107 protein-coding genes, 1 pseudogene and 1 riboswitch (1 of these 109 cut by a window edge) are annotated in these 112,995 nt (G+C 64.1%); of the genes and pseudogenes, 40 read left to right on the top strand and 68 right to left on the bottom strand.

The genetic code is table 11. From position 1 onward, the window contains the following. Positions 1-956 carry the 5' portion of a DNA gyrase subunit A gene (gyrA, locus tag EHH60_RS04380; protein WP_124158219.1) on the bottom strand. Its footprint begins 1,777 nt before the window's first position, so 956 of the gene's 2,733 nt are visible here — the first part of the coding sequence; its start codon is at positions 954-956; its stop codon lies beyond the left edge, outside the window. 386 nt (positions 957-1,342) lie between these two features. Further along, on the bottom strand, positions 1,343-1,837 hold the full coding sequence (locus tag EHH60_RS04375) for a single-stranded DNA-binding protein (RefSeq protein ID WP_061881761.1): 495 nt from the start codon (positions 1,835-1,837) through the stop codon (positions 1,343-1,345). A 443-nt stretch (positions 1,838-2,280) separates the two neighbouring features. Between EHH60_RS04375 and EHH60_RS04370 the strand changes: the two genes are divergently transcribed. The 8 genes and pseudogenes from EHH60_RS04370 to EHH60_RS04340 all read left to right on the top strand — a co-directional run bounded on the left by EHH60_RS04370 (position 2,281) and on the right by EHH60_RS04340 (position 10,100). Beyond that, positions 2,281-3,048: an outer membrane protein gene (locus tag EHH60_RS04370; protein ID WP_124158218.1), complete on the top strand. Its 768-nt coding sequence runs from the start codon at positions 2,281-2,283 to the stop codon at positions 3,046-3,048. A gap of 237 nt (positions 3,049-3,285) precedes the next feature. After that, positions 3,286-3,984: an outer membrane protein gene (locus tag EHH60_RS04365; RefSeq protein WP_124158217.1), complete on the top strand. Its 699-nt coding sequence runs from the start codon at positions 3,286-3,288 to the stop codon at positions 3,982-3,984. Positions 3,985-4,297: 313 nt separating this feature from the next. After that, complete coding sequence (gene uvrA / locus EHH60_RS04360; RefSeq protein WP_124158216.1) at positions 4,298-7,282, top strand: excinuclease ABC subunit UvrA; 2,985 nt, start codon at positions 4,298-4,300, stop codon at positions 7,280-7,282. 82 nt (positions 7,283-7,364) lie between these two features. Further along, positions 7,365-7,928, top strand: a complete 564-nt coding sequence (locus tag EHH60_RS04355; protein ID WP_124158347.1) for a DinB family protein — start codon at positions 7,365-7,367, stop codon at positions 7,926-7,928. Between the two features lie 101 nt (positions 7,929-8,029). Further along, positions 8,030-8,223: pseudogene (locus tag EHH60_RS38755) on the top strand (hypothetical protein); the annotation flags it as partial. A 143-nt stretch (positions 8,224-8,366) separates the two neighbouring features. Continuing rightward, positions 8,367-8,663, top strand: a complete 297-nt coding sequence (locus tag EHH60_RS04350) for a hypothetical protein (RefSeq protein WP_124158215.1) — start codon at positions 8,367-8,369, stop codon at positions 8,661-8,663. Further along, positions 8,660-9,424 (top strand): type II toxin-antitoxin system VapC family toxin, encoded by a 765-nt coding sequence (locus EHH60_RS04345; protein ID WP_124158214.1) that lies wholly within the window; start codon positions 8,660-8,662, stop codon positions 9,422-9,424. Before EHH60_RS04350 ends, EHH60_RS04345 begins: the two co-directional genes overlap by 4 nt. Continuing rightward, complete coding sequence (locus tag EHH60_RS04340) at positions 9,417-10,100, top strand: HAD-IA family hydrolase (protein ID WP_124158213.1); 684 nt, start codon at positions 9,417-9,419, stop codon at positions 10,098-10,100. Before EHH60_RS04345 ends, EHH60_RS04340 begins: the two co-directional genes overlap by 8 nt. A gap of 48 nt (positions 10,101-10,148) precedes the next feature. Here the strand turns inward: EHH60_RS04340 and EHH60_RS04335 are convergent, their stop codons facing one another. The 3 genes from EHH60_RS04335 to EHH60_RS04320 all read right to left on the bottom strand — a co-directional run bounded on the left by EHH60_RS04335 (position 10,149) and on the right by EHH60_RS04320 (position 13,409). Beyond that, positions 10,149-11,102, bottom strand: a complete 954-nt coding sequence (locus EHH60_RS04335; RefSeq protein WP_124158212.1) for a YVTN family beta-propeller repeat protein — start codon at positions 11,100-11,102, stop codon at positions 10,149-10,151. Positions 11,103-11,104: 2 nt separating this feature from the next. Continuing rightward, entirely contained in the window at positions 11,105-11,668 is a 564-nt protein-coding gene (locus EHH60_RS04330) for an SRPBCC family protein (protein WP_124158211.1), read from the bottom strand. Positions 11,669-12,641: 973 nt separating this feature from the next. After that, on the bottom strand, positions 12,642-13,409 hold the full coding sequence (locus tag EHH60_RS04320; protein ID WP_124158210.1) for an AAA family ATPase: 768 nt from the start codon (positions 13,407-13,409) through the stop codon (positions 12,642-12,644). Positions 13,410-13,682: 273 nt separating this feature from the next. On the opposite strand from EHH60_RS04320, the gene EHH60_RS04315 reads away from it, so the two are divergent. After that, on the top strand, positions 13,683-15,749 hold the full coding sequence (locus EHH60_RS04315; protein WP_124158209.1) for a DUF1217 domain-containing protein: 2,067 nt from the start codon (positions 13,683-13,685) through the stop codon (positions 15,747-15,749). Positions 15,750-15,765: 16 nt separating this feature from the next. Here EHH60_RS04315 and EHH60_RS04310 read toward each other — a convergent pair whose 3' ends face one another. Then, entirely contained in the window at positions 15,766-16,626 is an 861-nt protein-coding gene (locus EHH60_RS04310; protein WP_124158208.1) for a PCC domain-containing protein, read from the bottom strand. A gap of 9 nt (positions 16,627-16,635) precedes the next feature. Next, positions 16,636-18,243 carry an acyl-CoA synthetase gene (locus EHH60_RS04305; protein ID WP_124158207.1) on the bottom strand — a complete coding sequence of 536 codons (1,608 nt, stop codon included), beginning with the start codon at positions 18,241-18,243 and terminating at the stop codon, positions 16,636-16,638. A gap of 354 nt (positions 18,244-18,597) precedes the next feature. On the opposite strand from EHH60_RS04305, the gene EHH60_RS04300 reads away from it, so the two are divergent. Beyond that, positions 18,598-18,954, top strand: coding sequence for a hypothetical protein (locus EHH60_RS04300; protein WP_124158206.1), 357 nt, complete (start codon positions 18,598-18,600; stop codon positions 18,952-18,954). An 87-nt stretch (positions 18,955-19,041) separates the two neighbouring features. Further along, positions 19,042-19,317 carry a GNAT family N-acetyltransferase gene (locus EHH60_RS04295; protein ID WP_124158205.1) on the top strand — a complete coding sequence of 92 codons (276 nt, stop codon included), beginning with the start codon at positions 19,042-19,044 and terminating at the stop codon, positions 19,315-19,317. A gap of 48 nt (positions 19,318-19,365) precedes the next feature. Here EHH60_RS04295 and EHH60_RS04290 read toward each other — a convergent pair whose 3' ends face one another. Next, complete coding sequence (locus tag EHH60_RS04290; RefSeq protein ID WP_124158204.1) at positions 19,366-19,761, bottom strand: SPW repeat protein; 396 nt, start codon at positions 19,759-19,761, stop codon at positions 19,366-19,368. A gap of 319 nt (positions 19,762-20,080) precedes the next feature. Here EHH60_RS04290 and EHH60_RS04285 point away from each other — a divergent pair, with 319 nt between their 5' ends. Further along, positions 20,081-20,356: a GNAT family N-acetyltransferase gene (locus EHH60_RS04285; protein WP_124158203.1), complete on the top strand. Its 276-nt coding sequence runs from the start codon at positions 20,081-20,083 to the stop codon at positions 20,354-20,356. Between the two features lie 51 nt (positions 20,357-20,407). Here the strand turns inward: EHH60_RS04285 and EHH60_RS04280 are convergent, their stop codons facing one another. After that, the gene (locus EHH60_RS04280) at positions 20,408-20,806 is read right to left on the bottom strand and encodes a DUF3597 domain-containing protein (protein WP_124158202.1); all 399 of its coding nucleotides are present in this window, start codon (positions 20,804-20,806) and stop codon (positions 20,408-20,410) included. Between the two features lie 336 nt (positions 20,807-21,142). Here EHH60_RS04280 and EHH60_RS04275 point away from each other — a divergent pair, with 336 nt between their 5' ends. Then, positions 21,143-22,051, top strand: a complete 909-nt coding sequence (locus EHH60_RS04275) for a DUF2189 domain-containing protein (RefSeq protein ID WP_199751283.1) — start codon at positions 21,143-21,145, stop codon at positions 22,049-22,051. Between the two features lie 130 nt (positions 22,052-22,181). Beyond that, positions 22,182-23,006, top strand: a complete 825-nt coding sequence (locus EHH60_RS04270; protein ID WP_124158200.1) for a lytic murein transglycosylase — start codon at positions 22,182-22,184, stop codon at positions 23,004-23,006. A 65-nt stretch (positions 23,007-23,071) separates the two neighbouring features. Here EHH60_RS04270 and EHH60_RS04265 read toward each other — a convergent pair whose 3' ends face one another. Then, on the bottom strand, positions 23,072-23,335 hold the full coding sequence (locus tag EHH60_RS04265) for a hypothetical protein (protein ID WP_124158199.1): 264 nt from the start codon (positions 23,333-23,335) through the stop codon (positions 23,072-23,074). A gap of 550 nt (positions 23,336-23,885) precedes the next feature. Between EHH60_RS04265 and EHH60_RS04260 the strand changes: the two genes are divergently transcribed. From EHH60_RS04260 to EHH60_RS04230, 7 genes are all read left to right on the top strand, one after another. Further along, entirely contained in the window at positions 23,886-24,038 is a 153-nt protein-coding gene (locus EHH60_RS04260) for a DUF1127 domain-containing protein (protein ID WP_007590701.1), read from the top strand. 125 nt (positions 24,039-24,163) lie between these two features. After that, positions 24,164-25,591: a methylenetetrahydrofolate--tRNA-(uracil(54)-C(5))-methyltransferase (FADH(2)-oxidizing) TrmFO gene (trmFO, locus tag EHH60_RS04255; RefSeq protein WP_124158198.1), complete on the top strand. Its 1,428-nt coding sequence runs from the start codon at positions 24,164-24,166 to the stop codon at positions 25,589-25,591. 7 nt (positions 25,592-25,598) lie between these two features. Beyond that, complete coding sequence (locus EHH60_RS04250) at positions 25,599-26,693, top strand: AMP-binding enzyme (protein WP_199751282.1); 1,095 nt, start codon at positions 25,599-25,601, stop codon at positions 26,691-26,693. Positions 26,694-26,787: 94 nt separating this feature from the next. Then, positions 26,788-27,345 carry a CAP domain-containing protein gene (locus tag EHH60_RS04245; protein WP_199751281.1) on the top strand — a complete coding sequence of 186 codons (558 nt, stop codon included), beginning with the start codon at positions 26,788-26,790 and terminating at the stop codon, positions 27,343-27,345. Positions 27,346-27,550: 205 nt separating this feature from the next. Further along, positions 27,551-31,150 carry a GAF domain-containing protein gene (locus tag EHH60_RS04240; RefSeq protein WP_124158195.1) on the top strand — a complete coding sequence of 1,200 codons (3,600 nt, stop codon included), beginning with the start codon at positions 27,551-27,553 and terminating at the stop codon, positions 31,148-31,150. Next, the gene (locus EHH60_RS04235) at positions 31,147-31,536 is read left to right on the top strand and encodes a response regulator (protein WP_124158194.1); all 390 of its coding nucleotides are present in this window, start codon (positions 31,147-31,149) and stop codon (positions 31,534-31,536) included. Before EHH60_RS04240 ends, EHH60_RS04235 begins: the two co-directional genes overlap by 4 nt. A 113-nt stretch (positions 31,537-31,649) precedes the next feature. Then, on the top strand, positions 31,650-32,828 hold the full coding sequence (locus EHH60_RS04230) for an aminotransferase class V-fold PLP-dependent enzyme (protein ID WP_124158193.1): 1,179 nt from the start codon (positions 31,650-31,652) through the stop codon (positions 32,826-32,828). Between the two features lie 19 nt (positions 32,829-32,847). Here the strand turns inward: EHH60_RS04230 and EHH60_RS04225 are convergent, their stop codons facing one another. The 6 genes from EHH60_RS04225 to yajC all read right to left on the bottom strand — a co-directional run bounded on the left by EHH60_RS04225 (position 32,848) and on the right by yajC (position 38,490). Further along, the gene (locus tag EHH60_RS04225) at positions 32,848-34,089 is read right to left on the bottom strand and encodes a threonine ammonia-lyase (protein WP_124158192.1); all 1,242 of its coding nucleotides are present in this window, start codon (positions 34,087-34,089) and stop codon (positions 32,848-32,850) included. Positions 34,090-34,134: 45 nt separating this feature from the next. Then, a complete protein-coding gene (locus tag EHH60_RS04220; RefSeq protein ID WP_124158191.1) occupies positions 34,135-34,998 on the bottom strand; it encodes a phytoene/squalene synthase family protein in 864 nt (287 codons plus the stop codon). Further along, positions 34,995-35,378: an Mth938-like domain-containing protein gene (locus tag EHH60_RS04215; protein ID WP_124158190.1), complete on the bottom strand. Its 384-nt coding sequence runs from the start codon at positions 35,376-35,378 to the stop codon at positions 34,995-34,997. Before EHH60_RS04215 ends, EHH60_RS04220 begins: the two co-directional genes overlap by 4 nt. 61 nt (positions 35,379-35,439) lie before the next feature. Then, complete coding sequence (gene secF / locus EHH60_RS04210; protein ID WP_124158189.1) at positions 35,440-36,459, bottom strand: protein translocase subunit SecF; 1,020 nt, start codon at positions 36,457-36,459, stop codon at positions 35,440-35,442. 10 nt (positions 36,460-36,469) lie between these two features. Beyond that, positions 36,470-38,074: a protein translocase subunit SecD gene (secD, locus tag EHH60_RS04205; RefSeq protein ID WP_124158188.1), complete on the bottom strand. Its 1,605-nt coding sequence runs from the start codon at positions 38,072-38,074 to the stop codon at positions 36,470-36,472. 47 nt (positions 38,075-38,121) lie between these two features. Next, positions 38,122-38,490: a preprotein translocase subunit YajC gene (gene yajC / locus EHH60_RS04200; RefSeq protein WP_124158187.1), complete on the bottom strand. Its 369-nt coding sequence runs from the start codon at positions 38,488-38,490 to the stop codon at positions 38,122-38,124. 182 nt (positions 38,491-38,672) lie between these two features. Here yajC and EHH60_RS04195 point away from each other — a divergent pair, with 182 nt between their 5' ends. Next, positions 38,673-39,662 carry an ATP-binding protein gene (locus EHH60_RS04195; RefSeq protein WP_124158186.1) on the top strand — a complete coding sequence of 330 codons (990 nt, stop codon included), beginning with the start codon at positions 38,673-38,675 and terminating at the stop codon, positions 39,660-39,662. 113 nt (positions 39,663-39,775) lie between these two features. On the opposite strand, the gene EHH60_RS04190 is transcribed toward EHH60_RS04195, so the two are convergent. Both EHH60_RS04190 and EHH60_RS04185 read right to left on the bottom strand, forming a co-directional pair. Further along, positions 39,776-41,161, bottom strand: coding sequence for a peptidoglycan DD-metalloendopeptidase family protein (locus EHH60_RS04190; RefSeq protein WP_124158185.1), 1,386 nt, complete (start codon positions 41,159-41,161; stop codon positions 39,776-39,778). 109 nt (positions 41,162-41,270) lie between these two features. Then, positions 41,271-41,921, bottom strand: coding sequence for a protein-L-isoaspartate(D-aspartate) O-methyltransferase (locus EHH60_RS04185; RefSeq protein WP_124158184.1), 651 nt, complete (start codon positions 41,919-41,921; stop codon positions 41,271-41,273). Positions 41,922-42,147: 226 nt separating this feature from the next. Here EHH60_RS04185 and EHH60_RS04180 point away from each other — a divergent pair, with 226 nt between their 5' ends. Further along, the gene (locus tag EHH60_RS04180; RefSeq protein ID WP_027576223.1) at positions 42,148-42,519 is read left to right on the top strand and encodes a response regulator; all 372 of its coding nucleotides are present in this window, start codon (positions 42,148-42,150) and stop codon (positions 42,517-42,519) included. A gap of 2 nt (positions 42,520-42,521) precedes the next feature. Here the strand turns inward: EHH60_RS04180 and surE are convergent, their stop codons facing one another. From surE to EHH60_RS04115, 12 genes are all read right to left on the bottom strand, one after another. Then, entirely contained in the window at positions 42,522-43,289 is a 768-nt protein-coding gene (gene surE / locus EHH60_RS04175; RefSeq protein WP_124158183.1) for a 5'/3'-nucleotidase SurE, read from the bottom strand. Between the two features lie 108 nt (positions 43,290-43,397). Then, the gene (locus EHH60_RS04170; RefSeq protein WP_124158182.1) at positions 43,398-43,760 is read right to left on the bottom strand and encodes a hypothetical protein; all 363 of its coding nucleotides are present in this window, start codon (positions 43,758-43,760) and stop codon (positions 43,398-43,400) included. Positions 43,761-43,878: 118 nt separating this feature from the next. After that, entirely contained in the window at positions 43,879-45,210 is a 1,332-nt protein-coding gene (gene serS, locus EHH60_RS04165) for a serine--tRNA ligase (RefSeq protein WP_124158181.1), read from the bottom strand. Positions 45,211-45,346: 136 nt separating this feature from the next. After that, positions 45,347-46,159 (bottom strand): twin-arginine translocase subunit TatC, encoded by an 813-nt coding sequence (gene tatC / locus EHH60_RS04160; RefSeq protein ID WP_124158180.1) that lies wholly within the window; start codon positions 46,157-46,159, stop codon positions 45,347-45,349. Further along, a complete protein-coding gene (gene tatB / locus EHH60_RS04155; RefSeq protein WP_124158179.1) occupies positions 46,156-46,659 on the bottom strand; it encodes a Sec-independent protein translocase protein TatB in 504 nt (167 codons plus the stop codon). The genes tatC and tatB overlap by 4 nt, the downstream gene beginning before the upstream one ends. Before the next feature lie 87 nt (positions 46,660-46,746). Further along, positions 46,747-46,980, bottom strand: coding sequence for a twin-arginine translocase TatA/TatE family subunit (locus EHH60_RS04150; protein WP_124158178.1), 234 nt, complete (start codon positions 46,978-46,980; stop codon positions 46,747-46,749). 163 nt (positions 46,981-47,143) lie between these two features. Next, positions 47,144-47,896, bottom strand: coding sequence for an SMC-Scp complex subunit ScpB (gene scpB / locus EHH60_RS04145; RefSeq protein ID WP_199751280.1), 753 nt, complete (start codon positions 47,894-47,896; stop codon positions 47,144-47,146). A gap of 21 nt (positions 47,897-47,917) precedes the next feature. Beyond that, entirely contained in the window at positions 47,918-48,757 is an 840-nt protein-coding gene (locus EHH60_RS04140; RefSeq protein WP_028179491.1) for a segregation and condensation protein A, read from the bottom strand. Next, a complete protein-coding gene (gene nagZ, locus EHH60_RS04135; RefSeq protein ID WP_124158176.1) occupies positions 48,754-49,782 on the bottom strand; it encodes a beta-N-acetylhexosaminidase in 1,029 nt (342 codons plus the stop codon). Before nagZ ends, EHH60_RS04140 begins: the two co-directional genes overlap by 4 nt. Positions 49,783-49,828: 46 nt before the next feature. Then, the gene (locus tag EHH60_RS04130; RefSeq protein ID WP_124158346.1) at positions 49,829-51,367 is read right to left on the bottom strand and encodes an SPOR domain-containing protein; all 1,539 of its coding nucleotides are present in this window, start codon (positions 51,365-51,367) and stop codon (positions 49,829-49,831) included. A gap of 140 nt (positions 51,368-51,507) precedes the next feature. Then, positions 51,508-53,298 carry an arginine--tRNA ligase gene (gene argS / locus EHH60_RS04120; protein WP_158626711.1) on the bottom strand — a complete coding sequence of 597 codons (1,791 nt, stop codon included), beginning with the start codon at positions 53,296-53,298 and terminating at the stop codon, positions 51,508-51,510. Between the two features lie 9 nt (positions 53,299-53,307). Next, positions 53,308-54,516: a deoxyguanosinetriphosphate triphosphohydrolase gene (locus tag EHH60_RS04115; RefSeq protein WP_124158174.1), complete on the bottom strand. Its 1,209-nt coding sequence runs from the start codon at positions 54,514-54,516 to the stop codon at positions 53,308-53,310. A 110-nt stretch (positions 54,517-54,626) separates the two neighbouring features. Here EHH60_RS04115 and erpA point away from each other — a divergent pair, with 110 nt between their 5' ends. Then, complete coding sequence (erpA, locus tag EHH60_RS04110) at positions 54,627-54,956, top strand: iron-sulfur cluster insertion protein ErpA (protein ID WP_024342679.1); 330 nt, start codon at positions 54,627-54,629, stop codon at positions 54,954-54,956. Between the two features lie 4 nt (positions 54,957-54,960). On the opposite strand, the gene EHH60_RS04105 is transcribed toward erpA, so the two are convergent. After that, entirely contained in the window at positions 54,961-57,270 is a 2,310-nt protein-coding gene (locus EHH60_RS04105) for a hybrid sensor histidine kinase/response regulator (protein ID WP_124158173.1), read from the bottom strand. 155 nt (positions 57,271-57,425) lie between these two features. Here EHH60_RS04105 and xth point away from each other — a divergent pair, with 155 nt between their 5' ends. Beyond that, positions 57,426-58,223 (top strand): exodeoxyribonuclease III, encoded by a 798-nt coding sequence (gene xth / locus EHH60_RS04100; protein WP_124158172.1) that lies wholly within the window; start codon positions 57,426-57,428, stop codon positions 58,221-58,223. A 127-nt stretch (positions 58,224-58,350) separates the two neighbouring features. On the opposite strand, the gene EHH60_RS04095 is transcribed toward xth, so the two are convergent. The 9 genes from EHH60_RS04095 to EHH60_RS04060 form a co-directional block, all read right to left on the bottom strand. Beyond that, a complete protein-coding gene (locus tag EHH60_RS04095; RefSeq protein ID WP_124158171.1) occupies positions 58,351-59,178 on the bottom strand; it encodes a tetratricopeptide repeat protein in 828 nt (275 codons plus the stop codon). Next, positions 59,165-60,886, bottom strand: a complete 1,722-nt coding sequence (ilvD, locus tag EHH60_RS04090) for a dihydroxy-acid dehydratase (protein ID WP_124158170.1) — start codon at positions 60,884-60,886, stop codon at positions 59,165-59,167. The genes EHH60_RS04095 and ilvD overlap by 14 nt, the downstream gene beginning before the upstream one ends. A gap of 736 nt (positions 60,887-61,622) precedes the next feature. After that, positions 61,623-62,204 carry a hypothetical protein gene (locus EHH60_RS04080; protein WP_124158169.1) on the bottom strand — a complete coding sequence of 194 codons (582 nt, stop codon included), beginning with the start codon at positions 62,202-62,204 and terminating at the stop codon, positions 61,623-61,625. 61 nt (positions 62,205-62,265) lie between these two features. Then, positions 62,266-64,500 (bottom strand): TonB-dependent receptor, encoded by a 2,235-nt coding sequence (locus tag EHH60_RS04075; RefSeq protein WP_502697392.1) that lies wholly within the window; start codon positions 64,498-64,500, stop codon positions 62,266-62,268. 108 nt (positions 64,501-64,608) lie between these two features. Further along, positions 64,609-64,822, bottom strand: a riboswitch (cobalamin riboswitch). A gap of 91 nt (positions 64,823-64,913) precedes the next feature. Beyond that, on the bottom strand, positions 64,914-65,171 hold the full coding sequence (locus EHH60_RS04070) for a hypothetical protein (protein WP_124158167.1): 258 nt from the start codon (positions 65,169-65,171) through the stop codon (positions 64,914-64,916). A gap of 116 nt (positions 65,172-65,287) precedes the next feature. Further along, entirely contained in the window at positions 65,288-65,422 is a 135-nt protein-coding gene (locus tag EHH60_RS37395) for a fumarylacetoacetate hydrolase family protein (RefSeq protein WP_245454380.1), read from the bottom strand. A 96-nt stretch (positions 65,423-65,518) separates the two neighbouring features. Next, positions 65,519-65,731: a hypothetical protein gene (locus EHH60_RS04065; RefSeq protein ID WP_124158166.1), complete on the bottom strand. Its 213-nt coding sequence runs from the start codon at positions 65,729-65,731 to the stop codon at positions 65,519-65,521. Positions 65,732-65,883: 152 nt separating this feature from the next. Beyond that, the gene (locus tag EHH60_RS37390) at positions 65,884-66,060 is read right to left on the bottom strand and encodes a hypothetical protein (protein WP_199751279.1); all 177 of its coding nucleotides are present in this window, start codon (positions 66,058-66,060) and stop codon (positions 65,884-65,886) included. A gap of 102 nt (positions 66,061-66,162) precedes the next feature. Beyond that, positions 66,163-67,899: an adenylate/guanylate cyclase domain-containing protein gene (locus EHH60_RS04060; protein ID WP_124158165.1), complete on the bottom strand. Its 1,737-nt coding sequence runs from the start codon at positions 67,897-67,899 to the stop codon at positions 66,163-66,165. A 318-nt stretch (positions 67,900-68,217) separates the two neighbouring features. Between EHH60_RS04060 and EHH60_RS04055 the strand changes: the two genes are divergently transcribed. Beyond that, positions 68,218-70,407 carry a lytic transglycosylase domain-containing protein gene (locus tag EHH60_RS04055; protein WP_124158164.1) on the top strand — a complete coding sequence of 730 codons (2,190 nt, stop codon included), beginning with the start codon at positions 68,218-68,220 and terminating at the stop codon, positions 70,405-70,407. Positions 70,408-70,482: 75 nt separating this feature from the next. On the opposite strand, the gene EHH60_RS04050 is transcribed toward EHH60_RS04055, so the two are convergent. The 3 genes from EHH60_RS04050 to EHH60_RS04035 form a co-directional block, all read right to left on the bottom strand. Next, the gene (locus EHH60_RS04050) at positions 70,483-70,812 is read right to left on the bottom strand and encodes a hypothetical protein (protein ID WP_124158163.1); all 330 of its coding nucleotides are present in this window, start codon (positions 70,810-70,812) and stop codon (positions 70,483-70,485) included. 30 nt (positions 70,813-70,842) lie between these two features. Then, positions 70,843-71,031, bottom strand: a complete 189-nt coding sequence (locus EHH60_RS04045; RefSeq protein ID WP_124158162.1) for a hypothetical protein — start codon at positions 71,029-71,031, stop codon at positions 70,843-70,845. Positions 71,032-71,472: 441 nt separating this feature from the next. Next, on the bottom strand, positions 71,473-71,769 hold the full coding sequence (locus EHH60_RS04035; protein ID WP_245454379.1) for a hypothetical protein: 297 nt from the start codon (positions 71,767-71,769) through the stop codon (positions 71,473-71,475). Between the two features lie 426 nt (positions 71,770-72,195). Here EHH60_RS04035 and EHH60_RS04030 point away from each other — a divergent pair, with 426 nt between their 5' ends. The 3 genes from EHH60_RS04030 (at position 72,196) to EHH60_RS04020 (ending at position 75,334) form a co-directional block, all read left to right on the top strand. Next, entirely contained in the window at positions 72,196-74,181 is a 1,986-nt protein-coding gene (locus EHH60_RS04030) for a PAS domain S-box protein (RefSeq protein ID WP_124158160.1), read from the top strand. Further along, entirely contained in the window at positions 74,178-74,852 is a 675-nt protein-coding gene (locus tag EHH60_RS04025; protein WP_245454378.1) for a response regulator transcription factor, read from the top strand. The genes EHH60_RS04030 and EHH60_RS04025 overlap by 4 nt, the downstream gene beginning before the upstream one ends. Before the next feature lie 95 nt (positions 74,853-74,947). Then, positions 74,948-75,334 carry a response regulator transcription factor gene (locus EHH60_RS04020; RefSeq protein WP_124158159.1) on the top strand — a complete coding sequence of 129 codons (387 nt, stop codon included), beginning with the start codon at positions 74,948-74,950 and terminating at the stop codon, positions 75,332-75,334. A 130-nt stretch (positions 75,335-75,464) separates the two neighbouring features. On the opposite strand, the gene EHH60_RS04015 is transcribed toward EHH60_RS04020, so the two are convergent. The 15 genes from EHH60_RS04015 to EHH60_RS03945 all read right to left on the bottom strand — a co-directional run bounded on the left by EHH60_RS04015 (position 75,465) and on the right by EHH60_RS03945 (position 90,571). Continuing rightward, entirely contained in the window at positions 75,465-76,436 is a 972-nt protein-coding gene (locus tag EHH60_RS04015) for a tripartite tricarboxylate transporter substrate binding protein BugD (RefSeq protein ID WP_124158158.1), read from the bottom strand. 83 nt (positions 76,437-76,519) lie between these two features. Continuing rightward, complete coding sequence (locus EHH60_RS04010) at positions 76,520-77,761, bottom strand: threonine synthase (protein WP_124158157.1); 1,242 nt, start codon at positions 77,759-77,761, stop codon at positions 76,520-76,522. A gap of 145 nt (positions 77,762-77,906) precedes the next feature. Continuing rightward, positions 77,907-79,328 (bottom strand): dihydrolipoyl dehydrogenase, encoded by a 1,422-nt coding sequence (gene lpdA / locus EHH60_RS04005; protein WP_124158156.1) that lies wholly within the window; start codon positions 79,326-79,328, stop codon positions 77,907-77,909. 16 nt (positions 79,329-79,344) lie between these two features. Then, positions 79,345-79,578, bottom strand: a complete 234-nt coding sequence (locus EHH60_RS04000) for a hypothetical protein (protein WP_124158155.1) — start codon at positions 79,576-79,578, stop codon at positions 79,345-79,347. Positions 79,579-79,600: 22 nt separating this feature from the next. Beyond that, on the bottom strand, positions 79,601-80,950 hold the full coding sequence (locus tag EHH60_RS03995) for a pyruvate dehydrogenase complex dihydrolipoamide acetyltransferase (protein WP_124158154.1): 1,350 nt from the start codon (positions 80,948-80,950) through the stop codon (positions 79,601-79,603). Positions 80,951-81,012: 62 nt separating this feature from the next. Next, positions 81,013-81,465, bottom strand: coding sequence for a nucleoside deaminase (locus EHH60_RS03990; protein ID WP_124158153.1), 453 nt, complete (start codon positions 81,463-81,465; stop codon positions 81,013-81,015). A gap of 2 nt (positions 81,466-81,467) precedes the next feature. Beyond that, complete coding sequence (locus EHH60_RS03985) at positions 81,468-81,770, bottom strand: DUF5076 domain-containing protein (RefSeq protein ID WP_061881819.1); 303 nt, start codon at positions 81,768-81,770, stop codon at positions 81,468-81,470. A 3-nt stretch (positions 81,771-81,773) separates the two neighbouring features. After that, entirely contained in the window at positions 81,774-83,165 is a 1,392-nt protein-coding gene (locus EHH60_RS03980; protein WP_124158152.1) for a pyruvate dehydrogenase complex E1 component subunit beta, read from the bottom strand. Between the two features lie 28 nt (positions 83,166-83,193). Next, positions 83,194-84,216 carry a pyruvate dehydrogenase (acetyl-transferring) E1 component subunit alpha gene (gene pdhA / locus EHH60_RS03975; RefSeq protein WP_124158151.1) on the bottom strand — a complete coding sequence of 341 codons (1,023 nt, stop codon included), beginning with the start codon at positions 84,214-84,216 and terminating at the stop codon, positions 83,194-83,196. Positions 84,217-84,487: 271 nt separating this feature from the next. Beyond that, positions 84,488-86,005, bottom strand: a complete 1,518-nt coding sequence (gene adh, locus EHH60_RS03970) for an aldehyde dehydrogenase (protein WP_124158150.1) — start codon at positions 86,003-86,005, stop codon at positions 84,488-84,490. Positions 86,006-86,181: 176 nt separating this feature from the next. Then, positions 86,182-87,141, bottom strand: coding sequence for a helix-turn-helix domain-containing protein (locus EHH60_RS03965; RefSeq protein ID WP_199751278.1), 960 nt, complete (start codon positions 87,139-87,141; stop codon positions 86,182-86,184). A 210-nt stretch (positions 87,142-87,351) separates the two neighbouring features. After that, positions 87,352-87,669, bottom strand: a complete 318-nt coding sequence (locus tag EHH60_RS03960; protein ID WP_028177591.1) for an FtsB family cell division protein — start codon at positions 87,667-87,669, stop codon at positions 87,352-87,354. A 102-nt stretch (positions 87,670-87,771) separates the two neighbouring features. Further along, entirely contained in the window at positions 87,772-88,323 is a 552-nt protein-coding gene (locus EHH60_RS03955; protein ID WP_124158148.1) for an NADPH-dependent FMN reductase, read from the bottom strand. A gap of 176 nt (positions 88,324-88,499) precedes the next feature. Then, positions 88,500-89,498 (bottom strand): MBL fold metallo-hydrolase, encoded by a 999-nt coding sequence (locus EHH60_RS03950; protein WP_124158147.1) that lies wholly within the window; start codon positions 89,496-89,498, stop codon positions 88,500-88,502. Between the two features lie 116 nt (positions 89,499-89,614). Beyond that, the gene (locus EHH60_RS03945) at positions 89,615-90,571 is read right to left on the bottom strand and encodes an AraC family transcriptional regulator (RefSeq protein ID WP_199751300.1); all 957 of its coding nucleotides are present in this window, start codon (positions 90,569-90,571) and stop codon (positions 89,615-89,617) included. A 146-nt stretch (positions 90,572-90,717) separates the two neighbouring features. Between EHH60_RS03945 and EHH60_RS03940 the strand changes: the two genes are divergently transcribed. Beyond that, positions 90,718-91,455: an SDR family oxidoreductase gene (locus tag EHH60_RS03940; RefSeq protein WP_124158146.1), complete on the top strand. Its 738-nt coding sequence runs from the start codon at positions 90,718-90,720 to the stop codon at positions 91,453-91,455. A gap of 73 nt (positions 91,456-91,528) precedes the next feature. Here the strand turns inward: EHH60_RS03940 and EHH60_RS03935 are convergent, their stop codons facing one another. Together EHH60_RS03935 and eno are read right to left on the bottom strand one after the other, a co-directional pair. Continuing rightward, on the bottom strand, positions 91,529-92,662 hold the full coding sequence (locus EHH60_RS03935; RefSeq protein WP_124158145.1) for a zinc-binding dehydrogenase: 1,134 nt from the start codon (positions 92,660-92,662) through the stop codon (positions 91,529-91,531). A 37-nt stretch (positions 92,663-92,699) separates the two neighbouring features. Further along, positions 92,700-93,983, bottom strand: coding sequence for a phosphopyruvate hydratase (gene eno, locus EHH60_RS03930; protein ID WP_124158144.1), 1,284 nt, complete (start codon positions 93,981-93,983; stop codon positions 92,700-92,702). 174 nt (positions 93,984-94,157) lie between these two features. On the opposite strand from eno, the gene EHH60_RS03925 reads away from it, so the two are divergent. Further along, on the top strand, positions 94,158-95,135 hold the full coding sequence (locus EHH60_RS03925; RefSeq protein ID WP_124158143.1) for a Vgb family protein: 978 nt from the start codon (positions 94,158-94,160) through the stop codon (positions 95,133-95,135). 51 nt (positions 95,136-95,186) lie between these two features. Continuing rightward, a complete protein-coding gene (gene queF, locus EHH60_RS03920; protein ID WP_199751277.1) occupies positions 95,187-95,639 on the top strand; it encodes a preQ(1) synthase in 453 nt (150 codons plus the stop codon). Between the two features lie 79 nt (positions 95,640-95,718). On the opposite strand, the gene acmB is transcribed toward queF, so the two are convergent. After that, entirely contained in the window at positions 95,719-96,912 is a 1,194-nt protein-coding gene (acmB, locus tag EHH60_RS03915; protein WP_124158141.1) for a methyl acetate hydrolase AcmB, read from the bottom strand. Positions 96,913-96,967: 55 nt separating this feature from the next. Further along, positions 96,968-98,608 carry a flavin-containing monooxygenase gene (locus tag EHH60_RS03910; protein WP_124158140.1) on the bottom strand — a complete coding sequence of 547 codons (1,641 nt, stop codon included), beginning with the start codon at positions 98,606-98,608 and terminating at the stop codon, positions 96,968-96,970. 314 nt (positions 98,609-98,922) lie between these two features. On the opposite strand from EHH60_RS03910, the gene EHH60_RS03905 reads away from it, so the two are divergent. Next, the gene (locus EHH60_RS03905) at positions 98,923-99,810 is read left to right on the top strand and encodes a helix-turn-helix domain-containing protein (RefSeq protein ID WP_124158139.1); all 888 of its coding nucleotides are present in this window, start codon (positions 98,923-98,925) and stop codon (positions 99,808-99,810) included. A gap of 53 nt (positions 99,811-99,863) precedes the next feature. Here EHH60_RS03905 and EHH60_RS03900 read toward each other — a convergent pair whose 3' ends face one another. The 3 genes from EHH60_RS03900 to EHH60_RS03890 all read right to left on the bottom strand — a co-directional run bounded on the left by EHH60_RS03900 (position 99,864) and on the right by EHH60_RS03890 (position 102,373). Next, positions 99,864-101,072 (bottom strand): MFS transporter, encoded by a 1,209-nt coding sequence (locus EHH60_RS03900; protein ID WP_124158138.1) that lies wholly within the window; start codon positions 101,070-101,072, stop codon positions 99,864-99,866. Further along, on the bottom strand, positions 101,072-101,920 hold the full coding sequence (gene kdsA, locus EHH60_RS03895) for a 3-deoxy-8-phosphooctulonate synthase (protein WP_124158137.1): 849 nt from the start codon (positions 101,918-101,920) through the stop codon (positions 101,072-101,074). Before kdsA ends, EHH60_RS03900 begins: the two co-directional genes overlap by 1 nt. A gap of 126 nt (positions 101,921-102,046) precedes the next feature. Then, on the bottom strand, positions 102,047-102,373 hold the full coding sequence (locus EHH60_RS03890; protein ID WP_124158136.1) for an NIPSNAP family protein: 327 nt from the start codon (positions 102,371-102,373) through the stop codon (positions 102,047-102,049). A gap of 188 nt (positions 102,374-102,561) precedes the next feature. Between EHH60_RS03890 and EHH60_RS03885 the strand changes: the two genes are divergently transcribed. The 3 genes from EHH60_RS03885 to EHH60_RS03875 all read left to right on the top strand — a co-directional run bounded on the left by EHH60_RS03885 (position 102,562) and on the right by EHH60_RS03875 (position 105,377). Then, the gene (locus EHH60_RS03885) at positions 102,562-103,236 is read left to right on the top strand and encodes a response regulator (protein ID WP_124158135.1); all 675 of its coding nucleotides are present in this window, start codon (positions 102,562-102,564) and stop codon (positions 103,234-103,236) included. Next, on the top strand, positions 103,233-104,609 hold the full coding sequence (locus EHH60_RS03880) for a sensor histidine kinase (RefSeq protein WP_124158134.1): 1,377 nt from the start codon (positions 103,233-103,235) through the stop codon (positions 104,607-104,609). Before EHH60_RS03885 ends, EHH60_RS03880 begins: the two co-directional genes overlap by 4 nt. Before the next feature lie 111 nt (positions 104,610-104,720). Continuing rightward, positions 104,721-105,377, top strand: coding sequence for a class I SAM-dependent methyltransferase (locus EHH60_RS03875; protein ID WP_199751276.1), 657 nt, complete (start codon positions 104,721-104,723; stop codon positions 105,375-105,377). Positions 105,378-105,381: 4 nt separating this feature from the next. Here the strand turns inward: EHH60_RS03875 and pyrG are convergent, their stop codons facing one another. The 3 genes from pyrG to tpiA form a co-directional block, all read right to left on the bottom strand. Further along, positions 105,382-107,013, bottom strand: coding sequence for a CTP synthase (gene pyrG / locus EHH60_RS03870; protein ID WP_124158132.1), 1,632 nt, complete (start codon positions 107,011-107,013; stop codon positions 105,382-105,384). Between the two features lie 166 nt (positions 107,014-107,179). Next, positions 107,180-107,563, bottom strand: a complete 384-nt coding sequence (secG, locus tag EHH60_RS03865) for a preprotein translocase subunit SecG (RefSeq protein ID WP_124158131.1) — start codon at positions 107,561-107,563, stop codon at positions 107,180-107,182. Between the two features lie 135 nt (positions 107,564-107,698). Next, positions 107,699-108,454, bottom strand: a complete 756-nt coding sequence (tpiA, locus tag EHH60_RS03860; protein ID WP_124158130.1) for a triose-phosphate isomerase — start codon at positions 108,452-108,454, stop codon at positions 107,699-107,701. Between the two features lie 222 nt (positions 108,455-108,676). Here tpiA and EHH60_RS03855 point away from each other — a divergent pair, with 222 nt between their 5' ends. Genes EHH60_RS03855 through moaC form a run of 4 tightly spaced genes read left to right on the top strand, consistent with a single transcriptional unit; the run spans position 108,677 to position 112,970 of the window. Then, the gene (locus tag EHH60_RS03855; protein WP_124158129.1) at positions 108,677-110,575 is read left to right on the top strand and encodes a peptidylprolyl isomerase; all 1,899 of its coding nucleotides are present in this window, start codon (positions 108,677-108,679) and stop codon (positions 110,573-110,575) included. Positions 110,576-110,589: 14 nt separating this feature from the next. Then, the gene (trpD, locus tag EHH60_RS03850) at positions 110,590-111,603 is read left to right on the top strand and encodes an anthranilate phosphoribosyltransferase (RefSeq protein ID WP_124158128.1); all 1,014 of its coding nucleotides are present in this window, start codon (positions 110,590-110,592) and stop codon (positions 111,601-111,603) included. A gap of 7 nt (positions 111,604-111,610) precedes the next feature. Further along, positions 111,611-112,420, top strand: coding sequence for an indole-3-glycerol phosphate synthase TrpC (gene trpC, locus EHH60_RS03845; protein ID WP_124158127.1), 810 nt, complete (start codon positions 111,611-111,613; stop codon positions 112,418-112,420). A 1-nt stretch (position 112,421) separates the two neighbouring features. Further along, the gene (gene moaC, locus EHH60_RS03840) at positions 112,422-112,970 is read left to right on the top strand and encodes a cyclic pyranopterin monophosphate synthase MoaC (protein ID WP_124158126.1); all 549 of its coding nucleotides are present in this window, start codon (positions 112,422-112,424) and stop codon (positions 112,968-112,970) included. Positions 112,971-112,995 lie beyond the last annotated feature (25 nt).

Below are 112,995 nucleotides of genomic sequence, written 5' to 3'. Positions count from 1 at the left end.
TCGCGCTTCAACTCGACGACGACGCGGTAGCCTTCGCGGTCGGATTCATCGCGCAGATCGCCGATGCCCTCGATCTTCTTTTCCTTCACCAGCTCGGCGATGCGCTCGACCATCGTCGCCTTGTTCACCTGGTACGGAATCTCGGTGATGATGAGCGCCTCGCGCTCCTTGCGGATGGTCTCGATCGCGACCTTGCCGCGCATGACGACCGAGCCGCGGCCGAGGTGATAGGCGGCGCGGATGCCCGCGCGGCCGAGAATGACGCCGCCGGTCGGGAAGTCAGGTCCCGGCACGATGTTGATGAGTTCGTCGATGGTGAGCGCAGGGTTGTCGATCAGAGCGACGCAGGCGTCGATGACCTCGCCGAGGTTGTGCGGCGGGATGTTGGTCGCCATGCCGACCGCGATGCCGCCCGCGCCGTTGACCAGAAGGTTCGGGAACTTTGCCGGCAAGACCGACGGCTCGGTCTCGTTGTTGTCGTAGTTCGGCTGGAAGTCGACGGTGTCCTTGTCGATGTCGGCCAGCAGAGCCAACGCCGCCTTCGTCAGGCGCGCTTCGGTGTAACGATAGGCGGCCGCCGGATCGCCGTCGACCGAGCCGAAATTGCCCTGGCCGTCGATCAGCGGCACGCGCATCGAGAAGTCCTGCGCCATGCGAACCATGGCGTCGTAGATCGATTGGTCGCCGTGCGGGTGATATTTACCGATGACGTCGCCGACCACGCGAGCGGACTTGACGTACTTCTTGTCGGGTGTGTGCCCCTGCTCGTTCATCGAGTACAGGATGCGGCGGTGCACCGGCTTCAGACCGTCGCGCGCATCGGGCAGCGCCCGCGCCACGATCACACTCATGGCATAATCGAGATAGGACTTCTTCATCTCCTCGAAGATGGAGACGGGGCGAATGTCTGTGGGATGCGCCGGCTGGTCGCCGGGCTTGTTGTCGTCGTCAGCCAAGGGGAAATCCGGTGAGGTTTATCTAGGAATCATATAGCGTATCGAGGGTCGGATAACTACCCTCGCGGGGTGTCGAGAAGCGCTTTTTCCGCTTATTCTTCCAGATACTTACGGCTCCGGGCAACGCATCTCCGATACCCTGGAATGGCTTCGTGAAACCACGTCGAGCACTTCGAAAACCGCGCTGCCCGGCGCGCACCCCAGCCCGTTCGCAGCGGTCAAGAGCTGCGGTGCGCCATCGCCTCAATGCCGGACGAGTCTAAATTCAAGCCGAACATGAAGCGGGCCCGGAAAACCCGAGCCCGTCCCGTCGACTAGGCAGAATTGCTGACATGACACGCCAAGCTCCGTTCGCTCGGCGCGTCTTCGTAGCGCGATCCGCGTCTTCAGAACGGGATATCGTCGTCCATGTCGCTGTTGCGGCCGCCGCCGGCGGCAACGGGACGGCGCGGCGCGCTGCTGACGGGACCGGAGGAGCCGAAATCGCCGCCCGGCTCGTCGCCGAAGCTGCCGCCTCCCCCGCCGCCGCCGCGGCCGTCGAGCATTGTCAGCGTCGAGTTGAAGCCCTGGAGCACGACCTCGGTCGAGTACTTCTCGACGCCGCTCTGGTCGGTCCATTTGCGGGTCTGCAGGGCGCCCTCAATGTAAACCTTCGCGCCCTTCTTCAGGTACTGTTCGGCAACCTTGCAGAGCCCTTCATTGAAGATCACGACACGATGCCACTCGGTCTTTTCCTTGCGCTCGCCGGTCGCCTTGTCACGCCATGTCTCCGAGGTGGCGATGCTCAAATTCGCGATCGGTCGCCCGTCCTGGGTGCGGCGGATTTCAGGATCCTTGCCGAGATTTCCAACCAGAATGACCTTGTTGACGCTTCCCGCCATCGCCGCTCTCCACTCCGAATGCCACTAGATTTCAAAAGGGCGAATCCCGCTGCCCGCGTTCCTCCGCGCCCTGTTGAGGCGACCCTATACGCTTGCGGGCACCGATCAGCCCGCCGCCCCCCAGGTTATCCCCACATATAGCATTCCGCTCGGCTCCGTTCCAGATTTGTTCTTCGCGCCGAAACCACAGGGACGGCAGCTGGCCACACGGCGGCTGAAAAGGGAACCTGGACGGAACTTTCTCGGTTTCCCGGGAAGGGCGAAAACCGCTTAACGTTCATTAAGTTGCAGCCAATTCAATCGGTCGGCGACTGTGGCATTTCGGAGACGGATTTTGCCCGTTTCTTTGGCTATGATTGCCTTGGAATAAGTTCATATGGGCGTCGCGCCTGATCTGCCCGCTTCGGGGACTTCGAGAAGCGGGCGAAACTGGGGAGACTGCAATGAATAAGATTCTTTTTACTGCAATCAGTGCAATGGCGTTGGGGCTGGCGGCTCCCGCAAGCGCGGCGGATCTTGCCGCCCGTCCGTACACCAAGGCTCCGGCGCCTATTGCCGCCATTTACGACTGGAGCGGCTTCTATATCGGCATCAACGGCGGTGGTGGCACAAGCCGCAAGTGCTGGGATTTCGTGACCCCGGCGACCGGCGTTCTGGTCGGCGAGGGCTGTCACAATGCGACCGGCGGCACCGTCGGTGGCCAGGTCGGCTACCGCTGGCAGTCGACGAACTGGGTGTTCGGCTTCGAAGGCCAAGGCAACTGGGCCGACTTTACCGGCGACAACATCAGCGCGGTGTCCGGCCTTCGCAACCAGTCCAGAATCGACTCATTCGGTTTGATCACCGGGCAGATCGGTTACGCCTGGAACAATGTGTTGCTCTATGTGAAGGGCGGCGCCGCCGTCGTCGGTGATCGCTATCGGACCTACGATGTGGCGACCGGCCTCGAGTTTGACCGGGCCAACGAGACCCGTTGGGGCGGCACGGTGGGCGTTGGCGTGGAGTTCGGATTCGCGCCGAACTGGTCGGTCGGCTTCGAGTACGATCACATCTTCCTCGGCCACCGCACGATCGACTTCACCGGATCCGGCAATTTCGCCGGGGCTCCGCTCGGTGCTTTCACTGCCTCCAATCGCATCGGCCAGGACGTCGATATCGGTCTCATCCGGGTGAACTATCGCTGGGGTGGCCCGTTGATCGCAAGGTACTGATATCTCGCGATATTGTTGGAGATCAAAGGCCGGCCTCGCGCCGGCCTTTCTGTTTTTGGGCGCGAACTGGTCGCCGGGAAACGAGTCAGTAACCATTACGTTTTGCGCCGTTGTGGCTTTTCGGAGACACAACTTGCGGCTTTGTTGGTGTAAGCACAGCCTCAGTTGGGCCGTTGAGTCCGCTGCCTTCCGGTCACGGAAGGCAACAACAGAAACTGGGACTGGGATTTATTAAAGATGAAGAAGGTTTTGTTGGCTTCGGCCTGTTTGTTCGCTCTCGCCGCTCCGGCCTCGGCCGCCGATCTTGCGGCCCGCCCTTACACCAAGGCTCCGATCGCTCCGGCCGCTGTTTACAACTGGACCGGCTTCTATCTGGGTGTCGTCGGCGGCGGCGCTTGGGAAGAATCCTCGACCGATCCGAAGATGCAGGGCGGCTTCGTCGGCGGTACCGCTGGCTACAACTGGCAGACCGGCAACGTCGTGTTCGGCCTCGAGGCCGACGGCGCCTGGGCTGACGTCAGCGCTTCGGTTACCGGCGCGACCGTTGTCCCCGGCTTCGGCGTTGCCACCGCGACGCTGAGTTCGAAGACCGACGCCATGGGCACCGTGCGCGGCCGCATCGGCTGGGCCGTCAACAACGTCTTGCTGTACGGCACCGGTGGTTACGCCTGGATCGACAACAAGGTCACCGTCAGCGCGCTGGGCGTGAGCGTCTCCGACAGCAAGTGGCACTCCGGCTGGACCGTCGGCGCCGGCGTCGAAGCGTTCTTCGCGCCGCAGTGGTCGGTCAAGGGCGAGTACCTCTATCGCAGCTTCGGCAGCGAGAACTACTTCTCCAATCTCGGCGTTCCGCTGGCGTCTGGCACGATCAACTTCCACACCGTCCAGGTCGGCGTGAACTATCATTTCGGCGCCCCGGTCGTTGCCAAGTACTGATCTGAAGTACTGATCTGAAGTACTGATCTGAAGTACTGATCGCGACCGACGTCACATCGTCACGAAAGGCCGGCGCCCGCGCCGGCCTTTTTGTTTGACGGCTCGCTCTGCGCAGTTCCGCCCGCTCCCTCTGCTGCCAGATGCCGCCAGTGCGCCAACAATCCGTTGACGATTCGCAAGTCCCACTGGAAATCCGCCGCCGTTCTTCCTACGTTCGCTGCCATACCCATCGGCGCCGATCCCGGTTCCGGGCGAAGCGCGCCTTCAACATTGGCGCGATCGCGCGTCTTTGGATTCCTTGAGGACCAGCGGGATGGACGAAGTGATCAAGGCGAAACGCCAACAACAGAACGCGGGCTCCAGCCTGCGCGCAATTACGATCCGTGGCGCGCGCGAGCACAACCTCAAGAACATCGACGTCGAGATTCCCCGCGACAAGCTCGTGGTGTTCACGGGCCTATCCGGCTCCGGCAAATCCTCGCTCGCCTTCGACACCATTTACGCCGAAGGCCAGCGTCGCTACGTCGAATCGCTGTCGGCCTATGCCCGCCAATTCCTGGAGATGATGCAAAAGCCCGACGTCGACCAGATCGACGGCCTGTCGCCGGCGATCTCGATCGAGCAGAAGACGACGTCGAAGAACCCGCGCTCCACCGTGGGCACCGTCACCGAAATCTACGACTACATGCGCCTGCTCTGGGCCCGAGTCGGCGTGCCCTATTCGCCGGCGACCGGCCTGCCGATCGAGAGCCAGACCGTCTCGCAGATGGTCGACCGCGTGCTGGCGCTGCCCGAAGGCACCCGTCTCTATCTGCTCGCGCCGGTCGTGCGCGGCCGCAAGGGCGAGTATCGGAAGGAGCTCGCCGAATGGCTCAAGAAGGGCTTTCAGCGCGTCAAGATCGACGGCACCTTCCATGAACTCAGCGAGGCGCCGACGCTCGACAAGAAATTCCCGCACGACATCGACGTCGTGGTCGACCGCATCGTGGTGCGCGCCGATATCGGCCAGCGCCTCGCCGAGAGCTTCGAGACCGCGCTGAAGCTCGCCGAGGGCCTCGCCGTCGTCGAGTTCGCCGACGCGCCGGCGGGCGCGCCTGCGGAAGAGAAAGAGAAAAAGAAGACCGCGAAAATCCACGACAAGAGCGGCCCCGAGCGCATCCTGTTCTCGGAAAAGTTCGCCTGCCCGGTCTCTGGCTTCACCATCCCCGAGATCGAGCCGCGCCTGTTCTCCTTCAACAATCCCTATGGCGCCTGCCCCGCCTGCGGCGGCCTCGGCGTCGAGCAGCATGTCGACGAGGATCTCGTCATCCCCGAGAAGGATCTGACGCTGCGCAAGGGCGCGATCGCGCCCTGGGCCAAGTCGTCATCGCCCTATTACGTGCAGACGCTGACCGCGCTCGGCAAGCACTATAAGTTCACGCTCGACACCAAGTGGAAGGATCTGCCGAAGAAGACGCGAGACGCGATCCTCTACGGGTCCGGCGACGATGAGATCAAGTTCTCCTACGAGGACGGGGTCCGCTCCTACGACACCAAGAAACCGTTCGAGGGCGTCATCACCAACATCAACCGCCGCTATCGCGAGACCGAGAGCGAGTGGGCCCGCGAGGAGCTGGCGAAATATTTCCACGACGTGCCCTGCGAGGGCTGCAAGGGGTTTCGGCTCAAGCCCGAGGCGCTCTGCGTCAAGGTCGGCGGCAAGCATATCGGCGAGATCTCGGAGCTGTCGGTCAGAAAGGCCGGCGAATGGTTCGCGGGCGTGCCTGAGACGCTGAATACGCAGCAGAACGAGATCGCCGGCCGCATCCTGAAAGAGATCCGCGAGCGCCTGACCTTCCTGCTCGACGTCGGCCTCAACTATCTCACGCTGTCCCGCTCCTCCGGCACGCTGTCCGGCGGCGAGAGCCAGCGCATCCGCCTCGCCTCGCAGATCGGCTCGGGCCTGACGGGCGTGCTCTACGTGCTGGACGAGCCTTCGATCGGCCTGCACCAGCGCGACAATGCCCGCCTGCTCGACACGCTCAAGCGGCTTCGCGACCTCGGCAACACCGTGGTCGTGGTCGAGCATGACGAGGATGCCATCCGCCTCGCCGACTACGTCCTCGACATCGGCCCCGGCGCCGGCATGCATGGCGGTCACATCGTCGCCGAAGGCACGCCCGCCGAGATCATGCGCAACCCGAAATCGCTGACCGGCAAGTACCTCACCGGCGAGCTCGAGGTCGAGGTGCCGGAGCGGCGCCCGCCGAACCATCGCCGCACCATCAAGGTGGTGAACGCGCGCGGCAATAACCTCAAGAACGTCACGGCGGAGATTCCGCTCGGCCTGTTCACCTGCGTCACCGGCGTCTCCGGCGGCGGCAAGTCGACGCTGCTGATCGACACGCTCTACCGCGCCATCGCGCGCAAGCTGAACAATGCCAGCGAGGGCGCCGCGCCCCACGACCGCATCGAGGGCCTCGAGCACATCGACAAGATCATCGACATCGACCAGTCGCCGATCGGCCGCACCCCGCGCTCCAATCCGGCGACCTATACCGGCGCCTTCACGCCGATCCGCGAATGGTTTGCGGGCCTGCCCGAGGCGAAGGCGCGCGGCTACGAGCCGGGCCGCTTCTCCTTCAACGTCAAGGGCGGCCGCTGCGAGGCGTGCCAGGGCGACGGCGTCATCAAGATCGAGATGCACTTCCTGCCCGACGTCTACGTCACCTGCGACGTCTGCAAGGGCAAGCGCTACAACCGCGAGACGCTCGAAGTCCTGTTCAAGGGCAAGAGCATCGCCGACGTGCTCGACATGACCGTCGAGGAGGCCGCCGAGTTCTTCAAGGCGGTGCCGCGCGTCCGCGAGACGTTCCAGACCCTGCACCGCGTCGGCCTCGACTACATCCATGTCGGGCAGCAGGCGACGACGCTGTCGGGCGGCGAAGCCCAGCGCGTCAAACTGGCCAAGGAGCTGTCGAAACGCGCCACCGGCCGCACGCTCTATATCCTGGACGAGCCCACCACCGGCCTGCACTTCCACGACGTCAAGAAGCTCCTGGAGGTGCTGCACGAGCTGGTCGCGCAGGGCAACACGGTCGTCGTGATCGAGCACAATCTCGAAGTCATCAAGACCGCCGACTGGGTCATCGATCTAGGCCCCGAAGGCGGCGACGGCGGCGGCGAGATCGTGGCGTGGGGACCGCCCGAGGACATCGCGAAGGCGCCGCGGAGCTATACGGGCAAGTTCCTGGCTCCGGTGCTGGAGAAGGCGCGAAAGCCGAAGCGGAGGCGGACGGCGAGCGAGGCGGCGGAGTAGATTGCGCTGCATCGAAGCCACAGCGCTGCAGGGCGGATTAGCGGAGCGTAATCGGCCACGATTCGATCGGGAAAGAACCGACATGTCCGCTGGACTCGTCCAAACCTACCGCGCCTTCGCCCACAACAACGCTTGGGCGAACCATCGCCTGCTCGCCGCCTGCGCTGCGCTATCCCAGTCTGAATTCGAAGCCCACCGCACCGGCTTCTTTCCAAGCCTGCAGCGTACGCTGAACCACATCTACATCATCGACTTCTTCTACATCGATGCGCTTGAAGGGGGCTGGCTCGGACCGGCAGCCTGGAAGAACGAGGTGCCGTACCCCTCGTTAGCCCAGCTCAAAGCTGCCCAGGCCGCAATGGACAACCGCCTGATTGCGATCTGCGATGCGCTGACAATTGAACGGCTCGACGCCTTCGTCCGGATCAACCGCGATACGAGCGTTCAAACCGAGCGCTGCGACCGGCTGCTCATGCATCTGTTTCAGCACCAGATCCATCATCGCGGGCAGGCGCATGCCATGCTGTCCGAAACAAGGGTCGTACCGCCACAGCTTGACGAGTTCTTCGCGGAAGGCGAAGCGCCGCTGCGAGCCGCCGAATTCGCCGAACTCGGCTGGACCGAGGAGACCGTTTGGAAATCCTAACGGAGTAACGTCTTCGACCTCGACGAGACCTGCATATTTCGACGCGCGCAATCCTCAGCCGACTCGATCTGGTCTAGGCGCGTCACGCCGCATGCTCACACCTGGACCAGCCGACGATCGGCCGCGCTTTCACGACGTCAAAAAGCGCCCAGAGGTGCTGCATGAGTTGGTCGCTCAGGGCAACTGCGGTCGTGAGCACAATCTCGAAGGCATGGAGACCGCCGACTAAGTCATCGACCTCGGCCTCGAAGCGGAGGACATCGCGAAATGGCCGCCAAGCGGGCAAATTTGGAAGCGGTGCTGAAGAAGGCAGGAAACCGAAGCGGGCGAGCACGACTCAGGCGGCGGAGTGACGCGCGGGACCAGCGGCCACCTCATGAGTATTGCCAATCGGGGGGTATGATGGCATGATGGTGTAGCGTCGGCCAGGAGCAACCCATGAGCGCCAGAACGCAAGTCACGCTGGATCCCGAAACTCGGCGGCGAGCACAAGCCAAGGCCGCTGAGCAAAAGATATCGTTCGCCGAATATGTGAGGCGGCTTGTAATCAACGATCTCGGCGAAGCGGAAAGGAAGCTGGATATCTCTACGGTTTTCGATCTTGCAGACGACGGTGAAGAAACGGACATAGCAAGTCGTAAAGACGAAATGATCGCAGAAGCGATATTAGATACGCATTCGTCTGGACGAGGGCGAAAGACCACAAAGCTCAAACTCAAGTCTCGACGGCGTTGAGTGTCTTTGTCGACACTTCTGTTTGGTTTGCAGCCGTCGCGAAGCGCGATCGTAATAACGCTGTAGCCAAGGCAATCCTCCAAAGCTTTCCCGATCCGGTGATGACCGATCATGTTCTCGCCGAGACTTGGCTTTTGCTTAGGAGCCGATTTGACCGAAATGTTGCCGAGACGTTCTGGGATCGTATTCGCAACAGCGCCGTGCGCCTAGAGCCGGTCATTAGCGCCGATTTGGAGGCGGCTTGGGCCATCGGGGTTTCGTTCCGAGATCAGGATTTTTCACTAGTAGACCGAACAAGCTTCGCTGTGATGGAGCGACTTGGGATTACACGAGCAGCGAGCTTCGACGAAGATTTCTCCATCTACCGTTACGGCCGGGCCCGTGACAGGGCCTTCGAGATCGTTCGATCGAGCCACAGCGCAGCCTACGAGACGCTCGCGCAAGCGATATTGAGGCGCCTGCCCGTTTCTCTGAACTACAATGGCGTTCGTCGCGAGGTGTGTCCTCACATCCTCGGGCATACCAATGGACAGGAAAGGGCACTGGTCTTTCAGTTTGGCGGCGCAAGCCGATCTAAGTTGCCGGCCGGCGGTGAATGGCGCTGCCTGACGGTGGCGCAGGTTAGCGATGTTGTAGTTCGCGAAGGAGAATGGCGCGGCGGGAGCTATCATCGTGCCGTACAGCGCTGCGTCGACAACGTCTATCTGGACGTCAATGAGGCCGTGCCAAATCAACCCGGCCGTCGAATGAACTATGACTAGGTGTAGGCGCGTAGCACATCCTGCTCCAGTCGGCTCGAGAGCCCTACCCTACGCCCTCGTCATCTTCGATCTGGACGGCACGCTGGCCGACAGCTTTCCCTGGTTCCTGCGCACCATCAACGATGTCGCCGACCGCTTTGATTTTCGTCGCGTCGCGGATGGGGAGATTGAAGAGCTGCGGCACGCCTCGAGCCGCGAGATCCTCGCCCGGCTCGAGGTGCCTTTGTGGAAGCTGCCGGTGATAACGCGGCATGCACGGCGGTTGAAGGCGGAGGCGGCAGCCGAGATTCCGCTGTTCGCGGGCGTCGAGACGATGCTGCGGACGATGGCCGAGAACGGCGTCCAGCTGGCGCTGGTGACCTCCGACAGCGAGGCCAATGCGCGCGAGAAGCTTGGGCCTTCCGCGGCGTTGTTCGCGCATTTCGATTGCTCTGCGTCGCTGTTCGGCAAGGCCGCGAAATTCCGCCGAGTCATCTGGCGCGCGGGTCTCGAGCCCGGCAAGGTCATTTCGATCGGCGACGAGGTCCGCGACATCGAGGCGGCGCGGGCTGTCGGAATCGCCTGCGGCGCGGTGTGCTGGGGTTATGCGGCGCCGGCGGCACTGCGTGCGCTGGGGCCCGATCATGTGTTCGAGAGGATGGACGAGATTGCGTCGATGTTTTCGCCGGTGCCGTAGCCCGGATGGAGCGCCAGCGTAATCCGGGAAAGCATCCCCGCTACGGCCCTACTCCCCCCTGCGCAAGAACGCCCCGAACGCGCGCGGGCCATCGCCGGTCTTGATCTCGCCAATCACTTTGAGCTCGGCCGCGTCGATGATACCGAGCGTGTTGCTCTCCCAGCAGGCGACGATGACGCGCTTGCCGTCGGCGGTCGCCGCGATACCCTCGGGATAATCGCCGACATGGATGCGCTTGATCGGCTTCAGGCTCGCCAGGTCGAACACGCTGACGGTGCCAGCATATTGGTCCGTAACAAAGCCGCGCCCTTGCGTCAGCGCCACGGCATAGGGGCGCATGCCGACCGGCACGCGGCCGATCTCGCGGCCGTCTGCAATATCGATCACCGAGACGTCGTCGGACCCGACATTGGCGGTGTAGGCGCGTTTGCCATCGGCATCGATGGTCACGCCGAACGGTCGCGTGCCGACCTTGATGATCGCCCTGCGCTGGCGCGTCGCGGTGTCCACTACCGAGACACTGTCGTCGTCGCGGTCGGCCGAGAGCAGCAGCTTGCCGTCGGGCGTCACCGCAAGACCCGATGGCGAGGCGCCGACCGCGATGCTGGCGACAACGCTGCGCAAGGCCGGATCGATCACCCGCACCGCGGCGGCGTACCAGTCGGCGACAAAGACCGTCTTGCCGTCCGGCGTCACGGCAATGCCGAGCGGCCCGCCGCCGACCTCGACACGGCCGGCGACCTGCCGCGTGGCTGCGTCCACCACGGTCACCGCCTTTGCATCGGGGCTCGTGACATAGGCAAAGCGCCCGTCGGCGCTGACGGCGATGCCGGCCGGCTTACCGCCGATCGGGATGGTCGCAACGCTGCGCGCGCCAGCGAGGTCCACCACCGTCAGATCGTCGCTGAGCTGGTTGGTGACGAACGCCTCCTCGCCGGCTGCGCTGCCGAGGCTCGCATGACAAAGGCTGGCGGCGAGCGCCGCCAGGACCAGCGCCCGCACGATCAGCTACCGCTCTCGATCTTCTTCTTGAGCGCCTCGAGCCCGGCTTTGTACAGCGCGCTCACCGCAGTCCTGGCGGCCTCGTCGCTCAGTTCCGGCGGCGGATCGTTGTTGGGATAGCCGCGATAGAACGCGCCGGCCCATTCCAGCTTCGCCTTGCCGTCCGGCGCGGGCGACACCGTCAACGTCGAGGAATAATTGGTAACCGGCAGCACCTTCACGTCGACCTTGGTGATCCGGTACGAATAGCTCTGCATGTCGGGCTCGTATTTGTAGAGCTCCTCCTCGACCGTCGCGCCGCCCGTCAGGGTCAGCGTCCGCGTCGCGCCGATCTCGTTGCCCTTATCGCCCGTGGTCTTGGTGACGGGTGGAAGCCAGCTCATGTCCTGGAAATTGCCGATCGCCGCCCATACTTTGGCCGGCGCAGCGTTGATCTCGATGGATTCCCGCACTTTCTGCCGCGTCGGCCCGTGAGCCCAGACCGGCTCAAAGGCGGCCGTCAGAGCCATCCCCGCCATCGCCAGCGCTGCCACCCCGGCGATCGCCCGTCCCATCGTCATCCTCATGTCGTTTCCTCAGTTGATCCTGCGCGACTTGAAGCGCGCTGGGAGCATCGTAGCGCATTTTTGGACGGTGGGGAGACCGGTTCGTGGCGCGGCTGTGGCGGCGCGCTCCCCACCTTCACACCATCTGTTGCGCTGCCCGACGAGCAAAACACGCCAGACCACGGTCAAGCCCTGCTGGCGAAAATAATTCGCTTTACTGGAATTCGGAATTAGCGCATGTTCAGGCCATCCCGACCCGGGCCGAGGGGCGGATCGCGATCGTCACGAACGCGGGATGGGAATGTGGTGGACGCGGGCGGCATCGCGCGCAGGCGGTTTGCAGGGCGGGTCACTCCGTGAGCGAACGCCCACGCGCACACGACGGGTGCAGCTTGCGTACGGCAAAATCGTGTGGTCCTGGCGCCCGGGGTCTGTGCGCCAAGCCTTGCGATGACGTTGCGGCCCGACCGGGTTCGCATCGTCAGTCATCCGCAAGGCGACGGGGGCAATAGTGCATCGCTCCCCGGGGAGAGCGCGACATAAGCCGTAAACCCACTGCGCAGGGAAGGCCGGATGTTTGGCTTCACCTGTATGCCGCTGTGCATCACTTCCCAGCGCATTACGCGCACAGCGGACCGCGGGTGCCAGCCGGCACCCGGCCTTCCCTGCGCCCTCGGCACTTTTGAGGGCGGGCAATCGAAGCAAAGCTCGGGCACGGTGTGCCGCGAGAATGCGAGGCCGCGCCTATGATGCGGGTAGCAACGCTAGACGAATTCGGGCTCTCGTGCCCCCAACGCAGCGCAGCGCCCCTTCGGCGGTGCGCTGCTGAGCCGGGGCCCATGCAGCAGCCGACGCGCGGACTCCTGGGGGTTCCGGCTCTACGCCGCAACGCTCACGCGTCGCAGCTTGTCCGGGACACTGGAGTTGGCGCACTGCTGCTCCACACTCCGTCATTGCCCATAGCGAGAGAGCTAGTGTTAGGGGATCCCCTCACCTACTCCGCCAGCGTCGCCTCCACGAACCCGCGTGGATCAGCACAAAACTCCCGCATCACCCGGTAATGATCGGTCTGCTCCACCGTCGTCGGCTCCAGCCCGTATTTCCCGAGCCGCAGCAGCCGCGCGTCTGGATAAGCCATCAGCACCGGCGAATGCGTTGCCGTGATCACCTGGCAGATGCGGGACTCTTCCATGCGGCGCAGCAGCTTCAGGAATTCGATCTGGCGCGCCGGCGACAGCGCCGATTCCGGCTCGTCGAAGATGAAGATGCCCTGGCGTTGGCAGCGTTCTTCGAAGAAGCGCAGGAAGCCTTCACCGTGGGAGTGCGAGAGGAAATCGGGACCGGAGTGGCCGGCGTCCCGTGCGGCCTTGTCCAGATATCGCGCGACCGAGAAAAAACTCTCCGCACGGAAGAACCAGCCATTGGTGATCTTCGGCAGCCAGCTTGCGCGCAACGCCTTGGAGAGCTGGCCGCCCATCTTCTCGCGCGCTTCGGAATGATCGACCGGCATGTAGCCCTTGCCGCCACCGGCATCGTCATAGCCGGCGAGCGCTGCGATGCCCTCGAGGATCGTCGACTTCCCGGTGCCGTTCTCTCCAACGATGATCGTGATGGCCGCGTCGAAACTGAGCTCGAAATCATCGGGGAAGATGGGCAGACAGAACGGATAGGCCTCGCGATCGTGAACTTGCGACGGATCGAGCCAGACCCGCTTCAGGTAAGGCGCCGGCAGGTTGATCGTTCGACCGCTTCTTCGGCTCATGCTCGCTCCCAACCCCATTCCTATCCATCTTTCGATCCGAACATACCGGGAACACCATCTTCGCGTAAGCTGTATTTGAGAAACGTATGGAAACAAATGGCCCGTCAAACACGGGATGCGTTATCTTCATCAGAAATGAAATCTCAGATTGCGGTGCAAAGCCGACCTAAGACGCAGCTGTGAGACCGCCGCTGGCATGAGGCCAGCCCCCACCTCGCGACCCCGCAATGATTGACGGACGTCCGGGACCGTAAGAGCCGCGAGGAATGCGCGATGGTATCAACGTATTTCAGTTACAATTACATTTCGCGCCATCTCAAGCAGTCCCTGACCCGGGTCGAACAGCAGACCGACGTCGCGCGAGAGGCCGCCTATTACAAGGCCAACATCGGCAAGGTGAAGACCATTGACGATCTCATGAATGATTATCGCCTCTATCATTATGCGATGAAGGCATATGGCCTGGAAGACATGGCGTATGCCAAAGCTTTCATGAAAAAGGTGCTGGAGAGCGACCTCTCCGATGCAAAGAGCTTCGTCAACAAGCTGGTCGACAAGCGTTACCGGGAGTTTGCCGCTGCATTCTCCTTCACGGGCGGTACAAAGCCCGTTGCGCAATCGGAGGACCAGATCGACGAGATGATCGGTCTGTACACAGCGACCAAGAAGAGTCAGGTCGATGCACTTGCGGACGATACGAAATACTACAACGCCCAGATCGGCAGCATCAGCAGTGCAGACCAGCTGCTGAACAACGATCGTCTCCGCAACTACGTCTATTCGGCATTCGGGATCGACCAGAACAAGTGGCCGCGCGACACGATAAGTCAGGTCCTGCGCAGCGACCCATCCGATCCAAACAGCTACGTCAACACGACCCTCGCGTCTCAGTTGACCGGCCTCAACGCCCAGCTCGCTCAAGCCAAATCGGACGTGAGCGCCACCAACACGAAGATCGCCGACTACACGGCCCAACTCTTGCAACCTGGCGCCGACGTGAACCAGTTGAAGGTCCAGATCCTGGTCGAAAAATATCACCTGGAATCATACACGAAGAGCGTAGCCAGCCTCAGCGACCAGATCGCGACGATAGGTGACCTGGTAGATCTGGCTGGCGCGTTCGAGTTTTCGCCTGACGGGTCACTTCCGCCAGGAGTGTCCGCGCAGACTGCTGCAAACGTCACTCTCACGGCAAAGCGGTTCGACGATAGCAAGTCCGCCGTCTATGCGGCGGCAAGCCCGCTGAACGAAGTTCTGGCAATCAGGCAGTTCAGAAACGCCATCCTCAACATCAAGTCAGTCCAGGCGTTGGTATCGACTCCAGCCGTATATGATTTTGCGCTGGGCGCCGTCGGCCTCGATCCCCAAGCGGTCTCGCCGGACACTGTCAAGGCTGTCCTCGAAAGCAATCTCAGCAATCCCAAGAGCTTCGTCTATACGCTCAAGGACAATCGGTACGTCGAGCTCGCACGCGCCTTCAACTTCGACGCCAAAGGCAATCTGACGACCCCCTTAGTGGCTCAGGACCCAGCAAAAGTCCTCCAGATCGCAAAAAACTACGTCATTGCAGTGCTGAAAGAGGCAAGCCCTGAGCAGCAGAAAGCAGTTCGGGAACAGGCCCAGAAAGACGCGACGTCCTATAAAGAAGCCATCGCAGGCATAGACAGCGTTTCCGATCTGCTTGCGAACCGGAAGACGGTCGATTTCATTCTCGTCGCCAAGGGTTTGGACCCCAAGAAGGTCAGCACCGACTATCTGAACAAGATCTTCGCGTCCGATCTGAACAATCCCAAGAGCTTCGCCAACACCGAGAGCGATCCGCGCTTTGCCGAAATCGTGGAGTCGTTCAATTTCGACAGCAAGGGCAATGTCGCGCGCCTTGCGATGATTGGTCCTCAGAAGCAACATCAATTGCGGGACACACAGGCGAATTATCTCCAGCAGAGCCTGGAGCAGCAGCAGGGAAATACGAATCCCGGCGTGCGCCTGGCGCTCTATTTCCAGCGAAAGGCGGGGGAAATCACGTCCGCATACGACATCCTTGCCGACAAGGCTCTTTCGGAGGTGTTCAGGACCACCTTCAATTTGCCTGACTCGATGGCGGCGATGCCGATCGATCAGCAGGCTAAGTTCGTGGACAAATTCATGAAGATCAAGGATCTCTCCGATCCCGCGAAGGTTGAAAAGCTGCTGGGCCGTTTCTCCGCCATATATGACGTCAAGAACAGCCAGAGCATCGGTCAGGGACAATCCCCCTTGCTCAGCCTCTTTCAGGGATCCAGCTCAGGGGTCAGTGAATCCACGTTCCTGGCCATTGCCAAGCTACGTTCTCGCCCCTGACGATCGCTCGCCGCTACTAGCCCAACACCTCGAGCACCAACTCCATCGTCATCAGAACGGGGTTGTCGCCACGGACCATTCGCCCCTCCGCGATGCCACCGGTGTAGTCGACCAGCGCAACGTCAAGCGCCGCTTCGAGTGCGCCCGAAGAGCCAGCCGCAATTGTCCCGGCCGTGATCGCCAGCTCGGTGGCAAACGGTTCGGTGGCGCCGCCATGGGTGAAACGCGCGCCGATGGTCGAGCCGACGCCGCCGTGAATTTTCGCACGCGCAATGCCGTGTGCACGGCAGAAGTCCTCGATACCGCCGGCAAAATCCTGATTGGGCCGCAGCCGCAATGCGAAGCTGCGGCTCGTCGTGCGCGCGCCGGTGCTCGCGGAGGCCACGGGCCCGAACAGCTTGAAATTGGTCTCCGGATCGGGCTCGGCGGTGAACATCGCGCCATCAATGCCGAACGCCTCGACCTCGAAAGGCTCGGCAACGACGGTCTCGTCCGGCAGCATGTGGCCGCCGCTGGCCTTGCCGTCCGCCTCCGTCCACAGCCCGTGGCAATGAAAGAACGGCGCGCCATCGCGCATGCCGAGCGTCATGCTGCCAAGCTTCGTGCGCGTGACGCCTTCGGGCCGGTGCGTGTCGCTGTAGAACGCGGCGTTCTCGCCGGTCTTCGACAGCGCCGGCATGACATAGGCGAACGGCCCGAGCGCGCCGCGCCGGAAATTCAGCACGCCGCCGCCAAATCCCTCTGCCGCAAATCCGCGACGTGCAGCTTCCAGCAGCGGCAGACCTGCCAGAAGCGTGAAGGAAAAGGCGCGCCCCCTCCCCTCCACCCATTGGATGCGTTCTGCGACTGGCGCGCCCGGCTGCTTGATACTTCGCATCACTCGCGCTCAGCCTGCCTTGGTCTTGTCGAGATCGAGCAGCCCGCGCGCCTCGAGCTCGTCACGCACCATCCGCTTCGGCACCTTGCCGTAGCCCGATTTGGGCAGCGCCTCCCAGAAGAAGAACCGCTTCGGCATCTTGTAGCGCGGCACCTTCGGGCCGAGAAACGCGGCCATCTCGGCCTCGCTCACGGCCTTCGCACCTTCGCGCGCGACGCAGACGGCAACGCCGACCTCGCCCCAGGTCGCATCGGGCACGCCGAGCACGGCGACCTCGCCGATCGCGGGATGGGTCAAAATCTTCTCTTCGATCTCGCGCGGATAGATGTTGGAGCCGCCGGAGATGTACATGTCGGAAGCGCGGCCCGTGATGTAGACGAAGCCCTCCTCATCCATGTGGCCGAGGTCACCGGTGCGGAACCAGCCGTTGCGGAATGCCTTAGCGTTAGCTTCGGGGTTGTCGTAATAGCCGGCGAGCACGGCCGGCCCGATCACGCAGATCTCGCCGCTCTGGTTGGCCGCGAGCTCGCGCCCCTCGTCGTCCTGGATCGAGACCTGCATGCCGGTGCGCTCGAAGCCGCAGGTGCCGATCTTCGCATGCGGGCTGTCCTCTGGATCGTGCAGCGCCGCTGGAAGCACGGTGATGTTGCCGGTGACCTCGCCGAGGCCAAAATATTGCACGATGACCTTGCCGAGCTTCCTCAGCGCAGTCTTCTGATCCTCACGATACATCGGCGCGCCCGCATAGATCACGTGCCGCAGCGAGGAGTGATCGTATTTGTCGACGGCGGGGTGCTCGACCATCATCTTGAGGATCGTCGGCACTGTGAAGAGATTGGCGACCTGATGCTTTTCGATCAGGCGGAACGCCTCGTTGATGTCGAATTTTTCAGTCGGCAGCAAGACGGTGCACACGCCGCGCGCTGTCTGCACCAGTTGATGCACGCCGGCGCCATGCGACAGCGGGGCCACCACCAGCGAGGCGTCGTTCTCCGTGACGCCAGGCGTCAGATCGGCGAGATGGTTGGTGACGACAAAGCCCATCTGGCCATGGGTCAGCACCGCGGCCTTGGAGCGTCCGGTGGTTCCCGACGTGAAGAAGAACCAGCAGGGATCGTCGTGCTCGACGGCCGCATTCTCGACCACCGCTCCGGCGCGCGAGGCGATGGCCTCCGCAACCGAGGTCTCGCCGAACGCGCCTCTGCCGTCGACGCTCCAGGTGAACTCCAGCGCGCCGCCCTTCACGGCCGCCGCGTGCTCGAGGAAATCGACGTGACACAGAAACGCCTTCGCGCCGGAAGCTTGTGCGAGATAGGTCACCTCATCCGGCATCAGGCGAAAATTGGTGGGGACCCAGACCGCGCCAAGCCGGAAGGCGGCGAACATCGAGAAGAACATCTCGTCGCCATTCTTGGAATGGACCAGGATGCGGTCGCCCTTGGCGATGCCGCGCGCGGCGAGCGCGGCCGCCAGCGCCGAGACCTGCGCATCGATCTCACGCCAGGTCCAGGATTTGTCACCCCAGACGAAGCCGGGGCGCGATCCATGCCGCCGCGCATTCTGGGTGAGCATGTAAGCGAGATTCATGACGCGGCGGGACATGCGCAGGGGCTGCATCGGGCTTCCTCTTCGACGACGGACAGCGCGCAAGCTGCCCGCTCATTGCCGCCCATTTATCGCCATCGCCGGCGCCCCTGCAAGGCCGGCTGCCGCGGACCTGCCCTACGGCAGCCTAAACGCAAACGCAGTCGCCGCAATGGCCTTCGCTTGCCAGCAGGCCTGCACCCCGAAGCCGCAGCAGCTGCTGCCGTGCAGATCGAAACGGATGGCACGCGCGCTGGTTACGAGCGAGGTGAGCAGGAGGATCAGAGATCGCATCAGCGTTGATCGCAGTCACAACCGCAATTGTTCAGTGAATTTTAAACATGATCGGCGCACCCTTAATCCGTCTCCGCGTACAGAGTGCATTGCATGATCAAAGCGCCCGCCGTCCTCCTGCTCACGCTGGCGCTCGCCGGATGTGCCGTTGCGCCGCAGGCGCATCTGGCTTCCGATCCCGCCTTCGAGCCTGCGCGTTATGCCTGGGATGGCGCCGGCGAGGATCCCAACCGGCCGCGCGCTGCTTCACAATCAACGCGCACCGCTGCCCACTCCGAGCGCAACACGTCGCAAGCCGGCGTTCAGCCCTATTCGAAGGAATGGTGGCAGGCGCAGGACGGCGTCGAGGCCGAGCAGGACGCCAAGGTCAACCGCTCACTGGTCATCTGCCAGGGTTGCCTCCGCCCGCCGCAGCCCGAAGATTCCAGGCTGGCCAGAGCGACCGATTGAACAGAACGACCTCAACATTGAAAAATCGGCCGACCCGACCGCGCGTAGCGGCATGGTGCGCGAGGCTGGTAGCTGGAAAGGGACGACATGGGCGACGTCATCAACAACAAGGCCCAACACCGCTACGAGCTCGCGGTGGAAGGCCATCTTGCGACCGAGCATTACAAGCTCGATGGCAACGTGATCACGTTCGAGCATACCGACGTGCCGAAGGCGCTCGGGGGCAAGGGGGTCGGATCGAAGCTGGTACAAGGCGCGCTCGACCAGGTCCGCGCCGCCGGATTGAAGCTGATCCCACAATGCCCGTTCGTGAAGGCGTGGATCGACAAGCACCCGGACTATGCAGATCTCGTGACAAGATGAGTGCACAGGCCCGCCGCCCGTGGCCGGCGGGCCTGCCGACATCTACGGCTATTGCCCATGCCTGAGCATGTCCTGGTCAGTCTGATCCCAGTCCTGCCACAGCTGGAGTATGCCGAGCAGCACCACCACCGCACCGAGTGCCGTGTGATAGATGCGGAGGAAGCCGTCAGCGGAGTAGCCGATCACGTAAGGCGAGGCGATGAGCCACAGTCCAACCAGGATCGTGGTTACCTCTTGCCACCGCTGCAAGGCGACGTATTCGAGCTGGCTGAGGCCAAACACGATCAGACCGATCGCGACGGTATTGAGGATGGCCGTCTGGTGCCCGGTGATCCCCTGATCCTGGACGGGAAACCACGGCGAAGCCACGATCGCCGCGCCAAGCAGCATCCCGCACCAGTCTTCCCATGTTCGATGAGTGTTCAAGAAACCAGAATCCGACATCGTACCCTCCTGCAAAAGAGGCATACGTCTGCGGCTGGCGATCACGACACTCCGAATGTCTGGCGACCTGCCGGCCGCATTCGGGCGTATGTCCTCTCCAGGACGTGGGAACCGAAGTTCGGCCTGCAAGAGCCGTATCGAGGATTATTTGCGGTCGCCGCATCATGCTCGCAGAGCACGATTTCCATACTGCACTGCGGTCACGGCGGTGCCCATTTGCGGATATCTCCTCTGCGCCAATCTGCCTTGGCTGCATCTTGGCAGGGGCGGAGCAAGCCTCCTAGATCAGGAGGCAATCTGCATTTCGGAAGGATTCCTCATGGCGGCATTGGTACGCGACAACAAGGACAGGAGCCGCTTCGAGCTCGATGTCGGCAGCGACATCGCCTTCGCCAATTACCGGCTGACGCCGTCTGCCGTCATCATCACCCATACCGAGACGCCGCGCCCGCTGCGCGGCCGCGGCATTGGCTCCGAGCTGGTCAAGGGCGCGCTGGACTTGATCCGGCGCGACGGCAGGAAGGTGATCGCCGGCTGCAGCTTCGTCGTCGACTATCTCGACAGGCATCCGGAGGATGCGGATCTGGTCGCCTGAAGGAAAAAGGGCCCGCGAGATCGCGGGCCCTTGCGGCACGACCCGGGCGGGTCAGTGCTTGATCTCCGGCGGCAGCTTGCCGCCGTTGGCGGCGAGCTTGGACATCACCTGCTTATGCAGCCAGACGTTCATGCTAGCCGAGTCGTTCATGTCGCCGCTGTAGCCCAGCTCCTTGGCGAGATCCTTGCGTGCAGCGAGGCTGGAATCGATGTCGAGCGCCTTCATGAGGTCGACGATCGAGGTGCGCCATTCCAGCTTCTCGCCCTTGTGTGCGGCCACCGCCTTGTCGACGATCGCCGCTACGTCAACGGCAGCCATGGGCGCGGCGGTCGGCGCCGAAGCGCTTGGCGCCCCTGCGGGCGCGCCGGGCGAAGCTGCGCCACCGGCGGGCGCGGCGGAGGCCGGCTGGCTGCCGAAGATCGCGCTCATGATTTTCCCGAAAATGCTCATGTCTGCTCCCCGAAAAGGAATCCGTTGGAAGGGCCTTGAGTGGCACTTATAGACGAAGTTACCGCGCTACGCCCGCGAAGTTCCGCAAGCTACCAGCAGCATCAGCTTATCTGCGGCGAAATGACGACAGAATGACGTCGTTGTGGTTGCGCCGCGACATCGAATTTCACCCAAGCGTGAGGGACAGGACTCGGACTTGGGAGTATGGTTGGCGTTCAGCTCGCGATGCCAGCCGGAATTCGCGTGTAGTCGGGATCGCGAGATTTCAGAGAATGGCGGCCGCTTGCGCCGTTTGGCGGCGCTGGGTTCGGCCGCCTGGCAAGGGAGCTAGCGACCATGGCCACACTCTACCAGGGCAATGTTCCTACGATGGCCCAGCCCGAGGATGCGGCTGGACCGGTGATCCGAACCATCCGACTGTCCGATCTGCAGGACGCGCTCAGGCGCGGCTGGGAAGACTTCAAAGCCGTTCCGAGCCACGCCATCATCCTGTGCGTGATCTATCCTGTGCTCGGCCTCGTGCTCGCCCGCGTGGTGATGGGATATTCGGTGCTGCCGCTGCTGTTTCCGCTGGCTGCCGGATTCGCATTGATCGGGCCCTTCGCCGCGCTGGGACTCTACGAGCTCTCCAGCCGGCGCGAGCGTTATGAACCGGCGAGCGCCTGGGATGCCATGGAAGTGCTGCGCTCGCCTTCGTTCGGTGCGATGCTCGGCCTCGGGACGTTGCTGCTCGCCCTGTTCGTCACTTGGGTTGCGACCGCGCAGGCGATCTATGTCGCAGCCTTCGGCTACGAGGGCGTGACCGGACTCTCGGACTTCACGACGCGCGTGCTGACGACGCAGCAAGGCTGGTGGCTGATCGCCGTTGGCTGCGGCACCGGCTTCCTGTTCGCGCTCGCCGCGCTCTGCATCAGCGTCGTATCGTTCCCCTTGATGCTCGACCGTCATGCCGGCGCGCTCGAGTCGATGATAACTTCGCTGCGTGTCGTCGCAAGAAACCCGGTACCGATGGCGGCGTGGGGCTTGATTGTGGCGGTGCTGCTCGCGCTCGGCACAATACCGGCCTTCCTCGGGCTCGCCGTGGTGATCCCGCTGCTCGGCCATGCCACGTGGCACCTCTACCGCAAAGTGATCATTTCGGAGCCCGGAGCACATCCGGTGCCGCCCCCGCCGCATCGTCCGCGTAAGCCGGCCGCCGACTTCCCGGCCAACCTCTTCCCCTGGCGGAATCGGACGGACGCCTGACGACATCGTGACATGCGATCCTGCCCCGGCTCGGGCAGGATCGCACCCTGTTGTGCGCCTTGCTTTGGCCGCGGTTCCGACCGAGATTGCGCCCACCGGTCAGATCGCTTCACGGAATTCATTTACTCGAATGACCCCGACGATTTCTCGTCTCGCTCTCGCAGCCCTGGTCCTCTCCGCGTCAATTTCAGCAGTCCAGCCAGCGCTTGCCGCTGTTGCCTGCGGCTCGGGCAATTTCGACGCCTGGCTTGCGGATGTCAAAACCGATGCCGCAGCGAAAGGCATCTCGCAGCAGGCCATCAACGCCGGGCTCGCCGGCGTGACGCTCGATCAGAGCGTGCTCAACCGCGACCGCTCGCAAAAAGTCTTCAGCCAGACGTTCGAGGAGTTTTCCGGCCGCATGGTGCCGCCACGCATGCAGCGCGGCTCCAACATGATGAAGCAATACGGCTCGGTGCTGTCGCGCATCGAGCAGGCCTATGGCGTGCCCGGCGAGATCCTGGTTGCGATCTGGGGTCTGGAGACCGATTTCGGCGTCAACACCGGCAAGTTCGCAACGATCCGCTCGCTGGCAACGCTTGCCTACGACTGCCGCCGCTCCGAGCAGTTTCGCGCCGAGTTGATGGACGCGCTGCGCATCGTCCAGCGCGGCGATCTCGCCCCAGCCGACATGAAAGGCGCCTGGGCCGGTGAGCTCGGCCAGACCCAGTTCATGCCGTCATCCTGGATGAAATATGCCGTCGATTTCGACGGCAATGGCAAGCGCGATCTCCTGCACAATGCGCCCGACGTGCTCGCCTCCACCGCCAATTACCTCGCCGGCTATGGCTGGCAACGAGGCAAGGATTGGCAGCCGGGTAGTCCCAACTTCGCTGTGCTCCAGCAATGGAACAAGAGCGAGGTCTATTCCAAGACCGTCGCCTATTTCGCCACCCAGCTGGCGCGCGCTCCTTGAGCCCTCGCATAAGCAAGTGAGAGCCGATCGCTCGGCGATCGGCCCTCTCCCTAGAGCGCGGACTTCTATTTGGCCATGGTCGCCTGCATCGCCTTGTTCAGATGCGCACCGCACACACCCATCTTGCCGTTGAGCAGCGCGTCCTGCGCAGCCGCGATCTCCTTCTGCGCGGCGAACTTGCTGTCGCCGTCGGCCATGTTCTCGATCGCGGTCTCCGTTTTCTCCAGATTGGCCCCGCTGCAGCCGCCCGCTGCGTGCTTGGCGGCCTCAGCCGGCGCGCCGGCGAACGCAACGGCAGCGATTGCGATAACCCCGAGTAACTTCGACATGACGTTACCTTCCTTCTTGTCCTTGCACAGACCAGCGACATTGCCGGATTCTGCGGCACGACTTTCCTTCGGGCGCGTCAACTTGCCGCAATAAATTCTTCGCGAGAATTGCGTGATGCTGCGCATGACGCAGAGCGGCATGCAGAAATACTGCTTTTTATAAACGCAGGCGACCCAGCCGAAGTTGTGAGTGAATATAAATTCATATCTTGTCTTCGGAACACATGCGAATCGCGCATGTGCGACTTGGGTTTAGTAGCTGGTTCGAGCCCTTGGCGGACCCGGGAAACCTAACATATCCGCTTGACGCATCCGGGTCACGCAAGTGCGATAAGTCCGTGAATTCACGGGCATTTATTGCTCTCTTTGTGACGCCCCGCCCGTTGCTGGGGCGAGAGCGCCGCTAGGTTAATCGTCCGTTAGCGGCGCTATGCAATCAACGCTTAGCTGCATCGCAACATAGGAACTTTCGCACTGCACTACGCTCATCTATATTCACTCCAACGATGAAGCCCGGGCAAGGGCTGAATCAAACTACAGGAGACTACCAATGCTGCTCTCGCTCATCCGCATGATCCAGGCCTTCCGGGACTATCAGCGCAATGTTGCCGAGCTGTCCCAGCTCAGTGATCGCGAACTGGCCGATATCGGTCTCGATCGCTCGGACATTCCGCGCGTTGCCGCCGGTCAGTATCAGGGCTGATAATTTCAGCCCCTAACCGGACGACCCGATAGCGCCCGCCTTGTGCGGGCGTTGTCGTCTCTGGTTGCAGAAAACTCGATCTCGGCGATTCCACTCTTCGCCGAAAAGCGCTACCTGTCCGCCCCATGACAGGATCCCAATCCAACATCGTTCACGTGATCGGCGCCGGTCTCGCTGGTTCCGAGGCTGCCTGGCAAGTGGCGAAATCCGGCGTCCCCGTGGTGCTGCACGAAATGCGGCCGGCTCGCATGACCGAGGCGCACCGCACCGATGGGCTCGCCGAGCTCGTCTGCTCTAACTCGTTCCGCTCAGACGACCCCGCCAACAACGCCGTCGGCCTCTTGCACGCGGAGATGCGCCGGCTCGACTCGCTGATCATGCGCGCGGCCGATGCCAACCAGGTGCCCGCCGGCGGCGCACTCGCGGTCGACCGCGACGGTTTCTCGGCGGCGGTCACCAAGGCGCTGAACGATCATCCCCTGATTGAGATCGCCCGTGGCGAGGTGGCAGGCCTGCCGCCGGCCGACTGGAGCAACGTCATCGTCGCCACCGGCCCCCTCACCTCTGCGCCGCTGGCCGACGCCATCCGCGACCTGACCGACGAGAACGCGCTCGCTTTCTTCGACGCCATCGCGCCCATCGTGCACCGCGAGTCCATCAACATGTCGGTGGCCTGGTTCCAGTCGCGCTACGACAAGGTCGGCCCCGGCGGCAACGGCGCCGACTACATCAACTGCCCGATGACCAAGGAGCAGTATGACGGCTTCGTCGCCGCGCTGATCGCCGGCGAGAAGACCGAATTCAAGGAATGGGAGACCAACACGCCCTATTTCGATGGCTGCCTACCGATCGAAGTGATGGCGGAGCGCGGTCCCGAGACGCTGCGCCACGGTCCCATGAAGCCCGTCGGCCTCACCAATCCGCACGATCCCGCCACGAAAGCTTATGCGATCGTGCAGCTCCGTCAGGACAACAAGCTCGGCACGCTCTACAACATCGTCGGCTTCCAGACGAAATTGAAGTACGGCGAGCAGCAGCGCATCTTCCGCACCATTCCCGGGCTGGAGAAGGCCGAGTTCGCCCGACTCGGCGGCCTGCATCGCAACACCTTCCTGAATTCGCCAAAGCTGCTCGACGGCCGGTTGCGGCTGCGCGCACAGCCGCGGCTGCGCTTTGCCGGCCAGATGACAGGCTGCGAGGGCTATGTGGAATCCGCCAGCGTCGGCTTGATCGCCGGCCTTTATGCAGCAGCGGACGCGCGCGGCGAGACACTTGTCGGTCCGCCGGGCACGACCGCGCTCGGTTCGCTACTCGGCCACATCACCGGCGGCCATATCGAGACCATCGAACCGGGCACACGGTCGTTCCAGCCGATGAACATCAATTTCGGCCTGTTCCCGCCGCTTGCGACGGCGCCGACCAAAAAGGCTGACGGCACGCGGCTGCTCGGCAACGAGAAGACGGTGGCCAAGAAGCAGGCGCTGAGTGCACGGGCGCTCGCTGATCTCGATCGCTGGATCGCCGATCACCTGCGCATTGCCGCCGCCGCGTGAGCTTTCGATGAGCCTCCCCAAAGACGACGCCGCAGAGCTGTCGGTGCGCTGGACCGAAGGCGTGTTGCTCAAGCGCGACGTGTTCTCGACCGTCGAGCGCGGCCGCTTCCGCACCGAGAACGGCGAGTCCGACGCGGTGCTGCGCCGGCTCGACCAGGTGCCATGGTGGTCGTTTCTGCTGGCACGCCATCTGTTCGCCCGCGAGAAGCACGCGTTGGTGCGCGCCAAAGGCCTCGAGGTCGGTCCCGAGCTGCTATGGGCCGGACGCCGCGCGCTGGTGCGCGGCTTCGTTGACGGTGTCGCGCTGCATCTGGCAAAGCCGCATGGCGATCTCGCCTACTTCCGCTCGGCCAAGGCCGCGCTTCGCCGGCTGCGCCGCGCCGGTATCTGCCACAACGATCTCGCCAAGGAACAGAACTGGCTGGTCGGCCGCGACGGTCGCGCCTATGTGACCGACTTCCAGCTTGCGGCTTGCTTTGCGCGGCGCGGCCGGCTCTATCGCATCCTCGCCTATGAAGACCTGCGGCATCTGCTGAAGCACAAACGCTCCTACGCGCCGGAGGCGCTGACGCCACGGGAGCGGAAGATCCTGGCAAAGAAGTCGTTCGCCGCGAGCCTGTGGCTCGCCACCGGCAAGAAGATCTATCGCGCCATCACCCGCGGCCTGTTCAACTTTACCGACCGCGAGGGCGGCGGCCGGCGGCTCGTCAATGACGCGCCGGTGCTGGCTGAGCTGATCCGCCGGAATCCCGCCGTACGCGACGCCGCCATCGTCGCCTTTGCCGACCGCCGCTCCGGCGTCGGGCTCTATGCCTTCGTCGAAGCCGACCAGACAGCGCTCGAAGGCGAGCTCCGCAGCGAGCTCGCAGCGGCAAAGGGACCGAAGCCGCCCGAGCACATCCAGATCGTGCACGCCTTGCCGCGCAACACCAGCGGCAAGCCGCGCACCGAGGTCCTGCAGCTGGTCGCAATGAACCAGCTCGACCTGATCGAGCCCATGATGAAGAACGAGCAGGACCGTGCCTTTCTCAAGGACATCCTGGAGCAGCGCAAGAACCTGCGCGACCGCTTCAATTTCGAGGCGAACCTACCGGCGAGTTGACATTGCGGCGTGCCTTGAAGCGTCCACATTGGCGATAGAGAAACTGTCGACTAACGCGGGGCCGGCAAGGATTATGGGCGCTCGGGGGACGATGATGCAACGTGTGGCTGGCGGGATGATCGCAGGCCTTCTGCTGCTGGCGGCCACGCCCGCGATGGCCGACTCACCGGCCGAGCTGATCTCGGGCTTCCGTCTCAAGCATGGGGAGCCCCGCGTCGTCCGCGATGCCACCCTCGATCGCATCGCCATGGATCAGGCCCGCGCGATGGCGGCGAAGGACGACCTCAGTCACGACGCGCTCGGGCCCTTCAACCGCCGCGTCGCGCCGGCGGGCGCGGGCCGCGCCGCCGAGAACATCGCCTACGGTTACGACAATTTCGAGAAGACGCTGGGCCAGTGGATCGACTCCTCCGGGCATCGCAAGAACCTCCTGCTGCACAACGCCTCCCGCGTCGGCATTGCCAGCGCCAGGAATGCCAGCGGCAAGCGAACCTATTGGGCCATGGTCATCGCCGGCGATTACGAGCCGAAGAGCAAGGGTAAGGGCAAGAAGGACAAGGAGCCGCCGGTTGCCGTGAAGCGCGAGGCTGCTCCGGCAAGCAAGCCCAAATCCAGCAACTGCCACATCAAGCTACTCAGCCTCTGCATCTGAGACGAGCTCCGCGCTCTCGTGCCGTCTTGATAGCCGACATTCCGGCAGGCCTGCCCAGCAGTCCGCCGGAAGGCGTGCAGAGCCTGTCGGCGCAACTTGCAATAGGGCTGGTCGAACGCGTTCCGAAGTGAAATAATCCAGTCGAAACTGCCGCATATTTTGGCCCGATGCTGCAACGCATCCGGCGATATGGATTTGGTTTCCGATGCCCGCGCTCTCCCCGGACGTGGTGGCAGATCTGAAGCAGGAGAACGCTCGGCTCTTGGCCGAGTTGCGCGCCGCGCACGATCGGGAGAACGCGACTGCCGACGTCCTGAAAGTGATCGCGACCTCGTCCTCCGACGTGCAGCCGGTGTTCGACGCAATCGCTACCAGCGCCAACCGGTTGATCGGGGGCTTTTCCACCACAGTATTCCGTTTCGTCGGCGGAATTGCGCACCTTGCCGCGTTCACCCGCACCAATGCTGTCGCAGATGCGCATCTCACGCAGATGTTTCCGCGGCCCATTGCGGACTTTCCAAGCTTTCAACTCGCCTCGTTCGGAAAGGTCGTCCCCGTCCCCGATACCGAGGCCACCTCCGAACTGCAGATCCGAGACGTCGCCCGGTTACGCGGCTTCCGCGCGATGCTGTTCGCACCGATCATGAAGGGCGGAACTGCAATCGGCATGATCAGCGTCACGCGTCCCCAGCCGGGCAACTTTGCCGAGCACGACAAGCAGCTGCTGCGGACCTTTGCGGAGCAGGCCGTCATCGCCATAGATAATGCGAAGCTGTTCGGCGATGTACAGCAGCGTACAAACGACTTGACTGAATCGCTTCAGCAGCAAACCGCGGTCGGAGACGTTCTCAAAACGATCAGCCGCTCGACCTTCGATCTGCAGCCGGTGCTCGATACGCTCGTTCAGACCGCAGCGCGCCTGTGCAACGCCGAGATGGCATTCATCATGCGGCGCGAAGGCGATCTCTACCGCGCCGGAGCAGCGGTCGGTTACACCGCAGAGTACATCGAGTTCATCAAGAACCACCCCATCGCCCCGGGGCGCGGCACGATCACGGGGCGGGCGGTGACGGAAAAGCGTCCGGTCCAGATCTTCGATGTAGCCTCCGACCCAGAATACACGCTGCAGGAGGCGACGACCCTCGGCGGCCAGCATACAGCGCTTTGTGTACCGCTGCTGCGTCAGAACGAACCAATCGGGACAATTGTGCTCGCGCGCCAACGCACGGAGCCCTTCACCGAGAAGCAAGTCGAGCTCGTCACCACCTTCGCCGACCAGGCCGTCATCGCGATCGAAAATGTGCGCCTGTTTGATGAGCTTCGGCAACGGACCAATGACCTGAGCGAGTCATTGCAGCAGCAGACGGCGACTGCAGACGTGCTGAAAGTCATCAGCCGTTCCGCCTTCGACCTTCAGAAGGTGCTTGATACGCTGACGGAATCCGCAGCGCGCCTATGCAACGCGGATATGGCCGCCATTGCGCGCAAGGACGAGCGCGGTTTCTATCATGCCACCGGCTATAATTTTCGCGTGGATTGGGTCAAGGTCGCCGACGTCCACCGGCTTCAGGCCGGCAGAGGCAGCTTGATCGGGCGGGTTCTGCTCGAACAGCGGTCCGTTCAAATCCTCGATGTGCTGGCTGATCCCGAATATGCCTACCCGGACATGCAGAAGGCCGCAGGCTATCGCACGCTGCTCGGCGTGCCGATGATGCGCGAAGGCGAGCCGATCGGAGTGTTATTTCTGGGCCGCACAACCGTTCAATCCTTTTCCGAAAAACAGGTCGAGCTGGTTTCGACGTTTGCCGATCAGGCGGTCATTGCCATCGAGAACGTGCGTCTCTTCGAGGAAGTGCAAGCCACGAGCCGTGACCTGCAGGACGCACTGACATACCAAACCGGCAGCGCCAGTATTTTGAAAGTCATAGCGTCGTCGCCGACCGAGATCGATCCGGTCTTGAATGCGATTGTCGAAAGCGCCTGTGAGCTCTGCGAAAGCTCAGATGCGGTACTTCGCCTGAGAAGGGACAATCATCTTCAACTGGTTGCACATCACGGCCCGATAGTGCCCTCCCGCGCAACGTGGCCCATCAATCGCAAATGGACAGCCGGCCGCTCAATTCTCGACCGGTCTCCAGTCCAAGTGGGGGACATCACCTCGCCGGAAGGCGATGAATTTCCCGATGGAAGAGAACTCAGGCGCGATGACGGCGTGCGGACCATCCTCAGTGTACCGCTCTTGCGCGAAGGCGAAGGAATTGGCGCCATCACCCTTCGACGCACCGAGGTCAATCCGTTCAACGCCAAGCAGATTGCTCTACTTCAGACCTTCGCCGATCAGGCCGTGATCGCGATCGGCAATGTCCGGCTGTTCGAAGAGGTACGGGAGCGCACGCGCGAACTTACGGAATCCCTCGAGCAGCAGATCGCGACTGCGGAAGTCTTGGCGACGATCAGCTCGTCCGCAGGCGAGTTGGAGCCGGTCTTCGACAAGATGCTTGAGAAAGCGACCCGCGTCTGCGGAGCTCGATTTGGCACCATGAACCTCTATGAGGAAGGCGGCTTCCGCACGGTTGCACTCTACAACGCGCCGCAGGCCTATGTAGCTACCCGCCTGTACCAGAGCATTCGCCCGCATCCCGGCAGCGGTCTTGGCACCGTGGAGAAGACACATCAGCCCGTCCACATCGAGGACATCCGGAGCCAGCCGCCTTACATTGAAGGAAATCCCAACGTCCGCGCGCTCGCCAACCTTGCCGGAGCAAGAACCCTCGTCATCGTGCCCATGCTTAGGGAAGACGAGCTTATCGGGACGATCACGATTTTCCGCCAGGAGGTGAAGCCATTCACTTCAAAGCAAATCGCGTTGGTTGCCAATTTCGCTAATCAGGCCGTCATCGCGATCGAGAACGCTCGTCTGTTGAATGAACTGCGCAAACGCACAAAGGAGCTCTCGCAGTCTCTCGAAGAGCTGCGCGCGACACAGGATCGTCTGATCCAGACTGAAAAGCTCGCCTCACTTGGCCAGCTAACCGCAGGCATCGCGCATGAGATCAAGAACCCGCTCAATTTCGTCAACAACTTCTCATCGCTCTCGTCGGAATTGATCGGCGAGCTGAACGAGAAGCTGCGCGCGACCGAGCTGGACGAGGCGGTCAGGCAGGAGATCGACGAACTCACGCAGGTGCTTCAGGCCAACCTCGCAAGAATCGTGCAGCACGGCGCACGCGCCGATTCCATCGTGAAGAACATGCTGCTGCATTCGCGACAGGGTTCTGGCGAGCGCCGCGCCGCCGACATCAACGGGATCGTCGAGGAAGGCCTCAATCTGGCCTATCACGGCGCGCGCGCGGAAAGGCCGGATTTTCACATTACGCTCGAGCGAAAGCTCGATCCCTCTGCGGGGATTGTCGGCGTGTACCCGCAGGAAATCACGCGGGTCTTCCTCAATCTGATCTCAAACGGCTTCTATGCCGCCATGAAACGCAAGGAAGTCGCCGGCGATGGGTTCGAGCCCGTTCTTAGCGCGACAACAAAGGGTCTCGACCGCGCCGTGGAAATCCGCATTCGCGACAATGGCACCGGAATTCCTGCCGAGGTGAGGGAGAAGATATTCAGTCCGTTCTTCACAACCAAGCCGGTCGGCGAAGGAACCGGGCTCGGCCTGTCGATATGTCACGACATTATCGTGAAACAACATGGCGGCAGCATCGATTTCGAGACCGAGCCAGGCGCCTTTACGGAGTTCATCATCACGCTGCCACGCACCGCGGCCAGCCCTATGCAGTCCGGAGACAAGGGGTGAGCGTGTACATTTTGGTGGTTGACGACGAGCCGGACGTCGAAGTGCTGTTTCGCCAGCAATTCCGACGCGATCTGCGCGCCGGCCGCTTTCTGATGGAATTTGCATCGTCGGCGCCGATGGCGCTACAGCGCGCCATGGAGTTCCGCGATGCAACACTCATTCTAATCCTTTCAGACATCAATATGCCCGGCATGAGCGGGCTCGAGATGTTGCCGATTGTACGTGCGGCCCGGCCCGACGTCCCCGTGATCATGATTACGGCTTACGGCGATACCGAAACCAAACGCAAAGCGCTGGACAGCGGCGCGACTGATCTGTTGACCAAACCAATTGACTTTGCGGCGCTGCGCCGGGAGATCGAGGCGAGGCTCGGTCGCACCGCATGATCGTCATGCGGGCGCAGCTCGGTGCGCCTGCAGGCCCACGTCAGCTCTTGCCCGCTATTGCTCGCATGCGTCATTGTGTCTAACTCTGGGAACCCGATGGCAGAGGTTCTCACGTGATCGACACCGACCAAATACGAGCCGACACACCGGCCGCCGCCCGGCTCGCCTACCTCCATAACGCCGGCGCAGCTCTCATGCCAACGGCCGTTGCCGCGGCGATGAAACAGCATATCGACCTCGAAAGCGAAATTGGCGGCTATGCCGCTGCCGATCGCGAGTCCGATCGGCTCGATGCGGTGTATGGCTCTGTGGCGCGCCTGCTCAATGCGGCACCTGACGAGATCGCCCTGGTTGAGAACGCGACGGTTGCCTGGCAGATGGCGTTCTACGCGCTGCCGTTCCACAAAGGGGACCGTATCCTGACAGCCGAGGCGGAATACGCTGCCAATTACGTCGCCTTTCTTCAGATCGCGAAACGAACCGGCGCGACGATCGATGTCGTGCCGAGCGATGCCCGCGGCGAGCTCGACGTGCACGCGCTCGAGCGCATGGTCGATGAGCGCACAAGGCTCATCGCCATCACCTGGGTTCCCACCAATGGCGGGCTGGTCAATCCCGCCGCGGCGGTCGGCAAGATCGCGCGGGCGCACGGCATTCCCTACCTGCTGGACGCGTGCCAAGCGGTCGGGCAGATGGCGGTCGACGTCGAAGCGATCGGCTGTGACATGCTGTCCGCCACGGGTCGCAAATTCCTGCGCGGCCCGCGCGGCACCGGTTTTCTCTACGTCCGCCGCGCGCTGCTGCAACAGCTCGAGCCGCCGATGATCGACCATTTCGCAGCGCCCTGGGTCGCACGCGATGAATATCGGCTCCGCGACGATGCGCGCCGTTTCGAGACCTGGGAGAACAATTATGCGGCCCGGCTGGGGCTCGGCGCTGCCGTCGATTATGCGCTCGACATCGGCATGGACCTGATCGAGCAGCGCTGTCGCCTGCTCGCGGGCCGCCTTCGTGATGGTCTCGGCTCCATCCGCGGCATCACCATTCGCGACCTCGGACGCGCGCCGGGCGCCATCGTCAGCTTCACGATGGACGGGTATGAGGCGGACGCCATTGTGAGGAGCGCCGCGGCCGCCGGCATCACGATCGGCGCGTCAGATCCGTCGAGCACTCGCATCGATGCCGAACTCCGCTCGCTGCCGCCGCTCGTGCGGGCCTCCCCGCATTACTACAACACCGAAGCCGAGATCGATCGGCTGATCGGTCACCTCGCGGCTCTGGCGTCGCGATAGCGGCATCGCCGCGCACCGCTCAGGTGCAGCGCGCGCTCAGTCCGGATGCGCTGAGCCTTGCCATCACCTCGTCGAGATGCGCGCTGTCACGGGTCTCGATGACCAGCTGCAGCAGCGTCGCCTTGGCCGGAAGGTCGGAGAAGGTCCGCTGGTGCGAGACCTCGATGATGTTGGCGCCGGCTTCGGCCAGAAGCGCGGCCACGGCGGCCAGCTGCCCGGGCCGATCGGGAATATCGAGGGACAGTTGCGTCAGTCGCCCCTCGCGGGCCAGCTCGCGGGTGAGGACGGAGGCGATCAGCCGCGTGTCGATATTGCCTCCGCTCAGTACGAGGCCAACCTTCTGGCCGGCGAAGCGGGACGGATCGGACATCAGGGCGGCGAGGCCGGCGGCGCCGGCGCCCTCGACCACCGTCTTCTCGATCGAGATCAGGGTTGCGACCGCACGCTCGAGCTCGGCTTCATTGACCAAGGCGATGTCATCAACGAGACGACGGACGATTTCCGTGGTGATCTTGCCCGGCGATTTCACCGCGATGCCTTCGGCCAGCGTGTCGCCCCGCGCCGGCAGGTTGCCGTCATGGATCGCATTGTACATCGACGGGTAGAGCCAGGCCTCGACGCCCAATATCCGCAGCGACGGCTTGATCGATTTCGCGGCGATGGCGATACCGCTGATCAATCCGCCGCCACCTATCGGAACGACCAGCGTGTCGAAATCCGGTACCGCCTTGAGCATTTCCAGCCCGATCGTGCCCTGCCCCGCGATGACAAGCGGATCGTCATAGGGGTGGACGAAGATCATGCCGCGCGCCTCACCATGGCTGCGCGCAAAGGCGGCGGCTTCCTCCAGCGTCGCGCCCGTGACCACCACCTCGGCGCCGTGATGCCTGGTGTTCTCGATCTTCACCATGGGCGTGCCGATCGGCATGACAATGGTGGCGGGAATGCCGAGCCGCTTGGCGTGGTAGGCAACGCCTTGGGCGTGGTTGCCCGCGGACATTGCAATCACGCCCCGCGCACGCTCTTCCGGCGTCAGCGCAGTGAGCCGGTTGAGCGCGCCGCGCTCCTTGAACGAGGAGGTGAACTGGAGGTTCTCGAATTTCAGCCAGATGTCGCAGCCGCAGATACTGCTCAGTGTCCGGCTATGGCTGCAGGGCGTCTCGACCACGGCGCCACGGATGGTCTCGGCGGCGGCAAGAATGTCGCTGGGTGCGACCGGAAAGCCGCTGAGATCGGACGCGCTTCGGGACAAGTCAGCCATAGGACAACATAGAGCATTTGCCCGGCTCAGGCGACAAGCCAGGCGCTATTTGGTAAATTCACGCGATCGCGAGGCGCGCCACAGCGTCCAGAGCGTGCGCAGCCGCGACGACGGCTGCAGCGTAAACGGGTTGCGTTCCGGACGCGACAGGCGCTTGAGATCGGCCTGCGCCTGGCTCAACGGCAGAAACGCCGGCCGCATGGACGGTGCCACCTGTGCCAGCAGCGACGAAGCCGTCGTCAGATGCTGCCGGGCTTCACCCGCAAGCTGCTCCAGCACCGCATGCAGATTGGGTGTCTCCTTGCCGGCGAAGACATCCTCGATGCTGCAATTGTGCCTCTCCATCAGCTGCTGCGGCAGGAACAATTGCCGGTGCGCGGCGTCGCGCGGCAAATTGGCGATGACCTGCACGATGCCCTGCGCCAACCCGGCATGGCGGGCGAGATGCTCGACCGCCTCCGACGGCGGTCCCAAGACCTGCGCCGCCAGACCGAACAGCGCCGACGAGGTCGCGGCCAGATAGCCCTCCAGCGCGGCCATGGTCGGCATCGGGTCGTTGTAGAGATCGAACTGGTGCTCGTCGGCCAGCTGCGACAGCGGCTCGACCGGCAGGTTGAAATCACGGATCGCGCTGAGCAGCTCGGCTGCCACGGGATTGCCCTCGGCGCCGCCGTGGACATGGCCCGACAGCATGTCTGTCCACCATTGCAGGCGGATCTCGCCGGGCAAAGGCTGGCTCACCTGGTCACGGACGCGGACGATCTCGACGTTGAAGGCATACAGGGCCAGCAACGCACGGCGCTCGGCGACCGGCGCGAACAGGGTCGCGGCGTAACGCGGAAAGTCATGGCTTCGCACCAGATCGGCGCAGAAGGCAACGGAGTCGGGCGGCGGCGCAGGGCTGCTCATGGCACGGCGATCAGCGCAGCAGCAACGCGCCGCCGTTCGCCAATCATGATGTTGTAGGTGCGCACGGCGGGTCCGGTCTGCATTGTGTCCAGCACCACCCTCACCGCCTTAAGGGCCTGACGCAACTCCGGCGGCGGCAGCCACAGCCCGGTTCCGGTGCCGACCAGGAGCGTGTCGATGCTGTTGGCGGCCGTGAAGATCCGATCCAGCGAATAGCGATCGATCTTCGCGGGGTCCGTCACGTCCCAGGCCCAGATCGCGTCCGGCAGGCAGAGCAGCGAACCCCGATGCGACATACCGGCAAAGGCGAAGCCGCCCTTGCCATAGGCCTCGATCGGCGCCGAGCGCGGGAAATGCGGAGCATTGGGATCGCCGGCCATGAGCTTCGTCCGAATGGGGCTTACTGCCCTCGCAAACTCCTGCGAGGGCATGAGGTTCGGATCATGCCTTGCTTTTCTTCGCCGGCGCAGCCGTATCGGGCGCATCTTCGCGATGCTCGCCGACGCCGAGGTAGATCAGGATCGGGGCCGCAATGAAGATCGAGGTATAGGTGCCGACCAGCACCACGCCGAACATCATTACTGCGGTAAAGCTGTGGATCGCGTGCCCGCCGAACAACAGCAGCGCGAGCAGCGCCAGCGTCACCGTGAAGTGAGTGATGATCGAACGCGAGAGCGTCGAGTTGATGGACTCGTTGAGAAGCTGCGGCATTGGCATCTTCTTGTAGCGCCGCAGCATTTCACGGATACGATCGTAGATGACGACGGTATCGTTGAGCGAATAGCCCAAGATCGTCAGCAGTGCTGCGATGCTGGTCAGGTCGAAATCGACCTGGCTGATCGACATGAAGCCGATGGTCAGCACGATGTCGTGCACGTTCGCGATCATGGCGCCGAGCGCGAACTGCCATTCGAAGCGGAACCAGAGATAGACCAAGATGCCGACGATCGCGAGCATCAGGCCGAGCATGCCGTAGGCCAGCAATTCGCCTGAGACGCGCGGGCCGACCACCTCGACGCGGCGATATTCGACGGAGTCGCCGAGCGCGGCGCGAACCTTCTGCACGGCCTCCTGCTGGGCGGCGTCGCCGCCGGGCTGCTCCGCGACGCGGATCAAGACGTTCTCGGGTCCGCCAAACTGCTGGAGCTGGACCTCGCCGAGACGCAGAGCATCCAACGTCGTGCGCATCGCCGCGATGTCGGCGGCGCCCGACTTCGCCTTGACTTCCAGCAGCGTGCCGCCGCGGAAGTCGATGCCGAAATTCAGGCCATGGGTGAAGAACAACACGATCGCGAGGATCGACAGCGCGGCCGAGATCGGGAAGCTAATGCGGCGGAAGCGTGTGAAGTCGAAATGCGTATCGTCAGGGACGATGCGGAGCGACGGCAGCCAGCCAAACACCGAGACCACGGTGAGAATGGCAATAAGGACGCCGAGCCCGATGAGAACGGTGTGAGTCAAGATCAGGCTCCTAGATCGGCACGCTCTGCGGCCGCTTCCACCGCACCCACCAGGCGACGATCAGCCGGGTCATGGTGAAGGCGGTGAACACCGTGGTGATGATGCCGATGCCGAGCGTCACGGCAAAGCCGCGCACGGGGCCGGTGCCGATGTAGAACAGCACCGCGGCAGCAATGAAGGTGGTGATGTTGGAATCGAGGATGGTCGCGAGCGCCCGCTTGAAGCCGGCGTCGATGGCCGAGATCGCGTTGCGACCGCCGCGCAGCTCCTCGCGGATACGCTCGTAGATCAGCACGTTGGAGTCCACCGCGATACCAACGGTGAGCACGATGCCGGCGATGCCGGGCAACGTCAGCGTCGCATTGAGCAGCGACAGCAGCCCGAAGATCATCGCGACGTTGATGGCCACTGCGATGTTGGCGAACACCCCGAACAGACGGTAGGTCAGCAGCATGAAGACGATGACGAGGATCGAGCCGACATAGGCCGCCAACTCGCCCTTCTCGATCGAATCCTGACCGAGGCCCGGACCGACGGTGCGTTCCTCGACCACCGTGAGCGGTGCCGGCAGCGCGCCGGCACGCAGCAGGATCGCGAGATCGTTGGCCGATTGCACCGTGAAATTGCCGGAGATCTGACCCTGACCGCCGGTGATCGGCTCGCGGATCACGGGCGCCGAGATCACCTTGTTGTCGAGCACGATCGCAAAGGGCAGTCCGACGTTCTCCGTCGTGGCCTGCGAGAACTTGCGCGCGCCCGAGGTGTTGAACTTGAAGCTGACGACCGGCTCGCCCGTACGCTGGTCGAAGCTCGCCTGGCCGTCGGTCAGGTCGCCGCCCGCGACCAGCACCTGCTTCTTGACCACGTAGGGCGTGGGCGGTGGCGATGCGCTCATCAACAGCTCGGATTCCGGCGGCAACCGCCCCTGCTGCGCCTGATCCGGCGGCACGGAGGTGTCGACCATGCGGAATTCCATCTTCGCGGTCTTGCCCAGCAGTTCCTTCAGGCGCGTCGGGTCCTGAAGACCCGGGACCTGCACTAGGATGCGGTCATTGCCCTGGCGCTGGATCACGGGCTCGACGGTGCCGAGCTCGTTGACGCGGCGTTCGACGATTTGGATCGACTGCTCGATGGTCTTGCGCATGCGGTCGAGCATGGCGGCCTGCGGGATGCTCAGGCGGATTACACCACCGCCGGCATCTGCCACCTCAAGGTCGCGCTGACCGCTGGATCCCATGAGGCCGCCCAACGGCTGGGACAGCTCCCGCAGCTTGGCGAGTGCGGCCGGCGCATCGGATTCCTTGGTGACACGAACCTCGACCGCGTCGTTACGCACGGTAACGCCACCCGTGAAGCCGATCTTGGCATCGCGCAGCGTCCGGCGAACGTCGTCGCGGACCTGGTCGAGCCGCTCCTTCTTCACGTAGTTGGAATCGACCTCGAGTAGCAGGTAGGAGCCGCCCTGCAGGTCGAGGCCGAGCACGAGCCGCCGCTGCGCCCAGGCGGGCCAGGTCTTGACCTGCGCCTCGGGGAAGAAGTTGGGGACCGCGCAGAGGCACACGATCAGCGCCGTCAGGATAATCCCCAGCGCCCTCCACCGCGTGAAATACAACATCGACTGGACCTGTCAGATCAGGAGACTTGAGCGACTCGCGCGGGCGCTCACTTTGCCGCTGTGTCGTCCTTGGCGCTTTCCTTCGAGCTTTCCTTGGCCGGCTCGCCCTTGGCTCGCACGCCCGAGATCATCTGGCGCATCTGCCGCACGCGCACGCCATCGGAAATCTCGAACTCGATCTGGTCGTCGTCGACGACCTTGGTGACCTTGCCGACGAGGCCTCCCGAGGTCACGATGGTGTCGCCGCGGCGGATGTTCTTCACGAGCTCGGCGTGGTCGCGGACCTTCTTCTGCTGCGGACGCAGAATCAGGAAGTACATGATCACGAAGATCAGCGCGAACGGCAGCAGCGACATCAACATGCTGTTGGTGTCGCCGGCGCCCGCGGCCTGGGCATACGCAGGGGTAATCAGCATTCGGACGATCCTCGTGAGAACAGGGGAAAGCCGGTCAGGCCCTCAAAGGCGACCGGTTCGGTCAAATTCGCGCGGACTATAGCGGCCATTGCCCCAATTGCAACGCTGCCAGACTGCCCTTTTGGGGCACCTTGCGACGCGCCGTCAGGCCCGATATGGCTGCGTTCTCAGGAACTTCGGACATGCCCAAAAAACCAAACAAAAGCCCGGCCGGCAAAGGCCCCCTCACCCCTGCCAGGAAGCTCGCCCACGTCGCGGCAAAACGCCCCACGGCAGCCTCCAAAGCCATCGCCACAGCCCCAGACCTCTCCCAGGAGCGCATCGTCCGCGCGCTGGAGACGATCGCGGCGCACCTCTCCGCCCAGAGCAAGCCAGCCGTCGAGTGCGAATCGTTCGAACGGGCGGATGCCTATGTCTGGCATCCGGACGGGCGCCTTGCGGCCGTGCCGCGGGTTAGCCGCGTCGAGCTGTTCCTGCTGAAGGGCGTCGACCGGATGCGCGACATCCTGATGGAGAACACCGAGCGCTTCGCCAACGGCCTGCCGGCCAATAACGCCCTGCTCTGGGGCGCACGCGGCATGGGCAAGTCGTCGCTGGTGAAGGCGGCGCATGCCAGCATCAACGCGGAACGCAAACCGGCCGACAAGCTGAAGCTGATCGAGATCCATCGCGAGGACATCGAGAGCCTGCCCGCGCTGATGGAGCAGCTGAGGGCCTCGTCCTTCCGCTTCATCGTGTTCTGCGATGACCTCTCCTTCGACGGCAATGATGCCTCCTACAAATCGCTCAAGGCCGTGCTCGAAGGCGGCATCGAAGGCCGGCCCGAGAACGTCGTCCTCTACGCCACCTCCAACCGCCGCCATCTGCTGGCGCGCGAGATGATCGAGAACGAGCGCTCGACCGCGATCAATCCGGGCGAAGCGGTCGAGGAGAAGGTGTCACTGTCGGATCGCTTCGGCCTCTGGCTCGGCTTTCACCGCTGCAGCCAGGACGAATATCTCGCCATGGTACGCGGCTATTGTAGCCATTTCGCCATCAAGATCGGCGACGAGGCGCTGGAGCGCGAGGCGCTGGAATGGTCCACGACACGCGGCTCGCGCTCGGGCCGCGTCGCGTGGCAGTTCGTGCAGGAGCTGGCGGGACGGCTCGGCGTGAAGCTGACGGCGAAGTAAGGCTCGCCGTCACCTCACTCACGACTGTCATCGTCCGCCTTGTGCGCAAGTGCGCACAAGGCGGACGATGACAGCGTGTTTTTGGCGAGGGTGTGCCCGACCGAAGGTGCGCCTCACGCCCCATTCAGGAATTGAAGCGGGTCAACCGGGCTTGATCCCTTGCGGATCTCGAAGTGGAGCTGCGGCGACGCCACCTCCCCGGATTGACCCGACTTGGCAATGACCTGACCGCGCTTGATGGTATCGCCGCGCTTCACCAACAGCTCACTCGCATGGGCATATGCGGTGACGTAGCCGTTGGAGTGCCGAACCAGGACCAGATTGCCGTACCCTTTCAGCTCGTTGCCGGAATAGGCGACGACGCCGTCTTCGGCCGCCTTGACCGGCGTCCCCTCGGGCACTGCGAGATTGATTCCATCATTGGCCTTGCCATTGGTTTTGGCGCCGTAGCTCGTGACCACCTTGCCGCGGACCGGCCAGCGGAAGGTCGGCAGCGCACCGGTGGCCTCCGCGGCCTTCGGCGGGGTCTCGGCGGGCTTCTCTTCGACATTGGCCGTCGCCTGAGCGAGGCGCGCACTCTGCACCGGCGCGGCAGCAGCGGCCATCTTGGTGGCGGGCGCCGGAGCAGCCGCTACGGGCTGGAGCATTCCGGCCACCGGAGCAGCCCCGACCGGCGCCGCAGCAACCGGCGCCGCGACGGCCGCAGTCTTCGCGCCGGGCACGGTCAGCTTGGCGCCGAGCTTGAGTTTGGCAGACGGATCGAGGCCATTTGCACGGGCGAGTTCAGCCGCCGAGATTCGATTCTTCCGCGCAATGCTGGCGAGCGTATCGCCGCGATTGACGAAATGGGTGCTCGACGGCGCAGTCGTGGCCGCAACCGGCTTGGCAGCGGGCGCCGCCGCAACGGGCGCCACCGCAGGCGCCGGCGCAGCGGCGGTCGCCGGATGCGGGATGATAAGCTGCTGCCCCGGCGAGAGCGCGCGCGGGCCCTTGTAGCCGTTGGCGGCAAGGATAGCCTGCGGCGTGACGCGATAGCGCTTGGCGAGCACGTCGAGCGTATCGCTGGTGCCGACGATGATCTTGGTCCCGCCGGCCGGCTGGGCGGCCGCGACCGAGTGCGGCGGCACGGTGGCCGTGGTCTCGAGATGCGGCTGCGCCGGAGGCGCGTAGGAGCTGACGCCGCGCCCTCCCCCGGAGACTCCCCCACCGGACGCAGCGGGGTAGGATTGCGGCGCGGACACGGCCGGCGGCGGCAAGGGCTGCGACTGATAATGACCGGGCTGCGTCTGCGGCCGCGCATATTGCGGCAGCTCACGCTGCGGCGGGGGTGCCTGCTGCACCGACCCCGTGGCTTCCGAGGCGAAGGGGTTGGAGAAATTCGTCTGGGACAGCCGCGACGACATGTCGGCGCTGCACCCTGCGAAGCTGAAGGAGATCAGCGCCAGCACCGCGACCTGCGGCACGCGGCGCGAGTAAAGCAACTCGGCGACAGCGAACATGGTTACTCACTCGTACGCAACAGAACTGGTGTTTTAAGTAAACACGCGTCGAGTAAATAACGCCTTAACCCTCCCAATAAGGTGTTGGCGGCGCAGCCGATCCGGGATTCTACAGCTCCCGCGCCACGCCGGGCAGTGCCGGCACGAAGCGGACCTCGACGAGTTCCCTGCGGTCGATCCCGGTTTCGCTACGGGTCAAGCGGGTCAGCGTCTGTACGCCCTGATGCGGGCCGACGGGAGCGATCAGGATGCCTCCGACCTCCAGCCGCTCGACCAGGTTCGCCGGAATCTGCTCCATCGCGGCGGTGACGATGATGCGGTCGAACGGACCGATATTGGGAGGCAGATTGAGACCGTCGCCGAGCATCACCTCGACATTGTGACAATCGAGCTTTTCGAGCCGGGCGCGTGCCGTGTCGGCGAGCTTGCGATAGCGCTCGACTGTCAGCACCTGGCCAGAAAGGCGCGACAATACGGCCGCCTGATAGCCAGAGCCGGTGCCGATTTCGAGGACCCGGTGCTGCTTCTGGAGCTGGAGCTGCTCGGTCATGTAGGCGACCACAAAGGGCTGGCTGATGGTCTGCCCGCAGGCGATCGGCAGTGCGCTGTCGAGATAGGCGCCGTCGCGATCGGACTCGTCGACGAAAAGCTCGCGCGGCACCGCCTCCATGGTCCTAAGCACGGCCTGATCGCTAATGCCCCGACGCCTCAGCGTCAGCTGAAACATCATCTTTTCCGGCGGGTGCTGATCGGACGTCATAGCTGCTGTTGCTCATCTCGTCTGGTGGATCGCGTACTGCACCGCAAGAACCCTAAACGAGAATCTTGTTCCGGCTCAGGAACTCATGGTAGCCTTTCGGCGCAGCATTTGACCACAATCGGGCTTTCAATCGCTAAGCCATTTGCGGGTTTGCGCTCGCCGAAACGCGCATTGCGTCCCCTATCGTTATCTGCGAACGTTTACGAGAATGGGCAAGGACTCACCTATGACTGCGACAGGGCTTTCGGGCCGCTCTGTTTTCCTCGTCGAGGACGAGGTCATGATCAGAATGATGGTCGCGGATATGCTGGAGGAGCTCGGCTACAAGGTTGCCGCCGAAGCGGGCGACATCACCGAGGCCATGCGGCTTGCGCAATCAACCGAGTTCGACCTGGCCATTCTGGACGTCAACGTCAATGGCAAGGTCATCTCGCCGGTGGCCGATGTCATCATGGCGAAGGGCTGCCCGTTCATCTTCGCCACCGGTTACGGCTCTTCCGGCCTGCCCGAACAATACCGCGACCGGCCGGCACTCCAGAAGCCGTTTCAGCTCGATGCACTCGGCAAGACCATCGAAGCCGCGCTTCGCGGCGGCTAGCCCTATTTCAGCGTCCGGCTCAGCTCTTCCGAAAACGCTTCATTGGTGCGATCGAGCCTGAGCGGCGTGACGGAAACGTAGCGCTCGCGCAGCGCCGCGAGATCGGTACCGTCCGCGGGCGTATCCATCATCGCGGTGCGTTCGAAGCCGATCCAGAAATAGGGATTGCCGCGGCCATCGCTGCGCTCGTCGATCTTGAGGAAGCCGAGATTGCGCTTGCCTTGGCGCGTCACGCGGACGCCCAGCACATCCTCCGGCGCACAGGACGGAAAGTTGACGTTGATGACGGTGTCTTTGGGAACGCCGGCAGCGATCACCTTGCGCAGGATGTCGGGCCCGAATTTGCGCGCGGTGTCCCACGGCGGCCGTTCGCGGGTCTCGACGCTGAACTCCTGCGACAGCGCGAATGACGGCAACCCTAAGATGGTGCCCTCCAACGCGCCGGCGATGGTGCCGGAATAGACCACGTCCTCGGCGACATTGCGGCCCTTGTTGACGCCGGACAGCACGACATCAGGCAGCTTCGCCCCCAGGATATGACGGGCCCCCATGATGACGCAGTCCGTCGGCGTGCCGCGCACCGCAAAGTGCCGCGGGCCGACCTCGCGCAGGCGCAAGGGATCGTTCAACGACAGCGAATGCGACACGCCGGACTGGTCGAGTTCGGGCGCCACCACCCAGACGTCGTCCGACAAGGCGCGCGCGATCTCCTCCACGACCTTGAGGCCGGGAGCGTGGATGCCGTCGTCATTGGTGCAGAGAATGCGCATGCGCGAGGTCGATTCCGAAAAGCCGTTTGACCTGTCATATCCGGCCGCGGCCCATCAGGCAAACCGGCTGATCAGGGCCTCCGGCACCAGGTTCCCGGCCTGGTCCCGCTAGCGGCGAATGCGCCATTGTGGCAGGAAGCGTGCGAGCCCGCCCTCCGCACGCAATTGCATCGCCGGTACAACCGGATTCACGACGGGAGCCTCGGTCACCCCGAGCTCCTTCAGATGCGCGACGAACGGGTCAGGTGTCGGCGCCTGCGGAAACCGTTCGCGTGCCACGGCCAGCGCCTTGTCGAAATCCGCAGCATTGACTCCGGGCTTGGCCCGTCGGCTCTGCACGCGATCCTCGTCCCAGAGCCGCGCGATCTCGATGTCGAGCACGCCGCGAAGGCGCTGATCGATGGCCTGGATCCCGGCACCTGTCACCGCCCACTGTCTGCCGATCCAGAAGATGTCGCGGTGCAAGGGCATGAACGGTGGGGTCGCGTTGAGGGGCCGGCAGGATAGCCGGCCGCCCGATCTTCGCAACGCGATTCTCGTCATGCCGCGATTTCGGACGCGAACCGGTGCCCACTTCGCGGGAAACGCTTTAGTCGCGCGCGATCACCTTCAGCCCGCCCATATAGGGCTGGAGCACGCTGGGGACCGCGATCGAGCCATCTTCCTGCTGGTAAGTCTCCATCACCGCAATCAGCGCGCGGCCGACTGCGGTGCCGGAGCCGTTCAGCGTGTGCACGAAGCGCGGCTTGCCGTCCGGCCCGCGCGAGCGCGCATCCATGCGCCGCGCCTGGAAGTCGCCGCAGACCGAGCAGCTCGAGATCTCGCGGAACATGCCGCCGTCGCCCTGTCCGGGCATCCAGACCTCGATGTCGTAGGTTTTTTGCGACGAGAAGCCCATATCTCCTGCACAGAGCGTCATCACGCGGTAGTGCAGGTCGAGCTTCTGCAACACCTGCTCGGCACAGGACAGCATCCGCTCCAGCTCATCCTTGCTGGTTTCCGGCGTGGTGATCGAGACCAGCTCGACCTTGGTGAACTGGTGCTGGCGGATCATGCCGCGCGTGTCGCGCCCGGCCGCGCCCGCCTCGGCACGGAAGCACGGTGTCAGCGCGGTGAGCCGCATCGGCAATTGCTTCTCGTCGAGAATGGACTCGCGCGCGAGATTGGTGAGCGACACCTCGGCGGTGGGGATCAGGCCGAGGCGCTCGGTCTTCAATCGCTCATGGTCGGGCGAGGCGAGCAGCTCGCCCTTGATCGCCCAGAACTGGTCGTCCTCGAATTTCGGCAGTTGCCCGGTGCCGAACATCACCTCGTTGCGCACCAAGAGCGGCGGATTGATCTCGGTATAGCCGTGCTCGGTCGTATGAAGATCGAGCATGAACTGGCCGATGGCGCGTTCGAGCCGCGCCAGCCCCTTCTTCAGCACGACGAAGCGCGCGCCGGAGAGTTTGGCCGCCGCCTCGAAATCCATATAGCCGAGCGCGGTGCCGAGATCGTCATGCAGTTTTGGCGCGAAGCCATAGTTGCGCTTGCTGCCGAACACGTGGTGCTGGACGTTGCCGTGCTCGTCGACGCCATCAGGCACTTCGTCGAACGGAATGTTCGGGATCGCCGACAGCTCGTTCGTCAGTTCCTCGTCGGCAGCCTTGGCGGCAGCTTCGAGCTGCGGCATCGTGGTCTTGAGCTCGGCGACCTCGGCCATCAGCTTGGCGGCGCGCGCCTCGTCCTTGGCCTTCTTGGCATCGCCGATCTCCTTCGAAGCCGCATTGCGCCGCGCCTGCGCCTGCTCGGAGGCGAGGATCGCCGTGCGCCGTCTCTCGTCGATCGCCAGCAGCGAGGCCGACATCGGCTTCAAACCGCGCCGTGCGAGGCCGGCGTCGAAGGCTTGCGGATTGTCGCGGATCGATTTGATGTCGTGCATGGCTGTTTTCCCGTCATGGCCGGGTTCATCCCGGCCATCCACGTGTCTGTCGCCTTAGATCAAGTCGTGGATGCCCGGGTCAAGCCCGGGCATGACGAATCATCGGCTGAGCAGTGCGATGATAAAGCGAAAGTGCCTACTCCGCCGGATTGGCCGGCGTCGACACGTCGGTACTGGTCGTGGCCTGCGCGGCCGCCACCCTCTTCTCCACCATCGCCACCGCGATGATCGAGCCCTCATAGAGCGCCATCAAGGGAATCGCGAGCGAACACTGGCTCAGCACGTCCGGCGGCGTCAGCACGGCCGCGATGACGAAGGCAATCACGATGAAATAGCGACGCTTCTCGCGCAGCATTTTGGAGGTCACGATGCCGATGCGGCCGAGCAGCGTCAGGATCACCGGAAGCTGAAAGGCGATGCCGAAGGCGAAGATCAGCGACATCATCAGCGACAGATATTCGCCGACCTTGGGCAGCAATTGGATCTGCGCGGTCTCGTCGCTGCCGGCCTGCTGCATGCCGAGCGAGAAGCGGATCAGCATCGGCAGCACGACGAAATAGACCAGCGCCGCGCCGAGCACGAAGAAGAACGGAGTGGCGACCAGATACGGCAGGAAGGCCTGCTTCTCGTGCTTGTAGAGCCCGGGCGCGACGAACTTGTAGATCTGCGTCGCAATGATCGGGAACGAGATGAAGCCGGCGCCGAACAGTGCGAGCTTCAGCTGTGTGATGAAATATTCCAGCAGCGCCGTGTAGATGAATTTGGAGTTCTCGGGCCCTGCGACCCACACGAACGGCCAGACCAGCACGTTGTAGATCTGCTTGGCGAAGAAGAAGCAGAAGATGAAGGCCACGCCAAAGCCGAGCAGCGCCTTGATCAGCCGCGAGCGCAGCTCGATCAAATGGTCCATCAGCGGGGCTTTGCTGGCCTCGATATCGGCGTCGGTCATGACGCTTTGGCGTCCTTGATCGCCTCGGATGGCGCGGTGTCCTGCGCAACCGCTGGCAGTTCGACCTCACGGGTGATCGCGAGCGGCTCGTTCGCAGCCGCATGCGCCTCGGCTTCCGCGAAGGTCTCCGGCGTCGGGGCTGCCGGGGTGGTCGGAGTGGCCGGCGGTTCAACAGACGTGGCGCTCGACGTCTCTGCCGGCTTGTCCAGCGCATCGACGCGCAGCGCGTCGCTGACATCCTTCTGCAGCGAGGTCAGCGGATTGTTGCTGGCAAAGCCGGTGGCGGCTTCCTTGACCTCGTCAAAGCTCTTCTTGAGGTCGGCCATCTCGGCCTCGCGCATCGCTTCCTGAAATTGGCCCTGGAACTCCGCGGCCATCTTGCGGGCCTTGCCCATCCATTGCCCGACCATGCGCAGCACGCCCGGAAGCTCTTTCGGGCCGATGGCGATCAGGGCGACGACCCCGATCAGGACCAGTTCACTCCACCCGATATCGAACATGAGGTCTTCCGTTCACGCCAGCCGGAGCCGGCCCAATCCTCGCGCGCAGGATCGGGGCCGCTGCCCGTGTCTCGCGTGCTCTCTGGCTCAGACGGCCTTGCTGCCGACGTCGGACCGTGCGGCGGTCGAAGCACCGTTGTGCTCGATCGACTTGGCCGGCTCGGGCTTCTCGGCGGGCTTGTCGTCGTCCTGCATGCCCTTCTTGAACGCCTTGATGCCCTGCGCCACGTCGCCCATCAAATCCGAAATCTTGCCGCGGCCGAACAGCAGCAGGACCACTGCGATCACCAAGATCCAGTGCCAAATGCTAAGTGAACCCATCCTGCAACCCTCCAAACGCGCATGGCCGGGACCCGGCCGATCTTCACCGAAACCTAGGCGTGGCAGGTCTCAAAAACAAGGACCAAGGCGGCGCCAATTCGCTGTCGGCACTACGCAATCTTGCTAGTGTTAACCGGTCGCAGGGCCCGTAAATGGACGGGCGTCACTCCTCGGTGCCGCCTTCGCTGCCGCCCTCATTGCCGCCTTCCGGCGTCTCGGGCTCGACCGCAGGCGCCAGCGCAAGATCGAGGTCCTCGCCCGGTTCCAGCGGATCCTCGTCCTCGCGCAGAGCCGGGTCATCGGATGGAGTCGGTACGCTAAATCCGGTTGGCAGCCGCGAATCCAGCAGGCCCGTTCCCTTCAGCTCTTCGAGACCCGGCAGGTCACCCAGTTGTTCCAGGGTGAACTGCGACAGGAATTCCTCGGTGGTTCCGAAGGTCAAGGGACGGCCGGGCGTCTTGCGGCGACCACGCGGCTTGATCCAGCCGGTCTCCAGCAGCACGTCGAGCGTGCCCTTTGAAGTCACGACACCGCGGATCTCCTCGATCTCGGCACGTGTCACAGGCTGGTGATAGGCGATGATCGCCAGCACCTCGATCGCCGCACGCGACAGACGGCGAGTCTCGGTGCTCTCCCGCGTCATCAGCCAGGCGAGATCGCCGGCGGTGCGGAAGGTCCATTTGTTGGCGACGCGGACGAGGTTGACGCCGCGCGAGGCATAATCGGCCTGAAGCTGCTGAAGCGCGGCCTTCACGTCCACGCCCTCGGGCATGCGCTTGGCCAGCGTTGCGGTATCCAGCGGTTCACTCGATGCGAACAGCAGCGCTTCCAGCAGCCGCAATTCCTCGGGTCGTGCCTGGGATTCGTTGTCCATCGGCTCGGCCTCTTCTACCCGCACTTCAGCCAGGCTTGCCATGGGAGATTCTCCTTCTTGCACTTAAGCGACCGGCGCATCAGGCGCAGGAGCTGCGTCCGGGACCGGCTTTGGACGCCCCTTCCGGAAATAGATCGGCGCGAACGCCTCTTTCTGGTTCAATTCGAGCTGACCTTCGCGCACCAATTCGAGCGCGGCGGCAAAGCTCGAGGCGAACACCGTTGCCCGCTGCGTCGGATCGGCGACATGCCGGATCAGAAAATCGTCGAGCACGCCCCAGTCATCCTGTTCGTTGAGGCTGCCGACCAGTCGCTCCAGCGTGGCGCGCGCTTCCGCAAGCGACCACACCGTGCGCTTGGCCAGATGCACGCTCGCGAGCACGCGCGACTGGCGCTGCGCGGCGTAGGCCGTGAGCAGATCGTACAGCGTCGCGGTGTATTTCGGATGCTTGATCTCGGCGATCTGCTCCGGCTCCCCGCGGGGGAAGATGTCGCGCTGCAATTGCGGCCTGTTCATCAGCCGATTGGCGGCTTCGCGAATGGCTTCCAGCCGGCGCAGGCGATTGGCCAGCGCCGTCGCCATCTGCTCCGCGCTCGGGCCTTCCGCACTCGGCGGCTCCGGAAGCAGCAGGCGTGACTTCAGGAAGGCGAGCCACGCAGCCATGACCAGGTAGTCGGCGGCAAGCTCGAGCCGGATCTTCCGCGCGGCCTCGATGAAGTGGAGGTACTGGTCGGCCAGCGCCAGGATTGAAATCTTGGCGAGATCGACCTTCTGCTGCCGCGCCAATGCGAGCAGGAGGTCGAGCGGGCCCTCATAGCCCTCGACGTCCACCACCAACGCCGGCTCACCCTCGGCGAGCTCTGCGGGCCGCCCGGTTTCGAACGATAGGATTTCTGCGGTCATGCCGATGCCGTGTTTGCCCGTGCGATCAATGCGTCAAGTTCCGCGCGCGCGGCCGTCCGATCGAATGGCTGCGGCGGCTTGCGTGCGGCGAGCGCGGCTTTCGCCCGCTCCAATCCCCTGCCCGACAATTCAGGTGTCTGGCCGGCGACGTCGCGCATCTCCTCGATGTTGCCGTTACAATGCAGGGCCACGTCGCAGCCGGCGGCGAAGATGGCGCGGGTCCGCTCGGCGATATTCCCCGACAGCGCGTTCATCGACACGTCATCACTCATTAACAAACCCTGGAACCCGATTGCGCCGCGAATCACGTCAGCAATCATTGTCGCAGATGTCGTCGCCGGATGGGCGGGGTCGACGGCGCTAAACACAACATGTGCAGTCATGGCCATCGGCAGATCCGCGAGTGACTTGAACGCGGCGAAATCGGTCCGTTCCAGCTCGTCCCGGGGCGTGTCGACCGTCGGCAGCCTGAAATGGGTGTCGGCAGTGGCCCGGCCATGACCGGGAATGTGCTTGAGAACCGGCAGGACGCCGCCCTGCTCCAGGCCCTCGGTGACCGCTCGGGCGATCGTCGCGACCTTGCCCGGCTCAGTGCCATAGGCCCGGTTCCCGATGACGGCATCGGCGCCCGGCACGGGCACATCGGCCAGCGGCAGGCAATCGACGGTGATGCCGAGATCAGCGAGATCGGCTGCGATCAGGCGGGCGCTGAGGCGCGCCGCGGTGAGCCCGAGCGCCGAATCAGTGTCGTATAAGGTCGCGAACACAGCGCCCGGCGGATAGACCGGCCAGTGCGGCGGGCCTAGCCGCTGCACCCGTCCGCCCTCCTGATCGATCAGGACCGCAGCATCGGGAGCATTGGCCACCGCCCGCAATTCCGCAACTAATGCAGTAACTTGTGGTGGAGTCGCGACGTTGCGCTTGAAGAGGATGAAGCCCCATGGACGTTCGGCACGGATAAACTCCCGCTCGGCGGCGGTCAGTTCCGTTCCGGATACGCCGGTAATGAAGGCCCGCGTGCTCATAACGGCCGATTAACCCTGCCCCGCGAGGGGGTCAAGGAAACGGCCGTTAATTCCTCTGGACGAAGCAGGCTGACAGGCCTGCGGACTTCAGGCTGTTGCAAGCCTGCGTCGCCTCCTCGGCCGAAGCGTAGGGACCCGCGAAGGCGCGGTAGACGATTCCCTTGCCCTTGTCGGTCAGATCGACCCGCTTGATCACCGGCGAACGGCCGCCGAGCACGCTGCCGTACTTGCTCTGAAGCACCCGGTAGGACGCGGCGGCGCTGTCCTCGCTCTGCTGCGAGGACACCTGCACGATGTAGCCGCCGCCGCTGCTGGTTGGCGCGAGTTGCGTCGGATTGGTCGCGGCCATCCGCTGCGGCGGCTCGGCCGACGATCCCGGCTGCGGCGCAAGCGACAGCGGCTGATTGGCGCTGGCATGTGCCGAGGTCGGCGGATTGCGCGGCGCGGCGGGCGCAGCAACGGGCTTCGGCACGGCTACAGCCGATTGCGGCGTGGTGCTATCGGTCTGGTCGCCCTTCACGGTGACGGTCCGGATCGGACGCGGCGAATTGCTCGACAACGTCCCGTTGCTCGGGATCGGGCCAGTGCTCGGCGACGGAACCGCCGATGGCGAGACGCTCGCTACCGACGGAGGATTTGCATTCTGGTTCAGCGGCGGGAACACGACCCGGGGACCGCCCGCCTTGGCGTTGACGTCGACCGGCGCCTCCTCGCGCGGCACGATCTTTTCAGTGCCATCACTGACCATGCGATCCGGCACCTTGGCCGAGGAGTCCGTCGTCGCCGGCACGATCTTGGTAGGCGTGTTGTCGGCCTTGATGACCGGCGGCTCGCCGCTGCGGGGCGAGCCGATATAGGTCTTGTAGGCGAAGGCCGCACCGGTGCCGACCACGGCTAGCGCCAGGATCACCGCGACCGTCATCATGCCGCCGCGTTGCTTCTTCGGCTCTTCCAGTTCGGCGTCGTCGGGGTAGTCGTTTTGGAAGGCGTAAGGGTCGTCCGGATAGGCGGGATCGCGCTGATAGTCCTGCTCGCCTGTCTCCAGCCGGCCGTAGAGCGCATCGTCGTAGCGCGACGCATCGGGCTGCGCGTACGGCTCCTGATAGGCCTGATCCTGGTAAGCCTGGCCGTGCTGCTGGTCGGCCTGATCTTGATATGCTTGAGCCTGATAAGAGCGATCCTGATAGGCCTGCGGCTGATGAGGATCAGGCTCGGGCACGGCGGGCTTGGCCGGATAGCGATGCAACGGATGAACCGGGCTGACGGAGACGGGATAGTCAGGCTCCGGCGCGGGTGCCGGCTGCACGTTGGCGCGGCGCATCCATGAGGGCGGCCCGGGTGGCGGCGGGGCCTGCTCGGCGTGATCCTGCTGATCATCGTGCTGTCGATAATCGTCTTCATGATAGCTCTGGGCAGGCGCTGCCGGCGGTCGCACGGTCTGCCGTCCCTGCGCTGCAAACGGATCGGTTTGTCCGATCAGACGGGCGAGCTCGGCCAAGGGATCATTTTCCGGCTTCTCGTGCTGATCGCCACCGCGACCATAGCCACCGGAAGGAAACTGTCTGTCCTGATATCGTTCGGCCATCGTGATGATGCGTCCCTTCGGGAAAGCCGCGCGCCCCTCGACCAAGGCGCGGCTTTCGACCCACAAGGCTGTCAACCAAGTCTAAGCGATCCGGCTTCTGCCGGTTACCCCCGAATTCCCCTTAGGTAGCTCGCCCCAAACTACCGCATCTCGTCCGGGGCATGGACGCCGAGGATGGCGAGGCCCGATGCCAGGACCGAGACGACGCCCTGGACCATGGCCAGTCGCGCCTTTGTAAGATCTGCATCATTATTGATAATGAAGCGTAAATAGGGCAAATCGCGCCCTTTCGTCCAAAGTGCGTGAAATTCGCTGGCTAAATCATAGAGATAAAAGGCAATTCGGTGCGGCTCGTGGGCCGCGGCGGCGGCCTCGAGCATGCGCGGAAATATTGCAAGGCGCTTGAGGAGATCGAGTTCGACGGGGTCCGACAGTCGCTCGACGGCCGACTCACTGAGCCAGGCGATCCGCTTGCCGGTATCCTCCGGCAGTTCAGGGAACATCTCGGCCCGCGCGTTGCGGAAAATCGAGTGGCCGCGGGCGTGACCGTACTGGACGTAGAACACCGGATTGTCGCGCGACTGTTCCATGACCTTGGCGAGATCGAAATCGAGCACCGCGTCGTTCTTCCGGTAGAGCATCATGAAGCGGACAGCGTCCTGGCCGACCTCATCCACCACCTCACGCAAGGTGACGAAGTCCCCGCTCCGCTTCGACATTTTGACCGGCTCGCCGTTGCGCAAGAGCTTCACGAGCTGGACGATCTTAACATCGAGCGCACCCTTGCCGGAGGTGGTCGCCTTCACCGCCGCCTGCATGCGCTTGATATAGCCGCCATGATCGGCACCCCAGACGTCGATCATCTCGGCGAAGCCGCGGTCGAACTTGTTCTTGTGGTAGGCGATGTCGGAGGCAAAGTAGGTGTAGGAATTGTCCGACTTGATCAGCGGACGATCGACGTCGTCGCCGTAAGCGGTCGCCTTGAACAGCAGCTGCTCGCGGTCTTCCCAATCCTCAACCGGTGCGCCCTTCGGCGGCGGCAGGCGACCTTCGTAGATGTCGCCCTTGGCTCGCAGGAAGTCGATTGTCTCGGCGACCTTGTTGTTGCCCTCCTCGATCAGCGAGCGCTCGGAGAAGAACACGTCGTGGCGGATGTTGAGGGCGGCGAGATCGTCCTTGATCTCGTCCATCATCATCGCGATCGCCTTGGCGCGCGCGGTCGGCAGCCATGCGGCCTCGCTCATCGAGAGTAGCTTGTCGCCGTGCTCCTTCGCCAGCGCCTCGCCGACCGGCTTCAGGTAGTCGCCGGGATAGAGTCCTTCGGGAATGGCACCGATGTCCTCGCCGAGCGCTTCGCGATACCTCAGGAACGCGGAACGTGCGAGCACGTCGACCTGAGCGCCGGCATCGTTGATGTAGTACTCGCGCGTAACGTCGTGGCCGGCGAACTGGAGCAAGCTCGCCAATGCGTCGCCGAACACGGCACCACGGCAATGGCCCACATGCATCGGCCCTGTCGGATTGGCCGAGACGTATTCGACATTGACCTTGGAGCCGCCGAGGATGCGGCCGTAATCGGCGCCTTCGCGCAGCACGGTCCGCAGCGCCTCGGCCCAGGCGGCCGGCTTCAGTGTCAGGTTGATAAAGCCGGGGCCGGCGACATCGACCTTGGCGATCAGCGCGTCCGCACGGAGCCGCTCGGCGATCTGCTCGGCGAGGTCGCGCGGCTTTGCCTTTGCCTCTTTCGCAAGCACCATGGCAGCGTTGGTCGCCATGTCGCCATGGGAGGCATCGCGCGGCGGCTCGACCACCACGCGCGAGAAATCGATGCCCTCCGGCCAGCTGGCGTCAGCCGCGAGCGCGCGGCAGGCAGCGTGCACGCGCGCGAGCACGTCGGCGAACAGATGCAGGGATGAGGATGTCTCGGGCATGGCCGCCGCCTAACGCAAATCCGGGGTCGAGTCAAAGAGCCGCTGGTGCTCGGTCAGCGCGAAACGATCGGTCATTCCGGCAATGAAATTGCCGATCCGCCGGGCCCGGTCGCCCTCGTCGTCCGCCTCCGCCCCCAGCAGCCATTCCGGCGGCAGCTCGCCGGGGGATTTCAGGTATTCTGCGAACAGGTCGAACAGGATCTGCTCCGCCTCACCCATCACCCGCATCACCCGCTTGTGGCGGTACATGTGCTGGTACAGGAAGGCCTTGATGGCAGCCTCTTCCTCCGCGACCTCGGCGGGGAAAGCGATCAGCGCCCGGCTCAGCCGGCGCACGTCCTGGGCCGATTGCGGGTTGGTGGAGGCGAGGTTCTTCTGCGCCTCCGCAAACACCGCCCCGATCAGGTGCGAGATCAGCTCGCGCACCAGCTCGGCGCCGCGCCGGACGTCCTCGAGATCGGGATAATGACCGGCGATCCCGGCGATGATCTCCGCGGTGAGCGGCATCACCTTGAGATCGTCGAGGTGAAACAGGCCGGCGCGCAGGCCGTCGTCGATGTCGTGGGCGTCATAGGCGATGTCGTCGGCGATCGCGGCGACCTGCGCCTCCAGCGAGGCGAAGCTCCACAATTCGAGGTCGTAGGTCTTGATGTAGTCGGCGATGCCGACGGGAATGCCGTGCTCGCGATAGCGTCCGACCGGGGCGCCGCTGCGGTCGGTCAGCGGCCCGTTGTGCTTGACGATGCCCTCCAGCGATTCCCAGGTCAGGTTGAGGCCGTCGAACTCGGGATAGCGATGCTCGAGCGATGCGACCACGCGGAGCGTCTGGGCGTTGTGGTCGAAGCCGCCAAATTCCTTCAGGCAGGCGTCCAGGGCCCGCTCGCCGGCATGCCCGAACGGCGGATGACCGAGATCGTGCGCCAGCGCGAGGGTTTCAGTGAGGTCTTCGTCCAGCCCGAGCTGCCGGGCCAGCGCCCGGGCGATCTGCGCCACCTCCAGCGAATGGGTCAGCCGGGTGCGGTAGTGGTCACCCTCATGGAACACGAACACCTGGGTCTTGTACTTCAACCGGCGGAACGCGGTGGAATGGATCACCCGGTCGCAATCCCGCCGGAACGGGCTTCGGGTCCGGCTCGGGGGTTCGGCGACCAGCCGGCCGCGGCTGCGATCGGGATCGCAGGCATAGGGCGCGCGAGGGGCTGCCATTCCGACGGACACGGCGAATTTAGTCCCTATCCATTTGATTCTGCGTATGGTGGCACTTAACTATGTCGGGCGCGGGATACCAAATGAATTGGGTATGACTGCGGGACTATCGGAGACGAACGATGACGACTGCTGTGACCATCAGCGACCGGGCCGCACGCCGGATTGGGGAGATCCTCAAGGGCGAAGGTTCCGGCGCGATGCTGCGCATCTCCGTCGAGGGCGGCGGCTGCTCCGGCTTCCAGTACAAGTTCGATATCGACCGTGCCCGCACCGACGACGATCTCGTGATCGAGCAGGACAATGCGGTGGTGCTGGTCGATTCCGCCTCGCAGCCGTTCCTTGCGGGCTCGCAGGTCGATTTCGTCGACGACCTGATCGGCGCCTCGTTCCGCGTCAACAATCCCAATGCCACCGCGTCCTGCGGCTGCGGGACGAGCTTCTCGGTCTGACCGGCTACGCGCCGGTGATCTGCCTTTCCTCCTCCGTCAACTCCACCTCGACCGGCGTCAGCTTCGGCTGCAGCGGTGCATCCTCCGACATGACGTGGCCGTCCAGCGCGCGCAGGAGTGCCGCGACCAGCGCCGGCTTGCGCAGCGGCTTGGCCAGGAAGTCCGACATGCCCGCCTCACGGCAAATCTTGATGTCCTCGGGGAAGGCGTTGGCGGTGAGCGCGATGATCGGCAAGGCTTCGAGGCGCTCGCCTTGCGCACGGATCGCGCGGGTGGCGGCAAGCCCGTCCATGTCGGGCATGCGCACGTCCATCAGCACGACGTCGTAATTGCCCTCGGATGCCGCCGCGACGGCTTCGGCGCCATCGGCAACGACGCGCAGCTCGACGTCCAAGGATCCCAACATCTTGCTCACGACCATGCGGTTGACGGCATCGTCCTCCGCGACCAGCACCTTCAGAGGTCGGTCGAGGCCGGCAATGCGGGATTTGAGATCGTCGGCCTCGTCACGGCCGTCTGCCTGATCGGACGCCTGCGCCTGGCTCCAGGGCAGCACCAGCGTGAAGCGGAAGGTCGAGCCTTCGCCCGGCGTCGAGGTGACGCCGATGGTGCCGCCCATCTGCTCGATGATGCGCCGTGAGATCGCAAGGCCGAGGCCGGTGCCGCCGAAGCGACGGCTGATCGAGGCATCGGCTTGCGCGAAGTCGCTGAAGAGCTGGCCGAGCTTTTCGGGGGCGATGCCGATGCCGCTGTCGGTCACCGTCCATTCGACGGTCGCCAGCAGGTCGCGTCGCGCCTGGCAGGTGACCGAAATCGTCACCTCGCCTTGGTCGGTGAACTTCACCGCATTGGACGCGAGGTTGAGCAGCACCTGGCGGATGCGCGCGACGTCGCCGCGCAGGGTCGGCGGCAGGTTCGGATCGAGTTCGACCTTGACCGTCAGCCCCCTGTTCTTGGCGCTCGCGCGAATGACAGTCGCGACAGCCTCGACCAATGCCTGCGGGGCGAAGTCGATCACCTCGAAGGTGAAGCGCCCGGCCTCGAGCTTGGACAAGTCCAGAATGTCGTTGAGGATGCGCTGGAGATTGTCGCCGGAGTCGCGGATCGTGGCGACGGCTTCGCGCTGCTCCGGATCGAGCTTGGTTTCGAGCAGCATGCTGGCGAGGCCGAGCACGCCGTTCATCGGCGTACGGATCTCGTGGCTCATCACCGCGAGGAAGTCCGACTTGGCGCGGCTCTCGGCCTCGGCCTTTTCCGCGCGCCAACGCTCGGTCACGTCGCGCCCGAAGCCGCGATAGCCGAGGAAATGTTCCTCGCGGTCATAGGCGGGCTTTGCCGTCAGCGACCACAGGCGCGCCTCGCCGCCGGCAACGACCTTGAGGTTCATCTCGTGCAACGGCTCGTTCTGCTCCATCAGGCCGACAACGTTGTAGGCTGCGCTCTTGTCCTCCGGGCAGAGCATGTCAAGCACGTCGGCGAAATGCGATCCCTTCAGTAGCGGAAGCGGCAGCTGCGCGACGTCCGCGAAGCGTTGGGGCACGTCGATCAGATGCCCGTCGGCGTCGGTCTGCCACAACCAGTCGCTGGCGTTCTCCTGAAAATCCTTCAGCAGCAGCGAGATGATCTCGGTCTGGCGCTCGAGCTCGAGCTGGGCCTTGAGATTGCCGAGGAACAGATTGCCCTGCGAGACGATGTTGCGCGCCATGAAGAATGCGAACAGCAGCAGGAACACCGAGGTCACGAGATAGGGCCCGGTGCCGCACAGCAGCAGAGCGCCGGCGCAGGCGATGGTCATGGTGGCGAGATAGACGAGGCCCGCGCGCGGGAAGGTCGAGAGCGTGAAGGCGCCGCCCGACATCATGCCGACCATCAGGCAGGCCAGGATGAGCTGGCTGGTCGGCTCGACGCGGCCGAACAACGCGAGCGGCAGCGTGCTCCAGATTGCGGCGAGGAAGAATGCCTGCCGCAGCATCCGCCGCGCCGCGCGGGGCGAGGCCTCTTGCGGCAGGTTCTGATGCGACCGCGGCCACGAGCGCACCGCGAGCGAGGCGGTAGCGGCGAGCGTCAGGCCCCAGATCGCGAGAAAGTCGTTCCAGCCCCTGCCCCAGAACAGGATCAGCACGACGGCGACGTTCAGCATCGTCACCGCCATCGTCACCGGGATCAGCCGCCTCACGGCATCGATCTGCTTGGCGCGAATGCGGCGGATCTCGCGCTCGCTGAGATCGGCCGTCAGGCCGTCCTCGATCTCGAAGCCGCCGAGCCAATACAGGAATGCGCCGATCAGGCCGTCACGCGGTTCAGTTCGCTTCATCGACTTTGTCCGGCCAACCCATCCGCGGCACCTTTTGACGATCAATGGCCCACCGCCTGCTTAGGCCGGGTTAATTTTGTGGGAGATCCTGCGGCATCCTTGACGGGCGCGTTTGCAGTTTGTTCTAACCATGGCCCCCGCCCGGAGCCCTCCCTATGTCCATCAGAGTAGCCACCTGGAACGTGAACTCGGTCCGGCAGCGGATCGATCTCCTGCTGACCTGGCTGAAGGAGTGCCAGCCCGACATCGTCTGCCTCCAGGAGATCAAATGCGTCGACGAGGCCTTTCCGCGGCTGGAGATCGAGGCGCTGGGCTACAACGTCGTCACCCATGGGCAGAAGACGTTCAACGGCGTCGCCCTGCTCTCGAAGCTACGGTTCGACGAGACCAAGTCGGGGCTCGCCGGCGACGACGAGGACACGCATGCCCGCTTCGTGGAAGGCGTGGTGACGCTCAAGCGCGGAGTGCTGCGCATCGCCTGCCTTTACCTGCCCAATGGCAACCCGGTCGGGAGCGACAAATATCCCTACAAGCTCAAATGGATGTCCCGGCTTCTTGAATATTCGAAGGAGCGCCTCAAGGCCGAGGAGCCGCTGATCCTCGCGGGCGACTTCAACGTCATCCCGCATGCCCGCGACGTGCACAATCCGGCCGCCTGGACCGAGGACGCCCTGTTCAAGACGGAGACGCGCGAGAGCTTTCAGTCCCTGCTCGGCCTCGGCCTGACCGACGCCCTGCGCGCCGTCACCGACGAGCCGGGGCTTTACACCTTCTGGGACTACCAGGCCGGGGCCTGGCAGAAGAATCAGGGCCTGCGGATCGACCACCTGCTGCTATCGCCACAAGCCAGCGACCGCCTCGCCAATGTCGGCATCGACAGCTATGTGCGTAGCTGGGAGAAGCCGTCCGACCACGTGCCGGTGTGGGCGGATCTGGATTTCGACGCGGCATAGCCATCAGCGACGTCATTCCGGGAGGGCTCGAAGAGCCGAACCTCAAGTGCGCAATTGCGCACCGGGGAATCTCGAGATTCCGGGGGTTCAATGCTTCGCATCGTCCTGGAACGACGGCGTGTCGCGATTATTCCCGGCGGCCCTGCACCCACTGCTCCAGCATTTGCAGGCACATGGCGCGGTCGTCGTCGGAGGCCTTGGCGAAGGCGCGGTTGTAGCTTTCCTTGATCCAGGTCTCTTCGGCGCCGGCGCTGTCGCGCGCCAGGGTCAGCCACATCAGGCCGCGCGCGGCCTGCCGCGGCAGGCGGTCGCCGTTGAACAGCATCTGGCCGAGCAGCGCCTGCGCCTGGTGCTGGCCCTTCTGCGCGGCGAGGCCGAGCCAGCGCGCGCCATAGCGGAAATCCTCGCGCGAGGCGTCCGGCGTCTTCAGGTACAACCGCGCAAGATCATATTGCGCGTCTGCATTGCCGAAATAGGAAGCCGCATAGGAGAACATCTCCCGCGCCCGCTCCGGGTCCGACTTGATCTTCGAGTTAGGGATGCCGCTGAGGTAATAGCGGCCGAGCGCGACGAAGGCGTTGGCCACGATCTGCGCCTGCGGCGCCGACGGGCTGTCCTCGGCATGCGCGTTGGCGATCCGGCTGAAATATTCGAAGGCACGCAAATCGTCCTGGGCGACGCCATCGCCGTTGGCGTACATGCGGCCGAGCTTCCATTGCGCGATGGGGTGGCCACCCTCGGCGGCATATTGCAGCGCGCTGAGCGAGGTTTCCTGGCTCGCGACGGCCGGCGGAACCTTGGTGCGCACTGCACCCGCGGCGCCCGGCAAGGTGGTCACGACAGGGATGGTCGCGTCCTTGGGATTAACCGGCGCACCGTCGAAGGCGAGCGCCGGCGCGGCCAGCGCAGCCGCCCCTAACACAAACGCAACTATGGCACGCCTAGATGTCCGCATAGCACTGTTTCTCGTGCGCGCCGCCCGGATGGGTTACCGCCCCACCGACCGCTGGTCCGACCTGCTGAGCATATTTCCAGAGCGCACCCGACGTATGGTTAGTCGCGCGAGCGCTCCATTTGGTCTTGCGCTGGGCGAGCTCGGCATCGCTCAATTTTACGTTAAGGGTACCGGCGACCGCGTCGATCTCGATGACGTCGCCGTCCTCGAGCAGCCCAATCGGGCCGCCGACCGCCGCCTCCGGCCCGACATGGCCGATGCAGAAGCCGCGGGTGGCGCCGGAGAAGCGGCCGTCGGTGATGAGCGCGATCTTGCCGCCCATGCCCTGGCCGGTCAGCGCCGCTGTGGTCTGGAGCATTTCCCGCATGCCGGGACCGCCCTTCGGCCCCTCGTAGCGGATCACGATGACTTCGCCTTCGCGGTAGGTGCGGTTCTGGACCGCCTCGAACGCATCCTCCTCACGGTCGAAGCACCTGGCCGGACCGGTAAACCTGAGGTTGGACATTCCCGCGACTTTCACGATCGCACCTTCTGGCGCCAAATTGCCCTTCAGACCGACCACACCGCCTGTCACGGTGATGGGCTTGTCTGCCGGGTGCACCACGTCCTGGTGCGGATTCCACTTCACGCTCTTGAGGTTTTCGGCGATCGTGCGGCCCGTGACGGTAAGGCAATCACCGTGCAGGAAGCCGTTGTCGAGCAGCGTCTTCATCAGAAGCGGTATGCCACCTACTTCAAACATGTCTTTGGCGACATAACGGCCGCCTGGCTTCAAATCCGCGACATAAGGTGTCTTTTTGAAGATTTCGGCGACGTCGAACAGGTCGAACTTGATGCCGGCCTCGTGCGCGATCGCCGGTAGGTGCAGCGCAGCATTGGTCGAGCCGCCGGAGGCCGCGACCACGGCAGCCGCATTCTCCAGCGCCTTGAGCGTGACGATGTCGCGCGGCCGGATGTTTTGGGCGATCAGGTCCATCACCTTCTCGCCCGCGGTCATGCAGAAGGCATCGCGGATTTCGTAGGGGGCCGGCGCACCGGCGGAGTATGGCAGCGCGAGGCCGATGGCCTCGGAGACGGTCGCCATGGTGTTGGCGGTGAACTGCGCGCCGCAGGCGCCCGCCGAGGGACAGGCGACACGCTCGATCTCGTCGAGGTCCTCGTCCGACATGGCGCCGACCGAGTGCTTGCCGACCGCCTCGAACATGTCCTGCACGGTGACCTGCTGCCCGCGGAAATTGCCGGGCAGGATCGAGCCCCCATAAATGAAGATCGAGGGTACGTTGAGGCGGACCATCGCCATCATCATGCCCGGCAGCGACTTGTCGCAGCCGGCAAGGCCGACCAGCGCGTCATAGGCATGACCGCGCACGGTCAGCTCGACCGAGTCGGCGATGCATTCGCGCGACGGCAGCGACGAGCGCATGCCGTCATGGCCCATGGCGATGCCGTCGGTCACCGTGATGGTGCAGAATTCGCGCGGCGTACCGCCGGCCGACGCCACGCCCTTCTTCACCGCCTGGGCCTGGCGCATCAGCGCGATGTTGCAGGGAGCAGCCTCGTTCCAGCAGGAGGCGACGCCGACGAAGGGCTGGTGGATCTGATCGGTGGTCAGCCCCATGGCGTAGAAGTAGGACCGATGGGGCGCACGCGCAGGGCCTTCCGTCACGTGACGGCTCGGCAGCTTCTGCTTGTCAATCTTCGCGACCATCGCAACCAGTTTCCCCGGCCAACCCTTTCAGACCCGAAAAATCAGAGCCAAGATTTGAATCGACCTTGGGATTTTCTCGTCGCCTTCGAAGACCGCCAACTGCCTTAAAACATTAGAGTGATTTTATTCATGTTCGGGTGTGGCCAAAAAGCGGCGACGATGCCAACCGCCGGTGGTGAGGGCTAAATCCGGGCCGACTGTTGCACCGATGGCACAATCGTGGCTCAGAAGTCACGAGCGGGCCTACCGCGATACCTCGCGAAGATGGCAATCCACAATCTCAGATTCCTCTGCACAAGGATTGCATCCACTTCAGCTCCGCGATCTCGCGTACGAACGTGAGTCGGAGTGACGGAGCAAGGTGAGCCGACGTCGTTTCAAGGTCGCACTGACCAGACACGCCTTCGCATCCTCGCGGCTGATTTCGCCCGAGTTTTGCTTCGTCGCTCACCCTCTTGAGCCAAGAGGGCACAGGGAAGGCCGGGTGCCGACAGGCACCCGCGGTCCGCTGCGCAAAAGGTGCACGCAGAAAACCGCACAGCAGCATACAGGTGGTGCCGATCACTCGGCCTTCCCTGCGCGATGGTCGGACGGCTTATGCCGCGCTCTTACGACAAATCCGAATTTCGGTAAAGCGGAATATTTTCGAGGCGGCGGATTGACACCGACAGCTTTGAAACGACCAGGTGTTTTGCCTGTCGGGCGATATCCCGCTGCCGGATTGCGCCAGGCTCCGTCAGGCCGACATCGCTCCCTCGCGCCCGAACGGACCGAACAGGCGCACGACCTCGCAGACGGCGACGAGGCCGGCGAGCCAGGCAGCGCTGGTCAGCCCAATGCGCGTCACGATGGCGGCGGTGAAGGCGCCCTCTCCGCCCAGGAACGGCGTCGCGGCGAACAGCGCGAGCTCATAGGCCGCATAGGCGGCAAACAGCGCAATCGCGAGCATCAGCGGCGCGCGTCCCTGCGGCAGCATGCGGAGCACGCCCGATGCCACCACAGTCGCCAGGAGCGCCGCCGCGCCGATCACAAAACCCCAGGCGATGCTGCTGCCATCGATAGGATAGTGCAGCGCGCTGAAGCCGATTGTCTGGTTCACGAGCCAGGCGCCGGTGACGACGAGCAGCGCCGGACGCAGCGGCAGCATCGCAGCCGCGACGACGGCGAAAGCCGCGAACGGCGTCGCGCAGGCGAACGCAAAACTCGCGAGCGCGCACGATACCGTCAGCAGCGCGAAGCCGAACATCGGCGCGAGACGCGGCGCCACCGGATGGAGGCGGAAACCGTCGCCGTCGGACGACAGGATATTGAGAGCCATAAGTGATCTCCTTCTCTTCGAGTTTTAGTCCATTTGGGCGCCTGTGACAGCCCCATCGAAATCAAAACGCGGCGCCGGCCCTGAGCAGAAAGGTGCGACCGGGTAGCGGATAGGCGCTGAAGCGACCGTCCGTGAAGGTGCTTGCGATGGCGTAGTCGTAGTAGAGCGCGTTCAGCACATTGTTGACGCCGAGCGACCAGAAGTAGCGCTCAAATTGGCCGCTGAGCTTGAGGTCGATGGTGCCGTTGGCGGGAATCGGCTTCTGGGTTCCGGCTTGGTCGTTGTCCATGCGGCGCTCGCTCCAGAACCGCGCGGTGGCGTCCAGCACCAGATAGTTCTGCCAGATGTTCCAGGTGAGGCCCGCACTCGCGGTGTAGCGCGACACCAGCGGCACGTCGTTGCCCGCCCAGGCGCCTTCGCGGAAGACGGCCCGTGTATAGGCAATGCCGGAACGCACCAGCAGGGCGTCGTTGATGCGATAGGAGACACTGGTCTCCGAGCCGTAACGGCGGGTCGGATCCAGGTTGGTGTTGTAGAACAGGATCGGATTGAAATGGATCTCGTTGGCGAGGTCCATCAGGTAGAGACTGCTCTGCATCTGCAGTCCGCCTCCTCTGATGCGCAGCCCGCCTTCGATGTCCTGCGAGGTCTGGGTCTTGAGCCGGAACGTTTGCGGGAGCGGATTGAAGAACGGGTCGAATGAAGGGCCTGACGACACCCGCTCGTCGACATCAGGCGTGCGGAAGGCGCGCGCAGCCCGGCCGAAGAGCGCGACGGTTTCATTGAGACGATGCTCGGCACCGAGGTGCAGCGCATATTGCGTCTCGTCGCTCCCGAGCGGGAGCGCGCCGATGTCGGCGTTGAACGGAGCCGCCGCATCAAAATCGTCACGTGCCGAAAGGCCGATGTTCTGCACCCGGGCGCCGTAGGAGATGTCGGTCGCGGCCGTCACGGCCAGTGTGTGCTGGACATAGCCGGCAACCGTCTGCTGCCTGAGGACGTAGTTGTGCCAGGGGGCGAGACCCTGGCCGGCGCCGCGGTTCTGCTGAAAGCTCGCATCGTAATAGTCGACGCCAGTCAGCAACTGCGACGGCATTCCGAAGAGCAGGCTCTTCACGCTGAGCCGCGGCGTGATCGACCACGTCGTCAGATCGGCTTCGACATAGGTCGACGTGAAGAAAGCCGGGACCGGCGTCGGGCTCGAGAAGAACGCACTCTGCTGCTTCTTGTCGCGCAGGCCGCCGTCGACGATGAGATCGACGCCGTTGACCAGGGTTTTCGTGAAGCCCGCGTTCGCGCTAAAACCCTGCTGATTGGCGTAGTTGAAGGGCGTGCTGGCCCCTCGCCGGTTGCTCGCGAGCTCGTCGAGACCGATCGACGGATCCACGGTGCGGCCGCCCGGCAGCCGCAGCTCCTGATTGTCACCGGTGACGGTCAGGAAGGCGGTCAGGCCAGGCATTGTGTAGTTCAGATTGCCGACGCCGTTCTCTTGTGAATAGCGATTGTTGTCGCGGTAGCCGTCGGTCCTGACGGCATTGCCGTGGAACGAGGTCGACCACGGACCGGAATTGAGCGCGGTCGAGACGTTGCCGAGCCCAGTGTTGAACGAGCCGAAACCGGCCTCGATGCGCGCTGTCGCGGGCGGGCCGCCGACGCCGTTCTTGGTGACGATGTTGATGACGCCGCCAACCGCATTGTCACCATACAGCACCGCACCGGAATTGCCGCGCGTGACCTCGATACGCTCGATGGCATTGAGCGGGATCGTGGAGAGGTCCACCTGCGCCATGTCGATGTCGTTCAGCCGCCGTCCGTTGACCAGCACCAGCGTATTGGCCGTGGCGAGGGCACCGAAGCCGCGCAGATCGGCACTGGTCTTGGCACCGATCTGGCCGCCGTAGAACGTCGTGATCTGGGCGCCCGGAACTTGCGTCGCGATGATCTCGGCCAGGATTTGCGACGGCGCATGGGCGATCTCCGCAGCCGTGATGACGGTCGTGGCCGCGCCGACGATGCCGTCATTGCCGGCGGCGGCTCCACTGCCCCAGCCGGACGAGCCGGTCCCGCTCGGCGCACCATTCGGCCTCGCCCGGCGCCTCCTCGCATCGCCGTCGCCGGCCGCCCTGGCCCGCGTACGGCTCTGATCGTCAGGCTGGGTCACTTCGACCGGCGGCAGCTGCTCGGCACCGGCCTGCTGTGCTTGGGCGATGGAGGGATCGAGCGAATAGAAGAAAGCGGCCGCAACGATGCCGGCGCAGCAGCGCCGGCAGGCAGTGACAAAACGGGACAAAATCATAACCTCGGCATGACGTCAGTGGCACGTCACAGCGAACGAGGCTTTACGGCGGAGCGATCGATTGCTCCGGTGAAGCTGATGTCTGTACTCCCCGACCGACATCTTCGCGTGTGACCACGGCTGACGGCAGGTCTCCTGGCTCGCGGGTCGTTACCTCTACGTCGCCTTCCCAGGACCGAGATTCCCAGTGGCACAGGACGAGAGATTCACCGCTTACAGTTGCGGGGGCAGCCATGGCATTGAGAAGATCCCCGCGCCGGGGCATCTCGCACCACGTTCCCTTTTGATCTCCGTAAGGAGAACCGTCACCGGCCAATCTAGGGGGCGCCCAGGCCGGGAGTCAATCGACTGCTGGCATCTCGGCCGCAAGCGCGATCGGCCGGCTCCCAGACGGATCGGGCAATGCCCCGCGCCTATGTTCGTCCCCGCGGGCGCTGGGCCTGAGCCCAGGCGACAGCGACATCGCGCGGCGGAACGTCGAGGCGCTTGATCGTGGTCAGCTCGCCGGAGGCCGAGACGATCGCGGTCTCTTCGCGCCGGCAGCGCGTGCAGACGAAACGGACCTCATGCGGGGATGCCGACCAGTTTGAACGTTTCACGTTGGCGGCCATCGGCCAGGCATCGCAATGCGAGCACGACACCAGGAACCGGCCGGGATCGAGCATACCCATTCCATCGGACTCCGCGTCCTTCCCACTGCTTCCAATGACTATCCTATGTGAATCGTTCCGGTGCCTCGGCACCGTCAGCGCAAACTCCGCTGAAAGCCTGCGAGCTGCTCATGTTCCTACAAGACCTCGGGGGTTTCGTCGGCAATGGCATTGCGCAAGCAGCCGACCTTGTCGATCTCGACCTCGACGACGACGCCGGCCTTCATCCAATTGAGATCGGCATAGCGATACCTTGGCAAGGCCGCCGACATCGGCGACGGTGTCGCCCTCGAGCTCAAGTCGAGGCGGGAACGATGGAGGCTTGGGATGGCGCGGTTACGATCCCTGCGACGCAGAGGGCAATCCGCTCAGCGAGCCCCCTTGAGGGTGCAGGAGGTCGTGCAGGTGACCGTGGTGCCGCGATCGCACGATCTGCAGGCGTTGACGCACTGGTTCATGTCGCGTGGATTGTAGCTGTAGTTTCGTATCGGACAGCTCGACGTCGTCGAGCCGGTGATATCCCGCTCCTGGTCGCAGGCCGCCGTCATGAGCGCGAATATGATCACCGCAACGAGGCGCATGGGACTTGCCCTGTCAGGCACAGCACGACGACACTCGCGAGGTGCGCTGCATTGCAACGAACCCCGATCTTCCCACCACGAGCCACCGCCGATCAGCGATGCGCGTGCTGCGAGAATGCGCGCTAAATGTTAAGAACGGATTTCAGCCGGCCTCAGGCCGCAGCCGTGGTCGCGATCGCCTGCCGAATATCCACCGCCAGCTGGCGATACTGTTCCCCGAGCCTCAGATAGAACTCGCGCTTGGTGCCGTCGGTGGCGAGCTTGGCGATCAGCTCGCATTCGGCGCTGAGCGTCTCGAACCGTTCCAACCTGTCCTGAAGTTCTGTCATCGGCGTGTCCCCGTCAAACGCCACAAGGACAGCTAACCTAAATCCGGGAAATACGTCACGGCGAACATCGTTATGGGGTAGCATCAATTATTCCGCGGCAGCCTATTTCTGCTCGAGCCGCCAGGCACCATCCCAATTGGCATCCGGCGGATTGGCCGCGAACTGCGCGATGCGGCCGAGCATCGCGCGCGAGGGACCGTCGCCGGGGACCGCCTCGAGCGCCGCGTTGAAGGCGGCATGGGCGTCGTCGAAACGCCGGGCGCGATAGGCGGCGAGACCTTCGACATAGTGCGTGCGCAAACTGACTTGCGCATCGGTGAGTGCGCCCGGTCTCGCCATCACTTCGAAGATCGTCTGCGGCGCGCTTTGGCCCGCGACCGCAAGCCGGTCGATCTCGCGCAATTCGAGGCGAGATCCAATCGCGTCCGCAGTCGTCTGCGAGACCAGGATGCGGGTGCCGTAGACCTTGTTGACGGCCTCCAGCCGCGAGGCGAGGTTCACGGCGTCGCCCATCACGGTAAAGCTCATCATCAGCTCGGAGCCGATGCTGCCGGTCAGGACCTCGCCGGTGGCGATGCCGATCCGCAGATCGCACGGCGCGGGCATGGCGCGGATACCGAGCAGATCGGGCAGTTGCTTCTGCAGTGCGGGCACGTGGTCGGCCATTTCGACGGCGGCAAGCCCGGCGAGCAGGGCCTGCTCGTCCTCTTCGACGAAAGGCGGTCCCCAATAGGACATGATGGCGTCACCGATATACTTGTCGATGACGCCGCGATTGCTCCTGATGGGGCCGGACATCATGGTGAAATAGTGATTCATCACCTTGACGAGGCCGCGCGGGGTCATGCCCTCGCTCATCGAGGTGAAGCCGCTCATGTCGCAGAACATGATGGTCATGACCCGGCGCTCGCCGTCGATTCCGACCTCCGGCCGCTCGATCAGTCCCTGCACCACCTTGGGGTCGATGTAGCGGCCAAAGGTCTCCCGGATGCGCTCGTTCTGCCGCAACTGCTCGATCATGCGGTTGAAGGCCGCGGCGAGCTCGCCGATCTCGTCCTGCGTCGAGACTGCGATGGGCTTGTCGAACCGGCCCGCCTCGACCTCGCGCGTGCCGGCCAGCAGCAGCCGCACCGGACGCGTGATGCCGCCTGACACCAGCAGCGCGAAGGCAAATCCGACGATCGCCGCGAGCAATGTCACCAGTCCCGAAACGATGATCGTCTGATGCTGGCGGCTGATCACCTGCGACGTCGAGAAGTAGACCTGCGCCAGCATATCGCCGCAGATCGTATCGATCTTCCGGTTGAACTGTTCGCGCGCCACGTCGATGTGTTCCAGCGTGCCGCGCACCTCGGCCGTCTGCTTGCCGTCGACCTGCTTGAGGAGCTTCGCATGGTCCTCGCTCAGGTCGCGCCGCAGTTCGGTAACGGCGGTGTCGATGCGGAGATCGATTCGCGCCAGCGCGGCATTGTCGGAAAACGTTCTGGGGTCCTCGATGATCGCGTTGATCAGCTTACGCGCAGCCTCAGCCTCCTCCTCGATCTTGCGGTCCGATTGCTCGAAGTCGCGAAGGCGCGCCGTATAGGCCTCCTCATCCGACGGCGCCTCCATCCGGGTCATGACCATCCGCCGCAGCGCCAGCCCCCGCTCCAGCGAGCGACTGCTGGCGCGCGCCAGATGGCTATAGGCCGGGATGTAACGGTTGGTCAGTTCATCGAGCAGGACGCCGACCTGGCTGGACATCACCATCGACAGGATCGAGGTGACCAGCATCAGGACGATCAGTCCGAGGGCGATGCCGACGATCTTGCGCCGGATCGACTGGTTGAAAATCGGCATGGGTGCGGAAGGCAAAGGCCAAAAGAACGGAACGAGGGAACTCCATACACCGGACTGGCTGCGGGAACACGCGCAATCTTGGTCCTCCTGGCGTCCGTACCATGCAACCGCCGGGCGAGCCCGACCTTAACGACGGGTTAACAGGCCATGCCCTTTTCTCCTTTGCGGAAGTTCCCGCAACGCATCCGTTTTTTGCCGCATTGTTGCGACAGCGTCAGAAATGCGGAACGATGCCCCGACATCGTTCGATATTTCGATTCTCAAGCCGCATGTCGTCGCGGACCTTGGTTTGTAGTGGTTTCGCAGGGGGACCATCGAATGAACCAGTGCCTACGCTCGCTCGCGTGTTTCGTTGCCGTGGCCGCAATCGCCCTCCTTCCCACGGAACTGGCCGCGAAAAGCAGCCAGAAATCGGCCGCGCCGAAGAAGACCCATGAGGCGAAAGCCGGCAAGCACCGCCACGCCTCCGCCGGCAAAGCGCGACATGGCAAGCACGCCGAGGCCAAGCGCAAGTCGAAGAAGACGGTCGACGAGCCCGCGGCCAAGCCGGCCGCGCCGCCGCTGACCGGCGACCTCGCCGCGCTGAAGGACGCCATCGATCTCGCGCGCAAGGGCAAGACGGATGACGCGAGCGCGGCGCGCGACCGCATCGCCGATCCCGCCGGACAGAAACTCGCCGACTGGTTCATGCTGCGCCATTCCGAGAGCACGGCCAATTTCAAGCGCTATGCCGCCTTCCTCGCCGCCAATCCGGAGTGGCCGAGCAGCGCCCTGCTCCGCCGCCGTGCCGAGGCGCGGTTGTGGCAGGAGAAGGCCGACGCCGCCACCGTGCACAAGTTCACGATGGACCGGCCGACCAGCGCCAAGGGCAAGTTTGCGCTCGCCCGCGTATTGCGCGCCGAAGGCGATACCGACAGGGCGGCCCGGTTCGTACGCGAAGCCTGGCGAGTCGACGAATTGTCCGAGCGCAGCGAGGAGGATTCCTACGAAGCGTTTCGCGATCTTCTGTCCGCTGACGACCACCGCGCGCGCATGGACAAGCGGCTCGGCGCCAAGGATTACGCAAGCGCGAGGCGCGCCGCCAAACGGCTCGGCGAGGATGATCTCGCGATCGTCAAGGCCTGTGCCGCGGTCACCGGCAAGGAGAGCAAGGCCAAGGACTATCTCGAGGACGTGCCGGCCGGCGCGCGCCGCGATCTCGGCTATGTGCTGTGCCGCGCCCAGTGGCATCTTCAGAACGACCGCATCGACGACGCGGCCGAGGTGATCCTGGCCGCTGCACCCGACATGATGTCCGCCCAGGACACCGATGCCTGGTGGCGCGAGCGCCGCATGCTCGCACGCAAGCTGCTCGATCAGGGCAAGTCCAGGACCGCCTACGATGTGGTGCGCACGGCGGCCATACCGGAAAAGGAAGTATACCGCGTCGACTATCACTTCATGTGCGGCTGGATCGCGCTGCGCTTTCTCGACGATCCCACGACGGCGATGACGCACTTTGCCGCCATCGACGCGGGCTCGTCCAATCCGATCGCGCTGTCGCGCGCCCATTACTGGCGCGGCCGCGCCGCCGAAGCCATGGGCGCCACGGCCGATGCGCGCATGAGCTATCGGGCGGCGGCACGCTATCAAACCGCCTATTACGGCCAGCTCGCCCGCGCAAAGCTCGGTCTTGACCAGATCGAGCTGCGTCCGCCCTCGCCTGTGCTGGCCTCGGCCGACACGCCCCCCGTGGACGAGCGCGTGCGCGCCGCCGATATGCTCTACGGGATCGGCGAGCGCGATATGGTGTTCTATTACGCCGAGGATTTCGCCAAGGAGAGCAGCGACGTCGCAGCACTCGAAGCCCTCGGCGAGCTTGCCCGCCGGCGCAACGATGCGCGCGTGATGCTGGAGGTCGGCAAGACGGCGCTGGCGCGCGGGCTCGCGCTTGACCATTACGCCTTCCCCACCATCGGCATCCCCGAGCACAAGCAGGTCGCGCCCGCGATCGAGACCAGCGTGATCTATTCGGTGGCGCGCACCGAAAGCTCGTTCGACCAGCGCGACAAGTCCCATGCCAATGCGGTCGGGCTGATGCAGGTGACGCCGGAAGCGGGGCGCGATACCGCCAAGCGGTTCGGCCTGACCTATGACTGGGGCAAGATGGTTTCCGATCCCGTCTACAACACGCAGATGGGCGCGGCCGAGCTCAGTGCGCTCTTTTCGGAATATCGCGGCAACCAGATCATGACCTTCGCCGGCTACAATGCCGGGCGCGGCCGGGTGCGCGAATGGGTGCAGACGCGCGGCGATCCAAGGGACCCCAATGTCGATCCGGTTGACTGGGTCGAGCGCATCCCGCTGTCGGAGACCCGCAACTACGTCCAGCGCGTGATGGAGAACGTGCTGGTCTACCGCACGAGGTTCGAGGACGGCGGCACGATCGCCGGCAAGAGCGATCGGCGCATCGTCAAGCAGGAGGCCGGCGCAACGGCACCCGTGGCGGCCGCAGCGCCCGCTCCCTAGGCGACGTCGACGGGGCTGGACACGGCGCCTGCCAGGTTGCGTCGCTGCGGCTTCCACGCGAGCGCCGTCGCGTAGCTAGGTGTCACCTCCTTCCATCGTGGTCGGATCGCGACCGTCCGAATATGCGCCGGTCAAGATTCTTGCGAAGGCGAAGGCGTGCATCGTGCAGCTCCAGCACAAGACGGCGCCCAGGACCGTGAACATCTCGATCGCGTTGCGAGCGGCGACCTCGACGTTCCCGGAGGCCGGCCCGTTGTGCCCAGGCACCGACCAATGCGTCAGCAGCGTCACGAGTTCGCCGCGCCGGTAGCAATCGTAGTCGCAGTAGCGGCGCTGCGTCCGCACATGCCGGACATAGCCGGACCGGATCGACCGCGAGCAGGTGCTGCACGTGGACGCGCACAACGGGGGGCTCGTGATTGACCACCATGAATTTCATGAAGCCGCCCTCATGCGATCTTTCGCAAGCGCCTCGCAGAACAGCGCGTAGCACTGATGATCGCAGTAAGGCAGACGGGTCGCGATCTCGCGGAGATAGCTGTCGCTGAGCGGCTCGCAGCACTGCATGCACCAGGCCTGCCGGAACGGGGTCCGGCCGTTCACCAGCACGAACGCGAATCTCATGTGGCACCTCCCAAAGCGAAGCAGTAAACGCTATCCAGCGGTGACAGTGCGGGCGGCGGAGCGCAAAGGTGGTTTCGGCCGTCCGGATTATCCCTGTTTCGCTCCACCTTTTGCGGTGGAATCAGGATGTATCTGCCGTCCTCCCGGCGCCGGGCATAGATCTGGTCGTCGATGTATTTGATATCGGTCGGATAGCAGTCGGCACTGTTGCAGCAGCTGACGCTCGGATTGTCCGGCATGTGCCAGGTCGAATAGAATTTCTCGTGCAGCGCCTGGTCCTGGGGTGGGTGCCGGCGATGTACGGCATCATGTCCCGTCTCCTGTGCCCGGACCGTCGCAGTGGAGGCGAGGAGAACCATCGAGCACAACAGCTTGCATGAACGGTTCAACGTACGCTCCCGGATCAGCTCCTTGGACGATGCTCAGCTCTCTAATTCGACCTCACGCGGCCTGAACCCGGAACAACCACCGGTGATCGCGCTCGCGGCGCGTGCGGAAGCGATCGACACACTTCTTGGAGCAGAGCGCGGTGCGCCAGGAGTAGTAGCGGATCAGGCCAAACTTGCCGCCACACACCGCACAGCCCTTGACTGAAGAGCAACATTCGGACTCGGATCGGCCACGCTCAGGAAGCACCGATGTCACGCACATTGTCGTCTTCCTCCTTTGCTCGCGCTTTGCCAGTTCGTTTCCCTCGACTTCATGCGGGTGGTCGCTTGCCGCAAATTGCAGCGACATCGTCCTTGGTCTTCGCCTGCCGGTAAGACGCCTCCGTCGCAAGCTTCGGACCGGTTCTCGTGCGCTCGCTGCGACACTCCCGATGGGTCATGAGGCTATTCCCAGGGGACGAGACGCTCAATTGTACGGAGGTAAACGACCGATATGACTAGGAATGGAGGAGCTATACCTAGGTTTGTCCCTACCCGCCCGGAGGGCTTCCCCGCCGGCTCATCTGCAACGAGACGGCGCACGATGCTCCGGCCACACGGCCACCGTGAAAAGCATGCCGGCATGGCGTACGTGATGCGCCGCACTGAACAGATCGGCCGCCGTCAAGTCACAGGCGAACGTCAAAGCTGCCCAATCCGACCTTGGCGGGAATTGCTCGTCTCGCTGCAACGTGCTCTACTTGTATTCACGCAGAGAACGCCGGGAGCGTCTGCGATGAAGCCTGGCCGAGCAGCGACATTCGGGAAGTCAGCAGCGCAATTCCTCGTCGGCTGCGTAAGGCAAACCGTAACCCCTAAGCCGCGCAGCGAGCCCGATGGTGACGACCTGCTCGAGGCGGTCAAGCAATGGCAGCAAGTCTTCGAGCACACCCCGGTCATGTACTTCATGGTCGATCCAGCCGGAACCGTGATCAACGTGAACACGTTCGGCGCCGCGCAATTGGGCTATGCCGCCGCGGAACTGATCGGCCGATCGGTGCTGAATGTCTTCTTCGAGGAGGATCGCGACTTCGTCCGCGCGTGCGTCACGCTGTGCCTTGAGACCGTCGATCAGTCCCACACCTGGGAGATCCGGAAGATACGCAAGGACGGCTCGGTGCTATGGGTGCGCGAGAATGCCAAGACCATGCTGCGGGGCGATGGCGGACCAATCGTCCTGATCGCCTGCGAGAACATCACCGAGCGCAAGGAAGCCGAGAATGCGCTGCGACAGAGCGAGGCCTATCTCGCCCAGGCGCAGGAATTGAGCCACACCGGCAGTTTCGGATGGAAGGCCGCAACCCGCGAGATCACCTGGTCCAAGGAGACCTATCGCATCTTCCAGTGCGACGAGGGAAGCAAGCCGAAGATCCCGTTCATGCTCCAGCGGATCCATCCGGACGACCGGCTCGCGGTGCAACAGACTACGGCTCGGGCCGCGCGAGAGGGAAAGGATTACGACCACGAATACCGGCTCGTGATGCCCGACGGCTCCATCAAGTACGTCCGAGCGGTCGCTCGCGCGATGCGAGATTCGAACGGGTGCGTGGAGTTCGTGGGATCGGTGACCGACATCACGGCGACCAAAGAGGCAGAGCGCAGACTGCGCGCGAGCGAGCAGCGCTTCCGCGACTATGCTGAAACCGCCTCCGACTGGTTCTGGGAAACAGGGCCAGACCATCGCGTCACCCAGATATCGGAGCACTCCGATACCATGACCGCTCCCGCCGGCCTGATCGGACTCACGCGTTGGGATATCGCTCCCGACGCCGATCTCGAACCGGAGAAGTGGCAGCAACACCGGGCGGCGCTCGACGCCCACGTCCCCTTCCGCGACCTGGTGTATCGGAGCAAGGATCGCAGCGGGCAGCCGATCTACGTCCGGTCCAGCGGCAAGCCGTTCTTCGACGCCGACGGCGCTTTTCTGGGCTATCGTGGCGTCTGCACTGACGTAACCGCGGCCATCCGGGCCAATCAGGCCGAAGACGCGCTGCGCAGAGCCCAGGCCGAGCTCGCCCATGTGACGCGTGTCACCACACTGGGTGAGCTGACCGCTTCCATTGCCCACGAAATCAATCAGCCGCTCGCCGCTGTGATCGCAAACGCCGACGCCTGCCTCGCCTGGCTGCAGCGCAGTCCGCCGGATCTCAAAGCGGCCCGCCGCTCCGTCGAGTGGATCGTCGAGGATGGCACGCGTGCCAGCGACGTGATCCGTCGCGTTCGGGCGCTCGCCAAGCGCTCCGACATCGACATGGCTCCGCTCGACGCCAATGTCGTCGTACGGGAGTCGGTGGCGCTCGTTCAGCGTGAGATGGCCAGCCACTCTGTGTCGGTGCGAATGGAGCTGTCGTCGGCCCTGCCGAAAATATTCGGCGACCGGATCCAATTGCAACAGGTCCTGATCAACCTGATCATGAACGGGATCGAGGCCATGGAGGAGGTCCACGATCGCCCGCGCGAGTTGGCGATCCGTTCGGCGGCGAGCGGCGATGGCGCGGCGCTGGTGAGCGTTTCCGACTGCGGCGTCGGCATCAGTGAACAGGCCATTGACCGCCTGTTCACGCCGTTCTTTACGACGAAGTCCACCGGCATGGGCATGGGGTTGTCGATCTGTCGATCCATCATCGAGGCGCATGGCGGACGGCTTTCCGCCGCACCCAACCAGGAGCACGGCGCGACTTTTCAGATCACCTTGCCCCTCCATCGAGAGGAAACTTCGTGACCCAGCGCGGGGAACCTCCGTCGCCGCAGGAGGACGACGGCGATCAGCCAATTGTCTTTATCGTCGACGACGACGCGTCCATGCGCCGTGCGCTCACCAATTTATTCGAGTCGGTCGGCCTCAAGGTCGAAGCATTCGGCTCAGCACCACAACTCCTCCACGCCAAGCCGCCGGAAGTCCCCAGCTGCCTCGTGCTCGACATCCGCCTTCCCGGAGCCAGCGGCCTTGATCTTCAATCCGATCTCGCCAAGGCGAATATCCACACGCCTATCATCTTCATCACCGGTCACGGTGATATTCCCATGACGGTTCGGGCCATGAAGAGCGGCGCGATCGACTTCTTGACAAAGCCGGTCCGCGACCAGGACATCCTGGATGCAGTCCAGGCCGCGATCGAGAGAGACCGCAAGCGCCGCGACCTCAACAGGACGGTCTCGACCGTGAGATCCCGCTTCGAGTCACTGTCCTCGCGGGAGCGAGATGTATTGTCGCTGGTAACAGCCGGCCTGATGAACAAGCAAGTGGCCGCCCAGCTCGGATTGGCGGAAATCACCGTCAAAATCTATCGCGGCCAGATCATGCGGAAAATGGGCGCGAAGTCCCTGGCCGATCTGGTGAGAATGAGCGAGGCGCTCGGGATAGGGTCCAACAAGCCGGACACACAAACCTAAGTATGAGTTTCCAATCGTGACTGGCAGGTCCACCTTACCGGCCTATATGCAGCCGTGGCGGCGGCAAGCGTGATGCCGGGTGAGGAGCGGACGTCTTGTCAGCGGCTTCGGTCATTTCGGTGCTTGACGACGACCCTTACGTGCGGGCCGCTATCAATAATCTCCTGGAATCGCGCGGGTACGTCGTCCATACATTCGCCTCGGCCGAGGAGTTTTTGAAGTCGCCCGATTCGAATGACACCTCGTGTGTGATCGCCGACGTGCAGATGCCGCTGATGACCGGAATCGATCTGTTGATGCAGATGCGCACGCATGGTTCGGCGACGCCGTTCATCTTCATCACAGCCTTCCCGGATGAGAGCGTACGAGTGCGTGCCCTCAAGGCCGGCGCAATCTGTTTTCTCGGCAAGCCGTTCGCCGCCTCGGATCTGATGCAGTGCCTGGACCGTGCGCTGGCGGCAGGTCACGAAACCCTGCAGTGAGCGCCCGGCGGCCAGCAGGCGCGACGGTGACGGCGATCAGGATCAATCCCGCTCCTCGCGAGGGCTTCCCCCGAGATGGCCGCGCGCTCGCAGAACCTCACGACATACCGCGTGGCGTGGGTTACCCGCTTCAATCCACCTTGATGTTCGCCGCCTTGATCATGGGCCACCATTTTGCGATCTCGGCCTTCTGGCGGGCGCCGAGCGCTTCAGGCGTGAGCTGATCCTTGGGGGGCATCTCCAGACCCTGGCTTTCGAGCTGCTTCCTCACTCCGGGATCGTTCAGCGCTTCCACGGCGGCCGCATTGAGCTTGGTCACGATCTCTTTCGGCGTACCCTTCGGAACCCACATGCCCGACCACAGCGTCATGTTGAAGCCTTTCAGGCCCGCCTCCTCCGCAGTCGGAATGTCGGGCGCCGAAGGCAGGCGCTTGTCGTCGGTGATGGCATAGGCGCGGATGGTGCCGGCGCGGACCTGGTTGATGGAGTTGGAGGTCTGGTCGACGATGAGATCGATCTGGCCGGCGATGAGATCGTTCAGTGCCGGCGCAGTGCCGCGATACGGCACGTATTGCAGCTTGATGCCGGAGACGTTCTCGAGATAGACGCCGGCGATATGGCTACCGGAGCCCGCGCCGGCGGTGCCTGCGGTCGGCGGCGACGGCCGCGATTTCAGCCAGTCCAGCAGCTCCTTGAGCGAAGTCGCAGGCACCGCATTCTTGCTGACGACGATCATCGGATTGCTCGGCAACAGCACCACCGGCTCGAGATCGGCGACGAGATCGTATTTGAGCTTGTAGACGGCACCGTTGGCGACGTGGGTGCCGAGGTGGCCGAACGAGATGGTGTATCCGTCCGGCGGCGATTGCACGGCGCGAGCGACGCCGATCGAACCGCCCGCGCCGGTGACGTTCTCGATCACCACGGGCTGCCCCAACGTCACCCGCATCCGGTCAGCGAGGACTCGCGCCATCGCATCAGACGGTCCGCCGGCGGCGAAGGGCACGATGACGGTGATGGGACGTGAGGGATAGTCGTCGGCGCGCGCGGCGCCGGTCACAGCGAGAACAGCAATCAGCGCAGCCCAAGCGGCCTTCTTCATTGTCTTCTCCCCAGCGATGTCGTTGTTTTTTTGGCCCTCTGCCCGCGTACGGGAAGAGGGATCATTCGTAGCCCATTGTCGCGCTAGAACTGCGCGTAGTCGATCGGCTTGTGACGGTCGAGCGTGCGGGTGACCGGCGGCAGCGGGTACTTCAGGCCGGTCGCGCAGTTGAACAGCATCACGCGGTCGGTCTTGCTGACGCGGCCGTCGGCGAGGCTCTGCTTGTAGGCGGCGTAGGTGGCGGCGCCCTCGGGACACAGCAGCAGCCCCTCCTCGCGCGCAACCTCGTTCAGCGCCGACGAGATCTTGTCGTCGTCGACGGCGATCGCGAAGCCCTTGCTGTCGCGCACCGCGCGCAGGATCAGAAAATCGCCGATTGCCTGCGGCACGCGGATGCCCGACGCAATGGTGTGGGCGTCCTCCCAGCGCGTGGCGTGCTCGGTCCCGGCTTCGTAAGCGCGCACCATCGGCGCGCAGCCCGACGCCTGCACCGCAACCATGCGCGGGCGCTTGCTTCCGATGAAGCCGATCTTCTCGAGCTCGTCGAAAGCCTTCCACATGCCGATCAGCCCGGTGCCGCCACCGGTCGGATAGAAGATCACGTCGGGCACGTCCCAGCCGAGCTGCTCGGCGAGCTCGAGGCCCATCGTCTTCTTGCCCTCGATGCGGTACGGCTCCTTCAGCGTCGAGGTGTCGAACCAGCCGACTTTTGCCTTTCCTTCACCGACGATCTTGCCGCAATCATCGATATAGCCATTGACGCGGTAAACGGTCGCCCCCTGCAGCTCGATCTCGCTGACATTCACCTCCGGCGTGTCGGCCGGACAGAAGATCGTGGTCTTGATGCCGCAGCTCGTGGCGTAAGCCGCCAGCGCCGCGCCGGCGTTGCCATTGGTCGGCATGGCCATATGCTTGATGCCGAGCGCCTTGCCCATCGACACCGCCATCACGAGACCACGCGCCTTGAACGAGCCGGTCGGCAGCCGTCCCTCGTCCTTGACGATGATCTCGCCGCCGCCGAGCTTTGCGCCGAGCTTCGGCAGCCGGATCAGCGGCGTCGTGACTTCGCCGAGCGAGACGATGTCCTTGCATTTGCGTACCGGCAGCAGCTCGCGGTAGCGCCACATGTCGCCGGGACGCTGGGCGAGCGCGTCCTTGGTCAGCGCCTTCTTCACGCCGGCGAGGTCATAGCGTACCAAGAGCGGCTTGCCGGCCTTGGAGAGGTTGTGGACCTGGTCGGCGGCGTAATGATCGCCCTCCATCGCGCATTCGAGATGGGTGACGAAAGTCAGGCGTTCGATGGTGAGGTTGTCGTTGTCGTGCATGGGTTGATTTCCTTCTTGTTCTGCAAACGGCTCTATCTGCTCGTCATTGCGAGCGCAGCGAAGCAATCCAGAGGTCTTTCCGCAGCGGCAGTCTGGATTGCTTCGCTGCGCTCGCAATGACGGCGGCGGGCGACGCGCTCGTCCGTCAAATATTCAACACCCGTCCATACGCATCCAGCACGGCTTCCTTCATCATCTCCGACAGCGTCGGATGCGGGAAGACCGTGTGCATGAGTTCTTCTTCCGTGGTCTCCAGGTTCATGGCGACGACGTAGCCCTGGATCAGCTCGGTGACCTCCGCGCCGACCATGTGGGCGCCGAGGAGCTGACCGGTCTTCTTGTCGAAGATCACCTTGACCAGGCCCTGGTCCTCGCCGAGCGCGATCGCCTTGCCGTTGCCGACGAAGGGGAAGCGGCCGACACGGATCTCGCGGCCGCTCTCCTTGGCCTTTGCTTCGGTGAGGCCGACGGAGGCGACCTGCGGCTGGCAATAGGTGCAGCCCGGGATCAGGTTCTTGTCCATAGGATGCGGATTGAGGCCCTTGATCGCCTCGACGCAGATCACGCCCTCATGCTCGGCCTTGTGAGCCAGCATGGGCGGGCCGGCAACGTCACCGATGGCGTAGATGCCGGGAATGTTGGTCTTGCCATGGCCGTCGACGACGATGATGCCGCGGTCGGTTTTGACGCCGAGTTTCTCCAGGCCCAGATTTTCGATGTTGCCGACGACGCCGACCGCCGAGATCACGCGCTCGAATTCGGTCGTGACGGGCTTGCCCTTGTCGTCGTCGATGGTGGCGACGACGCTGTCGGCCTTCTTCTCCAGCTTGGTCACCTTGGTCGAGGTCATGATCTTGATGCCCTGCTTCTCGAGCCGCTTGCGCGCAAGACCTGCGATCTCGGCATCCTCGACGGGCAGGATCTGCGGCAGCACCTCGACCACGGTGACGTCGGAGCCCATGGTGTGGAAGAAGGAGGCGAATTCGATGCCGATCGCGCCCGAGCCGACCACCAGCAGCGATTTCGGCATCCGCTCCGGCACCATCGCCTCGAAATAGGTCCACACCAGCTTCTTGTCGGGCTCGAGCCCCGGCAGCACGCGCGGCCGTGCGCCGGTCGCGACGATGATGTGCTTGGCCTGATAGGTCCCCTCGCCCAGCGCGCCCTTCGGGCCCCCGACGTCGGACTTCTTCACGATGACCTTGCCGGGCGCGTCGATCGAGGCGGCGCCCCAGATCACGCTCACCTTGTTCTTCTTCATCAGGAAGCCCACGCCGTCGTTGAGGCGCTTGGAGACGCCGCGCGAGCGCTGCACCACCGCTTTCGGATCGAACGAGACCTTCTCCGCCGACAGACCGTAATCCCCCGCGTGCTGCATGTAGTGGTAGATCTCGGCCGAGCGCAGCAGCGCCTTGGTCGGAATGCAGCCCCAGTTCAGGCAGATGCCGCCGAGATAGGATTTTTCGACGATCGCCGTCTTGAAGCCGAGCTGCGCGGCACGGATCGCGGTGACGTAGCCGCCGGGACCGGAGCCGATGATGATGACGTCGAAGGATGTGTCGGCCATGGCGGCTCCGTTCAACTCAAGAGGCGCCGCGGGCGCGGCGCTTGACCAAAAGAGACCTCACCAGCCATTCGAGCACCACCACCAGGACCATCACGGCCAGTGCGGCGAGCACGATCGGCTGGGCGATGTTCCGTGCCAGTTGCTCGCCGGCAAAGAACGCTGAGTGAAGAAAATCGAGCCCGATCGGGCTGAGCGCGACGACGGCCCCGAGCAGCAGCGATATCCATGGCCAGCGGGTCCGGACATGCAAGGTTGCCCCCTCTGCCGCCGCCTCAGACCATCATCATGACGGGGTTTTCGATCAGCTGCTTGAACGCGCCGATCAGCTCGGCTCCGAGCGCGCCGTCGATGGCACGGTGATCGCAGGACAAGGTCACGCTCATCATGTGCGCGATCTCGATCTTGCCGCCGCGCACCACGGGCCGCTCCTCGCTGGTGCCGACCGCGAGGATCGTCGCATGCGGCGGGTTGATCACGGCGGTGAAGTGGCTGATGCCGTACATGCCGAGATTGGAGACGGCCGTGGTACCGCCCTGGTATTCCTCCGGCTTGAGCTTGCGCGAGCGGGCGCGCGCGGCAAAATCCTTCATCTCGTTGGAGATGGTCGAGAGCGTCTTGGTCTCGGCCTTGCGGATGATCGGCGTGATCAGGCCGCCGGGCATCGCGACGGCAACGCCGACGTCGGAATGGTGATGCTTGACCATGCCGCTTTCGGTCCAGCTGACGTTGCAGTTCGGGATCTTCTGCAGCGCGACCGCCATCGCCTTGATGACGAAATCGTTGACCGAGATCTTGTAGAGCGGCTTCTTCTCCTTGTCCTTCGGCGCGGCGGCGTTGATCTCCTCGCGGGCAGTGAGCAGCTTGCCGATGTCGCAGTCGATGGTGAGGTAGAAGTGCGGGACGTTCTGGATCGATGCGGTCAGGCGCTGCGCAATGGTGCGGCGCATGCCGTCATGCGGGACGATGTCGTAGGAGCCGGGCTCGAACAGCGACAGGATCTGCTTGTCCGACATGGTCGGCGCGATCGCGGGCGCGCCTGACGGTGCCGCGGCGGGCGCTTTCAGACCCTTGCCGGATTTGGCCTGCTCGACGTCGCGGGCGACCACGCGGCCGTGCGGGCCGGTGCCGGCGACCATGGCGACATCGATGCCGGCTTCCTTGGCGAGACGCCGCGCCAGCGGCGACGAGAATACACGGCCGCCATGACCATTAGCTTGCGCTGCCGGAGCTGCCGCCTGCTGCGCGGGTGCCGCGGCGGGCGCAGCAGCTTTCGGTGCGGCGGGCGCAGGCGCGGGAGCCGGCGCAGCAGCAGCCTCAGCGGCCTTTGGCGGCGCGGCCGAGGCGCTGGGCTTGGCGCTACCCGCAGCCTTCACGTCCTCGCCCTCGCCGGCGAGCACGGCAATCACGTCGTTGACCGGGACATCCTGCGTACCCTCGGGCACCAGGATCTTGGCGATCGTGCCTTCGTCGATCGCCTCGACCTCCATGGTCGCCTTGTCGGTCTCGATCTCGGCGATGACGTCGCCGGATTTGACCTTATCGCCCTCCTTCTTCAGCCACTTGGCGAGGTTGCCCTTCTCCATCGTCGGCGACAGAGCGGGCATCAGGATGTTGATGGGCATGCTGACCTCACGAAGAACTTCTCAAAAGCGTCGTCCTCGATGTGAAGACGAACAGACCAGGTTTAGTTGCCGATGTCGCCCTGCCACAGGCGTTCATTGGCTGGGATGGAACGCCAATTCTTCATCATGGTGATGGAGCGGTCGTCGGCGAGGTCGATCCAAGGAATCCCGAACTTGTCGAGGATGTCCTTGGAGCCTTCGAAGGTGACGGATTCCCCGATCACCACCAGCTTGACCTTGAACAGCGCGAGTGCGCCGGCACACATCGAGCATGGCGACAGCGTGGTGTACATGACGGTGTCGTGGAACTTGATCGCGCCGGCTTCGCGCAGGCAGCTCATCTCGCCGTGCAGGATCACGTTGTTCTCCTGCACGCGGTTGTTATGGCCGCGGGCGATGATCTTGTTGTCGCGCGTCAGCACGGCACCGATCGGCAGACCGCCTTGCGCGATCGAGGTCTCAGCCTCGCGGATCGCCTCGAGCATGAAATCGAAGTGATAGGATTCGATCGCCATGGTCAGTGCCCCTTGCCGCGCGGCGTCGTGGTGCCGGTGTCGGTGGGACGCTCGATCTCGGCCTGGAACATGTCGAGGATCCGGTTCAACGCGTCCTCCTCGGTGTATTCGCTTTCGCGCGCATAGGCGCGCGCGGCATGGCGGGCGAGATCGACGAGCAGGAGGCCCCACATGTCGGGCTCCTCGAAAGCGCGCTGGAACGCCATCGACAGCCCGCCGTCCAGCACGAACACGCGCAGGATCTCGACCGCGTCCTCGCGGTCCATGACGTCGGGTGGCAGTGGCTGCTCCTTGGGACCCGCCATGATCTACCTGTAGCAGACGGCTTTGGCGGCCTCGACGACTTCCGCCGCCGAGGGCAGCGCGAGCTTCTCCAGATTCGCGGCATAGGGCATCGGGACGTCCTTGCCGGAGACGCGCGCGACCGGCGCATCCAGATAATCGAAGGCGTTTTCCATGATGCGCGCGGCGATCTCGGCGCCGACGCCGCTCTGGGCCCAGCCCTCTTCCACCGTGACCGCACGGCCGGTCTTCTTGACGGAGCTGATGATGGTTTCGGTGTCCATCGGGCGCAGCGTGCGCAGGTCGATCACCTCGGCCTCGATACCGTCCTTGGCGAGTTCGTCGGCGGCCTTGAGCGCATAGGTCATGCCGTTCGACCAGGAGATGATGGTGACATGGCTGCCGGAACGCACGATACGCGCCTTGCCGATCGGGATGATGAAATCGTCGAGCTTGGGCACCTCGCCGGTGTGACCGTAGAGCACCTCGTTCTCGAGGAAGATCACCGGATTGGGATCGCGGATCGCGGCCTTGAGCAGGCCCTTGGCGTCTGCTGCCGAATACGGCGCGACCACCTTCAAGCCCGGAATGTGCGAGTACCAGGACGAGTAATCCTGGCTGTGCTGGGCGGCAACGCGCGCGGCAGCACCGTTGGGTCCGCGGAACACGATCGAGCAACCCATCTGGCCGCCGGACATGTACAGCGTCTTGGCCGCGGAGTTGATGATCTGGTCGATCGCCTGCATGGCGAAGTTGAAGGTCATGAACTCGACGATCGGCTTCAGGCCGGTCATCGCGGCGCCGACGCCGACGCCGGCAAACCCGTGCTCGGTGATCGGGGTGTCGATGACGCGCTTGGCGCCGAACTCCTGGAGCAGGCCCTGGGTCACCTTGTAGGCACCCTGATATTCGGCGACTTCTTCGCCCATCACGAAGACATCCGCGTCGCGGCGCATCTCTTCGGCCATGGCGTCGCGCAGCGCTTCGCGGATGGTCTGCGTCACCATCTCGGTGCCGGCGGGCACCTCCGGATCCGGCTCGGCAACGGCCTGCGGGGCGGCAGGCGCAGCCTTCGGCTGCGGCGCCTCGGCCTTGGCGGCGGCAGGCGGCGCCGACTCGGCAGCTCTCTCCTGCTTGGCCGGCGCGGACGCCTTGCCGAGATCGGCGGCGCTCTCACCGTCGGCGAGAATGGTGGCGATCGGCGTGTTCACCGCAACGTCGGCGGTGCCCTCGGGGATCAGGATCTTGCCGAGCGTGCCTTCGTCGGTCGCCTCGACCTCCATGGTGGCCTTATCGGTCTCGATCTCGGCGATGACGTCGCCGGACTTGATCGTCTCGCCCTCTTTCTTCAGCCATTTGGCAAGGTTGCCCTTCTCCATCGTGGGCGACAACGCGGGCATCAGCACTTGAATTGGCATATCGACTCCAAAGAAAGCTTGCGCGCGTTCAGCGATAAACGTCGGTCCAGAGCTCGGCGGCATCCGGCTCGGGATCGTGCTGGGCGAAATCAGCGGACGCGTTGACGATGTCTCGCACCTCGGCGTCGATCGCCTTCAGGTCCTGCTCGCTGACCTTGGCCGCGAGTAGGCGGTTGCGCACCTGCTCGATCGGATCCTGGTCGTGGCGGACCTTCTCGACCTCCTCGCGTGTGCGATATTTTGCAGGGTCGGACATCGAATGACCGCGATAGCGGTAGGTCTGCATCTCCAGGATGAAGGGACCCTTGCCGGCGCGGCACCAGGCCGCCGCCTCCTCGCCCGCAGCCTTCACGGCGCGGACATCCATGCCGTCGACCTGCTTGCCCGGGATGTTGAAGGACGCGCCGCGCTTGGAGAAATCCTGCTGCGCCGAGGCGCGCGAGACCGAGGTGCCCATGGCGTAGCGGTTGTTCTCGATGACGTAGATCACCGGCAGCTTCCAGAGCTCCGCCATGTTGAAGCTCTCGTAGACCTGGCCCTGGTTGGCCGCGCCATCGCCGAAATAGGTGACGCTGACATTATCGTTGCCGCGATAGTGATTGGCGAAGGCGAGACCGGTGCCGAGCGAGACCTGGGCGCCGACGATGCCGTGGCCGCCATAAAAGTGCTTCTCCTTGCTGAACATGTGCATGGAGCCGCCCTTGCCCTTGGAGTAGCCGCCTCGGCGGCCCGTGAGCTCGGCCATGACGCCGTTGGCATCCATGCCGGTGGCAAGCATGTGGCCGTGATCGCGATAGCCGGTAATGACCTGGTCGCCCTCTTTCAGCGCCATCTGCATTCCGACCACCACGGCTTCCTGGCCGATATAGAGGTGACAGAAGCCGCCGATCGCGCCCATGCCGTAGAGCTGGCCGGCCTTTTCCTCGAACCTGCGGATCAGGAGCATGTCGCGGAGCGCCTTGAGCTCCTGCTCCCTGGTGAATTCCGGAGGCGAACCGCCGTTGGTCTTGTCCTGTGGAGGGCTTGCGGCGGCTTTCTTGGGGGCGGCCATGGGAATTCCGGGTCAGAGAAAACTTTCGCCCTCTCTAACCCAAGTCAAACGCCCTTGGAAAGCACCGCGGCGGCATGGCGCGACTTTCATTATGCCGCACTGCAACGTGATCGAAATATTTCAAAATCTTTGGCGCTGATCGGGCAACAAATCTATGCGCGCCATTGGCGCGCGCGGATTCGTGAGCGGATCGAGAACGGTTGGGCCACGTGGCCGCCGGCTTTCAGAGCGGACGACGCCGAAAACGGCGCCGCCCGCTCCGGAAACCCGATCAGAAGAAGCCGAGCTTCTTCGGGCTGTAGCTGACCAGGAGGTTCTTGGTCTGCTGGTAGTGGTCGAGCATCATCTTGTGGGTCTCGCGCCCGACGCCCGACTGCTTGTAGCCGCCGAAGGCCGCATGCGCGGGATAGGCATGGTAGCAGTTGGTCCAGACCCGGCCGGCCTGGATCTCCCGGCCGAAGCGGTAGCAGCGATTGGCATCGCGACTCCAGACGCCGGCACCCAAGCCGTAGAGCGTGTCGTTGGCGATCGCGAGCGCTTCCTCGTCGGTCCTGAAGGTCGTGACCGAGACGACGGGACCGAAAATCTCCTCCTGGAAGATTCGCATCCTGTTGTGGCCCTCGAACACGGTCGGCTGGACGTAGAAGCCGCCGGCGAGATCGCCCGCGAGCTCGGCACGGCCGCCGCCGGCCAGCACTTTGGCGCCCTCCTGCTTGCCGATCTCGATGTAGGAGAGGATCTTGCTGAGCTGCTCGCTGGATGCCTGAGCGCCGATCATGGTCGTGGGATCGCGCGGATCGCCCTGCTTGATCGCGGCGACGCGCTTCAGCGCCCGCTCCATGAAGCGGTCAAAGATATCCGCGTGGACCAGCGCCCGGCTCGGACAGGTGCAGACCTCGCCCTGGTTCAGCGCGAACATAACGAAGCCTTCGATCGCCTTGTCGAAGAAGTCGTCGTCTTCGGCGATGACATCCTTGAAGAAGATGTTCGGCGACTTGCCGCCGAGCTCCAGCGTGACCGGAATGAGGTTCTGGCTGGCGTACTGCATGATCAGCCGGCCCGTCGAGGTCTCACCGGTGAAGGCGATCTTGGCGATGCGCGGGCTGGACGCCAGCGGCTTGCCAGCCTCGAGGCCAAAGCCGTTGACGATGTTGAGGACACCGGGCGGCAGGATGTCGGCAATGATCTCGGCCCAGACCATGATCGAGGCGGGAGTCTGCTCGGCGGGCTTGAGCACGACGCAATTGCCGGCGGCAAGCGCCGGGGCGAGTTTCCAGCAAGCCATCAGCAGCGGGAAGTTCCAGGGAATGATCTGGCCGACCACGCCGAGCGGCTCGTGGAAATGATAGGCGATGGTGTCGTGGTCGATCTCGCCGATCGAGCCTTCCTGGGCGCGGACGACACCGGCGAAATAGCGGAAGTGATCGATCGCCAGCGGCAGGTCGGCGGCACGGGTCTCGCGGATCGGCTTGCCGTTGTCCCAGGTCTCGGCAATCGCAAGGCGCTCGAGATTGTCTTCCATGCGGTCCGCGATCCGGTTCAGGAGCGCGGCACGCTCGGCGACGCTGGTGCGGCCCCAGGCGGCCTTTGCGGCGTGGGCCGCGTCGAGCGCCGCCTCGACGTCCTGCGCGTCGGACCGCGCAATCTTGCAGACGATCTGGCCGGTCACCGGCGAGGCATTGTCGAAATACTTGCCGGAGATCGGCGCCACGAACTTGCCGCCGATGAAATTGTCGTAGCGTTCGGCAAAGGGAACTTTGGTGACGCTGAGGAATTCCACCTTGTTCATTGATCACTCCCGATGTTGCTGTTTGCGCTTGTCGTCGCCTGTTCGCGACTTGCGCCGACGATGATGCGGGAGGTGTTTTCTGTCAGCGCGGGCGGAAGCGATGGCCGGGCGGACCTGTCGCACTTCTGCGACAGTCGTGGACCGGCCCGTCACTGCGAGTGACGAAACGGCTGAGCTCAGTGGTTCAGCTCGAACCGCTTCAGCTTCCGGTGCAGCGTGGCGCGGCTGACGCCGAGGGCCTTGGCGGCCGCCGAGACATTGCCGCCGGCGCGGAGCAGCGCGCGCTGCAACACCGCCCGCTGGCCGCCGGCAAGGTGATCGCGCGCGGCATCGCCACCGAGAAGGTCGGCGGCAGGCACCGGCTGCAAGGCCCGGCCGGGCGCGATTCCGAGCGCCACCCGGGCGGAGCGGGTCGCGCCGATCACGAGATCGTCCGCATCGACCGCAACGAGGCCGCTGCAACTTCCGTCCGCAGCTTGCGTCAGCACGATGCGGGCATCGGCAAAAGCCTTTCGAAACAGGTCGGCCTCGATACGCTTGGCCGCCTCGCCCGTCGCGAGCGCGATCAGGCTGGCGAAGGCGTCGGTGCGGTCGGCGCGGCAGGAGGAGACGTCGAGCACACCCGCGAGCGCCGCCTCGTGATCGTAGATCGGAACGGCGGTGCAGCTCAGAAGCGTATTGCGGGCAAAGAAATGCTGGTCGCGATCGATGGTCAGCGGACGCTGCTCGACGAGGCAGGTGCCGATGCCGTTGGTGCCCTCGTGCTCCTCGCTCCAGATCGCACCCGTCCACAGGCCCCAGGACTGAAACGTCGCATCGTCCGCCACCGTGCCGCGGCGATCGACCGGCACGCCCTCGCGATCGGCGAGCAGCACGCAGCAGCCCGCGGCGCCGACGGCCTGATACAGCCGATCCATCGCGCCTTGCGCCGCGGCCAGGAGCGGCGCGATACGTTCGCGCGCTTGGTGGAGCTCGGCTTCGGTCAGCCGCATCGGCGCGGCGCGGCCGCCGGGATCGAGACGATGCAATCTGGAGGAACGACGCCACGAGGCCACGAGCGCGGACCGAGCCGCCTGGCCTGACGCGATGGCGGCCTCGACACGGGCCGCGTGATGCCGGGGCATTGACCCATTCATCACGGTTTCCTCCGGATGGCAGTCTAAAGACTACCGGTGCTGCCCGGTTGATCTGCGTCAACCAGGGACCGCAGAAGCCATGCGCCCGTTGCGGCACGGCCGTCAAGGCGGCCGTCCGGGTTCCAGGCCTACGACTTTCGCTGCAATTGAGACGCGCATGTCGGATTTCGGCAGCGGCTTTCGATGCCGCTTTCGAAAGCTGCGGATGCGCTACTTTGCCGGGATCATGCGAACGAGGTCTCGCGGATTGACATAGTCGAGCTGGAAGCGCGCCCGCTCGTCCAGCATGTCGGGGTCGATCTTCTCGGACCGCAGCAGCGACACCCGCTGTTCGCTCCTGGCACGCTCACGTTTGAGCTGGGCCAGCTCGCTGGTCAGCGCGATGATCTCCTGGTCGAGCTCCTGGCGCGCGTTGAGGCCGTACTTGCCGGTATAGGCGTTGACGCCGAAATAGCCGACGATGGCCGCCGCCATCGCATAGAGGGCAAGGCCAGTCAGGATCGATTTCAGGCGGGCGCGGGAGACCATCGTGGCAGGATGGGACAGGTTGGTTAAGGGAGTGCTAACTCGCCCCCCACCGCCAGTCGTCATGCCCGGGCTTGTCCCGGGCATGAGGGAGAGAATGAGGCCTTAGCCTTGGTTCTTCGCGACGTGCGCGGCGAAGGCGTCGATGTACTGCTGCAGCACAGTCTTCAGGGAGTCCTTGGTCAGGTTGCCCTCGGCATCGAAGCCATCGCCGACGCCACTGAGGTAGATTTCCGGCTGCTGGAGGACGGGACCGGAAATGCCCGGCAGAATGTTCTGCAGATGCTTGGCCGCGCTGACACCGCCGAGCAGCCCCGGCGAGTTGGAGATGATGCCGACCGGCTTGCCGAGGAACGAGCTCTTGCCGTAGGGCCGCGAGGCAACGTCGATGGCGTTCTTGAGGACGCCCGGGATCGAGCGGTTGTATTCGGGCGTGACGAACAGGACGCCGTTCGACTTCTGGAGCTTCTCTCGGAAGGCGAGCCAGTCCGCGGGCGGCGCGCCCTCGAGGTCCTGGTTGAAGAACGAGATGCCTGCCGGCGTGACGACCTCGAGCTTGAGCGAGCCAGGCGCCAGTTTGGCGAGCGCATTGGCGATCTTGAGCGAGAAGCTGTCCTTGCGCAGGCTGCCGGCGATCGTGACGATGTTGTAGGCCATGAAATGTCCTTGAGGGCTTGAGCGGGAGTGCCCGGACGGCACTTAAGCCATCCGGATCGATGGATGCAAGTGCATGAACTGGTTCGATTTGGAAACGCTGCGTTTCGCGAATGCGGCCCAAACAAATCGGGCCGCCAAGCGGCGGCCCGATGGTTGGCGCAAACACCGCGTGCAGATCAGATCGTCGGATTCCACGCCGACGGAATCAGGCGATATTTGGCGCCGTCCTTCTCGACATGGCCGACCGAGGGAAAGGCGAAGTGAAAGCCGATCACGGTCGCCTTTTCCGCTGCCGCCATGTCGTAGAACTTGTGGCGCGTCGCCTGCGCCATCGCGGCGTCGTTGTCGAACACCACGTGCCAGTCCGGATTGCGCAGGAAGAATTCCGGAATGTTGGTGACGTCGGACTGGATTAGCACCTTGGCGTCGCCCGAGGCGACTGCGAAGGAGGTGTGCCCCGGCGTGTGGCCGGGCGTCGCGATGGAGGTGATGCCGGGCGCGACCTCCTTGCCCCACTCATACTTCGTCACCTTGGATTCGAGGCCGGCGAAGGTTTTCTTCACGTTGGCGAAGTAGTTCTTCATCATGGGATTGGACTCGGCCCTGGCGGCGTTGTCCTCGCTGGTCCAGAACTCCCAGTCCTTGCCCGGCACCATGATCTCCGCATTCGGGAAGGCCAGCGCGCCGTCGGCCAGACGGATGCCGTTGGTATGGTCGGGGTGCAGATGCGACAACAGCACGACGTCGACATTCTTGACGTCGACGCCGGCGGCCTGAAGGTTTTGCAGCGTGCGGCCGACCGCGCCCTTGCTGGCCTCGAAATTCGCAATGCCATTGCCGGTGTCGATCAGGACCAGCTTGGAGCCGGTGTTGATGAGCTGCGGATTGAACGGCACGGTGACCATGCCCTTCGGCATGTAGGCCGCCTCGCCGGCCGCCAGCGCCTCCTCCTTCGGAATGTTGACGACGAACTTGTCCGGCATCGGGAAGGTGCGCGCGCCGTCGTTGATCGAGGTACACTCGAAGCTGCCGACCTTGTAGCGATAGAAGCCCGGCGCCTGTGTCCCGGCCTGCGGGGCTGAGGCATTCGCGGCGATGGGCCCGAGCCCGGTGACGGCCGCCGCGCCCATGGCGGCGGCGCCTGCGAGCAGGTGACGGCGATTGAGATCGGTCATGGAATGTCCCTTCTGAGCGCCTTGCGGTTCGTCCGCTTGAAACGGCGGCGGAATAATCCCCCGCGTCGCTCAGAAGGCAAGACACTCTTTCGGTGACGTGCCCTCGCAGATCACGATTATTTATTCGGGACGATGGGGAATTTTTCGCCAGTGGCCTGTCCACGCCAGTATTGCTTCGGTGCATGGCCGTAGATTCGTTTAAACGCATGCCCGAAGGCGCTCTCCGACGAATATCCCAGCTGCGCGGCGGTTGCCGAGACGGTCGCACCGCGTCGCATCTGATCGCGCGCAAGCCGCATTCGCCACCGAAGGAGGTAGTCGAGCGGCGCCAGCCCCACCAGGGACTTGAACCGCTTCGAAAATGCGGATCGCGACATTGCGATCGCGTCGGCCAATGCGTCCAGGGTCCAGGGATGAGCAGCGTCTTCGTGCATCAACCTGATTGCCTTGCCGATCCTGGCATCGACCAGCGCGTTGATCCATCCAAGTCCCTCGCCGGCACCCTGATCCAGCGCCGCGCGGAGCACCTGGACGAGCAGGACGTCGGCCAGCCTGTCGGTGAGTACGGCCGTTCCGATTCCCGTCCCCCTGATTTCAAGGTCGAGAATGTGGAGCGTGGAATGAATGACGGCTGCCGACGGACTGCGCGATGGTATGAGCAGAAAGCGAGGCAGCGCATCGAGCAGCAACTCGGCGTCCGATGCCTCGAAACCAAAACTGCCGGCAAGCAGGACGGTATCGCTCCCCGCGCCACGCGCTACATCCGACCGCGCCCAATCGAACGCCGCTATTCCGTCTTCGGGAGCGAGGCGTCCGTCGTTGGCCAGAACGTAGGCTGGGGCATTGGCGAGAAGAAAACAGTCGCCGGTGGCAAGCCGATGATGGGCTTCGTCGCCAAAATCGATCCAGCAATCGCCTCGGATGACCGCGCCGAACTTCAGGGCGGGTTTTGCCGGGAACTGATACGACCAATGCCCGCCCGCCTCGAACCTCGTGCAACGCGCAGCGCGAACGTCCAAGAGTGAGAAGGCCTGGGACAGAGGGTCCAAGGTCTTGCCCAACTGTTTGCCCAAGTGCCTGTCGAAGCGCCTATCGAAGTGCTTGTCCGAAAGTTTGTCCAAGGCTTGATCCGATCTCGACGATTTTCGAGCATTTCAAACATAGATCATCCTCGCTACCGATGCGAATTTCATCTCGCAACGAATTGGATGGAACGCCCATGACAGGCATCGCAGGCAAGGTCATCGCCATTACGGGCGCCAGCAGCGGAATTGGCGAAGCCACTGCCCGGCATCTCGCAGAACGTGGCGCCATCGTGATCCTCGCCGCACGCCGTTCCGAGAGGCTGGAGATGCTGACCGCGAGCATCACCTCGAAGGGCGGAAAGGCCTCGTATCTCGTCACCGACGTCAGGCAGCGCGAGGATGTCGCAAAGCTCGTCGGTCTCGCGACGGACCGATGCGGAAAGCTGGACGTCATGATCAACAATGCCGGGATTGCACCGATTTCCCGTCTTGACGATCTGAGGGTCGACGATTGGGACGATATGATCGACGTGAACGTGAAAGGCGTGCTCTACGGGATCGCTGCTGCCCTCCCCGTCTTCCGTCGTCAGGGCTTTGGCCACTTCGTCAACACCCTGTCGACCGCCGGCATCAAGATCGTTCCGACAATGGCCGTCTACGCGGGATCGAAGAACGCTGTCAGGGCGATTTCCGAAGGGCTTCGTCAGGAGGCCGGCCCGTCGCTTCGGGTGACGACCATCTCCCCCGGTTATGTCGACACCGAGCTGCCATCCTCCATGACGGATTCCGTGCTACGGGCGGAGGGGCTGGCCAGCATGAAGGCACTGGCCATTCCGGCGAGCGCGATCGCGGAAGCCATCGCCTTCGCGATAGCGCAACCGGATAGCGTGGATGTCGGCGAGATCGTCGTTCGCCCGACTGCTCAGGCATGAACGTGTCGATCAAGCCAGGATAGGCCGGCGCGGCCGGCCCCTGCCCCGGGTCACGCGCCGTCGCAGGTCACGGTTATTTATTCGGGTTGATGAGGAATTTTTCGCCGGTGGCGCGTTTGGCGTAAATCGCGATGTTGGCGGGATCGAGCGCCTCGGCAAGCGACACCACCTTGGTGTAATGACTGGCGAAGGTGGTCTTCAGCTCGGACGCCACGCGCTGGCGCAGGCGGCCGATCTCGGCCGGGCCGATCTTCTGAAGGAACGGCGTCAGCAGCCAGCCGCCGACGCCCCAGCTCAGCCCGAACGAGCGGTTCAGCTCGGTCGGGCGCGTGTCGAGGCTGCCATAGATGTAGACCTGCTTGTACACGTTGGAGCCGTAGCGGCTGTATTCCTTCGCGGTCTTGTTGGCTGCGATTTCCATGGCGGTCAGAATCTGGCTCGCCAGCTTGCCGCCGCCGACGGCGTCGAAGGCGATCGTGGCGCCGGTTTCGACCAGCGCGTTGGTGAGGTCATCCATGAAATCAGGCGCGCTGGAATCCACGACGTATTTGGCGCCGATCTTGTGCAGGATGTCGGCCTGCTCCTTGTTCCTGACGATGTTGACGAGGCCAATGCCATCCTTGATGCAGATCTTGTTGAGCATCTGGCCGAGATTGGAAGCGGCAGCCGTGTGCACGAGCGCCTTGTGGTTCTCCCGCCGCATCGTCTCGGTCATGCCGAGCGCCGTCAGCGGATTGACGAACCAGGAAGCGCCGTCCGCGGCCGTGGTGCCCGCCGGCAGCTCCATGACGTCGCGGACCTTGAGCACGCGGTACTGCGTGTACATCGCACCACCAATCATCGACACCGTCTTGCCCATCAGCGCCTTCGCCGCGTCCGACGATCCGGTCCCGATCACCGTGCCGGCCCCCTCGTTGCCGACCGGCAGCGACTGATCGAACCTGGCCGCCATCATCCGCATCGCCGCCTCCGGCATCGTGGCGGTGATGACCGGCATCTCCCTGGTGCCGGAGGCCTGGGCGGCCGACATGTCGGCCGCCCCGATCAGAAGCCCGAGGTCGGACGGGTTGATCGGGGTGGCCTCGACGCGGACCACGACCTCGTCGTCGGCCGGCTCCGGCGTCGGGACGTTCACGAGCGACAGTTCAAGCTCGCCGCTCTTCTTCAGCAGCGAACGCAGTTGCAGTCCGGTCTTGCCGTCGCTCATCTCGATCCTCCCCTGTCCGTCTTTGCGCGGCGCCGGCTTATGCCAGCGCCTTCAGTGCCGCCTTGCCGCCGTAGAGCGCCTGCTTGCCGAGCTGCTGCTCGATGCGCAGGAGCTGGTTGTATTTGGCGGTGCGGTCGGACCGGGCAAGGGAGCCGGTCTTGATCTGACCACAATTGGTGGCGACCGCGAGGTCGGCGATGGTGGAATCCTCGGTCTCGCCGGAGCGGTGCGACATCACCGAGGTGTATCCCGCCTTGTGCGCCATCTCGACGGCGGCCAGCGTCTCGGTCAGCGTGCCGATCTGGTTGACCTTGATCAGGATCGAGTTGGCGCGGCCCGCCTTGATGCCTTCGGCGAGGCGCTTGACGTTGGTGACGAAGAGGTCGTCGCCGACCAGCTGGCACTTCTTGCCGATGAGATCGGTGAGCTCCTTCCAGCCGTCCATGTCGTCTTCCGACATGCCGTCCTCGATGGTCACGATCGGATAGCGCGAGACCAGATCGGCAAGATACTTCGCCTGCTCGGAGATCGAGCGGGTCTTGCCCTCGCCCTCATAGACGTATTTGCCGTCCTTGAAGAACTCGGTCGAGGCGCAGTCGAGGCCGAGCACGATGTCGGCGCCCGCGTTGAAGCCGGCCTTGCCGATCGCGTTCATCACGAAGTCGAGCGCGGCGTCCGCGGACGGCAGATTCGGCGCAAAGCCGCCCTCGTCGCCGACATTGGTGTTGTGGCCGGCTTTCTTGAGCTCCGACTTCAACGTGTGGAACACCTCTGCGCCGTAGCGCAGACCCTCGGCAAAGCTCGGTGCCCCGACCGGCAAGATCATGAACTCCTGGAAGTCGATCGGGTTGTCGGCATGCACGCCGCCATTGATGATGTTCATCATCGGCACCGGCAACAGGCGCGCCGAGGTGCCGCCGACGTAACGGTAGAGCGGCATGTCGAGTGAGTTCGCGGCAGCCTTGGCGCAGGCGAGCGAGACGCCGAGAATGGCGTTGGCGCCGAGCCGGCTCTTGTTCGGCGTGCCGTCGAGATCGATCATGATCTGGTCAAGCTGGGCCTGCTGCTCGACATCGAGGCCGCTCAGGGCCTCGAAGATCTCGCCGTTGACGGCGCCGACCGCCTTGGAGACGCCCTTGCCGAGATAGCGGGCTTTGTCGCCGTCGCGCAGTTCCACCGCCTCATGCGCGCCCGTCGAGGCGCCCGACGGCACCGCGGCGCGGCCGAGCGCGCCGTCCTCCAGCACGACATCGACCTCGACGGTGGGATTGCCCCGGCTATCGAGGATTTCGCGGCCGATGATGTCGATGATGGCGGTCATGATGTCCACTTCCGTTCGTTAGGGCTGATCGGTGCCGCGGGTCTTACACGGGCCGCAAGCAAATGTGAACGCTTGGAAGAGCCGCTTCGACTGACGCGTGAAGCGCCTCAGATTATGCTCGACCGCATCTGGTCCGCGTGCCCAACCTCAATCTGAAACAGTCGGGGTAACGCCATGAATCGCCGCCAGTTTCTTGCTTCGGGTGCCGCGCTGCTCGCCGCCCAACCGGGTTTTGCACAGGAAGTCCCGTTTCGGACAAAATACTATCCCATCAGCCCGGGCATCGGCCTGCATGATCTCACGCCCGCGCCTGACGGCGCGGTTTGGTTCACGGCGCAGGGCAAGGGCCTGCTCGGCAGGCTCGATCCCCGGGATGGCAGTTTCAAGACGGTCAGCCTCGGCCAGGGCGCAGCGCCGCATGGCGTGACCGTCGGCCCCGATGGAGCGCCCTGGATCACCGAGGGCGGCCAGAACGCGATCGCGCGGGTCGATCCCGGCGATCTCAAGGTGACGCTGTTCCGCCTGCCGGAAAAGTTCGCCTACGCCAACCTCAACACCGGCGTGTTCGACAAGGAAGGCACCTACTGGTTCACCGGCCAGTCCGGCTACTACGGCCGGCTCGCGCCGAGGACCGGCGAAATGAATGTGTTCAAGGCGCCGAAGGGCATCGGTCCCTACGGCATCACGGTCACGCCCAAAGGCGAGGTCTGGTACGCCTCCCTCGCCGGCAGCCACATCGCGAAGATCGACCTCGCGAGCGGCAACGCGACCGTGGTCGAGCCGCCGACGCCGAACCAGGGTTCGCGGCGCGTCTGGTCGGATTCGAAAGGGCGGATCTGGGTCAGCGAGTGGAACAGCGGCCACGTCTCGGTGCACGATCCCGCCAATGGCTCCTGGAAGACGTGGAAGCTGCCGGGCGAACGCCCCCGCGCCTACGCCGTCTTCGTCGACGACAAGGACAAGGTCTGGCTCACGGACTTTTCGGCAAACGCCATCGTGCGCTTCGATCCCGCCAGCGAGAAGTTCAACGTGTTCGCCAGCGACAAGGCCAACGCCAATGTGCGCCAGCTCGATGGCAGGCCGGGTGAGCTCTGGGGCTGCGAGTCCGGCAACGACCGGATCGTCATGATCCAGACGATCGCGAGCGGTTGACGACAGCGGCATTTGCGTCCATCCCGGCACCCGAAACAGGATGTGACGACGATGGCGAAGAAATCCCTCCAACTCGGCCGGGCCGTCGAGTGGCCGCACAGACCGGAAGAAGCCCAGCTCGACCGCGTGCCCAATCCGCAAAAGGGCACCGATTATCTGGTGCGCTTTACCGTGCCGGAATTCACCTCGCTCTGCCCGGTCACGGGCCAGCCCGACTTCGCGCATCTGATGATCGACTACGCGCCGGGCGCGTGGCTGCTGGAGTCGAAGTCCCTCAAGCTCTACATCGCGAGCTTCCGCAACCACGGAGCCTTCCACGAGGACTGCACCGTGATGATCGGCAAGCGTATCGCCAGCGAGATCAAGCCGAAATGGCTGCGCATCGGAGGCTACTGGTATCCGCGCGGCGGCATCCCGATCGACGTGTTCTGGCAGACCGGCCGCGTGCCGAAGGGCCTGTGGGTGCCCGAGCAAGGCGTCGCGCCCTATCGCGGGCGGGGCTAGGGCATAGCTCGGTCACGTGTGACGATCGAGAGAGAACGGCCTCGGTCGACAGCGACGAGGCCGCTCTCGCATCATGGTCCTAGCTCGCCAAGCGCTGCCTGAGGCTCTGGTAGAATCCCGTCTCGAAGTTCATATAGCCGATGAACGATGTCGGATCGCCGAAGGGCAGAATCTGGGTGGCCCAGAACCCGCCGACGTTGTTCTGCCGATCGATCCAGTAGAACAGGTTGGCGAGCCCGGCCCAGCCCAACGCGCCGGCGGGACGTCCCGTCGGGGCTTCCTCGTCGTTGACCATGAAGCTCAGCGCCCAGGATTTGGATTGGCCCGGAAAGAATTCCGCGTCGTTGCACAGCGACGGGATGACACCCGTGATCGGCGTTACCTTCCTGTCGCCCAGATGGTTCTTTTCCGCCATCCGCACGGTTTCGGCTTTCAGCACGCGGCCGTGCTCGCCAGCTCCGTCATTCAGCCACATGCGGATGAAACGCATGTAGTCGCCGACCGTGCCGTACAGGCCGTGGCCGCCCATATGGACTTCGGGCTTCGCCGGAAGCTCGAAATCCATCGGCGTCAGCGACCCGTCGGCGTTCCGCGCGTGGATGCCGGCCAGTTTCTGGCGCATCGCATCGGTCAGCTCGAAGGTCATGTCCTCGATCCCGAGCGGTTCGAAGATGCGCGTCTTGAAGACTTCACCGAGTCGCTTGCCCGTGATCGCCTCGACGATCTGGCCGCACCAGTCGAGATTTGTCCCATAGTCCCAGCGCTCGCCGGGATCGAACAGCAGCGGGGTCATCAAGCAGGCCTTGCTCGCTGTGATCACGCTGGGTTGCCCCTTCTCCTGGGCCAGTCGGTTATAGGTGTGGTTGATGAAATCGTAGCTCAGGCCCGCTGTGTGGGTCATCAGCATGCGCGTGGTGATATCGCGCTTCGGGGCACGCAGGATCGGCTCTCCCGCTGCATCGAAGCCCTCGATCACCTGCAGCTTTCCGATCTCGTTCGCGTAGCGCTTCGCGGGCGCATCGAGATCGAGCTTGCCTTCTTCGACGAGTTGCAGAACGGCCGTTCCGGTAATCGCCTTGGTGGTGGAGAAAAGGGCAAAGACGCTGTCGGTAGTCATGTCCGCCGGCCGATCGAGACGGCGTTTGCCGGCTGCGCCTTCATAGATGTTGCGCCGGCGGTCCGTCACCATCGCGACAACGCCGGGCACGCGCGGCGTGGATGTGACGACGCCGTCGAGAACAGCATCTGCCGTCGCGCCAAAATTCATGATCATGATCGTCCTCCCGTGCTGGATTGATTGATGTGGTCGACGCTCGCGTCGCGAGCGCTCATTGCATCGCGAAGCCCTCGTAACCGTTCACCGCGACCTCGTCGCACTTCTGTCGATACGCGCCGACGCCGCCGCAGTACGACAGGACACGGCGCGGCTTGCCTTCGACGTTCGAGCCCAGGTACCAGGAATTGGTTTTCGCGATCAGCGTCGCGTTTGCGATCTCGTCGTGATGGGCCACCCAGCTGTCCTGGGCGTCCTTTGTCGGCTCGACCACCTTCAGATCCTTGCTGCGCATGTACTTGATGCAGTCATCGATCCATTCGACCTGCTGCTGCAGGCACGTGGTCATGTTGCACAGCGCGGCCGACGGAGCGAGCGGAACGGCGGTCGTGAACAGGTTGGGATAGCCGTGAACCTGCAGGCCCATCGTGGTGCGGATGTCCCTGCTCCAGTCCTCCCTCAGCGATCGACCGTCGCGGCCCCTGATATCGATGCGCGTCAAGGCACCGGTGCCGGCGTCGAAGCCGGTTGCCAGGATAATGACATCCAGCTCGTGGACCGTACCGTCAGCGGTCTGAATACCCGTGGGCGTGACGCGATCGATCGGATTGCTCTTGACGCTGACGATCTCGACGTTGGGACGATGGAAGGCCTCGAGGAAGTTCTGCTCGAGCGGCACACGGTGCGTTCCGAAGCCATAATCGGCAGGAATCAACGCATCGCACAGTTTCGGATCCCCGAGCCGCTCGCGCATCTTCCCGCGCACGAATTCGGAGATCTCGGCATTGACCTCCGGGTCGAAGAACAGCTCGGCGAATGAGGATATCCATAGCTTCAGGGAACCGTCATTCCAGCAGGCTTCGATCACCGCGCGGCGGCGCTCCGGCGTGAGGTCTGCCCAGGCGTGCTCGAAGTCGTATTCAAAGCCGGTGAATGTGCGCGGCAGGCGTTCGGTGAGCGACTTGAATCTCGACTTGTAGTCCTCGACCTCCGCGGCCCCAAATTTCGGATTCTTCATCGGGATGATGTATTGCGGCGTGCGGATGAACACCTTGAGATGGCCGACATCGCCGGCGATCGTCTGGATGACCTGGATGCCGGTCGCACCGTTGCCGATGACTCCGACGCGCTTGCCTGCGAGGTCGACAGGCTGCTCCGGCCAGCGCGCCGTATGGAACAACTGTCCCTTGAAAGTCTCCTGCCCCGGAAAGGATACGTAGGGAGCCGACAGCATGCCGCAGCAGGTGACTAGAAACTGGGTGTCGATCAAATCGCCCCGGTCGGTCGTGACCAGCCAGCGCTGCGTGGCCTCGTTGAAGTGCGCGCTCTTGACCGTCGTGCTGAACTGGATGTCCTTGCGCAGATCGAGACGGTCGGCGACGTAGTTCATCCAGCGTTCGATTTCGGGCTGGCCCGGAAACTTCTCGCTCCAGCTCCAACCCTTGTAGAGCTCCTCGGAGAAAAGATACTGATAGATGTAGGCCTCGGAGTCGAAGCGCGCGCCGGGATATCGATTCCAATACCACGTGCCGCCTACGCCTGACGCGGCGTCGATCCCCCTGACGCTCAATCCCTGCTCGCGCAGACGATAGAGTTGATAGAGCCCGGCGACGCCGGCTCCGACAACCACGGCATCGAACTTCGCTGTTCCGTGCGAACCGTTGCTTCCATTGGATTTGGTCAGGGCTTCCGCCATTTATTCCTCCTCGGTGATTTTTGAGTGCGCACGACCTTCCCCATCCGTCATGCGATCGGATGGTGGTGCAGCGCGTCATTGTTGATCCCGTCAGTACGGGACGGCGAAAAGCTATGAGTATTCCGGCGGCTGGAGCTTGAACAAATCGGACAATTCTTTGAACGAAGCCGCGCGCTCCTTGCCGGTTCTGCAGTTCGGCAACACGGCTCGCTTGGCAAATGGCGAAACCGGCTTATGCTCGTCTCCGCCGTTCGGCCAATGAGAAGCAGAAGCGGTCAACCGCGCCTTAGAATTCAGGGAAGGAGTCTCGCGCGATGGGCCAATTCATCACGGTCGAGGAGTTGCCACGCTACGCTCCCGGCCAATTAATGCTGGACAGTTCCGCGGTGGGCAAGACTGACTTTCGGCTGCGCGTCTTCCGCTATGCGCCGTCCGACATCTTGGTGCCGCCGTCGGAGAATTTCCTGATCGTCGTCTATCGCGAAGGCACAACGTCGATGAATCGCCGTGTGACCGGCGCCTGGAAGCAGGATCACGTCGGACGTGGCGTCACAACCCTGCTGACACGTGCGGAGCCTTCGCACTGGCGCTGGAGCAATGACCTCGAAGTCAGCCATTTCTACATCTCGCCGAGCCTGATGACGAAGACCGCGAGCGAGGCATTCGACCGCGACTCAGGAAGCGTCGAACTCCACGATCTGCTCAGGATCGAAGACCCGGTGCTGACCTGGATCGGCGACCGGATGGTGCAGGAAGTGTCCGAAGGCGGTCCGGGCGGCCGGCTCTGCTACGATGCGCTGGCACTTCAGGCGAGCGTGCACATCTTGCGAAAATATGCCTCGGTGGAATTCAAACTGCCCTGTCCGCAGGGGCGCTTCAGGCCGGCGCATGCAAGGCTGATCGAGGACTATGTCGAGCAGAACATCTCCAGGAACATCACGCTCGACGAGCTAGCCAACATCTGCAACTGCTCGCCGGTGCAGTTCGCGCGCAAGTTCCAGGTGCACTATGGCATGCGGCCGCATGCCTACGTCCTGCGCCGCAAGGTGGAGCGCGCCCGCCAACATCTGCGCAAGGATCGGCTCGCCCTGAAGGAAATTGCGCTCTTGAGCGGATTTTCCGATCAAAGTCATCTCAATCGGATTTTCCGCAGACACATGAACGTCACGCCGGCCGAATATCGCAAGAACTGCGTGAGCTAGCCTTCTCCACCGAGCCCCGCGATCAAACCGGACATGCATCGTGTCGCCGTCCGTCAGGCCAGTGCGTCGGACGGTGCCCGCTGCCTGAGCAGGCGGGCGCAGACCAGGCCCAGCACCACCATGATTGCGGCGCTCACAAGCAGCGTCGGAACCTTGCCGCCATGCTGGAGACCGAGGCCATAGGCGATTGGGCCCACGGTCTGGCCCATGAAGAAGAAGAATGAATGCAGCGACATCGCCGTTGCCCGCGCCCCGATCGACAGTTCGCTGGCGAACACCTGAAGACAGCCATGGGCAATATAGAACCCCCAGCCCATGACGACGAGGTTCAGCGCCTGAACCTCCCAGCGCGGACCGAAGGCCACGGCGACGAGTTGCGAGGCCACCAGCGTCATGCCCGCGATCATCATGCCCTTCACGCCGAGCCAAGGCAGCAGGCGCGACACCGTCAGCGTATAGAACAGGCCACCGACAGCAAAGCCGGCGATAACGATGCCGGCGATCGACAGCGAAGTCTGGCCGAGCTCGAACAGGAACGAAGCGATGTAGGGAAACAGCCCGAGCACGCAGCAGCCTTCGATGAACACCGCAGAGTAGCAGACATAGGCGTTCGGGTTGGTGAAGATGGTGCGGTAGCCGGCCTTCAGCGCCGACAGGCTCGTCTTCGGCGGATGCTTGACCTTGGCGCCATGGAAGCCGGCGGCAACGGCGATCGAGGCGACGATTACGAGCGCGCCGAGCACCGCCAGGACACCACGCCAGCCAAGGAAATCGCCGATCAGGCCGGAAGCCGAGGCGCCGAGCAGATTGCCGGTCATGGCGCCGGCGAGCGTGCGGCTGATCGCGACCTGGCGTTTGTCGGGACCGACGAGATCGCTGGTGAGGCTCAGCGCCACGGGAAACACGCCGCCGGAGCCGATGCCGGCGAGGATACGGGTCGCGAACAAGACCGAGAACGAGGACGATAGCGCGCCCAGGATGTTGGCAAGGCCGAGCAGCGCGAGGCAGCCGATCATCAGCCGCGTCTTGCCGAACAGGTCGGCGGCGGCGCCGATAATCGGCTGGATGATCGAGAAGGTGAAAGCGAACACCGCGGCGAAGCCCGCAGCGGTGGCGATGCTGACGCCAAAATCCTCGGCGACGTGCGGCAGCACCGGATCGAGCGCGCGTGCCGAGAGTGCAGCGGCGAAGCTCGCCCCTGATATGACGTAGAGCGCCGTCGGCAAGCCATGATCGGGCGGCCGCGCCTCGCCTTCCTGCATCAGTGCGGATTCTTTGCGAGCGCGTCGAATGCCATCAGTCTGGCGATCAGCGATTCGAACTCGCGCAGGGGGACCATGTTGGGTCCGTCCGAGGGCGCGTGGTCGGGATCAGGATGGGTCTCGATGAAGACGCCGGCAACGCCGACCGCAACGGCCGCGCGTGCGAGCACCGGCACGAATTCGCGCTCGCCGCCCGAGGAGGTCCCCTTCCCGCCCGGCTGCTGCACCGAATGGGTGGCGTCGAAGATGACGGGCGCGCCGGTGGTGCGCGCCAGGATCGGCAGCGCGCGCATGTCGGAGACGAGCGTGTTGTAGCCGAAGGACACGCCGCGCTCGGTGACGAGCACGTTGGGATTGTCGGCGCCGGTGATCTTGCTCACGACATTGGCCATGTCCCAGGGCGCCAGGAACTGGCCCTTCTTGACGTTGACGACCTTGCCTGTCGCGGCGGCTGCCAGAAGGAGATCGGTCTGGCGGCACAGGAACGCGGGGATCTGCAAGATGTCCACGCTCTGCGCCACCTCGGCACATTGCGTGGCCTCGTGCACGTCGGTCAGCACCGGCAGGCCGAGCGAGGATCGGATCTCAGCGAAGATCGGCAGCGACTGAGCGAGGCCAAGCCCGCGCGCCGCCGACGCGCTGGTGCGGTTGGCCTTGTCGAAGGAGGTCTTGTAGACGAGGCCGATGTTCAGCCGCGCGGCGATCTCCTTCAGCGCGGACGCGACCTCCAACGCATGCTGGCGACTTTCGAGCTGGCAGGGTCCAGCAATGATCGAGATCGGCAAATCATTGCCGAACTTGACCGTGCCAATGGTGACGACCGGCGCCGCTGACGTCGAAGAGCTCAAGACAAATCCCTCGTTTCGGCGCGACCATAGCCGCCACGAAGGTCGGATCAACCCTATTCGGTCCGGGCGGCCCGAATATCAGGGTTGCGCCGGGGCCGCCGGCGCCGCCCTTGCATCGGCAGGTTCCTACTTCACGACCGAGAAGGCAGTCGGCGTCAGGAGCTGGCTGACGATATTGCCGACGATCTGGCCGTCGGCTTCACTCTCGGCGCGCGCTTTCATCCAGTCCGGGTCGGTCATGAACGCGCCCCACTTCTTCTCGCGCTCGGCGAGCGACTCCCAGGCCAGGAAATAGGTCAGCTCCTGGTTGGATTCTCCGATCAGCGTGGTGAAGAACCCGGCTTGGCGGATGCCATGCTTCTCCCACAGCTTCAGCGTGACGGTCTCGAACCGCCTCAACAGCGCCGGCAGGCGGCCGGGCACGCAGCGATAGACGCGCATTTCGTAGATCATTCATGTTCCTCCCTGAACAGGTCCGGCGGTTATAGCGGCTGGCCCCGACGGTGTCTTGAGCGCGGCCCGGCCGCCCCTGTGGCGTTCTGCGCATGGCTTTGAGCTTCCGGCGCCGCACAGACTCCCGCAATGCTGCCGCAATGATCGGGCCGCTAGAAAGGCTGAGTTAAGGTTCAGGTGCCTGTTACATGCGGATTTTGCTCGTCGAGGATGAAGCGGAGATGGCCTGCGCGCTGGCCTCGGCGCTGAAGCGCTACGACATGGTGGTGGACCATGCCCCGACGCTCGCCGAGGCGGAGGAGGCCATTTCCGCCGACGTCCATGCCGCCGTCCTGCTCGACCGCCAGCTTCCCGACGGCGATGGCCTTGCCCTCATCCCAAAGCTCCGCGCGCGCGCCGACGGCGTACCGATCATCGTCCTGACTGCGCGCGGGGAGCTCGCCGACCGCATCGCCGGGCTCGACGGCGGCGCCGACGACTATCTGGCAAAACCGTTTGCAGTCGAGGAGCTGCTGGCCCGGCTCCGCGCAGTGCTGCGGCGGCCCGCCGGCCTCTCCCCCGAAATCATTCGCGCGGGCCGCCTCGCCTTCGACATCGGCCATCGCGAGGCCAGCATCGACGGCCAGCCGTTCGAGCTGCCGCGCCGCGAGCTCCTGGTGCTGGAAGCCCTGGTTCGTCGCATGGGCCGAACCGTGCTGCGCTCGGCGCTGGAAGAGGCGGTCTACAATTTCGACGACGAGATCCAGTCGAACGCGCTCGACACGCATGTATCGAGGCTGCGGCGAAAGCTCGCGGAAGCCGATGCGGGTATCGAGATCCACGGCATTCGCGGCGTTGGTTATCTGCTCAAGAAGTTGCCATGAGCAAACACGACGATCCCTATTGCCTGCGCTCGCGGCTGAGCTGGCGCCTGCTCTCGCTTCAGGCCGCGATCCTGGTCGCGCTGGTTGCGATCGTCCTCGCCGCGCTTTGCGCCTCCGGTTTCGTGCTGGCCGAGAGGGACGAGGACCGCGTCATCGATGTCGTCCAGCGCGCGCTCACGCGCGAGGCGCAAGGCGAACTGGCCTTGCGGCCGACGGCCGATCTGCAGCAATTGCGCAATGAGACGCCGGACCTCTGGTTCCTGGTGCGCGATCGGCAGGGTCGCGTCCTCAGCGAAGGCTCCGTGCCGGCCGAATTCACCGCGATCGGCGGCGGTCTCGACCAGATCAGCCAGGCGCGGCTCGGCTGGCAGTTGTTCGAGGACGATCCGCGCAAGCCGGCGGCGCGGCTGAAGCGGGTCGATACCGACGCCGGCAACGTGCAGGTCATCACCGCAACGCAGGGACGTCTCACCGGCGCCAAGGCGCTGTTCATGACTTCACTCGCGTTTCTCGGCATTGCCCTGCCCGGCCTGCTGCTGATGGGAACGGCGACGTTCATCGCAACGCCGATGATGGTGCGGAGCGCGTTCAGGGGGCTCGATTCCGCAGCGGACGAGGCACGGCGCATCGATATTCATCAGCGCGGCGCGCGGCTCCCGGTGGATCGGATTCCGCTGGAGGTGCTGCCGCTCGTGACCGCGATCAACGACGCGCTGGCGCGGCTCGACGAGGGCTATGCCCGCCACAAGCGCTTCGTCGCGGACGCCGCACACGAGCTGCGCACGCCCATCGCAATCCTGAACACGCGCCTGGAGTCACTTGCCCCTGGGCCGGACAAGAATCGCCTGCTGCAGGATGCCGCTCGGCTGACGACCCTTGCCGAGCAATTGCTCGATATCCAGCGGCTCGACCGCTGCGGCCAGCCTTTCACGCGCGTCAATCTCGCCGCCGTTGCGCAAAGCGTCGCCGCCGACCTTGCGCCGCTGGCGATTGCCGCCGGCTACGAGCTGGCGCTTGATGCGCCGGCGACACCGGTCGAAACGACCGGCGATGCGGCGGCCCTGGAGCGCGCACTGACCAATCTCGTGCAGAATGCGATCCAACACGGTCCTCGCCGCGGCGCGATCGGGATTCGCGTCAGCAGGCCCGCGACTATCGAGGTTACCGATGAAGGCCCCGGAATTCCTGCCGATCAGCGCGAACAGATCTTCGAGCCGTTCTATCGGCTGACGCCGCTCGATCGCGGCGCCGGCCTCGGCCTCAACATGGTGCGCGAGATCGTGCAGCTGCATGGCGGCCAGGTCTCCGTAGCGGACGGGCCGGAGGGCGGAGCCTGTTTTCGGATGACGCTGCCGCCGGTCCGACAGAGTTGATTCAATCCGCATTCGCCGCTGAAGCGCAATGCAGTCGCAATGCACCTCCGCAACATTGCATCCGTCTCACCTCTGATCTTTCGAGGTGCAAACCAAGATGCCGGAGTGCGCATGCCCAACGATTTCCTTTCCTTCTTCCTGTCCTGGATGTCGTCCCCGCGTCGGGTCGGGGCAGTCGCGCCGTCGGGTGCGGCGCTCGCCGAGCTCATCACGCGCGAGATCAGCGCATCGACCGGGCCGATTCTCGAGCTCGGGCCCGGCACCGGCGCGTTCACCTACAAGCTGCTCAAACGCGGCGTCCGGCCGCAGGATCTCACGCTGATCGAATGCGGCTCCGACTTCATGAAGCTCCTGCAAGTGCGCTTTCCCGGGGCGCGCGTGCTGTGGATGGACGCAGGCCGGCTTACGACCGAGCCCCTCTATGACGGCGCCCCCGTCGGCGCGGTCGTGAGCGGGCTGCCGCTGCTCAACATGTCCAGGCGCAAGGTCATCTCGATCCTCAGCGGTGCGTTCAGTTATCTCCGTCCCGGTGGCGCCTTCTACCAGTTCACCTACGGCATGAGCTGCCCGGTGCCGCGGCCCGTGCTCGACCGGCTGGGCCTGCGCGCAAAGCTCGTGGATCGCGCCTTGCTGAACGTGCCACCGGCCTCCGTCTACAGGCTGACGCGGCGACCTCAGATGAAGTTGATCACGGGATCGTTTGCGCCTCAACCATCAGCGCGGGTCGCGCCGGCGCATCACGCGCGCGACCACGCCGCCACGCGCTGAGCCACTAGACGAGCCGGCTCTGCTTCGCCGCCGCCTCGATGAACGAGGCGAACAGCGGATGCGGCTCGAACGGCCGCGACTTCAGCTCGGGATGGAACTGAACGCCGATGAACCAGGGATGATCCTCGTATTCGACGATTTCGGGCAGCACGCCGTCGGGCGAAAGTCCTGAGAATTTCAAGCCGTGCTGCTCGAGGCGATCCTTGTAGGCGGTGTTGACCTCGTAGCGATGGCGGTGGCGCTCGGAGATCTCGGTGGCGCCGCCATAGACCTCAGAGACGCGGCTGCCGCGGTTGAGCGCGGCGGGATAAGCGCCAAGGCGCATCGTGCCGCCGAGATCGCCGGCCTGCGAGCGCTTCTCGAGCTCGTTGCCGCGCAGCCATTCCGTCATCAGGCCGACCAGCGGCTCCTTGGTCGGGCCGAACTCGGTGGAATTGGCGTCCTCAATACCGACGAGGTTTCGCGCCGCCTCGATCACCGCCATCTGCATGCCGAAGCAGATGCCGAAATAGGGAACGTCGCGCTCGCGCGCGAACTGCGCCGCCTTGATCTTTCCTTCCGCGCCGCGCTGGCCGAAACCGCCGGGCACCAGGATGCCGTTGACGTGCTCGAGGAACGGCGCCGGATCTTCCTTCTCGAAGATCTCGCTCTCGATCCAGTCGAGATTGACCTTCACCTTGTTGGCGATGCCGCCATGCGAGAGCGCCTCGATCAGCGACTTATACGCATCCTTCATGCCGGTGTACTTGCCGACGATGGCGATGGTGACGTTGCCTTCGGGGTTGCGGATGCGCTCGTTGATCTCTTGCCAGCTGCGCAGCTCCGGCGGAATACGCGAGGCAATGCCGAACGCGGCGAGCACTTCGTCGTCGAGACCCGCATTGTGATAGGCCTCGGGCACGGCATAGATGTTGTCGACGTCGCGCGCCTCGATCACGGCGCTTTCGCGCACGTTGCAGAACAGCCCGAGCTTGCGCCGCTCTTCCTTCGGGATCTCGCGGTCGGTGCGGCAGAGCAGGATGTCCGGCTGGATGCCGATCGAGCGCAGCTCCTTCACCGAGTGCTGCGTCGGCTTGGTCTTCAGCTCGCCGGCGCTCGGGATATAGGGCAGCAGCGTGAGGTGGATATAGACCGCGTGATCGCGCGGCAGCTCGTTCTTGAGCTGGCGGATCGCCTCGAAGAACGGCAGCCCCTCGATGTCGCCGACGGTGCCGCCGATCTCGACCAGCACGAAGTCGTAATCGTCATTGCCGTCGAGGACGAATTCCTTGATCGCGTTGGTGACGTGCGGAACCACCTGGATGGTCGCGCCGAGATAGTCGCCCCGGCGCTCCTTGGAGATGATGTCCTGGTAGATGCGCCCCGTGGTGATGTTGTCGGCCTTGGTCGCCGGCCTGCCGGTGAAGCGCTCGTAGTGACCGAGATCGAGATCGGTCTCCGCGCCGTCATCGGTCACGAACACTTCGCCGTGCTGGTACGGCGACATCGTTCCGGGATCGAGGTTGAGATAGGGGTCGAGCTTGCGGAGGCGGACCTTGTAGCCCCGAGCCTGCAACAGGGCACCGAGTGCCGCCGAAGCCAGACCCTTGCCGAGCGAGGAAACCACGCCGCCGGTGATGAATATGTACCGCGCCATGGGACTTAACCTCTAATCCCCAAAATTCGATTCGCCAAAGCGATTCGTATTCCGCCCCAAAGATTTTGCGGGCCTATGGGTGAGCCAGAACTAAGAGTGGTGACAGTGTCTTGATGGGGATTGTTGATGCAGGACGGTAGCAGCCGGCCTGCATGGCCCCCCTGCTTTATTGCGAGCGCGGTACCTGCGGACCTGATGGCGCCTGGTTTTGCTGCTGCTCGTCGGCCTTCTTCAGCGAGTCCAGGATGCCGCCCGAAGTCGGCGGCGCGATGGGCGATCCGCCGGCCGGCTGGGTCTGCGACGGCTGGCCGATGATCGATGACGGCTTGCGGTCGTAGCCGGCGTACCAGGACAGGAACAGGCTGGTGAGGAAGAAGCCGACGGCCAGGATCGCGGTGGTACGAGTCAGAAGATTCGCAGTGCCGCGGCTCGACATGAAGCCGGCGCCTCCGCCCATGCCGAGCCCGCCGCCTTCCGACTTCTGGAGCAGGACGGTGCCGATCATGACGGCAACGATCATGAGGTGGATGACGATGACAACGGTCTGCATAGTATCCTTCACAAGCGGACGGCGCCTGACGGCGGCCGATCGCGCTTCGCGGGTTTTCCTGAAGTTGCGCGGTGTTACACGATCGGGAGGGGTATTGCCACCCCCGATCAGATCCTAACCAACGGTTTGGGTTAGCTAGAGGCAGCCCTTGGCAATAGCAAGGAAATCGGCCGCTTTCAGGCTGGCGCCGCCGACCAGCGCGCCGTCGACGTTTTTCACGGCCATCAGCTCGGCCGCGTTCGAGGGCTTGACCGAGCCGCCGTAGAGGATGCGCATTCTGGCACCTTCGTCTTTGAACCGGGAGAGCAGGAGTTCCCGGATAAAGCCATGAATCTGCTCAACATCCTTGGCTGTCGGCGTCAGCCCGGTACCGATCGCCCAGACCGGCTCGTAGGCCACGACCAGATTGGCTGCAGTGGAGCCGTCTGGCAGTGAGCCGTCGAGCTGGCCACGCAGGACGTCCAGGGTTTGGCCGGCGTCGCGCTGGGCCTGCGTCTCGCCGATGCAGACGATCGCCGTCGCCCCGGCGCGCCAGGCGGCCTCGGCCTTCTGCCGGATCAGCGCGTCGCCCTCGCCGTGGTCGGCGCGGCGCTCGGAATGGCCGACGATGATGGCGGCTGCCCCCGCATCCACCAGCATTTCGGCGGCGACATCGCCGGTATGGGCACCGGAGGCCTTGGGATGGCAGTCCTGGGCCCCTACGGCAACCTTCTTGCCACGCGCCTTCTCGGCGAACGCCGCAATCAGTGTCGCCGGCGGGCAGACCAGCAGGTCGGCCTTGCCGGCCACATCTGCCGCGCCGTTGAGCATGGCGTCGAATTCGGCAGCCTGGGCCTTCAGGCCGTTCATCTTCCAATTGCCGGCGATCAGCGGTCGGATGGCGTCGGTCATGTCAAATTCCAGCGATATGAGGTTTGTTCATGCGCTAGCAGAGGTGCTCCTGCAGTTCCAGAGACCAGGGGCTTTTAACCGCAGCTTCTCGCCGTCGCATGAGGCGAGGTTGCGGGGGGAAAGCCACCACTTTATGATGATTGATCAATTTGGTGACGCGCTTTTGCGGAATCTGCATTAAGACGCGCTCCGTTCCCCTCCTGACCAAACAAGTTGGACCAAATGCTTCGAGGAATGCGCAAGGCCTCATCAAACTGGCTCGGCAAGACCATAATGGCCGTGGTGATGGGCGTGTTGATCGTCAGTTTCGGCATTTGGGGCATCGCCGACATCTTCAAGGGCTTTGGACAGTCCACGGTGGCCAAGGTCGGCAGCACCGAGATTTCGCTCAACGAGTTCCGCCAGATCTACACCGACCGCCTGCAGCAGATCAGCCGCCAGTTCGGCCGTCCGTTGACGCCCGACCAGGCCCGCGCCTTCGGCCTCGATCGCCAGGTGCTCCAGCAGACCATCGCCGAAGCCGCCCTCGACGAAGAGGCGCGCCGGCTCGGGCTCGGCCAGACCGACGACCAGATCCGCCAGGTCATCATGAACGATCCCAACTTCAAGGGCGTCGGCGGCAATTTCGATGCGAACCGCTTCCAGGCCGTGATCCGCAATTTCGGCTATACCGAGCAGCGCTATGTCGCCGAGCAGCGCAAGGTGTCGCTGCGCCGCCAGATCACCGGCACGATCGGCGCTGGCATCGAGCCGCCGAAGACCATGATCGACGTGCTGACGCGCTACCAGAACGAGCAGCGCGCCATTGAATTCGTCAAGCTCGACGCAGCTCAGGCCGGCCAGATCGACGCGCCCTCTCCCGAAGCCCTCGCCACCTATTTCGAGGATCACAAGGTCCAGTTCCGCGCGCCCGAATACCGCAAGATCGCCTTCGTCGTGGTCTCGCCGGAAGAGATCGGCAAGTGGACCGAGGTCTCCGACGAGGACGCCAAGAAGGTGTTCGAGCAGCGCAAGGACCGGCTCGGCACTCCGGAGAAGCGCCAGATCCACCAGATCGTATTCCCGAATGCCGCCGAGGCGCAGGCCGCGCGCGAGCGGCTCGCCGGCGGGCTGTCGTTCGAGGATCTCGGCAAGGAGCGCGGGCTGAGTGCCTCCGACGTCGACCTTGGCCTCGTGACCAAGTCTTCGCTCGATCCCGCGGTCGGCGACGCCGCCTTCGCACTTCCCGTCGGTGAGATCAGCCAGCCGATCCAGGGCGCTCTCGGCACCTCCATCGTCAGGGTCGACAAGATCGAGCCGGGCAAAGAGGCGGACTACGGCAGCCTTGCCGGCGACATCAAGCGCGAGATCGCGACCGAGCGTGCGCGCGTCAAGGTCGCCGATCTCCGCGACAAGATGGAAGACGAGCGCGGCGGCGGCTCCAGCGTGATCGACGCGGCGCAGAAGCTCGGCCTCACCGCCGTGACCATCGACGCCGTCGACCGGTCCGGCCGCGCCCCGAACGGCCAGCCGGTCGCCAATATCCCGCAGGGCCTCGACGTGGTGTCGCAGGCCTTCAACACCGATGTCGGCGTCGACACCGACGCAATCTCGTTCAAGGGCGGCTATGTCTGGTACGACGTGCTAGCCATCACGCCCTCGCGCGACCGCAATCTCGACGAGGTCCGCGACCAGGTCGAGGCGCGCTGGCGCCAGGACCAGATCGCGGCCAAGCTGAAGGCCAAGGCGACCGAGATGGTGCAGAAGCTCGAAGCAGGCGGCAAGCTCGCCGACGAGGCCGCCGCCGTCGGCGCCAAGGTGGAGACCGCAGCCGGCTTCAAGCGCGACGACTCGCCCGCCGGCGTGCCTGCCACCGTCGTGTCGACCGCCTTCCGCACCGCCAAGGACGGCGTCGGACAGACAGCCGTGAGCGGCGGCAGCGAGGTCATCGTCTTCCGCGTCACCGACATCGTGGATCCCGCGGTCGACTTCGCCTCCGACGCGGTCAAGCAGCTGAAGGAGAGCCTCGACCGGGCCCAGACCGAGGAGCAGGTCGCCTCCTACGTCAACAAGCTTGAAACCGACATCGGGACCACCATTAATCAGGCCGCCTTCGCGCAGGTGACCGGCGCGAACCAGTGAGTTGAAAGCACGCGATGGACGACCTGAAATCGATCATTGGAAAAGTGGCGACCGGCGCCAGCCTGTCGCGTGATGAAGCCGCTTCCGCCTTCGACGCCATGATGTCGGGCGAGGCGACGCCCTCGCAGATGGGCGGACTGTTGATGGCGCTGCGCGTGCGCGGTGAGACCGTGGACGAGATCACTGGCGCCGTTTCCGCGATGCGCTCGAAGATGCTGACCGTGACCGCGCCGCCCGACGCCGTGGACATCGTCGGCACCGGCGGCGACGGCTCCGGCTCGGTCAACGTCTCGACCTGCGCGTCCTTCATCGTCTCGGGCGCCGGTGTGCCGGTCGCCAAGCACGGCAACCGCGCACTGTCGTCGCGCTCGGGCGCCGCCGACGTGCTGGCCTCGCTCGGGGTGAAGATCGACCTGAAGCCGGAGCAGGTCGGGCGCTGCGTGCGCGAATGCGGCATCGGCTTCATGTTCGCCCCCGCCCACCATCCCGCCATGAAGAACGTCGGCCCGACCCGAGTCGAGCTTGCCACGCGCACGATCTTCAACCTGCTCGGCCCCCTGTCCAACCCGGCCGGCGTGAAGCGGCAGATGGTCGGCGTGTTCTCGAGGCAATGGGTCCAGCCGCTCGCGCAGGTGCTGAAGAACCTCGGCTCGGAATCCGCATGGGTCGTGCACGGCTCCGACGGCCTCGACGAGATCACCCTCACCGGCCCGACCTTCGTCTCCGCGCTCCACAATGGCGAGATCCGGAATTTCGAGGTGACGCCCGAGGAGGCCGGACTGTCGCTTTGCGAGGCCGGTGCGCTCCGGGGCGGCGACGCCGACGCCAATGCGATCGCGCTGCAAAGCGTGCTCGACGGCAAGCCGAGTCCCTATCGTGACGTGGCGCTGATCAACGCCGCCGCCGCGCTGGTCGTGGCCGGCCGCGCCAAGGACCTCAAGGAAGGCGTCGCGATCGGCGCCCGCTCTATCGACAGCGGCGCGGCCAACGCGAAGCTGAAGCACCTGGTCACGGTCTCCAACAGCTGAATTGCGCATGTCCGACATTCTGACCAAGATCGAAACCTATAAGCGCGAGGAGATCGCGGCGGCAAAGCGGGCGCAGCCGTTGTCGGCGGTGGAGGCGCAAGCCAAGGCCGCTTCCGCGCCCCGTGGTTTCCTGCGTGCGATCAAGAGCAAGCTTGCCAATGGCGACTACGCGCTGATCGCCGAGATCAAGAAGGCCTCGCCCTCCAAGGGTCTCATCCGCGCCGATTTCGACCCGCCGGCCCTCGCAAAAGCCTATGAGGCGGGCGGTGCGGCCTGTCTGTCGGTGCTGACGGACACGCCCTCGTTCCAGGGTCATCTCGACTTCCTGGTGGCGGCGCGCGCGGCAGTGTCGCGGCCGGTGCTGCGCAAGGATTTCATGTTCGACACGTATCAGGTGATCGAGGCGCGCGCGCACGGCGCCGACTGCATCCTGATCATCATGGCGGCGCTCGATGATGCCGCCGCGAGGGATATCGAAGACGCTGCCATCGCCTACGGCATGGACGTGCTGATCGAGATCCATGACCGCGCCGAGCTCGAACGGGCGCTGAAGCTGCGGTCGCCGATGATCGGTGTCAACAACCGCAACCTGCGCACCTTCGAGACGACGCTTGCGACCAGCGACGCGCTGGCGCCGCTGATCCCTCGGGACCGGCTGATGGTCGGCGAGAGCGGCATCTTCACGCCAGAAGATCTCGCCCGGCTCGAGCGCGCCGGCATATCGACGTTCCTCGTCGGCGAAAGCCTGATGCGACAGGCCGACGTCACTGCGGCGACGCGCGCGCTGCTCGCGCGCAACACGACAGGCGCGCGCTGATATGGCGCGCAAGCCAGCCAAGACCAAGCCAGCCAAGACGAAGCCGGCCAAGACGAAGCCGGCCAAATCCAAGACCGGCTCCGCCCTCACCCATATCGGAGCTTCCGGCGAGGCGCGGATGGTCGACGTCTCGGACAAGCCCGCGACCGAGCGGCTTGCTGTCGCGGAAGGCCGCGTCATCATGACCAAAGCGACGCTCGACCTGATCGTGTCCGGCAACGCCAAGAAGGGCGACGTGCTCGGCACCGCGCGCATCGCCGGCATCATGGCCGCCAAGCGCACATCGGAGCTGATCCCGCTCTGCCATCCGCTCGCGCTGTCGAAGGTGACGGTCGACATCGAGCCTGACGCGAACTTGCCGGGCTGCCTCGTTCGGGCCAGCGTGAAGGTGACGGGCCCGACCGGCGTCGAGATGGAGGCCCTCACGGCGGTCTCGGTCACCTGCCTCACCATCTACGACATGATCAAGGCGGTCGAGCGCGGCGTGCGCATCGAAGGCATCCACCTGATCGAGAAGCTCGGCGGCAAGTCCGGCCACTACCGCGCCTGACACGCGCTTGATTCGGCGAACCGCC

The organism is Bradyrhizobium sp. RP6 (assembly GCF_003837805.1).
In the GTDB taxonomy this organism is placed as follows: domain Bacteria; phylum Pseudomonadota; class Alphaproteobacteria; order Rhizobiales; family Xanthobacteraceae; genus Bradyrhizobium.
The sequence above is the reverse complement of the archived record's forward strand: the minus strand, read 5'-3'. Positions and strand labels throughout refer to the sequence as shown.

What these genes read in the sequence shown, in the direction of transcription:
- surE (WP_124158183.1), bottom strand. Translation starts at nt 43,289, where the DNA reads ATGCGCATTCTCTGCACCAATGACGACGGCATCCACGCTCCCGGCCTC.
- EHH60_RS04375 (WP_061881761.1), bottom strand. Translation starts at nt 1,837, where the DNA reads ATGGCGGGAAGCGTCAACAAGGTCATTCTGGTTGGAAATCTCGGCAAG.
- EHH60_RS03890 (WP_124158136.1), bottom strand. Translation starts at nt 102,373, where the DNA reads ATGATCTACGAAATGCGCGTCTATCGCTGCGTGCCCGGCCGCCTGCCG.
- lpdA (WP_124158156.1), bottom strand. Translation starts at nt 79,328, where the DNA reads ATGGCCGACACATCCTTCGACGTCATCATCATCGGCTCCGGTCCCGGC.
- EHH60_RS04095 (WP_124158171.1), bottom strand. Translation starts at nt 59,178, where the DNA reads ATGCGGACATCTAGGCGTGCCATAGTTGCGTTTGTGTTAGGGGCGGCT.
- EHH60_RS04060 (WP_124158165.1), bottom strand. Translation starts at nt 67,899, where the DNA reads ATGCCGATTTTCAACCAGTCGATCCGGCGCAAGATCGTCGGCATCGCC.
- EHH60_RS03950 (WP_124158147.1), bottom strand. Translation starts at nt 89,498, where the DNA reads ATGACCGATCTCAATCGCCGTCACCTGCTCGCAGGCGCCGCCGCCATG.
- EHH60_RS04290 (WP_124158204.1), bottom strand. Translation starts at nt 19,761, where the DNA reads ATGTCGGATTCTGGTTTCTTGAACACTCATCGAACATGGGAAGACTGG.
- trpD (WP_124158128.1), top strand. Translation starts at nt 110,590, where the DNA reads ATGGACGACCTGAAATCGATCATTGGAAAAGTGGCGACCGGCGCCAGC.
- EHH60_RS04260 (WP_007590701.1), top strand. Translation starts at nt 23,886, where the DNA reads ATGCTGCTCTCGCTCATCCGCATGATCCAGGCCTTCCGGGACTATCAG.
- EHH60_RS04315 (WP_124158209.1), top strand. Translation starts at nt 13,683, where the DNA reads ATGGTATCAACGTATTTCAGTTACAATTACATTTCGCGCCATCTCAAG.
- EHH60_RS04220 (WP_124158191.1), bottom strand. Translation starts at nt 34,998, where the DNA reads ATGAGCAGCCCTGCGCCGCCGCCCGACTCCGTTGCCTTCTGCGCCGAT.
- EHH60_RS03885 (WP_124158135.1), top strand. Translation starts at nt 102,562, where the DNA reads ATGCGGATTTTGCTCGTCGAGGATGAAGCGGAGATGGCCTGCGCGCTG.
- EHH60_RS37390 (WP_199751279.1), bottom strand. Translation starts at nt 66,060, where the DNA reads ATGACAGAACTTCAGGACAGGTTGGAACGGTTCGAGACGCTCAGCGCC.
- trpC (WP_124158127.1), top strand. Translation starts at nt 111,611, where the DNA reads ATGTCCGACATTCTGACCAAGATCGAAACCTATAAGCGCGAGGAGATC.
- EHH60_RS03985 (WP_061881819.1), bottom strand. Translation starts at nt 81,770, where the DNA reads ATGGCGGGTCCCAAGGAGCAGCCACTGCCACCCGACGTCATGGACCGC.
- EHH60_RS04295 (WP_124158205.1), top strand. Translation starts at nt 19,042, where the DNA reads ATGGGCGACGTCATCAACAACAAGGCCCAACACCGCTACGAGCTCGCG.
- EHH60_RS04065 (WP_124158166.1), bottom strand. Translation starts at nt 65,731, where the DNA reads ATGCGCCTCGTTGCGGTGATCATATTCGCGCTCATGACGGCGGCCTGC.
- EHH60_RS03960 (WP_028177591.1), bottom strand. Translation starts at nt 87,669, where the DNA reads ATGGTCTCCCGCGCCCGCCTGAAATCGATCCTGACTGGCCTTGCCCTC.
- EHH60_RS04265 (WP_124158199.1), bottom strand. Translation starts at nt 23,335, where the DNA reads ATGTCGAAGTTACTCGGGGTTATCGCAATCGCTGCCGTTGCGTTCGCC.
- xth (WP_124158172.1), top strand. Translation starts at nt 57,426, where the DNA reads ATGTCCATCAGAGTAGCCACCTGGAACGTGAACTCGGTCCGGCAGCGG.
- EHH60_RS04275 (WP_199751283.1), top strand. Translation starts at nt 21,143, where the DNA reads ATGGCCACACTCTACCAGGGCAATGTTCCTACGATGGCCCAGCCCGAG.
- EHH60_RS03900 (WP_124158138.1), bottom strand. Translation starts at nt 101,072, where the DNA reads ATGCAGGAAGGCGAGGCGCGGCCGCCCGATCATGGCTTGCCGACGGCG.
- EHH60_RS04340 (WP_124158213.1), top strand. Translation starts at nt 9,417, where the DNA reads ATGACTAGGTGTAGGCGCGTAGCACATCCTGCTCCAGTCGGCTCGAGA.
- EHH60_RS03875 (WP_199751276.1), top strand. Translation starts at nt 104,721, where the DNA reads ATGCCCAACGATTTCCTTTCCTTCTTCCTGTCCTGGATGTCGTCCCCG.
- EHH60_RS03995 (WP_124158154.1), bottom strand. Translation starts at nt 80,950, where the DNA reads ATGCCCATCAACATCCTGATGCCCGCTCTGTCGCCGACGATGGAGAAG.
- EHH60_RS04365 (WP_124158217.1), top strand. Translation starts at nt 3,286, where the DNA reads ATGAAGAAGGTTTTGTTGGCTTCGGCCTGTTTGTTCGCTCTCGCCGCT.
- EHH60_RS03905 (WP_124158139.1), top strand. Translation starts at nt 98,923, where the DNA reads ATGGGCCAATTCATCACGGTCGAGGAGTTGCCACGCTACGCTCCCGGC.
- tatB (WP_124158179.1), bottom strand. Translation starts at nt 46,659, where the DNA reads ATGTTCGATATCGGGTGGAGTGAACTGGTCCTGATCGGGGTCGTCGCC.
- EHH60_RS04075 (WP_502697392.1), bottom strand. Translation starts at nt 64,500, where the DNA reads ATGATTTTGTCCCGTTTTGTCACTGCCTGCCGGCGCTGCTGCGCCGGC.
- EHH60_RS04195 (WP_124158186.1), top strand. Translation starts at nt 38,673, where the DNA reads ATGCCCAAAAAACCAAACAAAAGCCCGGCCGGCAAAGGCCCCCTCACC.
- erpA (WP_024342679.1), top strand. Translation starts at nt 54,627, where the DNA reads ATGACGACTGCTGTGACCATCAGCGACCGGGCCGCACGCCGGATTGGG.
- EHH60_RS04185 (WP_124158184.1), bottom strand. Translation starts at nt 41,921, where the DNA reads ATGACGTCCGATCAGCACCCGCCGGAAAAGATGATGTTTCAGCTGACG.
- secG (WP_124158131.1), bottom strand. Translation starts at nt 107,563, where the DNA reads ATGCAGACCGTTGTCATCGTCATCCACCTCATGATCGTTGCCGTCATG.
- EHH60_RS04045 (WP_124158162.1), bottom strand. Translation starts at nt 71,031, where the DNA reads ATGAGATTCGCGTTCGTGCTGGTGAACGGCCGGACCCCGTTCCGGCAG.
- EHH60_RS04130 (WP_124158346.1), bottom strand. Translation starts at nt 51,367, where the DNA reads ATGGCCGAACGATATCAGGACAGACAGTTTCCTTCCGGTGGCTATGGT.
- EHH60_RS04170 (WP_124158182.1), bottom strand. Translation starts at nt 43,760, where the DNA reads ATGCCCTTGCACCGCGACATCTTCTGGATCGGCAGACAGTGGGCGGTG.
- queF (WP_199751277.1), top strand. Translation starts at nt 95,187, where the DNA reads ATGGCGAAGAAATCCCTCCAACTCGGCCGGGCCGTCGAGTGGCCGCAC.
- EHH60_RS03990 (WP_124158153.1), bottom strand. Translation starts at nt 81,465, where the DNA reads ATGGCGATCGAATCCTATCACTTCGATTTCATGCTCGAGGCGATCCGC.
- EHH60_RS03855 (WP_124158129.1), top strand. Translation starts at nt 108,677, where the DNA reads ATGCTTCGAGGAATGCGCAAGGCCTCATCAAACTGGCTCGGCAAGACC.
- uvrA (WP_124158216.1), top strand. Translation starts at nt 4,298, where the DNA reads ATGGACGAAGTGATCAAGGCGAAACGCCAACAACAGAACGCGGGCTCC.
- EHH60_RS04350 (WP_124158215.1), top strand. Translation starts at nt 8,367, where the DNA reads ATGAGCGCCAGAACGCAAGTCACGCTGGATCCCGAAACTCGGCGGCGA.
- EHH60_RS04010 (WP_124158157.1), bottom strand. Translation starts at nt 77,761, where the DNA reads ATGCACGACAACGACAACCTCACCATCGAACGCCTGACTTTCGTCACC.
- EHH60_RS04105 (WP_124158173.1), bottom strand. Translation starts at nt 57,270, where the DNA reads ATGAAGCGAACTGAACCGCGTGACGGCCTGATCGGCGCATTCCTGTAT.
- EHH60_RS37395 (WP_245454380.1), bottom strand. Translation starts at nt 65,422, where the DNA reads ATGTCGGCGGCCTTGCCAAGGTATCGCTATGCCGATCTCAATTGGATG.
- EHH60_RS04320 (WP_124158210.1), bottom strand. Translation starts at nt 13,409, where the DNA reads ATGAGCCGAAGAAGCGGTCGAACGATCAACCTGCCGGCGCCTTACCTG.
- EHH60_RS03980 (WP_124158152.1), bottom strand. Translation starts at nt 83,165, where the DNA reads ATGCCAATTCAAGTGCTGATGCCCGCGTTGTCGCCCACGATGGAGAAG.
- EHH60_RS04030 (WP_124158160.1), top strand. Translation starts at nt 72,196, where the DNA reads ATGAAGCCTGGCCGAGCAGCGACATTCGGGAAGTCAGCAGCGCAATTC.
- yajC (WP_124158187.1), bottom strand. Translation starts at nt 38,490, where the DNA reads ATGCTGATTACCCCTGCGTATGCCCAGGCCGCGGGCGCCGGCGACACC.
- EHH60_RS03880 (WP_124158134.1), top strand. Translation starts at nt 103,233, where the DNA reads ATGAGCAAACACGACGATCCCTATTGCCTGCGCTCGCGGCTGAGCTGG.
- adh (WP_124158150.1), bottom strand. Translation starts at nt 86,005, where the DNA reads ATGAACAAGGTGGAATTCCTCAGCGTCACCAAAGTTCCCTTTGCCGAA.
- EHH60_RS04035 (WP_245454379.1), bottom strand. Translation starts at nt 71,769, where the DNA reads ATGTCGCTGCAATTTGCGGCAAGCGACCACCCGCATGAAGTCGAGGGA.
- EHH60_RS04225 (WP_124158192.1), bottom strand. Translation starts at nt 34,089, where the DNA reads ATGGCTGACTTGTCCCGAAGCGCGTCCGATCTCAGCGGCTTTCCGGTC.
- EHH60_RS04190 (WP_124158185.1), bottom strand. Translation starts at nt 41,161, where the DNA reads ATGTTCGCTGTCGCCGAGTTGCTTTACTCGCGCCGCGTGCCGCAGGTC.
- nagZ (WP_124158176.1), bottom strand. Translation starts at nt 49,782, where the DNA reads ATGAGCACGCGGGCCTTCATTACCGGCGTATCCGGAACGGAACTGACC.
- EHH60_RS04270 (WP_124158200.1), top strand. Translation starts at nt 22,182, where the DNA reads ATGACCCCGACGATTTCTCGTCTCGCTCTCGCAGCCCTGGTCCTCTCC.
- trmFO (WP_124158198.1), top strand. Translation starts at nt 24,164, where the DNA reads ATGACAGGATCCCAATCCAACATCGTTCACGTGATCGGCGCCGGTCTC.
- argS (WP_158626711.1), bottom strand. Translation starts at nt 53,298, where the DNA reads ATGCCCGAGACATCCTCATCCCTGCATCTGTTCGCCGACGTGCTCGCG.
- EHH60_RS03965 (WP_199751278.1), bottom strand. Translation starts at nt 87,141, where the DNA reads ATGAATGGGTCAATGCCCCGGCATCACGCGGCCCGTGTCGAGGCCGCC.
- EHH60_RS04250 (WP_199751282.1), top strand. Translation starts at nt 25,599, where the DNA reads ATGAGCCTCCCCAAAGACGACGCCGCAGAGCTGTCGGTGCGCTGGACC.
- EHH60_RS03940 (WP_124158146.1), top strand. Translation starts at nt 90,718, where the DNA reads ATGACAGGCATCGCAGGCAAGGTCATCGCCATTACGGGCGCCAGCAGC.
- pdhA (WP_124158151.1), bottom strand. Translation starts at nt 84,216, where the DNA reads ATGGCCGCCCCCAAGAAAGCCGCCGCAAGCCCTCCACAGGACAAGACC.
- pyrG (WP_124158132.1), bottom strand. Translation starts at nt 107,013, where the DNA reads ATGGCGCGGTACATATTCATCACCGGCGGCGTGGTTTCCTCGCTCGGC.
- EHH60_RS04080 (WP_124158169.1), bottom strand. Translation starts at nt 62,204, where the DNA reads ATGGCTCTCAATATCCTGTCGTCCGACGGCGACGGTTTCCGCCTCCAT.
- EHH60_RS04300 (WP_124158206.1), top strand. Translation starts at nt 18,598, where the DNA reads ATGATCAAAGCGCCCGCCGTCCTCCTGCTCACGCTGGCGCTCGCCGGA.
- EHH60_RS04015 (WP_124158158.1), bottom strand. Translation starts at nt 76,436, where the DNA reads ATGAAGAAGGCCGCTTGGGCTGCGCTGATTGCTGTTCTCGCTGTGACC.
- ilvD (WP_124158170.1), bottom strand. Translation starts at nt 60,886, where the DNA reads ATGGTCGCGAAGATTGACAAGCAGAAGCTGCCGAGCCGTCACGTGACG.
- EHH60_RS04150 (WP_124158178.1), bottom strand. Translation starts at nt 46,980, where the DNA reads ATGGGTTCACTTAGCATTTGGCACTGGATCTTGGTGATCGCAGTGGTC.
- EHH60_RS03935 (WP_124158145.1), bottom strand. Translation starts at nt 92,662, where the DNA reads ATGAGCGACGGCAAGACCGGACTGCAACTGCGTTCGCTGCTGAAGAAG.
- EHH60_RS04280 (WP_124158202.1), bottom strand. Translation starts at nt 20,806, where the DNA reads ATGAGCATTTTCGGGAAAATCATGAGCGCGATCTTCGGCAGCCAGCCG.
- EHH60_RS04370 (WP_124158218.1), top strand. Translation starts at nt 2,281, where the DNA reads ATGAATAAGATTCTTTTTACTGCAATCAGTGCAATGGCGTTGGGGCTG.
- EHH60_RS03955 (WP_124158148.1), bottom strand. Translation starts at nt 88,323, where the DNA reads ATGGCCTACAACATCGTCACGATCGCCGGCAGCCTGCGCAAGGACAGC.
- EHH60_RS04070 (WP_124158167.1), bottom strand. Translation starts at nt 65,171, where the DNA reads ATGGGTATGCTCGATCCCGGCCGGTTCCTGGTGTCGTGCTCGCATTGC.
- EHH60_RS03925 (WP_124158143.1), top strand. Translation starts at nt 94,158, where the DNA reads ATGAATCGCCGCCAGTTTCTTGCTTCGGGTGCCGCGCTGCTCGCCGCC.
- EHH60_RS04215 (WP_124158190.1), bottom strand. Translation starts at nt 35,378, where the DNA reads ATGGCCGGCGATCCCAATGCTCCGCATTTCCCGCGCTCGGCGCCGATC.
- EHH60_RS04330 (WP_124158211.1), bottom strand. Translation starts at nt 11,668, where the DNA reads ATGAGGATGACGATGGGACGGGCGATCGCCGGGGTGGCAGCGCTGGCG.
- EHH60_RS04055 (WP_124158164.1), top strand. Translation starts at nt 68,218, where the DNA reads ATGAACCAGTGCCTACGCTCGCTCGCGTGTTTCGTTGCCGTGGCCGCA.
- EHH60_RS04285 (WP_124158203.1), top strand. Translation starts at nt 20,081, where the DNA reads ATGGCGGCATTGGTACGCGACAACAAGGACAGGAGCCGCTTCGAGCTC.
- EHH60_RS04140 (WP_028179491.1), bottom strand. Translation starts at nt 48,757, where the DNA reads ATGACCGCAGAAATCCTATCGTTCGAAACCGGGCGGCCCGCAGAGCTC.
- tatC (WP_124158180.1), bottom strand. Translation starts at nt 46,159, where the DNA reads ATGACCGACGCCGATATCGAGGCCAGCAAAGCCCCGCTGATGGACCAT.
- EHH60_RS04245 (WP_199751281.1), top strand. Translation starts at nt 26,788, where the DNA reads ATGCAACGTGTGGCTGGCGGGATGATCGCAGGCCTTCTGCTGCTGGCG.
- EHH60_RS04180 (WP_027576223.1), top strand. Translation starts at nt 42,148, where the DNA reads ATGACTGCGACAGGGCTTTCGGGCCGCTCTGTTTTCCTCGTCGAGGAC.
- tpiA (WP_124158130.1), bottom strand. Translation starts at nt 108,454, where the DNA reads ATGACCGACGCCATCCGACCGCTGATCGCCGGCAATTGGAAGATGAAC.
- moaC (WP_124158126.1), top strand. Translation starts at nt 112,422, where the DNA reads ATGGCGCGCAAGCCAGCCAAGACCAAGCCAGCCAAGACGAAGCCGGCC.
- scpB (WP_199751280.1), bottom strand. Translation starts at nt 47,896, where the DNA reads ATGGCAAGCCTGGCTGAAGTGCGGGTAGAAGAGGCCGAGCCGATGGAC.
- acmB (WP_124158141.1), bottom strand. Translation starts at nt 96,912, where the DNA reads ATGATCATGAATTTTGGCGCGACGGCAGATGCTGTTCTCGACGGCGTC.
- EHH60_RS04240 (WP_124158195.1), top strand. Translation starts at nt 27,551, where the DNA reads ATGCCCGCGCTCTCCCCGGACGTGGTGGCAGATCTGAAGCAGGAGAAC.
- serS (WP_124158181.1), bottom strand. Translation starts at nt 45,210, where the DNA reads ATGCACGACATCAAATCGATCCGCGACAATCCGCAAGCCTTCGACGCC.
- eno (WP_124158144.1), bottom strand. Translation starts at nt 93,983, where the DNA reads ATGACCGCCATCATCGACATCATCGGCCGCGAAATCCTCGATAGCCGG.
- EHH60_RS04355 (WP_124158347.1), top strand. Translation starts at nt 7,365, where the DNA reads ATGTCCGCTGGACTCGTCCAAACCTACCGCGCCTTCGCCCACAACAAC.
- secD (WP_124158188.1), bottom strand. Translation starts at nt 38,074, where the DNA reads ATGTTGTATTTCACGCGGTGGAGGGCGCTGGGGATTATCCTGACGGCG.
- EHH60_RS03910 (WP_124158140.1), bottom strand. Translation starts at nt 98,608, where the DNA reads ATGGCGGAAGCCCTGACCAAATCCAATGGAAGCAACGGTTCGCACGGA.
- EHH60_RS04310 (WP_124158208.1), bottom strand. Translation starts at nt 16,626, where the DNA reads ATGCGAAGTATCAAGCAGCCGGGCGCGCCAGTCGCAGAACGCATCCAA.
- EHH60_RS04305 (WP_124158207.1), bottom strand. Translation starts at nt 18,243, where the DNA reads ATGCAGCCCCTGCGCATGTCCCGCCGCGTCATGAATCTCGCTTACATG.